This is a genomic window from Blautia obeum ATCC 29174 (assembly GCF_025147765.1).
GTDB classification, from domain to species: Bacteria; Bacillota; Clostridia; order Lachnospirales; family Lachnospiraceae; genus Blautia_A; species Blautia_A obeum.
This window is the reverse complement of sequence record NZ_CP102265.1, coordinates 532,501-647,843: the sequence shown is the minus strand read 5'-3', so window position 1 is coordinate 647,843 and position 115,343 is coordinate 532,501. Positions and strand designations below refer to the sequence as shown.

The window sequence follows — 115,343 nt, the reverse complement described above, 5'->3', positions numbered from 1 at the left end:
TTACTTCTTTTCCATTTACCTTCAATGTACCACTGTCAGCTTTGTCAGCTCCGTAAATGGAACGTACCAGTTCAGAACGTCCGGATCCCAGAAGACCGGTAAGACCGATAACCTCTCCTTTATTGATCTTAAGATCAAATGGCCGGATCGTTCCCTTATGTCCAATACCCTCAGCCTCAATGACCGGAGTTTCGGAGAATACTTTTTTATCTTTACGATCGCCTTTGATGTCTGCAAGATCATCAAAATCTTTCCCCATCATCTTGGCAACCAGCATAACTCTTGGAAGATCTTTGGTCTCATATTCTCCAACCAGCTCACCATTTCGAAGAACCGTGATCCGGTCACACACTGCATATACCTGCTCCAGGAAATGTGTTACGAAGATGATTCCAACACCTTCCTCACGAAGTCTGCGCATCAGAACAAACAGTTTCTCAACTTCTTCATCATCCAAAGAGGAAGTCGGCTCATCCAGGATCAGAACCTTACATTTCATATCCACAGCACGTGCGATCGCGATCATCTGCTGGATCGCTACAGAACATTCATCCAGCATCTGTGTCGGCGGAACATTAATGTTCAGGCTTTCCAGAAGCTTTGCAGAACGTGCATTCATTTCTTTCCAGTTGATCATTCCAACCTTGTTTCGCGGCTCACGACCAATAAACAGGTTTTCCGCAACAGTCAGGTTCGGACAGAGGTTTACTTCCTGGTAAACCGTGCTGATTCCATTTGCCTGTGCCTCCTGCGGAGAATGATTGATAATATCTTTATTTTCACCATTCATATGAATGGAACCGCTTTCGAATTCATGTACACCGGTCAGAACTTTGATCAGTGTTGATTTTCCGGCTCCGTTTTCTCCCATCAGTGCATGGATCTCACCTTTGCGAAGTGTAAAATCCACATGGGAAAGGGCACGGACACCGGTGAAATTTTTACTTATATCACACATTTCCAAAACAACGTTTTGTTCCATTTTCTTTCCTCCATTCCCTGTTTTATTCCATTTTTTCCTTTATTTTCCCTTTTTTGAGCGCAAAAGGGGCGTGGCCCATAAAATCCATACCATCTGGATCCTGTTCCACGCCCCGGGCTCATTACTTATAAATCTCTTTCAGTTTGCAGTTTTATGTCTCAAAGATTAGTATGCACGTCCGTCGATGATTTCCTGAGTAATTGGAGTGATATCATAATCTGTTCCATCAATTGTTACTTTAGTTACTGTATCATCAGATGCAAATGCAACTTCATCAACAAATGCCTGTTTATCAACATCTTCGCCGGCTTCCAGTTTCTGGATGATCTCTTCTACACGTGGTCCGTGAAGTGGGTTACACTCTGTATCACATGTAATTTCGCCGGAAAGTGTCTGTGTAAGACCTGCGTTTGTTGTATCGAAGGACATTACAAGAATCTGGCCTTCTTCGCCGCCAACTTCATATCCTGCTGCTTTGATCGCATCGATTGCACCAAATGCTTCGTTATCATTCTCGCAGTATACAACGTCGATATCATCACCGCTCTGTTTCAGGATAGATTCCATAACTTCCTGTCCTTTAGCCTGTGTAAATTCACCGGACTGCTGAGCAAGTGTTGTCCAGTTGTCATGAGCTTCTACAGCTTCATCAAATCCTTCTGTACGTCCGATCTGAGCAGATGCTCCGATGGTTCCCTGAATATCAACAAGGTTGATTTCTTCATCGCCACGGCCTTTTGCTTCGAGATATGCATCCAGCCATGCCATAGCTTTCTGACCTTCAAGTTTGAAGTTGGATCCTACCCATGCAGTGTAGAGGCTGTCGTCAGATACATCTACCATACGGTCAACGATAATAACCGGGATTCCTGCATCTTTTGCTTCCTGAAGTACTGTATCCCAACCTGTCTCAGTTACAGGTGCGAGTACGATATAGTCAACTTCCTGCTGGATGAAGTTACGGATTGCTGTCAGCTGATTTTCCTGTTTCTGCTGAGCATCGTCAAAGATCAGTTCATATCCGTTATCCTCTGAGAAAGTAGATTTCATGGATTCTGTGTTTGCAGTACGCCAGTCAGATTCTGCACCTACCTGTGAGAAACCAACTGTAATTGTGTCGTCGTCCGCTGCCATAACATTCACTGCGGAAAGTCCTGCCAACATAGATACTGCCAAGAGCGCTGTCACCATTTTTTTCTTCATTTTGTAATCCTCCCTTTACATTTGTTTCGTGTTTTTTAATATGATTTTATTATAGCAATTTGTTACGAAAACTCCATGGATTATTTTCGGAAAAAAGTTTAGTCTTTTATCTATCTTTCTGTCTCATTTTTAACAAGTTGGATTTTTTACGATTTCGGTTGAATATTTTTCCCAAGCCGTAATTCCACCGTTGTACCTTCTCCTTCTTTAGAAGAAATCGTCATTCCGTAGCCCGGTCCGTAGTACAAAGCAATACGTTCCGCAACTGCCGCAAGCCCGAATCCGGCTCTCTCTCCTGTACGTATTGACTCCTGTACCTCATGAAGACGCTCCGGTGTCATTCCCTGTCCATTATCACTGACTGTAAGAACGATCGCATCCGCTTCTTCCCTGCCGGTTATCGTGATCTTACCTTTTCCACGACGGTTTTTGATACCATGATAAAGCGCGTTCTCTGCCAGCGGCTGAATGGAAAGCTTCGGTACCTGTATTCCATCAAGTTCTTTTGGTATGGATAACTCAAACTCCAGAATATCGCGATAGCGGAACTGCTGAATCTCCAGATAGCTCAAAGTGTGTCGTTTCTCTTCTGAAAGAGGAATGATGTCATTTCCTTTAGAAAGCGATGTACGGAAGAAAATAGAAAGACTGGAGATCATCTCCACTGCATCATCCGTCATACCACCTTCGATCAGCCATACGATCGTATCCAGGGTATTATATAAAAAATGCGGATTGACCTGTGCCTGGATCAGCTGCAGTTCTGTCAGATGCTGCATCTCCTTTTCCTGCCGGACATTTTCCAGAAGTCCACTGATCCTGTGTGCCATCTTATTGATTCCCTGGTCCAGTTCCTCAATCTCCACAATCTCTGCACTTACCGGAAGAACATCAAAATTTCCGCGACCGACTTTCTTTACCTTATCCAGCATCTCCGTCACCGGACGGATGATTCCTCCTGTCAGGCGGAACGATCTGCGCATCAGGATCCCAAGCGTTGCAAGCAGTAACACTGCCATTCCTGATATCAGGATTTTGACTCTATGCGTCAGACTTGTTTCCACCTGTACCAGATACATGGACTCATTATAAATATAGTTCTGCATCTCCTGCATGATCAGACCTGTAATAATACGAATGTTGCTGTCCATAAATTCCATTCGCCTATCATACTCTTTGATCTCCATCAGCTGGACCATTCGTTTCTTCAGATTATCCAGATAAGCATCCAGACTGTTCAGACATTTGACGCCACTGGCATGGTATGTATTTTTGCGCAGTTTTTCCATAATCTCCTGTGCATCCTCTACCTGTCCCACAACGTCATCCAGTTCACTGGCTTCTTTTGATCCGATTGCCAGATAATACATTTCCAGATCCAGCTCATCCTTAAAGCTCAGATTGAATTTACTGCTGACCGCCAGATTCTCTGATAGCTTGTTATACTGTCCGGCATACTGCCAGAAGATCAGAAGCAAAATAACCAGCAGGCAGGCCATCGGAATCATCGTACTGAACAGAAGTCTGTTCATACGTTTCTCAAGTCCCATCTGCTTTTTTCTTTTCTGAGGTACTCCTCTCATGCTTTTTCCTCCCGTGCCTTACGGTAATCACTCGGAGTCATACCCTGTGTTTTCTTAAAAAGATAGCTGAAATAATGTGCATCTTTATATCCGATTTCTCCTGCGATCTCACTGGAACGCATACCCGTGCAACGCAGAAGCTCTTTTGCTTTATTCATACGCAGTGTGGTCAGATACTCAATAAAAGTCTGTCCCATATTCTGGCTGAACAGAGCGCTGAAATGATTAGAGCTGACATTTGCAACATTGGCAACCGTATTTAGTGAAATCTCTTCATCCATATAATGGCTGTCAATAAAGTCCACCGCGGTTTTTAAAATACTGCGGTTTTTGTTTCCGGAATTCTGGTCACGGATCTCGATTGCCTGTGAGATCATTTTTTTCGCATAAGCAATTGCACTTTCCATATTCTTTCCACTCTCTGCAAGTACTTCTTCTGTATCTGCAGATTCCATTTCATTCGTATCACATCCCAGCCCTTTAATGAATGAAATAACAGAAAACCGAACATTCAGAATAACATAATTTCGAAATACCAGTGATTCCATCGGCTCCTGACCGATTGCATAAAAATAGTCTTTTACAAAGTTTTCTGTCTCTTCCTGAAGACCATTGCTCAAAAATTTCTGAAGGATTGCCGGATTCAGGGCATTCACATCCACTTTCTGCAGATAGGCATTATCTTCAGTCTCCGCCTGTCCACCAGGATGCTCCATAGTTTCCATCTCATCATAGTAAAGAATATTTTCATCATACAGATATCTCTGCGAAAAGGCTCTTGATGCCGTATGATAGCTCTTTTGTATCTGACTCAGACGCTCCACAGACTGACCAACTGCAAGGAACCATTCCCTTCTTCCATCCTGCCTGCTCAGAATCTTACGGATCTCATCCACACACGCTCTTGTATTTTCTTCAATAGCTTCTCTCTGTCCCTTAAGAAGTACACCATAGGAGAAAATATTACTTCGAAACAGCATGGCCGATGAATGACCGGCAAAAAAGTTTTCCAGAAGTTCCAGTGACTCTGCTTCCCACGAAGAATATTCATCTCTCTGTCCGGAAAAATCCTCATCACAGTTCATCGTAAAGATCAGAACATTGTAAGCCTCTGCAACAATATCCAGACCAAGCTTTTCTGCTCTTTTATAGACCTCCATCATGTCCATGGAACCGCCGACCAATGCCTCAAAAAAATCGCGGCTGCTGTTCTTCTCATAAGCCTGCATCTCTCTCTGGAATTTTTCGTAATATTCTTTCTGTGTTTTTTCATGTTCATAGCGGCTGCGGATTTCTGAAAGCCGTTCAATCAAAGCATTCTTTGTGATCGGTTTCAGGAGATAATCCTCCACACCAATTCCAATCGCCTGTTTTGCATAATTAAAATCATCATATCCACTTAAAATCACAACCTTCAGCCCCGGTATTTCCTTTTTGGCCAGACGTGCCAGCGTTAGACCATCCATAAATGGCATCTTGATATCCGTGATCAAAAGGTCCGGCTGCTGTCTGATCAACAACGGCAATGCCATCTCACCATCTGCCGCTTCTCCTACCAGCTCAAAGCCAAGTTCCTCCCACGGGATCATTCGTTTGATCGTCTCACGGACTACAACCTCATCTTCTGCCAGAAAAATCTTTAACATCTCTCCACCCCATTTGTCCTGTCGCGTATTTGTGCAAAAGTTCTAATGTATACTATACCAGTTTCATTTTTTTTAGACAAGTTTTTGTTCCTATGTATAAAATAAAATACCAGCATTTTATTCCAGAAACACTTTACATCCCTTTATGAAAATTTAATATTTCAATCTCTATTCCTTCCTCATTATGTGTGGTAAAATGTTGCCATTCTGATAATTAAGCCTCTGTCAGAGGCAATGAATTTGCTTTTATGGAGATTTGTTATGAACAAAAAAGAATTTCTTGACATTTTATATGAACAGCTTTCCGGGCAGATGCCGGAGGGAAATGTTGCCGCCCATGTACAATATTATCGCAATTATATTGAAGATGCAGTGACTCAGGGCCGTACGGAAACAGAAGTCTTAAATGAACTTGGTGATCCAAGGCTGATCGCACGTACTCTTTTAGATACTGATTCAACCGCTTCCGGTAATCCACAGACTACAGGAAGCTATTCTGAACCATACACAGACAATTCTTATGAATATGACAACGGCAGCTCCGGCAGTAAAAAAGTAAAGAGCCGTAGTTTTCACATCGATCTTAGTACCTGGTATGGCAAGCTTGCCGTTATCCTGATTGCTGTGGTCGTGATCTTCCTCTTATGCACAATACTAAGCGTTCTGATCCCGGTCATGGTCATTTTCGGTATCGTATGCTTTATAATTTCCAAACTGCGCAGTTGATATGCAAGAACATTAAAAAAGAGTGTAAATCCTGATACCACAAGATTTACACTCTTTTTATTATTCCTTTTATGCTGCTCTCTTTGTCATAAATGACTCAAATCTTACATGACGATCCATCTGGTCTCCGATCATTCCAATCACTTTTCCCATCGTAAATGCAGCAAGAATCGTACCGATTCCGAGTCCGTCCAAATGTCCGAGGATGATACAGGTCATCAGTGCTGTTATTGCCAGACAGGTGACATCAAATCCAATCTTGATCCTGGAATATTTTATCTTTGTGATATCTGTCAGTTCTCTCGGGAAAAGATCTGTCGGAATAATTGGCAGACCACAGCGGTTGGAAAGTGCGATTCCCAAACATATCAGAAGATAACTGATTACAAAATAAACTACTCTGTATTCCAAAGCTGTCGGCAAGGCGTTAATCCACATTTCATGTATATCCAGCATCTCACTGAATGCAAATCCCACTAAGAAACTAAAAAGATACGGTGCAACGAATTTCTTTCGCATGATCATCAGTGATAATACTAAAAGTCCCTGAAAAATATAGGTCCAGGTTCCAAGAGAAATCTTTGGAAACACCAGTGAAAACGCATACGGCACACTGGATATTGCAGAAATCCCTGACCCAGAATAGAGCATAAGTACTACTCCCAGACTGTTGATCAGTATAATTACTATCAGTGCGATTTCGCCTCTTATCACAGGCATTTTTATGTTACTTTGTAAATGACTGTTCTCAGTCAATTCAGACATTTTAGAAATTCTCCGTTCCTACACAAAAATAAATTTTTTCACAATAAAAATGAATATTTTCCACTTCCAAGCACTTTTAATCCTGCAATAAGGTGTATCGATTTCTCCTTCTACAAACAAAAAAACTCCCATCTCCGTTTTCAGATTAAATGTCAGGTTTTACAAACGCAAGTTTCTTTCCCAGAACCCTTGCAATAAATCCGACCAGAAGTGCTGCAATGACTGTGCCTTCTCGAACACCATTGAGGTGTCCGGCAAAGCCCAAAGACAGAACTGCCGCGATAACTGCCATAGACACATCAAAGAAAATCTTTGTCGTACCAAAGTTGGTTTTCCATGTCAGAACGATCGCACGGACAAATGATTCTCCTGGCAGCATGACGACATCTGCCAGAACTTCCATATACACACCAATTCCAAGGATCAGACATCCTATCAGAAGATACACAATTTTCATGACATAGTTCTGCGGATTTACCCATGTAAACAAAAGCATCGTCAGGTCGATGAAATATCCGAAAACAATCGATACCGGTATCTGCAGAACATGTTCCAGTTTAAAATTCTTACGCAGAATCAGTAACTGCAGTAAGATCAGAAATACGCTGAAAAAAATCGTAAAATTACCAAGTGTAAATGGGAAACTCAAACTCAGCACATATGGAATGGATGAGATCGGTGATGTTCCCAGACTTGCTTTCGTGATCAGACTGACACCAAGTGAGTTCACAAACAGACCAATCAGAAATATTACGTATCTTTTTAATTTGTTCATTTGTTACTTTCCTTCTTTCCCTGTTTCCTCGCAGCCTGTCTCAGACAGATTGTAATAAATTTTATGATAAATCTTCATAAATGTCTCTGCTTCTTCTGAAGAAATATCTTTCCATGCATTCTCCTCAATTTCCACAAAAGCAGCCTCGACAAGCATCTGGCTCTTCCTGCCGGATTCTGTCATAAAAATGTGAAAAGTCCTTCTGTTTCCATTGAGCATACGTCGCTCAATCAGACCTTTTTCCTCCATACGGTTCAGTATTGAAGTCAGCGATCCCGCCTCAATAAAACAGCCCGCTGCAATTTCCTTCTGACTTGCTCCATCATGACTTTTAAGATAATCCAGAACCTTCGGCTGTCCCAGTGTAAGCCCTGACTCCTTTACTTTTTCCAGAATACGCTTCTGAATTAACAGATGATTCGCCATGGTCAGGTAATGCAATGATGTGTCCACGTCTCACGTTCCTTTCTTTTTATGTTTAACGCAAAATAGTTATAATCCTAACGTTTAGGATTATAACTATTTCTTTAAAATGTGTCAATATATGTTTTGCTCATTTTATGATATCTACAGCCCTTCCCTGTATATCTCACTGATCACAGCCTGGGCATGTTCTGATTCTTTTTTCTTTATAAGCTGCTCCCTGTCACTCAAAATTGCAATCATTTCATCCACCACTACCTCAACTGCGGGTGGCTCTGTCATCCTGTACAGATACCCCAGCATGCGCGTTGCTGTGTAATCCGTATTCAGATACTTGTAGGCAATTTCTGAACATAGTTCCTTCGGATATCTTCTTTCAATCAATGCTCTGTAAAGCTCGTCTGCTCTTTCTGATGCCATATTTTTCTCTCCGTGTCAGGCTTCATCGGATGCATCATTCAGTGCGTCATTCGCATCCTCCAGTGCATCCAGTGCCTCTGTCAGAAGATCCAGTTTGTCACTGCTCTCATCTTCTGCTTCATATGCATCAATCACATCCACAAGAGTATCTTTTATTTCTTCCAGAGAAGCTATAATTCTTTTCAATCTGGCTTCCTTTGAAGAAGCTCCAGTAATATCTACTACTTTGCTCATGATAATCCTCCTTCTTGGGTGAAAAAGTTGTTACCCATATGATACCCGTTTCCACCTCAAAAGTAAAATACTATCTTTTTATCATGCATAGCAGACTTTACTCCGTATAACTATTCCCATTCTCATCGGTCCAGGTGCCATCGCCGTTATCGGTATAGCCAACACCATTTGCATCACAATAATAATAATCTCCGTTTGTGGTCTCTTTTACATCGACACTTCCGCCGCTGCCTTGGAGTTCATGCTGTCCCAGCTTCGTTCCCAAATTGTAGTCTTCGTCATTCCAGGTACGATAAGAATTTCCATTGGCATCTGCCCAGTTTCCGTCTCCCTGATAGCTGTATTGAAATCCGTTATCGTCAGAATAAGTTCCATCTCCGTTGTCGTAAAGGACTCTGGATTCCTCATCACCTTCACCTGATGCTACAATCGATGCCACACCGGAAGGAGTACTGAAGCCACTGGTGTATGGCACTCCTGCCGGAAGACTCTCATAATAGGATCCTGACCCATCGCTGTCAGAACCACTTCCATTATCTGTCGTTTCACTTTCCTGCTCGTTGCTTTCCACAGTAGAATCAGAATTTGTTTCCGCACTGATGTTTTCTCCCGAATTTACAGAAGCTTCTGTATTTGTATCCTCTGACACTCCCGTTTCACTCTGTGTCCCTGCTATTTTCTGCATATCTATCATTTCAGAAAATGGTGCATAATCCGGTGCATTCTTTTCTTCCGGATCTGTATTTTTTTCCTGCCCTGTTCTCTCTGTTCGCGTTGGGGCTGTATCTGTCCCGGCCGAAACATTAAATACGAGGTTACTGCCCGCAAGAAGCACCGTCACAAGAATTCCCGGCAGGATTCCTCTGCGAAGCTTCCGTATGTTCACCATATACAAAATTCTGTCCTTAAACACCATTCCGCTGTCATTGAGACTTGCTGTTACATATGGGATCTGATTATTCATCGCCACTGTACGAAGAAGCAGCTGTCTGTAAAGCCTGTGGTCTTTTTTGTTTACACGGTTAATCACTGCCGTATCACACAGATTCTCGATATCCTTATCTGCTTCTTTCAGCATAATAAGAAGAAACGGATTAAACCAGTATATTGTTGCACAGGTTCGAAGAAGCATCTTATACCAGAGATCCCGATGACAATAATGTGTAAGTTCATGGTAAAATACCAGTTTTCGCTCCTCTGCGGAATAGCCTGTTGCCGGAAGATACAACTTTGTATGGAAGAGTCCTGCCAGAAGTGGTGTAGTAAGACCCGCATTCTGTCTGAGCTCCGGTGCTCTGCGCACACTCTTTTTCCGGCATACATCTCTATACATCTGAATACTCACCGAATCATTGACTGGAAGGCTCATTCTCCTGAGATTTTTCATGGAAAGGTAATATGCCAGCAGTTCTCCTGCCAGTTTAAGCACTGCCACACTCAGCCAGACCGATGCAAAAATTACAGCAATAGTTTCCAGCCATTTTCCAGCCGTATGCACGATAAACTCTTTTTGTTCCGGAACTTCAGACTGACTTTTCGTATTATTGTTCACAGAAGACATTATTTCCATTTTCTGCTGTCTCTCTCCCGGTCTTGCTGCGTAATCCGTTGTCTTCGAATTTTGTTCATTCTGTTGAATGCTTCTCTGTACTTTAAAATCCACCAGCGTAAAATTTGCCGGAAGGCGCACAGGAATACAAAGACTTACCGTAATCAGCAGCCAGATAATATACTTCCATCTCGCTGATACCTGACCTTTAAACAGAATCGCAAGCAGTTTGACCAGTAAAATTATAACTGCTGCAATAATATTCAATTTCAGAATATGCAGAACAAAAATCTCCATAATTTGCTATTCCTCCCCGTCTTCCAGCTCCTTAAGAAAATCGCTGAGTTCATGAATTTCTTCAGAACTGATTTTTTTCCCCTGATAAAGTGAGGTGACAAATTTTTTTAATGAATTTCCATAGAGTTTCTCAAGAACACTCTGACTCTCATGTGCCTGATAATCTGACTGCGAAACCAATGGAGTATACAGGTTTAATTTTCCCTGTTTCGTCACTTCCACAAAATTTTTACTCTCCAGTCTTGTCAGCAGTGAAAGGATTGTTGTCGATGCAAGTTTTTTCTTTGTATTGATTACTTTTTCAATTTCCGGCCTGGTCATCGGAGGAGTTCCGTTCCAAAGAACAAGCATGATATCCAATTCTGATTCAGGTAATCTCTGATATGTTTTTTTCACTCTTTTCCACCCTCCTGATTCACATCTGATATATTTTCTACAAATGTAGGAATAATTTTATTTTACCACAGGGCCAAAAAATGGCAAGAGCTTCTGCACATTTTACAGAAGCTCGTCGCTATCAATGTTACTGTTCACTCCGTTCACAGCAACTTGGTCAAAATCCATTCCAGATCACCTACGGTGATAGGATTTTGCCCCGTATGTCTCGGGATTTTTCCATATTCATGGCAAAACACCTCGCGGAATATTACCTGTGAACAGTTACCTATCAATTCATTTCGGTATAGCTGCTGCCATTTTCATCGCTCCATGTTCCGTCTCCGTTGTCTGTAAATCCGGTGCCATTGTCGTCACGGAAATAATAATCACCATTTGTAGTTTCCGTAACTGTCACTGTATTGCCGTCCGCATCCTGAAGATCATGCTGTTCCAGCGTATGTCCCAGATGATGTGTGTCATCATTCAGAGCTGCGTAGGTATTTCCATTTTCGTCTGTATAGGTTTCATCTCCGTTATCAGTATATTCCATTCCATCATCTCCACGATATTCACAGGAATAATCTTTGTGAAGAATATAATTGATCTCAATTGTATTTCCATCACTGTCAACTAATGTCATCGGTGAAGTAGTACGGATATCTGAATCATCACTGCTGTCTGATGAACTGACAGAAGCGTTTTTTTCTGTATCAGAATCAGAGGAATTTGTCTCTCCCCCAGACTTCTGTTCAGAAGTACCGGGCTCTGATTTATCAGAATTTTCGTCAGCCTCTCTCGTAAGAGACGGATTTCCCGGATAAGAAATATACTCTACAAATTTTCTGACGTCACCGATATCATCTGCATCTTTTGCATATCCTACTGCCATATACAGACTGTTTCCCTCTGAATAAATTGTCTGGTAGCAGGCCTCATATGTGTCGTTACATTTGGCAATTCCTGTTTTGACATCTTCCAGTGAATATTTATAAATATTTACATAATCACTTCCATTCGTATAGCTGGCATAAGTACCTTCCGTATCTGCCTTCTCCCAGGCAGAACCAGCCGGCGGCTGTGTATAGAAATCATTATTTCCGGCTGCCATAACAGTTCCAGCCGAAAAAATCCCCAGTGCTGATACGGTCATAAGTGTCATAAATTTTGTTGTTTTTGTTTTCATAATTGATTCTCCCTGATTTTTATTTTCTACATTTGTAGAAGTTATTTGTATTCTACATCTGTAGAAATAAAAAGTCAACCACTAATTCTACGTTTGTAGAAATAATGGTTGACCAAACAAAACTTCTGTCTTACCAAAGGTATCTCAGTGTTTTATTGCAAGAAATACTATCTTTTTATTTCTTTCATTCTATACTATTATCAGTCAAAATGCAGAGTCTTATGATATTTTGCATACTGGTCAAGAAGATCACTCCACTTCTGACCCTCTGGTTTGTTTTCATTATTGTTGTAATTATCTGGTCCCTTCAGTTCATCCATGTACTGAGTATAGTCCAGAATGTAGATGTCAACCGTGGAAATATCTCTGTCCTGGATTGTAAAATTATTGCAGTTTCCAGCCGAATCATTATATGGAAGCTTATTTCCGTTGGCATCAAGAGCAACCATAAAACAGTCACTGTCAGAGCCATCCTCATAAAGCTCATTTACCGTCAGCTCATATGGTGTACGGATTACGGATCTGAGGCCGATACCTGCCTCATTTGTATCGTTCAATTCCAGAACCTCAGTCTGAGAATCGTCTACTGTAACCGGAATATCAAAGTTCCAGTCACCTTCATATTTGTAGTAGCCCGCATCTGTTCCATATTTTTCTTCATCAGCTTCTGACCACTCATAGTCTGCTTCCAGTCCTCTTACCTTCGTAATATCCAGATGCAGGTTAAAGGTATCCGGAATCTCAATATCTTTAATATATTTCTGATATGCTCCACCACGCTCAGACACTTTATTGATATATTCTTCCAGCAGCGCATAACCTTCATCTGTCTCATCATCCAGCTCATCCAGTGTTATTCCCATTTCATCCAACACCTGCTGCGTCATTTCATTGTATTTCTCATTATATTCGGTGTAATCTTTTGCCGCATGTGCAAGATCATAACGGAAAATACATGCATAGGTGTTGTCATCCAGAAACTTTCCTTCCACCTGACCATCGATGACCGGATCCGCCTCTGCGTTAAAATCCACACCACCAGTCATATCCAGATCAATAACTGGTGTTCCACTTTCCGCCCGAGTTTCTGTCTTCGGAAATGGCTGCTCGCTCTTAAACTGCATGGTTACATAGACCGCCTGACTGTTCGCGTATACTTCCGAGCATGTGATAGTCAGACCATCTGCTGTCTTGGTATATGCGGTGTCATCTTTTTTCGTATCCTGTCCCGCCTCAGTATCTTCCGATGGATTTCCTTCTGTGTCTGACCCAGTGTCTGCCGCGGTTCTTTCTGTCTCAGTTGTATCAACAGCTTCCAGAGTCGTTGCATGATCCGCAAAATCACCAAAGAAGCTCACGTTATCTTGCAGCATTTCAAAAAGTCCTCCAAACACCGGAAGATTTTTGGCCATGACAGGATTCACCGCACAAAGTACAAATCCAACTGCAAGCACTGCTGCCATCCCCCCTGCAATTCTTCCTCCGATCTTCATCCAGTGATAAGGATCTTTTGGTACTTTTTTCTGTACCGCAGTATTATTCTCGATCAGACGATATGCCTGATTCACACGCTCATGCACGATCACTGGTATTTCTGTTTCTTCCTGAAGTTTTTTCTGAAAATCCTTTTCATTATCATTAAGACTCATCATTAGGCACGTCCCTCCCTGACTTTATATTCATACAGTTCTGCAATCTGTTTTCTGCCACGCTGAAGACGTGACTTCACAGTACTTTCTTTCATATCCAGAATGTCACTGATTTCCCGGATATTAAAGCCTTCCATATAGTACAGAAGGATCACCAGACGATATTTATTATCCAGCGGTTCCAGCATCTGTGCCCATTCTTTTGCAGCATATTCTTCCTCATAAAAAGGAGTCTCCGGCATCTGATCCGTGTAGGTGACCTGTTTCTTCTGCTTCAGAATATCCTTGCATTTATTGATCAGAATCCGCAGCATCCAGGTCTTGAAGTATCTGTTCTGCTTCAGACTTCTCAGATTTTCATAGCAGGAAAGAATGGTATCCTGGATTGCATCGGCAACATCTTCATCATTCTTGAGATATGCAGATGCCATCTTGTACATACACTGCAAATGCTCATCCATCAGTCTGCAGAAGGCATCTTTGTCGTCTTTCTTCGCCCTTCGTATCAAAAATTCATTGTTCATTGATTTCTCCATTCTCCTGTTTCTGACCGGTCATCAGGAAATGTTGTGTAAAAGCTTCTGTTTATGTGCTTCTACTTATTAGACGCCAAAAACGCCAAAAAGGACGCACGTGTAAATAAATATTAACATAAAAATAGTTATAACCCCACTCCGGAATTATAACTATTTCTTGTCTTACACTTATTCATTTTATTCTCATTTCAGTTAATATCTATAGTCCAAATCTCCGCTGTACGATCTCTGCCAGCACTTCTGCCGTTCCCTTAACTCCCAGCATGCTGGAATCGATCATGATCTGCTTGCTGTCCAGATCACCTGGTGCATATTTCGCATATCGCTTATGATATGCTGTACGTGCTTTGTCTACTTTGTAGATCATTTTTGTTGCTTCCTCCGGCTTCATTTTGAGCACTTCCACACAATTTTTATAGCGTGCATCCACCGGCGCATAGATATATATATTCAAAACATTTCTGTGATCACGAAAAATATAATCTGCACATCTTCCTACTCCTTCTGATATGCTGATGGTTACACACGGCGACTTCGACAACTCCGATATCAATAAAGATGTCAACGCCATGTTCCCGATCGACCGTTTACATGAACTCGTAGAAGAAGGCTTCATCGGATACTTCTGATTTTCGATAAAAGAATCTCCGTGCATGAATCCTCTCTTTCCCTTTTCATACACGGAGATATCTTTTTTTGTTCGACTTGAATTAATTTATGCTCTGTTTTTTATATTCCTCAACAGTGTATCCACTTCTTCTCGTGTTGCAAGATTCTCTGAAAAAGCACTTGCACTTCCAGTACAGACTCCATAATAAAAAGCATCTTCATATATACCAGACTTCAAATATCCATATAAAAATCCGGCTACCATGGAATCTCCTGCACCAACAGAATTCTTTACCTTACCTTCCGGTGCTTCACTTTTGTAAGTGGATCCATCTTCCGCCACAAGAACTGCCCCATCTCCCGCCATAGAGACCAGTACATTTGCAGCGCCCATTTCCTGCAGTTTTTTTGCATAAAGAATAACGTCTTCTTTTGTGCTCAACGTAACACCAAAAATTTCTCCAAGCTCATAATTATTTGGCTTGATCAGAAACGGATGATACTCCAGTACATTTACCAGCAGATTTTTGGTTGCATCCACAACGATCATAACTTCTCGCTTCTGCAAACGTTTCATAATATCACGGTAGATCGTAGATGGAAGAACCGTCGGAATGCTTCCGGCAAGAACAAGGATGTCCCCTTTTTGCAGAGCATCTAGCTGCTGATAAAAAATTTCCAGTTCTTCTCCACTGATTTCCGGTCCCATACCATTTATTTCAGATTCCTCTGATACAGTTTTTTCACCATTCTCTCCCACCTGCAGAGAACGCAATTTTACATTGATTCTTGAGATTCCTTTCTTTACCCGCACAAACTGCTCTTCTATCTTCCGCTCTTTCATCAGTCTGCGAATCTCTTCTCCTGTAAACCCGCCGGCAAAACCAAGTGGGATACTTTCCATTCCCAGGTTTTGAAGTACGATTGACACATTGATTCCCTTTCCTCCGGGCAAAATAAGTTCCTCTGCTGTTCTGTTTACTTTTCCTGTTTTAAATTCATCAACGCCTACTATATAATCCAGAGAAGGATTAAACGTCACCGTATATATCATATCTCTGATGCCTCCATTTTTTATTTACTATCATCTGTATAATAATGCCTGTCACGATCAGTACCAGACCCAGAACAGAAAACACGGTAATCTTTTCTCCCAGAACAAAATGTGTCAGAATCAGCGACACAAACGGAATCAGATATGCCAGATTGGCAATCACCGCTGTATTTCCCAGATTCATCTTTTCTTTCAGGATCCAGCAGGAAAAAAGAATGATCAGCGCTGGCCAGAGTTCATTTATCACAAATGCTGTCTGTGCTTTGAGACGTGCTGTCCCAAGAAGCAAAAAATAATTATAAAAAAACACGCCCAGCGATCCTATCAGTATCATCCGGATACTTCTGTGCATTGATGAGTGTCTGCCTGTCAATTTAAATTTTATTTTACATTCCTTTTGCTTTTTTCACACATGCAGTCTGAGCCTCGATCACTGCACTGCGCAGACCTTTTTCTTCCAGAACACGCACTGCCTGAATTGTCGTTCCTGCCGGAGAGCAGACCATATCTTTGAGTTCACCCGGATGTTTGCCTGTCTCAAGCATCAGTTTTGCACTTCCGAGCACGGACTGTGCCGCAAATTTGTATGCCTGTGCTCTCGGCATTCCGTCTGCAACTGCTGCATCTGCCATTGCTTCAAGAAACATAAACACATATGCCGGAGAGCTTCCGGAAACACCTACAACCGCATCCATCAGATGTTCCGGAATCACTTCTGTCTTTCCGAAGGTATTGCAAAGTTTTACGGCAAGTGCAGTTTCTTTTTCTGTGACCAGCTCATTTACACAAAGCGCTGTCATTCCCTCACCAACCATTGCCGGAGTATTTGGCATAGTACGGATAACTTTTGTTTTTTCTCCCAGATGTTCCCCAAGCCACTGTAATGTTTTACCCGGTGCAATAGAGATAAAAATCTGTTCCTCTTTTACACTGTCTTTAATTTCATTCAGAACACCTTCCAGAAACTGTGGCTTCACTGCCAGAAAAACTACATCCGCAAAATCCACAACCTGTGCGTTAGTATCTGCCTTCTGAATGCCAAGTTCCTGCTCGATCTTTTTACGTGTCTTATCTGATTTTGCAGAAGCGATCATATCTGTCGCTGCCACTTCTCCACTTTTCAGAATTCCCTTTAACATGGCTGTTGCCATATTTCCACAACCGATAAAACCAATTTTCATGATAATCTTTCTCCTTGTGTGAAAATCTTTGTCTGTACACAGAAAATCTTCCTGTTATTGTTACTCTGTCACTTTACAAATACACAGTAACATTTTACCTATATAATACCTGTTTCCGCACAAAAAGTAAAATATTATATTTTTATTTGACAGATTCTATTTTGTAATCATTTACTCAAAATGTAATGTCTTGTGGTATTTCGCATATGCAGTAATATTATCCCTGTGATAATACTGCCGAAGCTTCTCCACCACCCCCGAAGCGCCTGAAAAATCTTCACGGCTCTTGCTGGTCGATGTTTTTTCACCCTTTGTCAGATTTCTCTGGTTGCCTGTCTCAGCCATGCTTTTTCTTCCTCATCTAGATATGGTGCTATGGTAACATAGACTTTTTTGTGATATTCGTTCAGCAGTTTTCGTTCACGGTCCGACATCTGTTCCGTATCAACTCCATCCAGGTCAAACGGTACCATAGTCAGTGACTCAAAACACATAAACTGCCCGAAAGGAGTTTTTTCTGCCTTCTTACATAAAACAAGATTTTCATGACGGATGCCAAATTCATTCTCCAGATAATATCCTGGTTCATCGGATGTAATCATACCTTCTTCCAACACCGGTGCCGGATTTCCCGGAAGATTTTTCCATCGGAAACTGTTAGGCCCTTCATGCACATTCAGAAGATATCCTACCCCATGTCCGGTACCATGATTATAATCTTCGCCAAGTTCCCAAAGCGGACCTCTGGCAAGGTAATCAAGGTTTAATCCGGTGCATCCGTATTTAAATTTCGCAGCTGCGAGATTCAGATTTCCACGCAGAACTGCAGTAAAATATTTCTTCTCTTTCTCTGTGACCGGTCCCAATACGATCGTTCTTGTGATATCGGTCGTACCTTCCAGATAGTGTCCGCCAGTATCTGCAAGTACCATCCCTCTGGCCTCTAATGGAATATCTGTCTCCTCTGTTGCACTGTAATGAACAATTGCCGCATGCTTTCCATAGGCAATGATCGGATCAAAACTATCTCCAATAAAATGCTCCTGCTCACTGCGAAACTGATATAATTTCTCTGCTGCGCCGAGTTCTGTAATCCTCTCTTTTGCCACATTTGTTTTCATCCAGCGAATGAATTTTGTAACTGCAACACCATCTTTGACATGTGCAGTTCTTTCGTTGTCCATCTCTGTCTGATTTTTGACTGCCTTCGGAAGAAGTGTCAGATTCGGCTCATCCACAATCGTCACATTACATGGAATATTACTTACCAGGCGGCTATTGACATTGGCTTTGGAAAGCAGGATTTTTTTATCCTCTGCGACTGTCTGAACATAAGAATAGACATCCTCATACGGATAGATTTTTACTCCATCAGCTGCCAGATTTGTACGGATTTCTTCTGAAAAAGCAGCTGCGTTTGCATATAATCGAAGTTCTGCATCCGTCACTACAAGGTAAGAAAGAACTACCGGACAACAATGAATATCATTACCACGAATATTCAGTAACCAGGCGATATCATCAAGTGAAGTAAGAATAAAAATATTCGCCTTTTTTGCCTTCATCTGCTCTCGAATCCCTGTAATTTTATCCTTTCTTGATTCGCCCGCCCATTTCACATCCAGCTCCATAACCGGCTCACAGGAAAGTGCCGGACGTTCTCTCCAGATTTCTCCGATCAGATCCTCATTTACAGCAAATGTGATATTTTTTTCTTCCAGGATTTTCTCCAATTCTTCTGCTTCTTTTGCACTGACTGTACGTCCATCAAAGCCCAGACACATACTTTTTTCCAGCTTTTCTGCCAGAAACTGATGTACCGTCGGTACTCCCGGCTCACCCGATCTGAACAGTTCAATCGTACTGCCACGAAGCTGATCTGCCGCCTGAATAAAGTATCTGCCATCGGTCCACAACCCAGCCATGTCCTGCATGATCACAGCTGTTCCCGCCGATCCTGTAAAACCTGTGATATATTTTCTACATTTAAAGTAATCACCCACATATTCAGATCCATGAAAATCATCCGTTGGCACCAGATAGGCATCTATCTTTTTTTCTTTCATTAACTCTCGAAGAACATTCAATCGCTCTGTTATCTTCATTTTCAGGCCTCCCCATTCAAATGTTTATCCACATTTTATTTGAATATCTACTGGATAAATCTCTGTATCTGTTGTCCATGGTAAACAGAATACAACTATTTGTCAATGACCGGCGTTAAACTATCCGCTCCTCCTCTTTTTGCCGTATTTTATTATGGTATACTAAAATAACTTCCAAATTGCAGATCGTGCAGGATCTGCAGATGGGACTTTCTACAGTAAGCCAAAATCTGAATGCAATCTGGCAGGATTATCTTAAACATCTTGCATTTGCGATGCGAAATCTGAATATGATCATCGACAGCCCTATCATTATCAGCGGATATCTTGCCCCTTACCTGGTTCCGGAAGATCTCAATATGCTACTGCATCTGATCAATGAAAATAACCCATTCACTCTCACAGCTGATCAACTGCTGGTCGGCACACATGGACAATATACTCCGGCTATTGGCGCGGCACTGCATTATATCAACCGGTTCGTACATGAGGGAACTGCCCTCTGACCCGCAAGGGGACTTCCCTTGAACCCGTTAATTTGCATTAACATTTCTTTCTCAGGAATACTTTCCTGAAACCTTTTTCTATATTGGAATATAAGAAAACCGCCATGGGACTTAGCCAGTCACCTGGCAACCCCTGGGCCAAAATATTTGACGGAAATTTTGCCTTATGTGGTTCCCTTTGAAAAATCCTCCTGGTGTTTCAAAGCAGAAGACTTTCTTATAAATAATATAGCAGTATATAAAAATAACAGGACTCTTCTCTCTCGTATGGAGAAGATATCCTGTTATTTTACATTCTAATGATATAATTATATATTACCACAATTCTTTTCAGCATGGCCCGATAATCCAGGTCTACACTCTTTCATCAATACAATCTTTTCAGCGTGGCCCGGTGGGGAGCAGTTTCCAAACTGAATTTCCCTGCCTTATAAGGCAATCATAAAACCATTTAATAGGAAACTTTATTCTTAGAAAAGTCCAGTAATCTTTCCGGTCTCGTCTACATCAATTCTCTCTGCAGCCGGTACTTTTGGCAGTCCTGGCATAGTCATGATCTCACCTGTCAGCGCTACGATGAAACCTGCACCTGCGGAGATCTTCAGGTTACGTACAGTAACTTCGAAGTCTGTCGGCGCGCCGAGTTTGGTCTGGTCATCTGTCAGACTGTACTGTGTCTTAGCTACACAGATCGGGCAGTTGCCAAATCCAAGAGCTTCGAGCTGTTTTGCCTGTTTCTGAGCATTTGCTGTCAGGACAACTCTCTTACCACCGTATACTTTCTGTACGATCTGGTTCAGTTTGTCTTCGATGGAGCCTTCCAGTTCATATGCATAGGAGAAGTCGTTCGGTTCTTCTACCAGACGAAGAACTTCTTCAGCAAGTTTGATTCCACCTTCGCCGCCTTTTGCCCATACTTCGGAAAGAGCTACATTTACACCGAGTTCTTTACATTTTGCTTCTACAAAATCAAGCTCTGCTTTTGTATCTGTCGGGAAAGCATTGATAGCAACAACACAAGGAAGTTTATATACATTCTTGATATTGCTTACATGTTTCAGAAGGTTCGGGATACCTTTCTCCAGTGCTTCCAGATTTTCGTTGTTGAGGTCAGCTTTTGCAACACCGCCATTATATTTCAGAGCACGTACAGTAGCTACGATAACAACTGCGCTTGGGTGCAGGTCTGCCATACGGCATTTGATATCTAGGAATTTCTCTGCACCAAGGTCTGCACCGAATCCAGCCTCTGTAATTGCATAATCAGCAAGTTTCAGAGCCATCTTTGTAGCTGTTACGGAGTTACATCCATGAGCGATGTTTGCGAATGGTCCACCATGAACGATTGCCGGAACGTGTTCCAGTGTCTGAACAAGGTTTGGTTTCAGGGCATCTTTCAGAAGTGCAGTCATAGCACCTTCTGCATGAAGATCACCAGCAGTTACCGGTTTCTGCTCAGCAACTTTACCATATGTATATCCGATGATGATCTTGGAAAGTCTTTCTTTCAGGTCTTTGATATCGCTTGCAAGGCAAAGAACTGCCATGATCTCAGATGCAACTGTGATATCATATCCGTCTTCACGAGGCATACCATTTGTTCTTCCGCCAAGTCCGTCTACTACATTACGAAGCTGACGGTCATTCATATCCACACATCTTCTCCATGTAATCTTTCTTGGATCAATGTTCAGTGCATTGCCCTGGAAGATATGGTTATCAATCATTGCTGCAAGAAGGTTATTTGCTGCACCGATCGCATGGAAGTCACCTGTAAAATGAAGGTTGATATCTTCCATCGGAACTACCTGTGCATAACCACCGCCTGCTGCGCCGCCTTTGACACCGAATACCGGTCCGAGAGATGGCTCACGAAGAGCAACCATAACACTCTTTCCAAGCTTCTGCATACCATCTGCAAGACCTACTGTTGTTGTAGTCTTTCCTTCACCAGCCGGTGTCGGGTTGATTGCAGTTACAAGAATCAGTTTTCCATCTTTCTTGTCACTCTCTTTCAGGAGATTGTAATCAATTTTTGCTTTGTATTTTCCGTACTGCTCCAGATATTTGTCATCAATACCTGCTTTTTCCGCAATCTTTGTGATTGGCAGCATTTCGCACTCCTGTGCAATTTCGATGTCACTTTTGAATCCCATAATTGTCTCCTTTCATTGTAAGCGCCACGTCCCTTTCTAACCATATACCCTCTGCACATATTCGAATATCCCGGGCATCTGTCATTATCCCCATCCAGAACATTCTTCCGGTTAAAAAAAGCAGTATCTGAGAATTTCTCAAATACTGCCCAGACGGTCGGCTCTGCAAATCTCTGATTCCCATGTGGTGATTTCCACTACTCCGCCAGTTACCAGAGACTTTATTAACTTGATGAGAAAATAGTATCATAAACGCTCTTGGTTGTCAAGAAATTGTCAATTTTTTTCTTTTCTTTTAACAAAAGTACAAAAAATTGATTTTTAATTTTGTATATTTTTTACACAAATATGATGTTGACAAATTTTCGAAAATTTTCCTTTGTGAATAAATAAACATAAGGGGACTTCCCCTGGGCTAAAAGATATATATCTCTCTTTGTACATCAAATATGAAATAAATAGAAAAATACCAGGACTCTTCTCTCTCACATGGGGAAGATCTCCTGGCATTTTATCATTCTACTGACAAACTATTAAAAGATATTTAGCTAATCCCAGTAAACTACATTTTCCTATTCTTACTTGCTCTTAGCGTGGCCAAGCAGGGGGCGTCTGAGGGGGACTTTCGGCCTTCGCAACTGTGAGATAGTCCCCCTCAGGGTTTTCTTATTTGCCAAAATCATTGACGGTTCTTAAGGAAGTACCTTAAAAAAGTGGTTTAAGGGTCGGATACAGTTTCTTAAACTTCTGATACTTCTCTTCGTACTTCGCCACAAGTTCTTCTTCCGGCTCTACGGTATCAACTACATGAGCCATCTTCTTTCCGATGGTTTCAACATCCGGATAAGCTCCGCATCCTACAGCAGCAAGCATTGCACCACCCATGGACGGTCCTTCTTCTACTTCAAGGACATCAACCTTAAGGTTCATAACATTTGCAATGATCTTCTTCCACAGCGGGCTCTTTGCGCCGCCGCCGCAGATCTTGGTACGGTCAATTTTGATTCCAAGTTTACGTGCAACTTCCAGTGAATCGCGAAGTCCGAAAGCTACACCTTCCAGAACGGCCTGTGTCATATCTGCTCTTGTGGTATCCATAGACATTCCGAAGAAGACACCTCTTGCATCAGGGTTGTTATGTGGGGATCTTTCTCCCATCAGATATGGAAGGAAGAATACATTATTTTCACCAAGTTTCTGAATCGGTGCCTGCTCTGCAGCAAAATCCTTTGTCTGAAGAATTTCTTCTGCCCACCATTTATTACAGGATGCTGCACTCAGCATGCAGCCCATCAGATGATAGCTTCCATCTGCATGACAGAAAGAATGCAGTGCATTATTTTCGTCAACACCGAAATTTTTGCTTGAGATGAAGATGGTTCCGGAGGTTCCAAGAGAAATATTACACTGTCCGTCACCAACGGTTCCTGTTCCGACTGCTGCTGCCGCATTGTCACCTGCTCCTGCTACGACTTTGACATCTGCGGAGAAACCAAGTTCCTTTGCAACTTCCGGTTTCAATGTTCCAACAACTTCCCAGCTCTCATACAACTTCGGGAGCTGTTCTTCTTTTACATCACAGATTTCCATCATTTCTTTAGACCAGCAACGATTCTTTACGTCCAGAAGCAGCATTCCGGATGCATCAGAAACATCTGTGCAGAAGGATCCGGAAAGTCTGTATGCAAGGTAGTCTTTCGGAAGCATGATCTTTGCGATCTTTGCAAATTTCTCTGGCTCATTTTTTTTCATCCACAGGATCTTTGGTGCTGTAAATCCAGCAAAAGCGATATTTGCTGTATACTGAGATAATTTATCTTTTCCAATTTCGTTGTTCAGATATTCTGTTTCTTTCTGGGAACGTCCATCGTTCCAGAGGATTGCAGGACGGATCACCTGATCATTTTCATCCAATGTTACCAGTCCATGCATCTGTCCACCAAAGCCGATTCCGGCTACCTGAGAGCGGTCAATTCCTTCGGTCAGTTCTTTCATACCCTCAACACTCTGGGTAAACCAGTCTTCCGGATTCTGTTCTGACCAGCCCGGATGTGGGAAAAACAGTGGATATTCTTTTGATACGATATTACAGATTTTTCCTGATTCTTCCATCAGAAGAAGTTTTACTGCGGAAGTACCAAGGTCAACACCGATATAGTACATATTTCCTCCTTACTACGACATCCCAGGAAAACTCCCGGGATGCCTGTATTGGTTTTATTTTATTTTTTTAAATTTAGCCCCAAGGATTTTCTGTTGGGTATCTTACGCCTGCCGGCTGATTGTAACCGATTTCTTCAACCGGAACGCCGATATATTTGAATACTTCGAAGAGAGCTTTTCCAAAGTGTCCGAATGCTACTGCGCCATGATGCGGGAATCCTCCCTCGATAAGTACGTGACGATAGAAACGTCCCATTTCCGGAATAGCGAATACACCAATTGCTCCAAAGGAACGAGTTGCAACCGGAAGAACCTCGCCGTGTGCAATGTAAGCACGAAGTTTGTTATCAGCTGTGCTCTGCAGACGATAGAATGTGATATCTCCAGGTTTGATATCTCCCTCCAGAGTTCCGTTTGTAACTTCGATTGGAAGGGATCTTGCCATGATCATCTGATATTTCATCTCGCAGAAGGAAAGTTTGCTGGAAGCAGTATTTCCACAATGGAATCCCATGAATGTATCTTTCAGTGTATAATCGAATTTTCCTTCGATGGATTCTTTGTACATATCCTTCGGTACGGAGTTGTTGATATCAAGCAGTGTAACGATATCGTTGCTTACTACCTGTCCGATGAACTCACTTAATGTACCATAGATATCAACTTCACAGGATACCGGGATGCCCTGGGATGTCAGACGGCTGTTTACATAGCAAGGAACGAATCCGAACTGTGTCTGGAATGCCGGCCAGCATTTTCCTGTCAGAGTTACGTATTTACGATATCCTCTGTGATCTCTTACCCAGTCTTTCAGGGTCAGTTCATACTGAGCAAGTTTTGAAAGAACTTCCGGTTTCTTGTTTCCGGCACCAAGCTCTTCTTCCATTTCTTTAACGATTTCCGGAATTCTTTCATCACCTTCATGTTTGTTGAATGCTTCAAACAGATCCAGTTCAGAGTTTTCTTCGATTTCCACACCAAGGTTGTAAAGCTGTTTGATCGGAGCGTTACAAGCAAGGAAGTTTGTCGGACGTGGTCCAAAGCTGATGATCTTAAGGTTGCTTAAACCTTCAACTGCTCTTGCGATTGGAAGGAAGTCATGGATCATATCTGCACAGTCTTCTGCATCGCCAACCGGGTATTCCGGAATATAAGCCTTTACATTACGAAGCTGCAGGTTGTAGCTTGCATTCAGCATACCACAGTAAGCATCCCCACGTCCCTGGCAAAGGTCATTCTGTGTTTCTTCTGCTGCAGCGATGAACATTTTAGGTCCATCGAAATGTTTTGCAAGAAGTGTCTCGGAGATTTCCGGTCCGAAGTTTCCAAGATATACACAAAGTGCATTACATCCTGCTTTTTTGATATCTTCCAGAGCCTGAACCATATGAATTTCACTCTCTACGATACAGATTGGACATTCGTAGATGTCTTTTGCATCATATTTTTTAGCATAAGCTTCTACAAGAGCTTTTCTTCTGTTTACGGAAAGGCTTTCCGGGAAACAGTCACGGCTTACAGCAACGATTCCAACTTTTACTTCTGGCATGTTATTCATGATAAAAATTCCTCCATATTATATAGTAGATATTTATTTTATGTTTCGTTTCTTAGTTCACGATCAGTCGATTCCGACATTCTCACCCTTCAGTCCGTTGAATGCGCCTTCGATAGCTGCTTCTTCGTGACCGATCAGCCATTTATTTTTAGCGGTAAGGAGCTTGTCCTCTCCTTCTGCTGCTTTTTCAAAAGTCAGTTCTGTGTTTGTTCCTTTCGGAAGAACTACAACACACTGGAAACCACTTTCATTTACATGACACGGTGCATAATGAAGTGTTGTTGCATATACTTCAATTGCTGTACCTGCCGGAACAAGAAACGCCTCTACTTTGGATGTGTCATATGTAAAATCCTTTTCTACATCCTGCTGATGTCCGATCAGCAATACCAGGTCTGTCACTGCAACATTGATTTCGGAGCTGCGGTGGTATTCCAGACCATTTAATTTCTTATTATGTCCGTTGCAATATCCGATTTCGATCGGCAGACCGCCATATCCTTTGTTCTGCAGTTCTTTTGCAACCGGCAGTGCTTCCATTTCTTCTACGGAAGGAACGTAAGTTACATCCTCCGGCACCGGAGTATGCTTCATTTCCTTCAGGAGTTCCGTAAAATCATACCCCTCCAGTACTTTACCATATCTACGGAACGCGTCATCTGCTACATTCTGAATCCTCACCTGAAGTTACCTCCTTTATTTTTATGTTGAAACCATCATATCATGAAGTCCTTTTCCTTTCGCCAGTTTTTTTGTCCTCTTTAGTGCACTTTTTTGACCTTTGTATTTTTCCAATTTCATAAACTGTTTGATAAACACATAAAAAACAGGCGTTTCTGATTCGCCTGTTTTTGTATTTTTATTCTTTATTTTTCTCTTTCAACTTCACTTGGCAAAATACCATATCGTTTCTGGAATTCTCTTGTAAATGCACGACTGCTGCTAAATCCGTTATCCATTGCAATCTGACTGATCGTCTTATCAGAATTCAGAAGTTCCCGATACGCATAGGTCATACGAATATCCTGCAGATACGTCTTAAAATTGACATTTGCATATTTCTGAAACATTCTGGATAAATATGCATCGGAATAACCGAACATATTCGCCACATCAGTCAGTTTGAGTTCTTCCTGATAATGCTCTCTCATATAGGAAGTAATTCTTGCAAGCGCATCCAGACGGCGGCTGTGGCGCACTTCCTGCTCTCCCGCCTCATCCAGACGGTAATGGTTGACCAGCAGATACAATACATCATAATAAAAGGAACGAATCTTAAACTCATACCCGGTTCCTCGCTTGCCGTATAATTTATACATTTCCCGTATCAACCGCCAGAGCTGTGAATCCGTCTCCTGCTCATTTGCTGCAAATCGGATAAAACGATGTGCGGTAAAATAATCCTCGAACTGTTTCAGCGGAATCTGAAGGACTGCTGTATGATTTTCCTCCGGGGAATCTATCGAATGTACTTCGTTGGAGTTAATGATCATCAGCTCCCCTGCTTTGAGCGGATGTTTTTCATCATTTAAATAAAATGTAAGAGAGCCTTCCATCACGGCAAAGATTTCGATGGATGTATGCCAGTGTTTTTCTCTCACATAATTCCCCTGGCTCCCTTCAAATAAGAAAAATTTAAACGGCAATCCCTCATCCGGGATCACCAGTTCATGCTGGAATTCCATGTCATAACCTCTTTCCTGTAATCGTTTTTGATGACATTTATACAAACAAAATTAACTATTTTCAATTAATTTATATCATAACATGAAGATATTCCTTTTACAAGCAAGGGAAAATAAGTGGTCTCACCGGGAATCCTTTATTTTATCTTATCGCATCTTTCATCGACTTCACATATTCTCCTATATATGGCACGCACTCAGCCCCATGCGTCTCGCAAAGTTTGACGATCGCGGAACCTACAATAACACCATCAGCCTGCGCCGCTATCTTCTTCGCCTGCTCTGGTGTAGAAATACCAAATCCTACCGCACATGGAATATCTTTCTGTGCCTTAACCAGTTCCACCATAGCTCCAATATCCGTCGTGATCTGACTTCGCATACCGGTAACTCCAAGTGAAGATACACAGTAAACAAAACCTTCTGCTTCTTTTGCGATCATTGAAATTCTCTCATGAGAAGTCGGTGCGATCAAAGAGATCAGATCCAGTCCATACTTCTCTGCAACAGATGCGAACTCTTCTTTTTCTTCAAAAGGAACATCCGGAAGGATCATTCCATCCATTCCAACCTCTGCTGCTCTCTTGCAAAAACGCTCGATTCCATAAGAAAAAACAACATTCGCATAGGTCATAAATACCATCGGGATGGAACTGTTTTTGCGGATTTTTTCTACCATATCAAAGACTTTATCTGTGGTAACTCCACCGGACAGAGCACGCAGGTTTGCACCCTGGATAACAGGTCCTTCTGCTGTCGGATCAGAAAATGGAATACCAAGTTCGATCAGATCTGCACCTGCTTCTTCCATGGCATAAACAATTTTTTCGGTAACATCAAGGGACGGATCCCCGCAGGTAACAAACGGGATAAATGCTTTTCCCTTTGCAAATGCTTCTGTAATTTTCTTATTCATGGATATCCTCCCCTCTGTAACGTGCAATTGCTGCACAGTCCTTGTCTCCTCGTCCGGAAATGGTGATAACTACAATCTGATCTTTACGCATCTGCGGTACGATCTTTCTCGCGTAGGCAACTGCATGAGCACTCTCGATTGCCGGAATAATACCTTCTGTTCTTGACAGATATTCAAATGCATCTACTGCTTCGTCGTCTGTTACCGGCACATATTCTGCTCGGCCGATATCATAAAGATGTGCATGTTCCGGTCCAACACCCGGGTAATCCAGACCGGCGGAGATGGAATAAACCGGTGCGATCTGACCATACTCATCCTGGCAGAAATAAGACTTCATACCGTGGAAAATACCAAGTTTTCCGGTTGCGATCGTTGCTGCAGTCTCAGCAGTATTGACACCGCGTCCAGCTGCCTCACAACCAATCAGGCGAACTCCCTCGTCCTCAATAAAGTTGTAGAAAGTTCCGATTGCATTGGAACCACCGCCAACACAGGCAAGTACAGCATCCGGAAGTTTTCCTTCTTTTTCCAGAATCTGTTCTTTGATCTCCTTGGAAATAACTGCCTGGAAATCACGAACAATTGTCGGAAATGGGTGCGGTCCCATGACAGATCCGAGCACATAATGTGTATCGGAAACACGGTTTGTCCACTCTCTCATCGTCTCAGAAACGGCATCTTTCAGGGTTGCAGTTCCAGATGTAACGGCATGTACTTTGGCTCCCAGAAGGCGCATTCTGTATACGTTCAGTGCCTGACGTTCGGTATCTTCTTTACCCATGAAGACTTCACATTCCATGCCCATAAGAGCGGCTGCTGTCGCTGTCGCAACACCGTGCTGTCCGGCTCCGGTCTCTGCGATAACACGCGTTTTTCCCATCTTTTTGGCAAGTAAAACCTGTCCCAGAACGTTGTTGATCTTGTGTGCTCCGGTATGATTCAGATCCTCACGTTTCAGATAAACTTTTGCTCCACCGAGGTCTTCTGTCATGTGTACTGCGTAGTACAGACGTGACGGACGACCTGCATAATTGTTCAGTAAATCTGTCAGTTCACGGTTGAATTCCAGATCATCTTTGTAATGATTATATGCTTCTTCCAGTTCTAGCACTGCATTCATCAGTGTCTCCGGAATGTACTGCCCTCCATGTATTCCAAATCTTCCTTTTGACATTTATATTCTCCTCAAATTCTTCTTACGATATCCACAACTTGCCGGATCTTTTTCGGATCTTTCCACTTTTCTGTCTCTACACTGCTGCTTAGGTCCACAGCATATGGCCGGATTTCATAAATCGCCTGTTTCATATTCAAAGCACCGATTCCCCCGGCAAGAAAAAACGGTCGCTCTATTTCCGGAATCAATGACCAGTCGAATGTCTTTCCTGTTCCTCCACTGCCCTGATCCAGAAGAATATAATCCGCCGGACTCTGTACTGCTTTTTCAATATCTTCTGCTGTTTTTACAGAAAAAGCTTTGATAATGGGCTTATCTGATAACTGTTTTAATTCTCTGATGTAAGTTTCATCTTCCTGTCCATGAAGCTGTGCTGCTGCAAGTGTTCCATCATTCAGAAGCCCTGTAACCAGTTCCATTGAAGCATTTACAAATACTCCGACCGGCTGGATTTCCGGTGAAAGTTCTTTTACCAGTTCCCGGACTTTCTCTGCCGTTACACTCCGGAAGCTCTTTGGAAATTCTATAATAAATCCACAGTAATCCGGGCCAGACTCATTCACTGCCAGGATGTCTTCTCTGCGTCTGAGACCACATATTTTGATTTTTGTTTTTATGCGATTTTCTATTCTCATCTTCTATATCTCTGTTGTTTTTATTCTTCTGCCAGAGGTGCTCCATTCAACTCTTCCAGAGCTGCTTTTTTGTCTTTACTTCTCATCAGAGTCTCCCCGATCAGCACTGCCTCAATCTGATTATCGTGCAGTTTTTTTATATCATCAGCGGTACGGATACCGCTTTCGGATACAAAAATCACATTTTCCGGTGCCAGTTTACGAAGCCGGATACTGTTTTCCATATCCACCTCAAACGTTTTCAGATCACGGTTATTCACTCCAATGATTCTGGCACCGCTCTTTAAAGCTCTTTCTACTTCCTGTGCGTCATGCGCTTCAACCAGAGCATCCATTCCAAGATCTTCTGCCATTTCCCGGTATTCACGAAGCTGTGTATCATCAAGCAGCGCGCAGATCAGAAGTACAGCTGCGGCACCATAAGCGGCCGCCTGCAGAATCATATAATCATCGATCACAAAATCTTTTCGAAGTACCGGAATGTCCACTTCGGATGCAATTTCCCACAAATACTGATCTGATCCCTGGAAATAAAATGGCTCTGTCAGACAGGAAATTGCTACTGCTCCGGCCGCCTTATACTCTTTTGCAATATCCAGATACGGAAAATCCGGTGCAATCAGTCCTTTGGAAGGGGATGCTTTTTTGACCTCACAGATATAGGACATTCCAGGTTTTTTCAGTGCCTGATAAAAACTGTGCGGTGTTTTTGCTGTCTCCGACTGGATCAGCGGATTCAGCAGCATCTGTACCTTTTTTTGCTGAATCTCACGGATCAGGTCTTCTCTTGGCATTTCTATTTTGTCTTTCTCGATACGTTCCCTTGTTTTTTCGGCAATCTCATTTAATATGTTCATCTTTGAATTCTCTTTTCTTTATAAAGTCCAGGTATCTCATATTCTTATTTAATACACTGACTTTTTTATTATAACACTTAAGCATTGGAGCAGGTGATGAACTCCTCTAATTTTCTTAAAGCTGCTCCACTGTCAATCAGCTCTTCTGCCATTCGTACACCTTTTTCTATAGATTCTGCTTTACCGGCGATATACAGAGCCGCTCCTGCATTGAGGCAGACTGCCTGACGCTTCGGTCCCCTTTCTTCACCTTTCAGAATCTTCTTTGTAATCTCTGCATTTTCTGCCGGTGTACCACCTACCAGATCATCTTTACTGCATCTCTCATATCCAAACTGCTCCGGCGTGATCTCATAAGACTGGAACCAGCCATCCTTGATCTCGCATACAGAAGTTGGGGCACTCATAGAAATCTCATCCAGTTTATCCTGTCCGAAAACAACCATTCCTTTTGTCACGCCAAGCTTTGCCATAACCTGCGCAAGTGGCTCTACAAGCGTCTGATCAAACACACCCATAAGTTCCATATTTGCTCCTGCCGGATTACTTAAAGGTCCAAGAATATTAAACACAGTACGGATTCCAAGTTCTTTACGGATTGGTGCTACATACTTCATAGCAATGTGATAATTCTGTGCAAACAGGAAACAGATATTAATTTTTTTCAGGAGTTCAGCACTCTTTTCCGGTGGAATTGTAATATTTACCCCAAGTGCCTCAAGGACATCTGCTGCCCCACTTTTAGATGATGCGGCACGATTTCCATGCTTTGCAACCGATATTCCTCCTGCAGCGATCACCAGAGAAGAGGTCGTCGAAATATTAAAAGAATTGGCTCCGTCACCGCCGGTTCCAACGATTTCTAGAACATCCAGATCATGCAGTAGTTTGATACAATGTGCTCTCATTCCTGCTGCTGAAGCAGTAATCTCATCAATCGTTTCTCCCTTCATGGAAAGTGCCGTGAGATAAGAAGACATCTGAACCGGTGTTGCCTGTCCACTCATAATTTCGTCCATAACGCTTTCTGCTTCCTGATATGTCAGATCTTCTTTTTGGGAAAGTTTTATGATTGCTTCTTTGATCATTTTAGTTTTCTCCTTGTCTATGCTCTTACAACATTTATAAAATTTTCTATCATCTTTTTTCCATCCGGCGTCATAACAGATTCTGGATGAAACTGTACTCCATAAATTGGATATTCTGTATGTTCTACCGCCATAATCTCGCCATCTTCTGCCTCTGCCGTAACCTTAAGTACATCCGGCAATTTATCTTTTAATGCTGCCAGTGAATGATATCTGGCTGCCTGAAAGCTGTCTCCCAGTCCCTCAAAAATCCTGCTCTTTCCTACCGTATAAATCGTTTTTTTCTTTCCATGCATCAGCTCTTTCGCATAAGAAACTTCTCCGCCAAAAGCCTCACAGATTGCCTGATGTCCCAGACAGATCCCAAGAATCGGAAGTCTTCCTACAAAATATCTGATTGCCTCTATGCAGATTCCTGCATCTGACGGTTTTCCGGGGCCCGGTGAAATGATCAGGGCTTCCGGTCTCATTGCTTCAATTTCTTTGACTGTATATTCATCGTTTCGAACAACTTTTATATCAGGTTCTACAGAACCGATCAACTGATATACGTTATAAGAAAAACTGTCATAATTATCAATCAGTACGATCATTCCAATCCCTCCTGTGACTTTTCGATTGCCAGAACTACGGCTCTTGCTTTGTTGCAGCACTCGTCAAACTCTTTTTCCGGAACACTGTCTGCCACGATTCCTGCACCGGAGCGGATACAGATCTCACCATTTTTCTTATATACCAGGCGGATTGCAATACAGGTATCCAGATTTCCCGCAAAATCAAGATATCCGATCGCTCCACCGTATATTCCTCGTTTGCTCTGCTCCAGTTCTTCAATAATCTGACATGCCCTGAATTTCGGTGCTCCGGAAAGCGTTCCTGCCGGTAAAATAGAGTCCACGGCATCTACCGCATCTTTATCTTCTCGAAGCTCTCCGGCAACCGTAGAACCAATATGCATTACCTGTGAAAAGTGTTCCACACTCATATATTTTTCTACTTCTACCGTTCCGATCCTGCTGATTCTTCCGATGTCATTTCGCCCAAGATCCACCAGCATATTGTGTTCTGCAAGTTCCTTTTCGTCTTTCAGAAGTCCCTCTTCCAGTTCCTGATCTTCCTGCTTTGTCTTGCCTCTCGGTCTTGTTCCTGCCAGTGGAAAAGTAGTCAGTTTTTTGTCTTCCAGCTTGACAAGTGTTTCCGGGGAAGCACCTGCAATTTCGATATCATCACTGGAAAAATAGAACATATACGGAGACGGATTGGTTGCCCTCAGAACCCTGTAAGTATCAAACAGGCTACCCTCGGCTTTTGCTCTCATCGGGTTGGAAAGCACCACCTGAAAAATATCCCCTTCATGAATATAATGCTTTGCCTTTTCTACCATTTTGCAATATTTTTCTTTAGGAAACTGAGGACTGATCGTTGAGCCAAGTTGCAATGGCCGAAACTCTTCTTTTTCTCCATTTCGAATCAGATCTGCCATTTCTGCAAGCTTTTTTTCTGCTTTCTGGTAAGAGTTTTCCAAATCATCCAACATAACACCTGTGATCAGAAGTACCTTTTGTCTGTAATGATCAAACGCGATCACCTGATCAAAAAGCATCAGATCCATGTCTCTGAAATCCGGATCTTCGTGTTCTCCGAGCTTCAGTTTGGGTTCGCTGTATTTGATATAATCGTATGAAAAATATCCAACAAGTCCGCCCGTAAATGGAGGCATCTCCTCTATCACCGGACTTTTATACTCTCGTAAGATTTCTCTTAATGTATCACCCGGATGCATTACCTTTTTTACAGTTTCTTCTTTGTCTGCCACTTCTGTATGCCGGATTTTCATAAGCCCATCCGTACAGGTAATCTCCATTGTTGGTTCATATCCCAGGAAAGAATATCTTCCCCATACTTCTGTCTGGCTGGCACTCTCAAGCAGATAACAATGTCTGCTTGCTTTTCTTAAGGTTCTCATAGCCTCTACCGGAGTGTATCTGTCTGCATATACCTCGCGGCAGACCGGAACTCTTTTGTACTGTCCTTTTGCTGCAATTTTTCTGATGTCTTCTATCGTAGGATACATGGATCTTACCTCCTTTTCTGATTCTGAAAAAATGAAAGACAGTTGTTCCGTGCCAAAGGCACTCCCTTAACTGTCATAATAAAAAAGCCCGCCCATGACAGAATCCTGCTTCTGTCAAGGACGAGCGTTAAAATTCACCCGCGGTGCCACCCTGATTCACGGAACGACCCGTGCACTTTGCGGAATACCTGCATATTCCCGGCAACTGACGTATGCCTTACGTCACAGAATACTAAACAAAAGCCTTTCCCTGTGCCCTCAGCGGTCCATTTAGCAACCTGCATTTCCACCCGGCTCTCACCCTCCCGGACTCTCTGTGCGCGCATAACTGCTTTTATCTCCGCTTCAACGGTTTAATTAGCTAAATTAAATTTTTTATAAAATATCATGTTTTTTTGTCATTGTCAATAGTGTCAGACAAATTTTACATTTTCATCACTATTCTCCGCCTGCAAAGTCTATTCTACTTCTGATAGAAACCTCAAAATTCCCTTCGCCACACCATCCTTTTCATTCGTATCTGTCACATAAGGGGCTGCTTTTCTGCAGTTTTCTGTGCCATTTCCCATCGCCATTCCATATTTTACAGACGTCAGCATACTGATATCATTATCCGCATCTCCAAAAGCCATTGCTTCCTCTGTTGAAATCTCCAATTTTTTCAAAAGCCACAGAAGCGTCTTTCCCTTTCCTGCATCTATATGTCCGACTTCCATCAGATTTGGCACAGATGAAGTTACATAGATATTGGGGATTTCTTTGTCCAACGAAGTATACAGTCGTTCTTTGTCCTCATAACGACAAACAAAAGAAATACTGTCCAGCTCTTCTGCATGTTTCTGTGCAAATCTGCAGATATCTTTTACTGGCTTTCTGGTAGCTTTAATGTATTTCGCACCATACTCTGTCGCCAGATATTGTATCGGATCTTTAACATATGCCTCTTCTGCATAAGGCACTCCGTCAATCACCACTTCCAGGACCATATTTTCTCTTTTTCGCACTGCAATAGCAGCTTCCACCGACTCTTTTTCCAGGAGACACTGATAGACTCTTTTTCCTTCTCTTACCGAATAAACAGCACCTCCATTAGCCGTGATCACATACTCCACTCCCGGATAATTTCGGATCATTTCCGGTATGGAATGAAAAGATCTGCCCGTTGCCGGTACAATATATATTCCATGCTGTACTGCCAGATCCAGTACCTCTCTTGTTTTTGGTGATAATTCCTTACAATCTGTCAACAAAGTCCCGTCAAGATCACTTGCAATTAATCTGATGCTCAATTTTTTCTCCTCTGTATGTACAGGCCTGTTTTTCGCAGGCTGTGAAATCTTTTTCTGTTATCCTCTATTATATAAAAATTGCATACTTTTTTCCACTCAGAATGCAGGATTTCCTCTTTTAAACTTTGCAGAATATGGTATACTAAAGAACTAGAAAGATTACAGCTGTTACTCAAACAGTGTATACAAAGGAGTATATAGATTATGAAATTTATTTATCCTGCGGTTTTCCGCAAAACAGACAGGGGAACTTACAAAGGCTTTTTCCCGGATCTGGCTGAATGCTACGGTGAAGGTGAAACTCTGGATGAAGCTATAGAAGAAGCCAACGAAGCTGCTTATAACTGGATTTCTCTGGAGCTTGATGAAGATGACTGTCAGCTGCCTCCGGTTTCTGATGAAGATGATCTGGAACTGGAAGATGGAGATATTGTACGAAATATTTCCGTAAATATCAGATTCTACGAAGGCTGGGATGAGTGATCATTCCTGCCTTTCTCTTTCTAAAATATATGAAATTTGTTGTAAGGAGTTTATATGTCTGTTTTTTCTGATACACTTACCCGTTATATCGAACACAAAAATATAAAAGTCTTTTCTCTGGCAAAATATTGTAATCTGGATCGTTCTACCATGTACAAAATCCTCAATGGAAAACGGAACCCGCCATCTTCTGAAGTTTTTGAAAAGATGACACAGTTCATGCATCTTACACCTATAGAATACAACTTTCTGAAAGAAACACTGGAGATCACTCAGGTTGGACCCGATACATATTACACTCGAAAGAGTGTGGAAAATTTTATCTGTCAGTTTCCGGATCAGCCTGCCACCGATATCACAGGAAGTTCTTTCTCACCGGATCCTGTATCTGAGCAGTGCCAGACTGACTGTATTTCACTGGTCTCTCAGCAACATATCGACTATTATGTACATCAGATGATACTTTCTGAATCCGTTCATGCAGATGGCAAAATTGCCATGTTCATTCAACCGGATTATAAATTTCTTTTCAGTCTCCTCGCCAGTCTGCATGCATCTGCATCGCTGAAGATTGACCACATCTTCTGTGTTGGAACCGAATATGCCTTTACCAAAGATCACCAGCTGATCAATTTGAAATATCTTCGTGAAATTTTTCCTTTATATATGGCTGGACTGGATTATTCCCTCTGGTATTATTACGACAGAATTCAGTCACATTATTACAATTTTAATCTTTTTCCTTGTATGATTCTGACATCTGATGCTGCTATCCTCTGCAGTTCCGATTATCAGAATGGCATATTCATCAAATCTCCTGATGTCGTACAGCTTTTATGGAATCAGTTTATATCCTACAAAGAACAGTGCAGTCTTTTTTTCAGACCTGCTCCTCTTACTCCCGAAAATCACAGGGCAGTTATTGACAGCATGTTTGATACCTTCTATGACCAGAATGATTTGATCGGTATTCAGCCTGAACCATGTCTGACACCTTTTTTTACCGGAAACCTCTTACATGAAATATTTAATTATGATCTTCCGCAGGCAGATGCTATCCTTGCGGCAGCAGAGCAGGCTTTTCAGATGAATATGGTTAAAATCCAGAATGAGCAGTTTCTGATCTATTCTACTCGGGAAGGACTTCTGCAGTTTGCAAAAACCGGACTCACAGATGAAATCCCTGAGATTTTCTATCACCCTTTAACTGTGGAACAACGTATTGAGATTTTGAATGGTGTTCGCCAATGCTGCGAAACCGGTGTCTATCGATTCCTTCAGAAACCTTTAAGCCATCTGCCCCACAACCTTCACTTCTGTATTCGCGGGACTATGGGAAGTATGGTTTTCAGAAATAACACCGGGCAGATCATTGTACTGAACATAGAGGAAACCTGCCTGGTCAGTATTTTTCGTGACTATCTGGAGCATATGAATCCAGCCAGTTACTATTCTACCGAAAAAGCAGTGGAACTGGTTGACCAGATCATTCACGACCTGCAGGACAACAGAGATTAATTTTTGCATATATCCATATAAACGAAAACACCCATATGACCGTGGATTCTCTGAATCTACAATCATATGGGTGCTTTTTCATTCTCATACGCGCCGGATCATTTAACCATTAATATTATATAATTTATTATTTGCAGAATACAAGATGTGGCATAATTTGTGGACAGACTTTTTATATAAAGCAGAACAAAATTTACAGTTGACATTCTAAAATCTCTGTGATAATATAATCAACACAAAAAATTGAATATGGTTTAATTGGAAACGTACATTCCCCTCGGAATGATTAACGAACAACACATGCTCTTGTAACTTACGTAAACAGTAATAGATACAGGCAAAATGCTATCACCAACGGTGATTTGGAATGCATTTTGACCAGGTTACTGTGAACGGAGTGAACAGTAACCTGTAGTTATCATTAATTAGAACAAGGAGAATTTTTTTTATGCCCAAAAACAAATTTCAGGAAGTAATTTTTACAATTATTATGGTATTTTTCATGGTTTATGCCATGATCTGCTACAACATCTCACTGAACATCGGTGGAATGTCAAACGAAGTATTCCTTTCTGCATTCCATGAACTTATCATCATGGGACCGATTGCTTTCATTCTTGACTTTTTCATCGTATCTAAACTTGCATTTATGTGTGCAGCACGTATGGTAGATTTCAGAAATTGTCATCCATTCAGTAAAATTCTTGCTATTTCTGTACCATCTGTGGCATTTATGTGCCCACTGATGAGCCTTGCTGCTACAATCCTGTTTAAGAATGCAGGAAGTCAGTTCATCGCTGTATGGATTCAGACGACAGCTATGAATTTCCCGGCGGCATTTTTCTGGCAGCTCATCTATGCCGGACCAATCGTTCGTTTTATCTTCAGACATATCTTCAGAGAAAATGAACGAGTACAGGATGCAGCTGTTTCTGCTGAATAAGCCAGTTATTATAAAAGGAAAACTGCACAAAAAATCTGGTCTGCAGGAATCACAAAAGATTTCCTGTATGACCAGATTTTTGTTTGTACTTATTCAGAATATCCATCCAGCAAATTCCGATAAAAAGGTACTTCTGATTACAGAAGATAAATCGGAAGTTCGTCTTTGATATGAACCGGACCATTCACTGTTTCCGGCTGCTCGCCCTTCACAAATGCTTTCTCCAGCTCTTCGGAATTCTGTGGTGTGAGAACGGATGTCTTCACTGCTTTCTTTGCCGGAGCCTTTCTTGTTGTTTTTCTGGCTGCAGTTGTCTTCTTTGCCGCTGTTTTCTTTGTCGGAGCCTTCTTAGCCGCCGGAGCTGCTTCTGCTTTTACCGGTGCTTTTACTTCCTCTGCTGGTTTTGTTTCTGCCTTTACTTCTGTTTTTTTTGCATCTGCGTTTGCTGCACGCAGGATGCTGTCCTTACCTACTGACACGATTCATTACCTCCTCTGCCAACTCTGTATATTCTTTTGCACTTCTGCTGGATTTCCTGTATTCTACAACCGGGATGCTGTTATCCTGAGACCATTCCACAGAACTGTCTACACGGATCACATGCTCAAATACATAAATACTCTCCAGCTGATGCAATGTTTCCATTGTCTGTTTGAAGTAATTCTTGCGGGTATCCACCTTGGTCACTGCAATTCCGGCAACCTCAAGATCCGGCGAAATCTGCTTTACTTCATTCAGAAATTCGAACATATTTGCAAGGCCAAACATCCCCCACGGGCTCGCTTCTACTGGGATGATCACCTTGTCCGAAGCGCACAGAATGTTCATGACCCAACCGCCAAGTGTCGGCGGTGCATCGATCAGGATGTAATCATAAACTTCTGAATCTTTGACCTTCTGCAGGCATTTCCGAAGGATAAACTCTCTCTGCCATTTAGTAAAAAGTTCGTATTCAATCGAACTCATCAGGGTAGAGGACGGAACCAGATCCAGATTCTCGTACGGTGTATGCACGATATAATCAGTCAGATCTTCCTGTTTCCCAATCGCATGATAAAGGTTCTTCTCTCCCTGTGCATGCTCCAGCACCCAGTCTTCCGGGAAGAATGCCAGCGACAGATTCAGCTGCATATCTCCATCCACCAGCAAAACTTTCTTTCCGGCACGCGCCATAGCTGCACCAAGGTTTGAACAGGTGGTAGATTTGCCACTTCCGCCTTTGTTATTGGTAAAACAGATCGTCACGGTCTTTCCCATTGAAATCCCTCCATAAAAAATGTCATTTCCTATGTCACATTATAAGGGATTCTGTCAAAATTGGCAATGCTTATTGCTTATTATTTCAGCAGGTATTTGTTGTTTGTGTTGTTTCAGTCCAGAATTTTTCCGTCAACGGAGATTGTAACAACCTGCCACGGAATGAATTTCCCGCTGTTCTGGAGAGCTTTTTTTGCTGCCATTTCCAGACCGCCGCAACACGGAACTTCCATACGCACAACCGTCATACTGCTGATATTATTGCTTTGGATAATTTCTTCCAGTTTCTCACTGTAATCTACACTGTCCAGTTTCGGACAGCCCACTAAAACAACTTTCCCTCTGATAAAATCCTGATGAAAATTTGCGTAGGCATAGGCAGTACAGTCTGCTGCGATCAAAAGCTTCGCGCCCTCAAAATACGGTGCCTGCGTCGGCACAAGCTTAATCTGCACCGGCCACTGCTGCAGCTGAGATTCCATTTTATTTTCAGTCGGAGCTGTTGTCTCACGCTTCATCTGACGCATACGGCTTCCCGGACATCCACCGCTCATATGATGTGCTGATTTATTCTCGCCTGCTTTTTTTCGCTGATTTGCAAGTACAGCCTCTTCATCATAAGCTGCTGCTTCTCTCTCTACGAATGTGATCGCACCGGTCGGACAGGCTGGCAGACAGTCACCAAGTCCGTCGCAATAATCGTCACGCAGAAGCTTCGCTTTGCCGTCAACCATTCCGATTGCGCTCTCGTGGCAGGCAGCCGCACACGCACCACATCCGTTGCATTTTTCTTCGTCTATATGAATAATTCTTCTTATCATAAATAACCTCCTGTTTTGTATTTTTCTATTTTTTCATGCCTTGACCTTACATCCGCAGGATACTAAAATAGAGGCAAAAAATATGTGGTTATAACCACAAACAAATTAAAATGGAGATTTTTATGAATTATAAAAAAAGCAACGGATTAAACTATATACTGATTTCTGACACAGCACTCTTCCAGGGCTGTTCCCCTGTCGAAACAGAAAAGCTACTGTCCGGTATGCAATTTTTCACAAAAGCATATAAAAAAGGAGTTCCGGTTTATCACGCCGGAACTCCTGTATCTGATATCGGAATCGTTTTGCACGGTGTTGTTCAGATTGAAAATAATGACCTCTGGGGAAACAAAAATATCATCAGCCTTGCCCAGGCCGGAGAAGTTTTTGCAGAAGCATATGCCTGTATTCCCGGAGAACCCATGATGGTTGATGTTATCGCCTTAGAAGACTGCGAGATTCTCTTTCTAAATGTTCCCAGACTATTCCAGCTTGCCTCTTCCGGTAAAGGAGAATACTCTGTGCTGATCCGCAATCTTACCATGATCAGTGCACGCAAAAACCTGCTGCTCTCCCGCCGTATTCTCCACACATCCTCCAAAAAGATCCGTGGCCGCCTGCTCTCTTATCTTTCCCATCAGGCCGAATTACAGGGCAGCCGCTATATCGATATTCCCCTGAACCGTCAGCAGCTTGCTGACTATCTCAGCCTTGACAGGAGCGCCCTGTCCAAAGAACTGGCTAAGATGAAACAGGACGGACTGCTGGATTACCATAAAAACAGTTTTGTCCTGAAAAATGTGTAAGCTCACTCAGAATTCAAAAACCTTTTTAATGCTTTCATAATGAAGAAATTTGTCTTCTGCCGCAAATCCTTTGATCTGCTCCAGAGTTGCAAACATATATCCATCTGTTTCTTCTGTCTGCAGCTTCAAATCTTTGTCATCGATATCCATGACGAAGCGATACACATCCACAAAATAATTATCTCCCTCACCCGGATTCTCACGTTTATAAGTAAACAGATAGCCGCCTTCTGCATTTCTGACATCCAGTCCGGTCTCTTCTTTTACCTCTCGAAGAACCGCCTCATAAGACTCTTCTCCTGCCTGCGCAGCACCACCGGAAACCTCCCAGCAGCCCGGTGCCCATGCCTTGGTCATAACACGTTTGGTAATCAGAAAAGTTCCATCCGGACGTGCAACTACGCCAAGCACTGTCAGATGGTATTCTCCATCTTTCAGACACCAGTCGTTACGTTTCATAGTGCGTCCTGTCGGCTTCTTATCTTTATCATAAATATCCCAAAATTCCATTTTTTTATCTCCCTGTTGCGTTTTCTGCTGTTTATTTTTATAATGATTTATGACTTTATCATAGCATTCCAAAGAAGTTATTGCAAACAGGAGTTTTGTATTTATATAGATAAAACAGAAAGGAAATCACCATGAACTTTAGAGATATGGCAGAACAAAATGAATCCTGGATCATCGAACAGCGACGTTATTTTCACGCACATCCGGAGCTTTCTTTTGAAGAAAGAAATACCACCCATGAAATCGGAAATCGTCTGAAGGAGATGGGACTTATCCCTCACTATTACCCGGATTACAACGGTCTCTGGACAATGATCAAAGGTGGAAAATCTACCCTGGACAGTAAGACCATTGCACTGCGTGCAGATATTGATGCATTACCGGTTGAGGAACATACCGGTCTTTCTTTCTGCAGCCAGAATCCTGGCGTCATGCATGCCTGTGGACACGATTGCCATATTGCAATGCTCCTTGGCGGCATCCGACTGCTGATGGCACAGAAAGAACAATTAAAAGGCAATGTAAAGATTATTTTCCAGGCTGCTGAAGAATCCTGCCATGGTGCGCAGTATTATGTAGAGCATGGTTTTCTGGATGATGTAAATGCCATTTACGGAGTCCACATCTGGGGTGATCTGGACGCTCCTTATATGAATTTTGAATCCGGTCCGCGTATGGCCAGCTGTGATAATTTCCGCATTGAAGTAGAGGGAAAATCTGCCCATGGATCCACACCTCATCAGGGTGTCGATGCCATTCTGGCTGCTGCTCATATCATCACCGAAATTCAGACTGTTGTTTCCCGTATGAATGACCCGCTCAACCCACTGGTCATTACCGTTGGAACCATCAACGGCGGACAACGTTTCAATATCCTGGCAGACAAAGTTGTCATGGAGGGAACTACCCGTACACATTCCCCAAAAATGCGCCAAAAAACAGAACCTTTACTCCGCAGAATCATAGAAAATACAGCGGATTCCATGGGTGCAAAGGCTACCCTTACATTTGAATATTTTCCTGCGCCAATCATCAATGACCACGAAGATCTCGTCCGGATTGCAAGAAATGCAGCTACCAAAATGTACGGTACAGACTCCCTGAAGCCATTCCCTAAAATGATGATCAGCGAGGATTTTGCCTACTATATGGAAAAAGTTCCAGGAGTCTTCGGCCTTGTTGGAAGCCAGAATAGGGATCTCGGTATCACCGCCAAAAATCACAACGATCACTACACAGTAGACGAATCCGTTCTCAAACGCGGAGCGGCTATGTATGCACAATTCGCGTATGATTTTCTGGAAGAAACGTCCGAATAATTCAAGAATGCCCTCGGCATTCTTTCTGCTTTTCCATGTCTTCTGGATAATAATCCCCGGTATCAGAAACAGAAGCAATAATCTGAGCATTTTGCTTCTTCCTGTTTTATCCTGTTCAATTTCCATACCTTCCCCATAAATCACATTATGTTCAATATACCCTACTGGCTCAGACTATGTCAAATTATGTGGATCTGTTTTCCGCTTTTCTTTATTATTCCCTCTTCTTCCAGATTCTTAAGTTCTCTCGTCATCGCACTGCGATCGACACTTAAATACTGTGCCAGTGCAGTATAGGACATAGGTAACTTAAGATCTTTGCTGTGTTTTTCTGTAGAGAGTGCGTTCAGATAAGCCATTAATTTCTTCCGTGTACTGGATCTGGAAAGCATATAGATCCGTTCATTCTGCTGTCTGGACTGGATTGCGGTGAGCTGCAGCAAATTACTGACCATCTGGCTGTGGTGATAGCATGCCTGGTCGCAGCGTTTGATCACATGTTCATAATCAATAAACATGATTTTTGTCTCCTCTGCGGCACAGACATAATAATGCTGTGAATCAGCAGGAAGAAGAAACGGTTCCCCAAAAACTGCATCTTTATTAAATTCGTCGATCAGGTACTGGTTTCCTTCCGTATCACAACAGTAAAGGATTGCCCTGCCATAAAGAATCAGCCCGATCTTTTTCATGGAACTGGAATATTCCATGATGGTCTCTCCATTTCGAAATGTCATTTCTCTCGCATGGAAACAGATTCGCATTCTTTCCTGTTCTTCGGGAAGAATATCTGTAAAAAGTGTAATATGCTCCATCGTTTCTCACCTCATTTTCCGCTATTGTTTTCCATTATTATAACACAATTTTTCTCAACTAATCGCATCTTTGTGACTTTTGCAACAGAATTTTCCCTGATATTCTGTTATAGTTTTAACAAAGTTACAGATAAGAAACCTTTTTACATAAACTCATAACAAACTGGAGGGAATGAAATGAAGATTACAGATACAATCCGATACGCAGGTGTAAATGACCACCAGATTGACCTTTTTGAAGGACAGTACAAAGTTCCGAATGGCATGTCCTACAACTCCTACGTAATCCTGGATGACAAGATTGCAGTTATGGATACCGTAGATGCCAACTTTACTCATGAATGGCTGGACAATATCCAGCAGATTCTCGATGGACGTACACCAGATTATCTGATCGTACAGCATATGGAACCGGACCATGCCGCAAACGTTGCAAACTTCCTCAAAGTTTATCCAGACACTACGGTTGTTTCCAATATGAAAGCATTCAACATGATCCAAAATTTCTTTGATCTGGATCTCACCGGACGCAAGATCGAAGTAAAAAATGGTGGCACACTTTCTCTTGGATATCATCAGCTTACTTTTGTTTTTGCCCCGATGGTACACTGGCCGGAAGTTATGGTAACTTACGACAGTACAGAAAAAGTTCTCTTTTCCGCTGACGGTTTCGGTAAATTTGGTGCTCTTGATGCAGAGGAACCGTGGGATGACGAAGCAAGACGCTATTTCATCGGTATTGTAGGAAAATATGGAAAACAGGTACAGGCACTTCTCAAAGTTGCCGCAACACTGGATATCCAGAAGATCTGCCCTCTTCACGGCCCGGTCCTTACCGAAGATCTTGGCCATTATATCGGGCTTTATGATACCTGGTCTTCCTACACACCAGAAGCAGATGGAATCGTAATCGCCTATACTTCTGTTTACGGTCACACCAGAGATGCTGTATATCTTCTTGCAGAAAAGCTCAAATCCAAAGGATGCCCGAGAGTTCTTGTCTATGACCTTGCAAGAGATGATATGTCACAGGCAATCAGCGATGCTTTCCGTTATTCTAAACTGGTTCTTGCGACCACCACTTACAATGCAAGTATCTATCCATTTATGAATGACTTTATCACCAGACTGGTGGAACACAATTTCCAGAACCGCACCGTAGGCATCATCGAAAACGGTTCCTGGGCTCCTCTGGCTGCCAAAGTCATGAAAGAAATGATGGCTCCATGCAAAAAAATCGACTGGTTAAAGAACAACGTTCACATCTGGTCTGCTGTAAAAGAAGAAAACAGAAAAGAAATTGAGGCAATGACTGATGAACTCTGCAAAGAATACATTGCCAAAAGCGATACTCTTGCAAACAAAAATGATATGTCTGCACTTTTCCGTATTGGATACGGTCTCTATGTTGTAACCTCCAACGATGGAAAACGTGACAACGGACTGATCGTAAATACTGTTACTCAGCTGACCGATAATCCGTACCGTGTAGCAGTTAACATCAACAAAGCCAATTACTCTCACCACGTAATCCAGCAGACAGGTGTCCTGAATGTAAACTGTCTGTCCGTGGAAGCACCGTTCTCTGTTTTTGAAAGGTTCGGTTTCCAGTCCGGCAGAACTGTAGATAAATTTGAAGGTCAAAAAGTCAACCGTTCCGGTAACGGACTTGTATTCCTTGACAAATACATCAACGCATTCATGTCTCTCAAAGTAGAACAGTATGTTGACCTCGGAACCCACGGCATGTTCATTTGCAGTGTCACCGAAGCTCGTGTCATGAGTGACCAGGAGACCATGACCTACACCTATTACCAGAACAATGTCAAACCAAAACCACAGACAGAAGGAAAGAAAGGCTTTGTCTGCAAGGTCTGCGGATATATCTACGAAGGTGATGAACTTCCGGAAGATATCATCTGCCCGTTGTGTAAACACGGTGCCGTGGACTTCGAGCCGATCCAGTAAAAACCTCCAATTCAGATCATTGTAATCTGTTAAACATTCAATCCATAAAAAGACCTGCTGTACACTTTCGATCAAAACAGCAGGTCTTTCTGATTTATTTAATTCTCTTCAGCTCATACTCTCTTGTTCCAAGACCGATCTTCTCAGCCTGATCCAGAGTTGCCTTCCATTCAATATTCGGATTGGAATCCTTGAAATGATCATGGTGGCAATGCCATCCCGGTTCTGCCAGATGTTCACCCAGCTGACTGTCTGCAATCGGTGTTGCCTTCAGACAGGCATCTGCACATGCCTGATCCAGTGCAACCGGGTCAAAGCTTGCAAACATTCCAATATCCGGAAGGATCGGTGCATCATTCTCACCGTGACAATCACAGTTTGGACTGATATCCTGAACCAGTGCGATATGGAAATGCGGGCGTCCATGACAGACTGCCTGTGCATATTCTGCCATCTTACGGTCAAGCAGCTCGTTTGCACTGCTGTTTGGATTATAGACAGCATCAAAGCTGCAGGCTCCAATACATCTTCCGCAACCCTTACATTTATCATAATCGATCACAGCTTTTTTGTTTACATATGTAATTGCGTCACTTCCACATTCTTTGGCACAGCGATGACATCCACGACAGACTTCTGCATTGACTGCCGGCTTACCACCTGCATGCTGCTGCATCTTTCCTGCACGGCTTCCACAACCCATACCAATATTTTTAAGGGCACCGCCAAAGCCTGTTGCTTCATGTCCCTTAAAATGACTCAGGCTGATAAAAACATCTGCATCCATGATTGCATGTCCGATCAGTGCGGTCTTGCAATACTCACCATTCACTACCGGTACTTCTACTTCATCCGTACCTCTCACGCCATCACCGATAATGATCTGGCATCCTGTTGTAATCGTATTAAATCCATTTAAGTTTGCACAGTCCAGATGTTCCAGTGCATTCTTTCTGCTTCCCGGATAAAGTGTATTACAGTCTGTCAGAAATGGCATACCACCCTGCTCTTTGCACAGGTCTGCAACAACTTTTGCATAATTCGGGCGAAGAAATGCCATATTTCCAAGCTCACCAAAATGCATCTTAATTGCTACAAATTTTCCATCCATATCAATATCTTTGATACCGGCTGCCACACAGAGCTTTCTTAACTTATCCAACTGACTCGTTCCGACCGGACAGCGAAAATCAGTAAAATAAACGGTTGATTTTTCCATGTCTGAATCCTCCTAATATAAAAATATTTCAAGTATTATCACTCAATAACTATAATAATACTTGAAGTATGGTTGAAGTCAATATTTTTATAAATTTTATCGTCTGCACATATCTTGACATGACATCCATACTGTTTCTGACGTGTTTTTGTTCTGAAAAATTTCAGTCGGGAATCTTTTTTATATTCGGTATTATTTTTCTTTACAACAACAATTTGAATGCTATAATAGGAATGTTTTGAATACAAATATTTTGCAATTCAAATAATTAAATCATCGAAAGGATTTTAGATTTATGAATACATTACGAAAAATTTACTGTCGTGCTTTCCAGAAAGCCTTTAAATTTGCACTTCCATTCCTTCCATATCGCAATCCTGAAGTTATCGGAAGCGTGAAGTCCCTGCCTGAAATTCTTCTCAAAAAGAAATGCGATAACGTTCTTATCATCACAGATAAAGGCATCCGCAATCTGGGACTGACCGACCGCCTGGAAAGAGCCCTGAAAGGAAACAATATTTCTTATTCCATTTATGACAAAACCGTTGCCAATCCAACTACTGTCAATGTAAAAGAAGCTGAAGACCTCTGGTATCAGTCTGAATGCAAAGCAATCATTGGTTTTGGTGGTGGCTCCAGCATGGACTGCGCCAAAGCAGTTGCTGCGCGCATTGCAAAACCGAAACAGTCTCTTGCACAGATGAAAGGCATCCTGAAAGTACACAAAAAGCTTCCACTTCTGATCGCCATTCCTACCACTGCCGGAACCGGAAGTGAAACAACTCTTGCAGCCGTTATTACTGATGCAGAAACAAGATACAAATATGCGATCAATGACTTTCCTCTGATTCCAAGATACGCTGTTCTGGATCCGAAAGTCACTTTAAGCCTTCCGCCATTTATCACTGCTACCACAGGCATGGATGCCTTAACTCATGCTGTTGAAGCTTATATCGGGAACTCTACAACACCTGGTACCCGAAAGAATGCACTGGATGCCGTACAGCTGATCTTCGAAAATCTGGACCGTGCCTATACAAACGGTTCGGATAAGGAAGCTCGCAAAAATATGCTCCGAGCTTCTTATTTTGCAGGCTGTGCTTTTACCAAATCTTATGTTGGATATGTTCATGCAGTTGCACATACCCTTGGTGGCCAGTATAATGTTCCTCATGGACTTGCAAATGCAGTACTTCTTCCATTTGTACTGGAATCATATGGGGATACGATTCATTCCAAACTCGCCCGACTTGCCCTGACAGCCGGTGTTGCTGACAGCAGTACACCTGAAAAAGAAGCCGCGCATGCTTTTATCCAGGCAGTCAAAGATATGAAAAAACGTTTCAATATCGGGGATACTATACCAGAAATCAAAGAAGAAGACATTCCAAAACTGGCTCATTATGCAGACAAAGAAGGAAATCCTCTCTATCCGGTGCCGGTACTGATGGATGCACACGAACTGGAAAAATTTTATTATATTCTCATGGACAAAAAACAGGAGGACACTTCGAATGAATCAGAATGACATTCATAAACTTATAGAAAAACAGCGAGCATATTTTTACAGTAATGAAACTTTAAATATAGAAAAACGCATTCATGCGTTGAAAAAACTAAAGACATGTATCCAGAAAAATGAAGCAGAAATCGCAACGGCCCTGGAAGCAGATCTTGGCAAAAGTAACTTCGAAAGCTACATGTGTGAAACAGGTCTGGTCTTAAGTGAAATTTCTTATATGCTGAAACATATACGCAGATTCACACGTGAAAAACGGGTGCACACACCACTCTCGCAGTTTCATTCCCGGAGTTTTACCAAACCAGGTCCATATGGTGTCGTTCTGATCATGAGTCCATGGAATTATCCGTTCCTGCTCTCTCTTGATCCACTGATTGACGCAATTGCTGCCGGAAACACCGTGATTCTGAAACCAAGTGCTTATTCACCGAATACCAGTAAGTTGATTGAAAAAATGATCCGGGAATGTTTTTCTCCGGAGATGGTTGCAGTTGTCACCGGTGGACGTGCGGAAAACACCAGCCTGCTGGAAGAACATTTTGATTACATCTTTTTCACCGGCAGTCAGAATGTAGGCAGAGAAGTGATGAGAAAATCCTCCGCACATCTTACTCCTGTAACGCTTGAACTTGGCGGAAAAAGTCCCTGTATTGTTGACGAATCTGCTGATTTGAAACTGGCTGCACGGCGGATTGTTTTTGGTAAATATCTGAACTGCGGACAAACTTGTGTTGCTCCGGATTATATCTGCTGTCACAGTTCTGTTAAGGATGCTTTTCTTGCAGAAGTAAAAAAACAGATTTCACTTCAATTTGGGGAACAGCCGCTTTCCAGTTCAAATTACGGAAAGATCATCAATGAAAAACATTTCCATCGAATTTCAGGTCTGATCGATCATGATAAAGTCATTTTCGGCGGCCATAATGATCGCAATACACTGCGTATTGAACCTACAGTTATGGATCATGTAACCTATGAAGATAAAGTAATGCAAGAAGAAATTTTCGGGCCAGTCATGCCCGTTCTCACCTATAATTCACTGGATGAGTTAATCGGTAAGATCAATTCTATGCCGCATCCGCTTGCTCTGTACTTTTTTACCCGTGATAAAGTGGCTGCTCGTAAGGTCACCTCTCAGTGCCAGTTCGGTGGTGGCTGTATCAACGACACTATTATCCATCTCGCGACCAGTGAAATGCCTTTTGGGGGATTTGGTGAAAGTGGTATGGGTGGTTATCATGGCCGTGAAGGCTTCCGGACTTTCTCCCATTATAAGAGTATCGTGGACAAAAAAACATGGCTGGATCTGCCAATGAGATACCAGCCATATAAGAGAATTAATGATAAGTTGATTCATTTCTTCTTGAAATAAATATGACGGAAGGGATATCTGTATATCCAGAGGTTCCCTTCCTGAATACTTCAAATATCATCTTTACATTTTAGTCTAATTTCTTTATAATGTATAACAATCATAACGGATGGCTTTTCCATTTAACGTGTAGGAAGGTTTTCTTCCGGCAAGGAATTCGCTCTTCAGCGGACGTTTTACGATAATCTTCTCCGGTGTAGCTTTGATTGCTGCATCAAAGAGATCCGTCTCTTCGGAACATGGTGGTTCAAGTTTCTGGATCAGCTGTAGCTTCTTGTTGATGAGGCTGGATTTCTGTCGTGCCGGGAACATGGGATCGAGGTAAATAACATCTACCGGATCCAGAAGTTTGGACATACATTCTACGCTGTCTCCCTCGACCAGTTTCATCCGGGCTGCGATTTCCTTCAATATCGGATGTTTCTTTGCGCGCCGCAGTGCGTCTTTCAAAAGGACAGCAACGACCGGATTCTGCTCGTACAGGGTTACTTCGTATCCCTGCGCTGCAAGCAGGAAGGCATCTTCTCCCATACCTGCCGTGGCATCAATCGCCTTGCGTCCTTCTTTTTCTGATTTGGCAGCCCGCACCAGCATTTCATGCTGCAATCTCCCGTTTGTGACACGGTGAAGCATATTTTCAAAATCGCCCTGATAGGTTAATCCATATCCCGTCAGAGAAATACCTTTCGAATCGAACAAAACTGTCAGGTTTTTTCCTGGTTTATCTGCAATGATGCTCTCCGTTTTCCGTGCAAAAGATTCTGCCTGGTCCCGTTGTCCACCTTTTCCAATACATACTGCAAATTTATCATTCATGCTATTTTTTTCACTTTCCTAAGATATGGATATCTTACACTGAAATTCAGAAAATTACAATTACTGCGATCGTCAAATGACATACAGAAATTTTCTGTTGCCATTACATGTAAAAATGTTATAGAATATTTATAAAAGAATGCTAAATAATTCTCATTATAAATTCAACATATAAAGGATGGAAAAATGGCTCAGATTATCTTAACTTTTGGACTTGGAAAAGAAAAAATCAAGGTAGTCCGCAGTATTGCTCAAAAAAACAGAATTCAGATAAAAGAAATCTCTCGAAAAGATTATAATCAGAAACTTGGTGCCATCGCCGGGATTCAGGGATTTGCTAAAGAAAAAGTAATCTATAACGGCCCGGATTTTCCTCTGGAAATGATTGTATTCTCTGGAATAGATTCCGCACAGATAGATTCCTTCCTGGCAGACTACAAACAGACTGGTGCTCAGACAGTTCCCTTAAAAGCAATCATTACTCCTCAAAATATTTTCTGGACCGTAGAAGCACTCTTCAAAGAATTATGGAAAGAGCACCTGCATTTTCTTCCTGAATAAGTTTCTCTGACGCGAAAATGTCAATAAATGTTAACAATAATTTGTGACATGCTCCCACCACTTAAATCTCTGATTTTGAAGTGGGGGCTTCTTGCTCAATGGCTCTACAGAGCCAAGTATCTACAAGCTATCCTCGCGTGCCCCGCGATTTTTATTAGTCCGGTTACGGACTTCTTATTGTGCTGTCATGCACATTCTGCAAAGATTCTTTTTCCCTCATTCATGATATTAACTGCTGCATTTGCATCGCGGTCCATTCTGTTACCGCATTCACAGTAATAAATCCTATCAGATAAAGACAATTCTTCTTTTTTATTTCCGCATACACTGCAAATCTTACTGGATGCAAAATAACGGTCTACTTTGATCAGATATTTTCCTCGTTCCTCCAGTTTATATTCCAGCATAGACAGAAACAGGCCATATCCATTATCATGTACACCTTTTCCAAGATGAAGTCCTCCTGCCATCCCTTTCAGATTCAGATCTTCCACGCATACTGCATCGAAGCTCTCAGCAAGACTGGCAAAGTATTTGCCGGATGGCTCCCTGCTGACCGTCACAGATTTCAGTTTCCATTTTTCTGATATCGGACGGTGAAGCTTCATTCTGACAGCCGTCATCTTAGGCAGTTTCAAATATTTTCCTTCCAGTTTGCAATCAAGAAATTCGATCTGAAAACTCCTGGCAGAGAAGATGACGAATTCTCCAAACTTTGCGAATAATTTAAAAATCAATACCGGACTATCCTGATGGGTAGCCCGGTATTTTTTTACTTCATTCTTGCTTTACTAATCAAAAAATGTCTGTTTTTTATCGTTGCTGCTTATATTCGAAGCATGATTTTTGCTGTAAATTCACCATCCTTATATGTAAAGTTGCTAGCACCACCATTTCTTTCTGTGATATGGCGTATGGATTGAATTCCTATTCCATTTCCCGAATGCTTTGTAGACTGAAAAACACCATTCTTTTCCAGTATCTTTGCATCGAAATTATTCTCAGCCTGAATCAGAAGAATATGTGTATGATGCAAATACATCTTTATAACAATCTTTCTTCTGGAATCTTCTGTCTTCAGACTTGCCTCTATTGCATTTTCCAGAAGGTTTGAGAGCACTAGACATATATCCATCTCATCCCCCAAAAAGTTATCTGGAATATCAATCTGTGCCAGAAAAGGAATACCTTCTTGTTTTGCATGATTCGAATAATATCCAAGTATACTGTCCACAGCCTGATTATCGCAGAAATGGAAATCAAAACTTGGCATTTTTCTATCGGCACTGGAAAGATATTCTTTAATTTTTTCCATATCACCTTTTTCTGCCAATGCAGCCAGCTGAAGATAATGATGCCGGATATCGTGACGTACCTGTCTTGTCTCTTCAATAGCCGCACAAAGATTGTCATATCTGGAGCGCTGCAGAGAAAGGAAATGATTTTCCTGCTGAAGCCTTGCATTTTTATTCAGACTTAATGCCATCATAAGAAATATCGCATAAAAGAGAGTCAGAATTATTAAAAGAACAATACTGACTACTATGTAAATCTGTAAAATCCGCCCTGTATATAAAGTACTCTGATATTTTGGGACCATGAATTGATTTAATCCGATAAAAATCAACGGCAGGATCCAGAATATATACCACGTCTGAGCGAAATTTTCATCTGCTATCAGAATCCGTACCATATGCGTGGCAGGATACCATGCAATCAATACAAAACTCAGACAGATGAGATTATAAAAAATCCCTGCTTTCACACATAACCATAATTGTTTTTCTGCGATATCAGGTTCAAAGATCATAATAGCATTTACTGCCCTGGACAGACTTTTTACGCACGCAAAAACAGCACAGACTGCCAGAAAAATACTACTGGATTTCCAAATGGAGATCTGAAGAGTTTTATGATAAAGCAGCATGAGAAACAGCAATACAGGAATCAAAAACAAAGTAGTCATAATCTGAAAATAATAACAGACAATACCTCCTGACAGGCTGATTCCCAAAAGCAGCGGAAACATCCATAATCCAAGTTTAAAAGGAGCCTGCCTCAGGCAGGCCTTTACCGGCAGATATGCAAGAAGCATACCCGGAATAATTACAGCAATTTCCAATATCGGACGCATTATTTCACTCATTTTTATTTTCCTCACTGAAACAAAAATTCCATAAAAGTCTGCCTTGCATTTTTAAGCAGCTTACGACTGACAGGAATATTATTATCATCATCCATAAGAAACATACTTCCATCAAAATCAACCGCATGCTCCAAATTGATAACAATCCCTCTATTGCATGAATAAAAGCGAGAATCCATTTTCAGCGAAGCCGTAAATGCCTCAAAAGACTGACGGGTGAGCATCTCCTTTCCGCCCGTAGTGTGTATATGGATCATGTGTGAAAAATGTTCTGCGTAAATAATATTTTTAAAAGGGATCTGTATGTTACTTCCATTCACTTTTACATCAATGTACTTTCCAGAATCTGGAATTCTGGAGAGTATTTCATCAAGCAGTGTTGAAATTTCTTTTTCGTTATATGGTTTTACAAGATAATGCAGTGCCCTGACTCTGAATCCTTCCAATGCATGATCTGTGGATGTGGTAGTGAAAATCAGGAAACAATCTGAATCTGACATTCTAAGTTCTCTTGCAATTTCAATTCCATTTGCACCATTCATATAAATATCCAAAAACACTACGGTAAAAGGGCGTTTTTTTGCTGCCGCCAGAAATTCTTCTCCTGATTCAAACTCAACGAAATCACCAGGAATATTCCTTTTTGAAAGCTGGTTACTAAGCCATCCATACAATACCGCACGCTCTTCTTTTATATCATCGACAATCGCAATTCTCATAGTCGCTCCCCCTTCATGTTTCTGAAACATATAAAGAGTATAGCATAATTTTTTTATCCAATCCATGAAAGTGTTTTTGCAATTCGTGCCATTTTCTGCTGTTTCGTGACAGAATTCTTGAAATTCTTCTTACTTTTCATATAATAAAACAAACGAATATCCCTCACAATAACTTACTTGATTCCACTAAATATGCTTTTAAATATAGGTAAAAGGAGGAGATTTGTGTATCGTATTGCAGTATTAACTGATTTAAAACATGAAGGGGAACATTACGCAAAAGTAATTAATGATTACTGCATAAATCAAAAGCTTTTTCCATTACTTGAAACTTATCAGAATCAGGAAGTTTTTTTTAAAGAGATACAAACACATGTACCAGATATTGTACTTCTTGTACTACCTGGAGTAGATGGACTCAATGCGGCAGAACATCTGCGCTCCTTATTTCCTGGCTGTGGAATTATCTGGTGCAGCAATTTAGATTTTTCACTTCATGCTTTCAGGCTTCGTGTAGAATACTTTTTTCTGGAACCAGTGAGGGACGATGAAATCCAGGAAGGTCTCAGAGCCTGGTTCAGATTGAAAAAAACAATCATTTAAACAATATAATTTCAGGAGGAAAATGAATGAAGAAAAGAACTTTATTCCTTGCAATGACAGCATTAATGATCACTATGACATCTGGAGGCAGCTTGACTGCCGTATATGCCGATGAAATACCAACAGAAGCAGCCGAAACCTCTGAATCAACAGAATTACCAATAAAATCTCTGACAGCCAAAATAGTGGATGAAAATCCTTATATGGCAAAAAGTGATTCCAATATTCACCATGACTGCTACAATACTGACTCTACAGATGAGGTGCTTCCTGTTGATATCTATTCAGAAATCAATGTTTCTTATGAGAAGACAAATCCAAATGCTTCTCCTGCAATCTTTTTTGACACTTACGGACATGCCGTAGTTCCGTTCCTTGGCGGGCTCGCCATTCGCGACATCAATGCTGATGAAACTCAGACACTGGGCTGCTTTTCTCCAAAACAGCATGATGGTGGTGGTTATATGATCCAGAGTTCCTATTCCTTTGTCGATGAGAGCAACCGTCTGGTATGTCCTACCAGCAACAATCATGTTCTTATGCTGAAGGCAACTGATGACGAAGGTAATGTCCTTCCTGAATTTGAAAAGGTACTTGATATTGATATAAAAACAGCTGCCGAAGAAAAACTTGGAAAAACACTGGATCAGAATCTTCTTTCTGTCGTATTTGATTATGATGGAAATCTGTGGTTTGCAACAGGTGGATTCCGTATTTATCCTGATCGAAAACAGCAAGGGGCAGTTGGTTATATTTCCCGGGCGGCCATTGATTCTATTCTGAACGGTGAAGAAATAAACCTGTCAGATGCCGTATTTGTATACGAATTAACTCCTGGTGAAGGTGCAGAAAACGGAATTTCTGCTTCAAAAGATGGCGCTGTAATCCTTACAAATACAAACTGTTATCTGTTCCAGGCAGATAATGGAATAAATAAAGTATGGCAGACTGCTTATGAAAGTGTCGGTGCCAAAGAGAGCAAAGAAGGAGATTCTACAACCGGTGGCTGTCTTGCATGGGGAAGTGGATGTTCCCCATCTTTGACAAAGGATCTTGTTATGTTTACAGACAACCAGAACCCGGTAAATCTGCTTGCACTGGACATGAAAACCGGTGAAACAATGGCAACCATGCCAGTCATCGATGAACTTCCTGAGGATGTACAGGTATCTGTTGAAAACTCAGCAATCGTATACGATAACGGATCCGGAACAGTAAGTACGATCGTGTGCAACTGGTTTGGTGCTGGAAGTGCCAACCTTGGGAAAGAAGACAGCGACTCATCCATACAGAGCTATGAAAATATTTATGATGTAAACTGGTTAAGACAGGGAAACAGCATGATTGCTCCTGGTGTGGAACGCGTAGATACAATAAAAACAGATGATGGTTATGAAATGAAGAGCATCTGGTGCAGAAGTGATCTCTCTGACACTTCTATGCTGAAGCTTTCTACCGCGACCGGATACATTTACGGTTATGTTCAGGATATGGAAACCAGCATGTGGCAGTATATTATGCTTGATTTTGAGACCGGTAAAACTGTGTTCACGATGAATGTATCAAATAAACCTGGATATAATAACATGGCGATTGGCATGTATGCAGGAAACAGTGGAAATGCCCTCTATTGTCCAACCGGATATCTTGAACTTCTGAGATTACAGGATCGATTTGTATATCTTCCGGAAATGCCTTATCGTAAAGTCAATCTGGACAAGGCTAACCGAAACGTTTTAAGTCAGGATAAGTTTGAGGCTGATGGCGGACAGGGAACTGTAACAGGATGGCTGAATACTGTCACAGTTGAAAATGTTCATCCAAATACTACGGTTGCTCTGCGTATGAAGGGTATATCCGGAGAAACTGGAAGTCTTAAACTTTATTCCTATGAAACAGATGGTTCTTTAAAAGAGGTCCCTGCAGAATTGTGGCATATTCAGACAGAATCTGGTGAAACACCAGATACTTTATCTGACAATATATTATACGAAGTTCACTTTACCGTACAGGATAATGAAGCGTTTGATCTTTGCGAAGAGGAAAAAGAAATTAAAATCTCAGCTGTACTTGGAAACGCATAAACAAAACTTGTATCGGGAGTATCCCAAATGCTTTGACTGCAAATCCATGGATACTATCTGCTGCCAGTTCCTGATTACCAGATTCTCCAGACACACTGACAGAATCCACGTGATCCTCGTTAACGACACACTTGGATATTGATTTGACAACTACAAGAAGCCGGAAAATCAGTAATGAAAAACTGATTTTCCGGCTTCTTATCATATGTTGTTGACTCCTTAAATTTCAGTGGTTATCAGCACATTCCTATTCCCGCACTTCAAGCCACTGGTCAATGTTCCCAAAATGTACCGCCTGCAGGTTATCTACATCAACCAGTTGCGGAAAGCTGTTTCTGATGATCAGGACACCATTTTCCTTATCCTGTTTTTCTCCACCGCCGGCGATGCCTCCCATGGTCAGATCAAGTGTTAAAACCGTTCCATCTTTATAACGCACCTGGTCAATATTAGTTCTGTCATAAAGATCCATGCCATAGTCCGTACCTGCGTACTCAAATTTGTTTTTCTCATCTTCATACACCTTCATAGCCTCATCATAATCAAGATATAATGACCATAAAAGGGGCGTTACTTCCATTTTTTTCACTGTGATTTCATAACCTCCAAAATCACATTTCCGGTTCACTTCCAGAGTTGTCGGAGGCTTTACTGCACCCAAGGTCCATTTAAAATCCCATGTTCCATCTGTAATAACAGTCTTATCATAATCTCCTTCCTCCGTAAGATTCTTTAATGTAATTTCTACGGTTTTATTACTCAGATCATAATCACTGTCATAAGAAATCCCTGCTGTAAAATATTTAGAATGTGCCGAATCCTGCTCATAGTTCAGCAGATTGTCCTGACTTACACCTGTACTCAGGCTTCCAAATCTGTTGTCATCATCTGCATAGACTTCTTTTCCATCGATCTTAAAATGTGTCATCTCCTCAAAAGAAGTATTATCAGTCATAGAAATATTGTCATCTGTTTTCACTTCAAAAAAAGCATACAGAAATCCCTGATCCTGAACAGAATCTATCAAGGTAACAGTCACGCCATTTTGTGTTACAGACTGGTCTATATTCTGAATATAGGTTGATTCCTGCATTGTTTCCTGCTGCTTTTCGGATGGTTCCAGCCTTTCTAACAGATGGTCATTCCATTTAAAGAACTCTTTTGCAGCCACAGTAACAGCCATACCAGTACAGATTACTGCTGCTGCAATCAATAATCGACCACTGATTCTTTTTCTTTTGTATTTTTTATCAACTGTATCTGCCTGCTCAATCTGTCTCAGTGTCTCTTCAAATTTATTATGAAAATCCTGTGGTACTTCCGGTGCGATATTATTCCATTTGTTCTCTAACATGACATTTTCCCCTTTCCTGTTATTCTCTTTAATTGCTTGCTGTTTTTCCCAGCTGCCGGTCTTTTCTCTTCTTCGGATAACTGTACCTTCAAAAATTCTCTTGCACGGGAAAGTCTGCTTTTGATCGTTCCATCTGGAATATCCAGAGCCTCACTGATCTCTTTCTGTGAGAATCCTTCTAAATAATACAATGTTACCAAAATCCTCAAATCCTCCGGAAGTTCCATAATCGCCATATACAAATGACTGTACCTGTCCTCCTCAGTCAGCCTCATATTGTCCATATATTCTTCATATGGAATAACATTTTTTCTTTTCCGAAGAATCCCTTTGCATTCGTTGATCAAAATCCTTGTGATCCATGTTCGGAAATATTTTTCTTTCTTTAAGGTGGGAAGTTTTTCGTATGCTTTAAGAAGAGTTTCCTGTACCGCATCACCACAATCAGAGTCATTCTTCAAAATAGACTTTGATACATGATACAGCATGGCTTCTGCATCCCGAACCTCCCTGATAAATGCATCTTTTGTCATAATATGTTTTCTCCTTCTATCCGGCCAGATTTATATACGTTTTTGTTTTACACTAATTAGATGCATATACAGGCAAATTGGTTCTCGTAATAGCAGATTTTTATAAATATTTAGTTGTCTCCCATAGAAACTGCCCACCCCGCCTGAATCCTTTGTATCACGCTGCCATCGCGTGCATCGATCGTAAGGAGTGGAACACCTGCATCATCCATCGTCACGTCTCCCATGACCAATCCATCCTCCCCATTTCCGTACTCATACTCTGGTTCTTCGGAAGTCCAGGTTCCATAAAAATCCCACACCGGGACCAGGACTGCTTCGGTATCGCTGTCTTCACTGTCTGGCATGCGCATATAACCCAACTGTACCTTTGTTATGGTTATCTCCGCGCTCTGTGCATCAATGGACGGATAACGGTAGTTGCTTCCTCCATCGACAGCAATCATCCGATTCTTGTCTTCTGTCATGACCTGCAAAGTGATTGTTTTTTCAAAGATATCCTTGACCTCATCAAAAGGAAGTAAGAACAGCCTCTCATCGGAAACATTCGATGCTTCAATGGGATTTCTATGTAAAAAGCTCTGAATTGTCCCACTACAAAAATCCATCGTCAGTACTTCATTTTCCCAACCTTCAGATTGTCCTTCATGAAGTGTTCCATCTTCGTTTTCCCATTCAAGGGCCTGCTCATTAACAGGCAGAGAGATTTCCCTTACATAATTAACCGGGATCCCGTCTAGCGCCCGTTCAAAAATAAAATCATCTTTTTCCAAAGTAGTGTTTCCTTCGGTAAGTGCTTTTGAAGAACTTTCAAATAGCTCCCAGTCTCCGGACACAAGACCTGAAACCTTCTCCTTTGCTTCCTTTTCAGACACTTTCCCGCTTCCTGCCTTTATATAATTTTGAAAGCGTTCTTCCCTTTCTTTTTTCTCGCTCGATGCCAGAGTCATGTCTCCACAATCGTCAAAAATAAACTTCGCTATTTGAAATCCAAGTTCCTCCACATCAGATTCCTGCTCACTCTTTACATAAGAGTACTGATAGGTCAGTCCATCTACCGTATACGTCCCCGCCTGTTCATTCTCGTTGTTCTCTTCCTGCATAAGCTGTCCTTTGCCAAATGTATCTTTTATCTTGTTCTGTTCTTCTTCAGAAATCGCCACTCTTTTTACTTTTTTTAAACAGATTGCATCTACATCCGGCACTTTTACCGGTGCATCCGCTGTCAGGGTGAACTTCATCGGATTTTCTTTATCCTCCCGATCCGCCGATCTTAAATCCGCCTGGATTATTGCCCGATAAGTTTCCGGTGCCTCTACCTGTTCTGCAACTGTTTCCTGAACTGTTTTCTTGTTCTCCTCTTTTTTCTGATCTGTTTCATCTTTTTCTTCTACAACAGCAGACTGTACAACGCTGTCACATCCTGATACCGCCAAAAGATTCATACACAGAACGGCTCCCATCAACATTTTTACCTTTTTCATCACTTTCCCATCCTTTCTTATCCGTATTAAAAAAGGTACCCTCTTCTTATAAGAAAAGAGTACCATATTGCCTTTCCAATGTATTCATCAAAATGTAAACAACTTGTAAATCAGAAGACAGCCCTTACCGTTGTCCCCTCTCCTGGCTGGCTTTCGATCTTCAGGAATCCGCCATGGATTTCTGCCACCTTCACACAGAGTGCCAGCCCAAGTCCGGATCCGCCTTCTTTTCGGCTTCGTGACTTATCCACCATATAAAACGCATCTGTAATCTTTCCCAGTTCTTCCTCTGGAATTCCCATTCCGCTATCAGATACCTCAAAAATCTTTTTTCCGGATGTTTCATATGCTTTTACCAGAATACTCCCACCTGTATCCGTAGCCTTTAGCGCATTGTCGATCAGATTTACCAGAAGGCTTTCCATCAAGGCAGGATCCATCTTCATGGAAAATGCTTCATATTCCATCTTCAGCTGCACATTTTTCTTCTCTGCCTGTTCTTTTTCCATGTCTATGACATGGTTTAAAAGGTCATCTGCCGTGGTCATTTCCATCTGTATGGCGTGGTTCTGGTAAAGTCCCAGCAGCTGCAGCATTTTCCCCGAAAGGGCTTCCAGACGTTTTCCCTCCCGGTTGATGTGTTCCAGTGCCCGGTCTTTCTGCTCATCTTTTAGCTTTACATGGCGCAGGGTATCCGAATACCCGATAATGGACGTTAACGGGGTACGCATTTCATGGGAAAGTGCTCCCATGAGCAGTTCCTGTTTCTCCGCCACTTCCTGCAGTTTCTCCATCCGTTCCACAGTTCTCTTCATCATCATATAGATAAAAAGGCCGGCAATCAGGAACACTGCCAGATAAATTCCAGTAAACCAGCCAGCGGTCTGTCTCAGCTCTGCAAAAAGCCCTGTGACTTCCCGGACAGAGAGGACGTCATATCCTTCTAGTTTAGATAAAACTACTTTTTGAAGAAGAAGATATTTCTTCCCCAGTTTCTGTATCTTGTAGGCATATGGATCATTTTCATTCTTCAGGCCCAGATTTTCAATTCCTACAACTTCATAATCTGTCAGGTTTTCAATGGCCGCATTACTTTTCTTATCGATCAACGCCATGCCCGCCCCACAGCATCGTTGGAATTGAAATCCCATATAGGCTTTCTTTCCGGTCTCTGACATCTGTTCATATTTGCTGTTGTCCCAAAATTGTTCCAGAAGCGTCTTCCCGTTTTCCAATTGTCTTCCGTAAGTCTCTGCTGCATTATTCAGGCTTCGGTTTCCTGTGACATAAATGCTTAATGCACCCACTGGGATCAGCGCGCACAATAAAGTTACCAGCATAAGAAGTACTGTCCGTTTCCACAGCTTCATACTTATTCCTCCAGACGGTATCCAAGCTTCGGGATCGTCTTGATCTCGTCATAAAGTTCCAGTTTTTTTCTGAGCTGTCCGATATGAACATCTACCGTCCTGCTTTCACCCAGATAATCTTCTCCCCAGACCCGTTTCAACAGTTCTTCCCTTCCAAGGGCAATGTTTTTATTTTGGAGGAGCAGCACAAAAAGATCATATTCCATTGGTTTCAGATTAACCGGGATTCCATCTTTTAAAACCTGATGGCTTTGCACATCCACCATAATATTTCGGATCATCAGGACTTTCCTGGCCCGTCCGGTCCTCTCCAGCACCTTCTCAATACGTACCAGAAGTTCCAGCATCTCAAAAGGTTTTACCATATAATCTTCCGCACCCAGCTTTAATCCCTTCACCTTGGAAGCCACATCATCCTTTGCAGTCAGGTAGAGTACCGGAATATCTTTCTTTTTAAAATCCTCCATCAGTGCAAATCCGTCTTTTCCCGGCAGCATGATATCCACCACTGCCATATCTGCATCCTCATGCCATAAGAGCAGACGCTGGGCTTCTTCCCCATCATAAGCTGCCACAGTTTCATATCCTGCCGCTTCCAGGTTCATACACAACAATTCTGAAATTGCACGGTCGTCCTCGATTACCAAAATTTTATTCTTCATTCCTGCTGCCACCTCTGGTACTTTTTTTACAGTATAGCTTTTTTTATATCTCACGTCTATATGTATGGATATCTTATCCCTTTATCGGTACATTCCTATTCCCACACTTAAAGCTACTAATTAATCATTCAACCTTTCATTTTCTCATTGGCATATTTCAGCAATTCATTATGTGAACTGTCAACTCCAGATAAAAAATATCCTCTTTACCTGATATTAATCCGTATCTTCTCTCCAACAGCTTTCCATTCGGAATCATCTGCTACATCGTACACTTTTCCTTCTTCTTCGGCATAGGTATCGTCATCTAAATCATACGTTTCAGTAATATTGCTTTCCATTATATCATCGGATTTCAGATAAAGCTGTAATTCCAGGTATTCGCTGTCGGGATCTGGAATCTCCGGTCTTTCATCATCTCCGGCACTTCCATAAGTTCTCCAGAAATCAGTCTTAAATTTCCAGTTACGACTGATGGCTTCCGTTTCTGCATCATCCTTCAGTTTATACCGTACTTTATTTCCTTTGCTGTCCGTTCCACGCAACTCAACTTCATACTTCTGGAACAATTTTTCCGGCACGTCTGCTGAGATACTGCTCTGTAACTTGTTCAGGAAAATATCTTTCAGTGTCACCGTACCTTCTTCTGTCTGGACAGAAATATTTTCCAGTTCTTTATTCGTTGTCTGCTTCAGAATTTTCTCACGCGAAATGTTAAAATCAAATGTAAATTCTGCCACTGATTTTTCCCAGTCATCATAATCAAACGCATTGAGTACAAGATGTATCTCCGGATTTTCTCCGAGATCTGTCGGTGCATGAAAGTGGTACTCCTGTACACAGTCATATTCCTTTTCATCGCTATCTGCATCTGCATCTAATAAATCATCTACAGGATAAGGAGAATACTCCGCATTCATATATTCATCCAGCTTCTGTCCGTTTATTGTAGTTTTACCCATATCAAGTGTGATCCCCGTATTCCTAAAAGATGAAATATTCGCAGTTTTCTTCTTCTCATTTTCTTCGGTATTATCAATTTCTGCATGCACCCTGAACAGCAAAACACCCTCATCCAGAACAACTTCTTTTATGTTTGCAGTAATTCCATGATCCGTCTGGGAAATGTTTAAAGCTTCCGTATATGGCTCAATTTCCTTTTGAAATCCCAGAGTTTCTCCTATGGATAAAGCAAGATTTTTAATCGCGGCCTGCACTTTGGGATTCGATAAAACAGTGGAGATCAATGCCAGGATTACACAGGCTGCTGCCAGTTTGCTCCAAAATGATGCTATCCAGACATTTTTCTTTTCTTTCCATTCTCCCTCTGCTTCGCTGATATATTTCGGATCAATATTGCCAAATCCTTTTGAAAAATCGAATTTCTTCATAAGTGTTTTCCTTCCTTTTTTAACACCTTCAACAGTTTCTTCCTGCTACGGTATAAATTCATTTTCACACTTCCGACGGACATCGCATGCCTTTTGGCAATCGCTGCAATCGAATCAAAAAACCAGTATCTTCTCACGAAAATGTCTCTGTCCTCTGCGTTCATTTTTCCAAGAAAATCATTGATGATCTCCAGCAGTTCTTTCTCCGCCAGCTGATCCTCAATAGTATAAGTAACACTTAAATGATCCATTTCTCCCAGGACATCTGCCATGTGCAAATCCGGGCGCCTGTCAGCATATTTTTTGCGCAGGCGGTCAATGCTTAAATTTCTCGTGATCCTGCCACAAAAATGTGATAATACAGAAGGCTTCTTCGGCGGGATCAGCGACCAGACCGAAAACCAGGTATCATTCAGGCATTCTTCCGAATCTTCTTTATTTGTAAGCAGATTCCAGGCAATCTTATAGCAGTAAGGATGATACTTGTCGCTCAATGCTTCAATCGCATGCTCATCCCTTAGCTCAAACAAAGATATGATTTCATTGTCTTTCATTTACGGGTTGTCCTCCTCGTTTTTCTACTCATACTATATATCGTAAAAAAGCCTGAATGGTAACAAAAAAATTCAAATTTCTTTATAAAATCAGAAAAAGTCCATCACCTGAGGTCATTGCTCCCCAGATAATGAACTCTTTCTATTAATGCTTCGTCAAACGAATGCTATTATTTTACCTTTTTCCGAAATGCAAAATATTTTACTGCAAACTGTAGGAAAGTAATAATGTATATAATCACTAATACAATAAATACCGGCAACCAATCCCGTTCACTATGGTCTGTCGCAGATATATAAAGCTGCCAGATCAGACCGCAAAGAATTACGATCAACGGAATTACTCTTCCTATAAAAATCCGATTCATCATATCCAGGCGGGAGATGTCGTCACAGAATATTTCTTCTTCCTGCTGCATCTTATCTGCCGGCTTGCGGAAATAATTATAGCCATCAAACTCTGTCAGGTATTCCCAGCCGCAATCCTCAAACATCCGCACATATTCCATCTGGTGTTTGATTCCTTCTTTATTGTAATCCAACTGGTAAATCACTTTCTCAGGCTCACACCGCTCAAATGTATACACACCAGGGAAAGTCACTCTCTTGAATTTCCAGCCTTCCTGGTGTCTTTTACTCAGGTAATTTTCTTCTTTTTCGTACTCCATGATGTTAAACCAGCGAAATTCTTTTTTGAGTTCTTTCATTTCGTTACCTCCTGTGCATTCCGATACAACCTGCGGATTCTCTTCAGTTCAAGCTCCAGAACTTCTGTGCCGAGTTCTGTAATCTCATAAATTTTCCTCTTGTCTTCCTCCCGAATAAAATGAATCAGACCATCCTTCTCCAGCTTCGAAAGGCTTCCATACATGGTTCCCGGACCGAGCACCACTTCATTATCCGTCAGCTCTTTTACCTTTTGTACAATCCCATACCCATGATTCGGGGTACGGAGACATAACAATATATAAAAGCTTGTCTCCGTCATGGGAACATAAACCTTTTTTATGTGCGCATCCATAAGTGTTTTCCTTTCAGTGCGATATATCGTACTTCGATAGTCATGTTATATCTCACTTCGATGTACTTGTCAATATATTTGAATACATATAAAATAAAAAACCAGAAAATCAACTTTTTCACTGATTCTCTGGCTTTATATTCAGGAAACATGAGTCATTTGCACTGTTTCCCTCTTGTCAAATAGTTATTTTTTATACTGTTGTTTTATTCTGTTTACGTGTTCCTGCTTTTCCTCATCACTGAGTTTAGTCCCCGGCAGAAGCTGTTGATATATATTTTCTATTTCTTCATCAATTAAAATATCGGGCTTATCTGTCTGTTTTTTCATAAACTTCTTTAACTGCTTATATCCAACCACGTATATACCCGAACTCTCTGTAGAAACTTTTTTTAGATTTGCATTCGCATTAAATGTAATAAGCGAAACGTACTTATCATCACCTACCTGTAACTGTTTTTCCAGGTTTTTAATATGACTTTTATTTTGCTTTATTGGATTATAAAAAAAATATTTTTTTCCTTTCAGTATTTCGCACCAGTTCTTACTTTTTTCGTCACCAAATATCCATCCTGAATAATTTTTATTTTCTATTACATAAATTCCTTTTTGACACAACATTATCATGTCTATTTCTATTTTATCACCAGACCGGTTGGGTATATAGCAATTAATACTGCCCATACAAACTCTTTCATACTATCTTCCTTCCCTGTTACATTTCAAAATTTTATCCTTCCATTCTCTCGGCAGACTGCTTGTGCGCCAGCCCTTCATTTTATCCAACAATATCTATCTGGCACATTTTCATAGCATTCAATGCATTTTCATGACTTTCTGGTGTCACTCCTGCACAGCATGCAGAATCTACTATGATCGGAATTTCTGGAAGAGATGCTTTTACCAGAAGTGCATTGGAAATCACACAGATATCTGTGCAAAGACCAACAAATGTAATACTTCCTATATCATCATCGATATTCATTGCCACCAGTTCATCTGCCAGATCTGTAGAACCAAAAGTATCTTTATCAATCGGTTCCGTTTTTCTGAGCTTATCCAGTTCACTTCTGATCTGCCATCCTTCTGTATTCCGGATGCAGTGTGGTACTGGAAGTTTCTTTCCCTCCTGAGTATCCAGATACCATGTTTCATGAGTATCTCGTGTAAAAAGAACGGTTCCTTTAAAATTTCTGATTTTCTCCTCTACTTTGGGAACAATTGCGACAGCTTCTTTTGTCCCAAGTGTGCCATCAATGAAATCATTCTGCATATCTACCACAACTAAAATATCCTGCATAAATTTCTCTCCCTCTATTATCTGTAATAACTTTTTATTTTTCTATGAAATGTATTCTTTCAGGCTCAAAGCGATTCTGCTGAGGTCTTGTTTCTGCCGGATAACCCAGTGCAAACATAGAAAATACCTTCACATTTTCCGGAAGTTCCAGGAGTCTGTGTACTTCTTCCATACGGTCTTCCACTGGTGCAATACCAAACCATACACCGCCAAGCCCCTGCGCATCTGTTTCCAGCCAGATATTTTCCTGTGCAATCGCCATGTCAATCTGTGCAAAAGACGGTGCCACAAGCCCTTCTGTACGATATACAGGAACGATTACTACAGGTGCCCCTGTTGCACAACCGGTGTATGGTGTCACTTTGGATAATTTCTGGATTTTTTCTTTATCTGTCACCACATAAAATTCCCATGGCTGCTGGTTACATGCACTCGGTGCCTGCATTCCCGCCCTCAGAATCTCCATGATTTTTTCCTTTTCTACTGGTCTGTCTTCATATTTTCTTACGCTGATTCTGTGAAAAATACTGTTCATATTGCATGCTCCTTTACTTACTACTTAAGATGATCCTATTATAACATGCATATTTTATAAAGCTAACAAATATCTTCGCTTTATCCGCAATTGCTTTTCATAATAACAGTTTTTTCTATCGTATTTTTCTGTTTTTTTTGGTAAAATCATTTTAACTATACCGGAGGGGATCTTTTTAAAAAGAATATTTGATAGTCCTTTTTTCACTGAACCGTGCGTTAGAGGCTGCTGCGTGCCGGTGGCACGCAGCAGCGACCGAAATGAAATGTAGATCGAACCCGTTCGAGTCCGATCGGATTCGAACAAAAAATAAGACCCAACATTTCCGTTGAGTCTTATTTTTTATATGACGTGCGTTAGAGGATTCGAACTTTCACCCTTGCCCCTAAACCCGCATAGAAAGGAGGTTTCCGCTACCGTTTTTTCCCTTGTCACAGGTAAGTCACAGGTTTTTACTATCATATTCTTCTTTCAATTCTTCAGCTAAATATAAATCACTCATACCTCTACAAATCTTTCGCATACCTCTGCTAAGCTCTTAGCATATTCGAAAGCTCTTTGTTTTACAATATTCTTATTCACCACAATGCACATGAGCATTATACAAATCATCATAAATACAAACATTACATAGGTTGGATACATATTTAAAAACATATCTCTAACATTAAAATTGTCAATTAAGCACAATTCTCTCACTGCAATAATAGCATACATAATTATTGCAATCCATTTGCAGCCATATAAATTTCTCCAAAAATTATACTCTTTTAAGTCTTGATATACTCGCTGTTCAGAATCTCTATGTGCATTTGCATATTTCCTAAGATAATTCATTGCAGATTCATAAAAGATATCACTTTTCTCATTCTCATCATCGACCATAATTGGTAAATCCATATCTTTTATTTTTTCATTAATATATTTATGATATCTTGTCTTTGTAAGCATGTCAATCGTTGAATCCGAATATCTTAAAACAATTGTTGTTGGTTTAGCACCTAACTTTTCATACATTTTAATTTCTACATTCTTTCCCCATATTCGTACGACCTTCTCCATACCTATCAATATCAGAGCAAAAATCCCTCCATATAAAGGAATAGCCACCTTTTTATTTGTGATATATCCTTCAAAAATACCATAAATAATTACTGGTAACATTGCCATTATAACAGGCAAAATCCTTCCAAATAAAACAAAATCATCACAGAAGTTTTTTAACATAGCTAAGATTTTATCCACTACTCATTTTCCTTCTCTCATCATGTATTATAATCTGCCGGTAATAGTATAGGCGATACCTTATCAAATGCTTTTTCAATAGCAACCATAAAACCTTTTCTTCGATTTTCAAATAATATTCTTTCAGATTTCGATGTGGGAAACCCAAAGGTTCCCACATCCGACAATGTATTTGTTTTTCGTAACCAATAATTTGTTTCACAAGATAATTCCTGTTTTGCAAACCATAATTTCATTTCTGAATGTTTTTTCAATAATTCATATAATATGCTTTTGTCATTCAATTGATTCCAGATACAAGTATTTGCAATCACAAGTTCACAGTCAGCTACTTGCTCTGATCTACACAGTTCCATAACCTCTTCAATGTGTCCAGTAACAAATACCCCATTTACTCCATCATCTGTAAAACATACATAAAACTTATCTATTCCTCCGAAGTCACGAAGTATATCCCAATTCGTTACTCTAGAATTAGAGACCAATTGAATAAATTCACTTCTGGCATACAATTCCGAAAGATTCCGAACTATTTCTGACCTAGCACTTATTATCCATTTCACCCAGCTTAACCCTCCTGGTTTCTCTTATCGCTGTTGCAACACTGCTTGGAATGTCTACAATTTTATTTTTAGTGCTTAAAGCAGGAGAATATCTCTCATCTTTCATATACTCGACAGTATCATCTGACCCACCACTAGTTTCACCTGATCCCGTATTATCAGATATCAGATACTCCTTACTGTGTGAATCTTCCAAAGCCTCAAATATTTTTTTTGCACTTTCAAGTTTTCCATGATGTGGAAGCTGAATAATATTATATATGTCCAGATTATGTAAATATTCTGGCGTTGCATCTCCACACAATAAAATCAAATCTGCTGTTTCCAACTTTATTTTCAATTGAATACTTGCAGCATTCATTACGGTTTCACCATCAATTTTTGTACTGGCTTCTCCAGATTCAACAGCTGCTGCAACCACTTTTGTAAACTCTTCTACTGTCGGTCCAACAATTGTTCCAGAAAATATTTTTGTGTTTACTTCTGCATTTTCTACAGAAAAACCATATTCCTGTGCCTGTTCAACAATTTCACGTATTTTGTTAAACATTTCCAATATATGTTCTTTTGTTTTCTCTGACGTACGTCTTTTATCATCAAGAATATCCAAAATTTCCTTTGTGTTTTTCAGATATAAGGCAGAATATACCGTTACAGTATATCCATGTTCATATAAATACTCCATTAAATCCAAAATTCCATTTGTGTGATCACTGTCATTGTGAGATATCACAATAGAAACCTGCTTAATTAAAAATTTTTTTTGCAAAAAATCTTCAACCTCTTCCGCATGCCGGCTATGACCACAGTCATATACAATCAACGATGTATCATCATATAACATAATACAATCTCCGTATCTTGTGTCTACATCTCCATCGTACTTACTTAATGCTTTAAGTTTCATGCGTTTAACTCCTTTTACATCTTACAATCCGTTTCAACAAGTTTCGTGGATGGCCATCCGCATTCATTAGCACTCACCAGTGTCATGTGCTAACAGCTTTAATGACAAAATATCATTAATTTTCTCAAATGTCAACATCTTTTTTGTATTTAAAACGATTTTTTCGTTTTTAGTATTCATTTATATAGCAATTATTATTAAATTATCATTTTAATCTTTGTCATTAAATTGACAAATTCGTTTTTTTTAAGTATTATATGTAAGATGAGGTGAACTATTATGCTAATTAAATTTTCTATAGAAAACTATTTATCTTTTAATCAGAAACAGACTTTTTCCATGGAAGCCGGAAAGACTCGAAAATATTCTGATCGAATTTACAAAGACAAACAACTAAAATTAACTAAATGTGAAGCTATTTTCGGTGCTAATGCTTCCGGAAAATCTAATCTTACAGAAGCTTTCGACTTCATTCAAACCATGGTCTTAAACGGACTGCCAAACGGATTTACTAATAAATATTTTAGACAAAATCCTTCTAATCAATCCAAACCTTCTTCTTTTGAGATTGAATTACTTCTTGATGGAAAACGTATGGTTTATGGTTTTTCCATTTTATTAAAAACCGGATCTATTCAGAGCGAATATCTCTACGAGCTTACAACAAATAATCTTCATAAGCTACTTTTTACACGTAATCTTTTGGATGCTTCCTTCGTTGTTGGAGATTATTTTCAAGATTCTAACGGAATTGAAAAGTTAGAAATGTATGGCGAAGACAGTATAGCAGATTCTGAATTACTTTTTCTTTCCATTATCAATCATGGAAAAGCCAAAATGTATGAAGATACACCGGAATTAAAAATTCTCAAAAAAGTATACTATTGGTTTGGAAAGCATTTAACAGTAAGCAATCCTAACAGTATTCTCACAGGGTATCCTTATTTTTCAAATTCAAATCTTACTGAAATTGCCAATCTTTTAAATGCATTGGGAACAGGCATATCAGACTTAAAAATTGTTGAAGTCCCTGTAGAAATCATAAAAACCAAAATACCAGATAAGTTGTTTAATAAAATTATTTCTGATTTAGAAAAAAGAAAGGCCAAAAGCAAAACAGCCCCTTCTCCCATTATGCTTCGTTCCTATAAAGAATTTTACACATTTGAACTTAATGAAGAAAATGACCTTATTATTAAAACAATAGAATTCAGTCACGAAAAAAAATCTATCTATTTTAATTTAAAAGAGGAATCTGATGGTACCGCACGCTTATTGGATTTAATAGAAATTTTACTAAAAGTTTCTGATGACCATATTTTTGTCATAGACGAAATTGATCGTTGTCTTCATCCAGCAATGACAACTCGCATTATTGAACTATTCCTTCAAATGGCCTCAGAAAGAAATACCCAGTTAATCATCACAAGTCATGAATCACGTTTATTAGCAGCTGAGATTCTTCGAAATGATGAAATCTGCTTTATTTTAAAAAATTCAGATGGTGAATCCATCCTTAATCCTTTAGAAAAATATCAACTACGCGCAGACAAAAAAGTATATGCTGCAATGTTTGATGGAACTTTAAAAAATGTTCTTCCTTTTTATAATAAAGAAAAAATACAAAATATTCTTGCACAAGACAGAATGTAAATTTCTTCAAACAACTTATGCTAAGACAATGTCCCTACATAAAACTGTAGACAAAGCTCATAGCGATGCTGTGGGCTTTTCTTATATTAAAATGGTATTGGAATCATAACACCAAACACCAAGTTTGTCTACAGTCTGGAATCTTCCACAAATTGGAGAAGAATTGCATTATTTTGTCTATGGCCATGCCACCTTATCTCTCTTCCGTATTTTTACGTAAATCGTACTTCGTGAAACACCTTCTTTTTTCAACCATGCTCAGTAAAACTGCTCTTGCTCTACGATATTTTACTCCCAAAATCTCAACTGCCGTATCTGTTGTAATGAACAATGAAGCCTTTTTCCAATACATATTTATAGATCTCCTGCACATTATCTGGCGCCTTATCTGTAGTATCTGGCACTTTATCGGCACTATCCGGTACTTTTCCTGTAGTATCCGGCACTTCATCGGCACTATCTGGCATTTTTTCGTTAATATCCGGCACTTTCCCGGAGATTTAACGACACTGTTATAGTCATTAAGATTAACAGTAATAAAAAACACATGCACACGTGCTTCATTTCTGATTATAAACATCTATAAATTTATAGTAGCATGCAGATTTTTTGTCAACAACTAAATTTTACAAATAAAAAAAGAAACGAGCACCCCGCCTAGGCAATAGCCGTACGGTAACAAACCCGTTTCTTTTCTTTGAATTTTACTCTAATCATATACTGATGTCAACAGCATTTCTGTTAATTTTTCTTTTGATCATTCAGCATCGCAACAATATTCATTGCCGGCAATAAGATAGGTGCCATTCCCGGCTGAGTTGTTATGGTAGAAATATAGCTTCTAATATATGGGAACAGAATAGCAATAGCATTTCTTTCAAGAATACTCATGTTTTCCTGCTGAGTATTGAATATTGCTCTTCCTTTTACCCAAACACATACTTTTTCATCTTGATCTGCAACTTTAGTTGTAAGAATAAGTTCAAACTTATCATCACCGATTTTATTCAGACTATGATCAACCTGAACTCCTAACTCCAGATCATCTAACGATCCATCTTTTTTTCTAAAGCTACTTTCTATAATTTCAATTTTGTCTAAAATAAGAGCACTTTCATATTTAGATCTGACTTCCATATTTTTTCTCCTAGCATGCAGTTGCGTAATCATCCATAAAATCAAACTCTGGCTTTACATTGCTTGTATTAATGTTGTTATTTGAATAATCAAAATACTTCTGAGGCGGCGTCAAAATCTGTTTTACATCTTCCTCCGTAATTGCATGCACTCCCTCTGCATCTCTTATCATAGGAGTTTTAGCGGTTTTACTCAATTCAACATTATACTTCTCGCACAATGAAAAGAACAATTCTTTATCTAACATTAAATCACCTCTTCTTCTTCATTATATATTAGCTTTGTTGATTTAATACATTCTTTTTTTGAAACACAAATTTGACGTTCATTAAATCCAAGGCCTGTAATATTCATTATTTTCTTCTGTAATTCTTTATCCTTCTTGTTTCTTCGCGTTGTATAACCTGCATAATCTTTCTGAAATGTTCTGGTAATAACAGCGATATTCTTTTTTTGCTTATAATAATCAAAGAAAAGAGCACGAAAATTTTTATCATCAAATACAGGCATATTTCCAGAACAATCTTTTTCTATTTCATCTATGCATTGGATAACCTCCGTGAAAAATGCATCCAATTGTTTATTATCATCCAAATCCAATACTTCTTCATCTGGTGCTTCTATAGTCGCCTTAAAAATCACTCTTCCAAAATCGTTATTATGAAAAGCAGCTGTTGCAGACCACCATAATGCTTTCTCATAATCGTCAAAAAAATATACTCCCTGTCCCAGCCAATGATCAGCACGATAGTTGCATTTCGCAGGATCAAATCCATTACTTTCTATACTATCTTTATGTTTTGAACAGGTTCCATGATATCCTATTTCATTCATTCTTTACTCTCTTTTGGATTTTTATCAACGTCACTTTTTAAGTAACTCAATTTCAGATTTTATTCAATACAGATATGATTATATATTTTACCACGCTCAAGCAAGCTCTGCAATCTCATTTCCATCCAATCAGCACTTTATTTTTATTAACTAAAGTGAAAAGCACCTTCCTTTTTCAGACACCCTGCATCTTAAAATCACATATTAAAGATAAAAAGGTGATGAACTATGCAGATTGAAGAAAAGAAATCAAGACTGGAAAATCTTTTTTTCAATGATACAATTGATGATGAAACGGTAGCGAACATTGAAAAAATGCTAACCAGAAAAAAAGTAGAAAAACTTCACAAGTACAAAATCTTATACAACGAAAAAAGAGATGCCTGGTACACCGCAAACCCGCAGGATTATAACAAGCGTATTCAAAGAAAAACTCTTGGTGAATTGTTGGATGCATTAAAGCCTTACTATATAGAATCCACTTCCACTTACCTGCAGGATATTTTTGAGGAATGGCTGGATTATAAAAGAACCATCACTGACAGCCCTAATACTATCTGTGCTCACAGAAAACACTGGAAAAGATTTTTTGACGGAACTGATTTCTTTCAGATTCCCTTACAGGAAATCAAGGTCTCGGATATCAATTCCTGGGCCAACCAGTTGATCAAAAAATATAATTTATCCAGTCACGCCTGGCAGACGATAAAAACCATTCCAAAACAGATGTTTGAGTATGCGAAAGACCATGGATATATTGCTACTAACCCATTTCCGGAGCTCAGGGTAACTGTTAAATTCCGTCAGGTATCCAAGCCAACTAGCGAAACTCAGGTTTACAACACCGACGAATATCATAAAATTATTGAGGATCTGTGGAAATCGTACGATAAGAAACACGAGCCGCGCTTTTTATCTATCGTTTGCAATTTTTTGATGGGATTACGTGCCGGAGAATTGTGCGCCCTTCGATGGCAAGATCTGGACATGAAGAAATGGGAAATATCGATTGTACAGGAAATGGTACATATGGATGCCACTGAACTGAGTAATCCTTATTATGATGTGTATAAGGCTTCCGGACAGATTGTTATTCTTCCTGGTCAGAAAGGCAGAAAAGGTGTGTATGTATTGCTTGATCATACCAAGACTCATACAGAACGTGTCATTCCTGTTGTACATAAAGCTCAGGAGATTTTCAAATTATTAAGAGCAAATGCTCCTGATGCAAAACCTGATGACTTCATTTTCGGATATGGAAGCAAATACCTGAACCTGCGATCAATTAACAGTATGCTGGAATATGCCTGCAAGCACATCAGTACAGATGTAAAGCGCAGCCACAAACTGAGAAAGACTTACGCAAGCCGCCTGAACGCAGCTGGTCTTCCTCTGGATCAGATTCGTGCCTGCCTTGGCCACAGCAACACCACCACCACATTAGGGTACATATACACTCCCCTGACTCCTGAGGAAAGTTTGAGTATCATGGAAAAAGCATTTGCCAACTGATTTCACCCAAATTTTCCTTGTCACAGGAAGTCACAGGTTCGAACTCAAATTAACAAGCACAAAAAAAGCCGGAAACCGTTGATTTTTCAAGGTTTCCAGCCTTTCACCGAAGCGTGCGTTAGAGGTTGCTGCGTGCCGGTGGCACGCGTTTAGCAACGACCGAAATGAAATGTAGATCGAACCCGTTCGAGTCCGACTGGACTCGAATAAAAAATGGGACAAGACTTTATGTCCTGTCCCATTTTTTTATGACGTGCGTTAGAGGATTCGAATTTTTTACACATGCATGAAAACCGCATAGAAAGGGGCATTCCGCCACCGTATCCATCTAATGTCACAACAAAGTCACAACAATTTTTACCTCTGTTATTGTAGGGCTATTTATATGTATGATATGTGATTTTTACTTTGGCATCAACTGGAAACCATTCATTTGCTGAAAATTCTGAATTTCCATTAATTGTTACCTTTTCAACTTCTCCATTTTTTGAAAAGACTCCTAGAATCAAATCTTTATCTTCTATGAGTTTAATATTTTTAAATCCCGCCGAACTTAATATATCTTTCACATCTTTGAAATTTTTGTTTTCTAAATTTTCTGCTGATGTAGACACCTGTATATCTTTATTTCTCTTATGGTCAATATTTTCTTTTTCCCCGATATAGAAGAAAACACCTAATAATACTATCATTAGAAGAACCATACCTATTACGGCTCTTGTATTGTTAGCTTCTTGTTTTGCTTGATATTCAAGCTCCATCTTTTTTCTTTTAGTTTTTTCCTCAGCTTGTTTTGTTTTTTCTCTTTCGACTTCGATAGGATCTTCTTGTTTTATTTCAACAGAATCTTCCTGTTTTATTGCGTCCTCATCTGTTTGAGTATTTTCATTTTGGGGAGCATATTTAAACAGCTCACCACGACACTCTGGATATGAAAGAATTAATGCACGTACATTATTTGCAATATACAATGGAATATTCGAATCATCATTATCACTTGTAATCCAATAACTTCCTGTTATATGTCCATAATCATTAAAATCTATTTGGAATGTCCATGTGCTTAATTTGCTTTGTGATTTCACAGTTCCATAAACAATAGGCCCATCCGTATATATACTTTCTAATCTCTTTATAGGTCTTGCTGCTTTGCATACCATTAACCCAAATTCACATTCAGATATATCATCAGAAAATTCACACGACGTAGAAGTTCTATTTTCTTCTTCGTCATTTTCAGACATATCATCTGCAAATTGACATTGAAAAGACTTACGAAATTCTTCCTCGGCTTTCTTTTTTTGTTCTTCTTTTCTGCTTTTATGTAAAATACCACCAACAATTCCTATTGTAATTATCTCCAAAAGTGCCATTTCTTCACCTTCGTATTCTAAGAATATAATAATTAAAGCATTATTTTACTGTATCTTCAATACATATTTTTCTGAATCATCTAAAAAATTATATTCTGATTTTGCATCCTCTGGTAAATAGGAAAACGAAAAAAGAGGATGTCCTATTTTGATATATATATCCGATAAATATACATCCACATATAACTCGTTGGGGATATAGCTATCATAACAAAATCTATACTCTTAAACGAATTTGCCTTGCATCTCTGTAATATATCATTAGCACATTTTCTGTTATCGTTAACCCAAATCTTGTTAATGACTACTTTTAATTGCTGTTCATGGTAATAGCCTACACTAAATACATAACTATTATATACGTCCATATCACGTCCAAATTGTAAATATAATAATATTATTAGCAATATCATAAGAATTATAAAAACTTTCCTGATTTTCTGTATATACATAATTAGCTTCCTTGTACCTGTATTTTAATACAGTGTATCATAATACATCTTATTTATAAATACAGTTGTACGTATAATTCAAGAAAAAACAGGTTAGGATTATGATATGACTGTATATATAGATTTGGAGAATCTCCTTAAAGAAAAGCAAATCAGCAAAAATAAATTATGCCTTGCTTGCAATTTGCAACGAACTCAATTAAACAATTATTGTAAAAACAAGGTATCTCGGATAGATTTATCCATTTTGGCACGTATATGCGAATTTCTCGACTGTACACCAAATGATATTTTAAAGCTCAAACCATAAGAAGCCGTTACCTATCAATATGATATGATAGGTACAGCTTCTTTCTTTTTGTACCATTATATTAAATAATTAACACTTGTGACATCAAGTCGCCAATGTGAAAGATGAAATACTGATACCATCATCATTGCCAAACGATTGTATACTACTGGCTTACCCTGTGTAATGGCTTTTTCTCTATTTTTGCCACGTAATATATACGGTTTATCATTCATGATATCCGCTAAAAACTTCTGATTTGTAATTCTATCTGCGGTATGCATTGCTTTGTATCGTAATGCAAGTTCCTTACGGCATATATATTTATAGTCTGGATCGGCTTCTAAACGCTCTTTATAATAGCAGTATGCCCGTTGTGCCTGTTCTGCTCGCAATCCATGAAGATTAATTTTATTGTTCATTTCTGTTTTTGTAAAAACTCTTTTATCTGGTGGAACTTCTGAAAAAATTTTCTTTATGGTTTCTATATCAGATGGTAAAATTCTTTGAAATTGATCTTTGCCACCCTTACCGCTATGTACATATACACAACAGTACCCGCTTTCATCAGTTCGCAAATCTCTTCCCCTTAATTTTGCAAGCTCTGCTCGCCTAAGTCCTACTACTTTCTGTACTGATATAAGACGTTCAAAACGTTCTTGTGTAACTTCTTTTTTTCCTTGTGCATTTATTTCTGTGTCTCGCCCTCTGGTTATCATATCCGCAGTTCTTTTTGGTTTGTTTATCTGCCCCATATTAACCTCTAATGCCTTACATGGCGCAGACATATATCTGTGTATCGTTGCAGGCCTATAACCTGCATTTTCAAGACTATCCTCATATTTTTGGAGTATTTCGTTTTTTCGATCTGTAAGTTGGGATGGTGTTCTGATACCATTTTGTCTGCAATACGACGCAAAATTTTTACAGTCACGTTTATATACCGTAATTGTATGGTTGTCTGTTATTCCTATTAAAGCTTTTTGACATAACATGTGCTGTATGGATTCTTTTCTCAATAATCTATAACTTCCTTTCTCCTAAATTCCTGTAACAGGCTCAAAGGAAGTTGTCAAGGTACCGCTCTGCTTGAATATTATCAACCTTGACAACTTCTTTTTCGCATGTTTATTGGTAATCAAGGGCTGTAAGCCCTCTAATGACATCAGATATGTCATTGCCGCACTGATCGGACCTATGGTTAACCGCCGCTATCCAGAGGTGTTTTTGTGACTCCTCTCTGTCATAAGATATGGAAGTTGCGGTCAGAGGTCAGTCCCCTATGTAGCCATCCTGTTTAACAACTCGGGCACTTCCATTTCTTTCAAATACATCAACTTTTAAATTTTACATTATCTGGAATTTTTCCTATAAAAGTTGACGCTAACTGGTTATTCTCTATACATCAGAGAATAACCAGTAGCTGTTTTCTCCTTTCCTCCTTAATTTTCATTTTTATATGTATGGATTGTATTTCATCTTTAATATGTCATTTCATAAATGCCGTAATAAAAATCTATGCACAGTCACTAGATTTGTAAAATAAGGCGCATTAGTTTCTTCATACAAAACATTTTTTGCTGTTTTTCAAAAAAAATTACATATTAAAAATAAAGAAAACTTAGGAGGTTTTGAATTATGATTAAAAATGTTTTTTCCGTTGCCAAAAAGGAAGCTACCAATTATTCCAATGTTGTCACATTAACTGCTAATACCGGCATTTCCCTGAATACCAGTTATCAGCAGGCTGAAAATAGCATCAAGGAAATCTTGATGTCCTGCTACAATATGTCTCCATTTGCCAACTATGACCAGCTTATTTCCGCCTATAGGGTTTATAGAGATCCCAACAGCTGGGCGGTAGGCGTCAAATGTACACCGGAATATGAGTGGTTGGAAAAACTCCCCAAGAATAACAAACCTATTTTAATTGGTGTAACCAATATTTTTGCGAACAGTGCAACTAATACATGGTGGGCTACCTATACCATAATAGATAGCGACTCGATTTTCTGTAAAATATATTGATACATATTTGTATTTCGATATCAGTATATTTTCCTATATGTTGTATGCATAACAATATATCTTTTTGATTTTTTGCTGTTTTTCAGAAAAAATTACATATTAAAGATAACCATAGAATTTGCACTTATGTTTTGTGGAAATAAACAGTATTTTTTATTCAATAAATAAAAAATACTGTCAAGAAAGGAGGAAAGAACCATAAGTAAAAAAGAATCTCCTAGCAGAACTAGGAACTATGCAACAATTGTGTACCCAGAGTCAGCGCCTGAAAATTGGAGAGAAATATTGGCTGATCTGCATATTCCTGTGTTAATTAGCCCATTGCATGATAAGGACGTTACACCTGATGGGGAAATAAAAAAGGCGCATTATCATGTGATTATTATGTATGGCGGGGTCAAAACTACTGCACAGGCAGAAGCTATTATCAAGAAAATTGGTGGTGTAGGCGTTGTACCGATAAATCATCTCCCAGCATATGCACGTTATCTTATTCATTTGGATGACCCAGACAAGGCTCAATATGATGTGCATGATGTTACTGCACTGTCTGGTGCAGATTATGATGCAATTACCTATATTCCTGCGGATGATTTAAGTTGCATTGTGGATATGTTGCAGTTTATTAATGTAAATCAGATTTCTAGTTTTTCAGTTTTTGCTGATATATGTGCATTGGAGCACAAAGAATGGTTGCGCGTACTTGCACTCAAAAAAACATCATACTTTTTTTACAGTACCTTAAATCAGCGACATGGACTGAATCACTTATTCTTGACAAGGAGGATTTATAATTATGATGTTAAATGTAACTAATTTGGAAGTAAGAGGAATCGAAGAAAAATTGTCTGGAAAAACAGGCAAGCCGTATCTTATCGTGCGCGTAGAAGATGATCATGGTGCATGGGTTAATCTTATTGACCGCGATATTTCTCGCAAGACCCTCTATGAGAAAGGACATTTCTATAATTTTGCATTGGATTTGGTAATTAGAATGAAATATACCAGTGTATCTATTATAGATGTAACACTGAATGAGTAATATGTTGAACATTGAACACTGAACTACTCAGGGGGAGTGTCGTAGTCCTCCCCCTGATGTTGCTTTTTCTTTGACTTTTTTTATACAATTTGAAAATGACACAAATAGAACTGGAAAAATCACTTCATAATGATACAATAGATATGGATACGGTAGCGGATCTTGAAAAAATGATTGAAAGAAAAAAGATCGAAAAGCTTCACCGATATAAAATTTTTTATAACGAGAAAAGAGATGCTTGGTACACGTGTCATCCATTAAATTATAAGAGACGAATTCAGAGAAAAACAAAAGAAGAATTATTAGATGCTCTGGCACCATTTTTAACAGTGGAAATCGGCAATGACATGACTCTTACAGATTTATATCCAGAATGGTTGGATTACAAGTCACAGCTTACCAACAGTCCAAATACTATAGCTGTTCATGAAAAACATTGGAATAAGTACTTCAAAGATACGTCTTTGTTTCTTAAGCCTATTTCAACGATTACGCTAAAAGACTTAAATCTGTGGGCTAATGCACTTATAAAAAAATGGGATTTATCATCAAAACAATGGCAGACTATTAAAACTATACCAAAACAGATTTTCGAATATGCGTATATGAGTGAATATATTCAACATAATTCATTTCCTGAAATCAAGATCACAGTCAAATTTCGGCAGGTTATTAAAAAGAGTGGAGAAACGCAGACATATAATTCTGAAGAATTTGAAAAAATTCTTCAAGACTTATATTCTTCATTTCAAGAAAAAGGAGAAAAGCGCTTCTTAGCTATTATCCTAAACTTTTATTTGGGGTTACGAGCAGGAGAACTTGCTGCTTTACAATGGGGTGATATTGTTGAGAATCACATTCATATCCAACGCGAGATGGTTTGTATAAATAGCAGAGATTTAGAAATTGATGCTTTTCAAGCCCAAATAAGAACAGGAGAGCTTGAATTGCTTCCAAATCCCAAAAATAATAAAAATATTTATGCTATCACAAATCATACAAAGACTCATAAGGAACGATATGTACCTATTATTTCACAAGCCGCTAATGTAATTCAAATTCTTAAAAAACTTAGTCCATGTCATAAAGCAAGTGATTATATTTTTTATGAAAATGGTAAATATATGACTTTGAGAAGTATTAACAGTATGTTGGAACGTGCTTGTGATCATATAGATATTGACACAAAAAGAAGTCACATCATCAGAAAGACATATGCAAGCCGTTTGGCTGCGTCAGGTTATCCTGTAGATGCAATACGTTCTAATTTGGGGCACAGCAACCTTGCTACTACATATGGATATCTATATAATCCGTTGACAGCTTCCGAGAGTCTGTTAATTATGGAGAAAGCATTTTCTGACTTGTCACAACAAGTCACAACAACTTTTTTATTTCCTCATAACGCAAAAACACCGGAAACCCTTTAAAACAAAGGTTTCCGGCATTCTCATAGTAGCGTGCGTTAGAGGATTCGAACCCCCGACCTTTTGGTCCGTAGCCAAACGCTCTATCCAGCTGAGCTAAACGCACATTTTATTGATTTGTGAGTACTTGTCGCTCACAACAAAATGTATTCTACTGCAAAGTAATCAAATTGTCAACACCTTTTTTTAATTTTTTTAAATTTTTCTTTTTATTCATCAATATCCATTTTACCTGATTAAATTGCTTCATTTTGATGAGGATGGTACAATATATCTATAAGGACATTCGCTGTATTTTTTTCATAAATACAGATACTATAAAAATAAAGTACAATCAGGAGAAAAAACATGTCTTTTATCAGCATATTTGATGTAATGGGGCCAAACATGATCGGACCTTCCAGCTCCCATACTGCCGGAGCTGCCCGCATCGGTTTTTTAGCCCAGAAAATGATCAATGGTCCACTAAAAGAAGTAAACTTTACTCTTTATGGCTCTTTTGCAAGGACTTTTAAAGGACACGGTACTGACCGGGCTCTGCTGGGAGGTATCATGGGATTTTCCACCGATGATATGCGCATCCGTAACTCTTTTGAAATTGCAAAAGAAAAAGGCCTTACCTTCTCATTTACTCCTAATGAATTAGAAACTGACATTCATCCTAATACTGTTGACATTCATATGGTCAATAACAACGGTCAGGAAATGACTGTCCGCGGCGAATCCCTTGGCGGCGGAAAAGTCCGCATCGTAAAGATCAACTCTGTACAGGTCGATTTCTCCGGCGAATACAGCGCTATTATCGTCATCCATCAGGATAAACCGGGTGTAGCTGCCTATATCACCAAATGTCTCAGCGATCGAAATGTAAATATTGCCTTTATGCGCCTTTTCAGAGAGTCCAAAGGCGAGATTGCCTACACGATCGTCGAATCCGATGGACGTCTTCCAGAAGATATTGGAAATACGATTCGCAAGAATCAGCATATCCACGAAGTGATGATCGTACAGATGTAGGAGGAATATGATGAGAGAATTTAAAAATGCCAAAGAACTTCTGGCTTTATGTTCAGAAAAAGATCTTCCAATCTCTGAAATTATGCGCCAGAGAGAAATTATAATTGGTGAAATGCAAGAACAGGAAGTAAACGCTCGCATGACACATGTTCTTGAGATTATGAAAGAAGCTGCTTTTTCACCAATCAAACACCCTGTAAAATCCATGGGTGGACTGATTGGCGGTGAATCAAAAAAACTCTTCCTTCATCAGGCTTCCGGCAAAGGGATCTGCGGGGAACTGCTTGAAAAAGCCATCACCTATGCTATGGCAACTCTGGAAACCAATGCTTCCATGGGGCTAATCGTGGCCTCTCCGACTGCGGGTTCTGCCGGAATCGTTCCAGGCCTTTTACTTGCCCTTCAGGAAGTTTACAACTACTCTGACAAATATATCCAAAAAGCACTTTTTAATGCTGGTGCCATTGGTTATCTTGCCATGAGAAATGCAACTGTTGCCGGTGCAGTCGGTGGCTGTCAGGCAGAGACAGGTGTTGCTGCTGCCATGGCTGCTTCTGCAACTACTGAATTACTTGGCGGAACACCCCTGCAATGTACCCACGCAGCATCTACCGTACTGATGAATATGCTTGGACTTGTCTGTGACCCGGTCGGCGGCCTTGTCGAGTATCCATGCCAGAACCGAAACGCTGCCGGAGTTGCCAATGCTCTCGTTGCTGCCGAAATGGCACTTGCCGGAATCACGCAGCTCATTCCCCTTGATGAGATGATCACAATCATGTACACTGTAGGCAAAAAACTACCTGCCGAATTACGCGAAACCGCTCTCGGCGGCTGTGCAACTGCACCGTCCGCCTGCGAAGCCTGTCATATATGCAGCTAAACCCAAAAACATACTGGAAAGTTTATCATCCTTTATGTCTTGATAAAACTTCCCGGGCTTTTTCTTCCCTCTTCTATAAAATATAAAACAGAAAAAAGGTGATAGTGTGAATTAACTTTAATTCAACCTTAAAAGCCAAAATGACTCTGCGATATTCCTTATAAAAGGATACCGAAGAGCCATTTTGTTTTTATAAAACTATTCAACTTAATTTCGTCTCAAAGCCTCGATCGGACTGAGTTTTGCAGCTTTCTTCGCCGGATAGATTCCAAAAAATACACCGACCGCACAGGAGAAAAGTGTTGCCGCCAGAATCACTGTCGGGCTGATTCCCGGTGTGATCGTCATTCCCATGCTTCCACTCATGATAGAACAGATTCCATAACCTGCAAGAATTCCAAGAATAATTCCAATCACGCCTCCCATAACTGTAAGGATTGCCGCTTCCGCAAGGAACTGTAACATAATAGAAGAGGTCTTGGCGCCAAGTGATTTACGGATTCCAATCTCACGTGTTCTTTCTGTAACAGATACCAACATAATATTCATAACACCGATTCCACCTACCAAAAGAGAAATTCCGGCAACAAATGAAATAAATGCCGTCACCATACCGAGCATTTCATTCATTGACTGCAGGACATCCTGGAAACTCTGCACATGAAAATAGTCTTCCCCTGCGCACTGATGACGTTTCTCCAAAAGATGCACGACCTGATCTGCAACGATCTGTGAATCTAGTGTTTTGTCTGCCTGAACCACTGTAATGGAATAAAATTCATCGGTTCCACCCACAAGATCATCCATGGAAGAATACGGAACATTTACCGTAACCGGCATTCCATCATAAGTATAACTTACGAATGTTCCATTTTCTTTCTGCGTAGTGACACCCATGATGCGAAAAGATTTTGAAGAATCATAACAGGTAATATCAAGGCTCATACCAACAACATCATCTGTACCAAAAAGCTGCCTGGCATCTGTATCTGAGATTACACATACATTTTTGCCCTCTTCAATCTCTGTCTCGCCAAAATAACTTCCATATTTCATATCGGAATTATTGATCATTTTGGCATCGGGACCTTCACCTGTCAGCATGATAGAAAAATTCCCCTTACCGGTCACCGTTTCACCATCGTAATTGTTTGAAACACTAACACCACCTACTGTATCGAGCTTACGGATTTCCTGTACATCATCCGGTGTGATCCATTCATCTTCCGTCATGGCATCATTACTGACATCGATAGCGATCAGCCCTGAGCCAATTCCATCGATCTCACTGTTCATCTGATTCTTCGTTCCTTCGCCTATGGAAACGATTGCAATGACCGAAGCAATGCCAATAATAATTCCCAGCATGGTAAGAAATGAACGTCCTTTATTTGCCCGGATATTCTGGACAGCCATTTTTATATATTCATATAATCCGCCCATCAGACACCTTCTTCTGCATTATCTGTCTCTGTATTTTCACCATTCACATCTCCGGATCTATCAGCAGCTTCTGCCTGCATTCCCTCTTCCAGGGAACCAAGGTCACGGATAACTTCATCACCTTCTTTAATGCCGTCAAGCACTTCTACATATTCGTCCGAACTGATTCCTGTTGTGATATCCTTTTTGGTAATAACCCCATTCTCAAGTACATAACAGAAAGAGCCCTCTTTTCCTATATTAACTACTTCAGACGGAAGTACAACTACATTGTCCGCTTCTTCCGCATGAATTGTTACTTTGGCATCCACGCCAAGGAAAATATTCTCATCCGGATTTTTAATTCGAATATCTGCAGAAATCAAAGAAGCACCTTTTTCATTCTGAGTAGCAACATGGCTGATACTCGTTACTTCACCTTCATAAATTTTTCCTGCAATGGTGATGTCCGCAGACTGACCTTCTTTCACTTTATCATAATCGTATTTCGAAACATTTACATTCACATCTACTTTATCAGTATTCTGTAAAGTAAACAATTCCATTCCCTGTGTTGCAGTTGCACCTTCAACCACAGAAACTTTTGTAACCACACCATTAAAATCAGCCTTGATTCCTTTCTTTGCTGCTTCTACAAGTTCCTGTGCAGACATCTGATCCAGTTCAGAAAGATTATTGGTAATTTCCATTTTTTCTTTTTCTTCTTCAGTCACAGCACCCGTATCTGCTTCTGCAGCCGCTTCCTTCGAGGAAAGTTCTGACTGAAGTTCTGCAAGATTATTACTTGCTTTTTCAAGTTCATTCTCCAGTGCAGTAGTATCCGCTGTCACAGCAGTATCATCCGTGCTGGAAGAAGCAGATGCAGAAACATCTGCAGACGTTCCGTCAGAAACAATGTCAGCCTCGCCAGTGAAATCAGACATTACCGGAGCAGCCGGCTTCTGCGCTTTATAATCTTCATAAGCTGTTTTTGCATTCTGATATGTAATCTGCGCTTCACTTCTCATCTGCTCTGCTATCTCAAGTGCATTTTCATTATCATCACTCTGGTCTGCAGACCACGCCTGAAAAGCCATCTGATAACTGTTCTCTGCCTGATTGTAATCCGACTGTGCCTGATTCATTTCATTGTTCAGTGTATTCAGCTGATTTTGATACGCAGGAAGGGTTTCATTCTGATATGTAGTCTGTGCCTGTGCATATTCACGCTGTATTTCCTGCTGCTGTGCCTCCTGTGCGGCAGCTGCATCTGCCTGTTTCTTTGCTGCAGCTTTAGAAGATGCTGCCTGTGCATTGGCATTTGCCTGCGAAATCCTTGCTTTCAGACTTGCAACATAATTTTCCTGAGCGGCAACCTGCTGTTTTAGACTTGCCGCATCACCTGCCGCATTCTGTTGCTTCCGAACTGCCTCATCCGATTTTTTTAAAGTATTTTTCATATCCATTTTTCCGGACTCTACATTCAGATCAGCTTTCTTCGCCTCTCTCTCCAGATCTTTCTGATCAAATTCGATCAGGCTGCTTCCTGCTTTTACAGTTTCACCTTCTTTCAACGCAGCTGTATCAACTTTGGCATTAACAGGAGAAAAATATGTTTTCTGTTCTTCACTTACTACTGTACCACTGATTTCTACCGTTTGCTGAACATTATCACGGACAGCTGATACTGTTTTCACCTGCGGAATTGCCGAATCCGCTGCATTCATACTGCCATAGATATTGACACCGGCTACTACTGCCACGATCAGAACCCCAACTCCGATCACCAGTTTCTTTCTGGACTTTTTCTTTTTCATTATGCCTCCTCCTGGTCAAAATCCGGATTAATCGTATCCGATTCTATCTTACCATCCATAATACGCACTACACGTCTTGCCTGTGCTGCAATACCATTATCATGCGTGATCAATATTACTGTTCTTCCTGTTTTATGCATTTTCTTTAAAATTGCAAGAATCTCCTTACTGGATGCAGAATCCAGGTTTCCTGTCGGCTCATCTGCAAGAATGACCGGAGGCTGTGCAGCGATCGCTCTTGCAATTGCCACACGCTGCTGCTGCCCACCGGACATCTCACTTGGCTTATGATCCATACGTTTTTCCAGGCCAACCATTTTCAGAGATTCGATAGCCAGTTCATGTCTCGTCTTACGATCAATTCCACGATAGATCAGCGGCAATTCTACATTTTCAATTGCATTCAGATTTGCAATAAGATTAAATCCCTGAAAAATAAATCCGATTTCACGGTTTCTTACCTCCGAGAGTTCATTGTCCGTCATTTCGGACACATCAGTCCCGTTCAGATAATACTTTCCCGAGGTAGGCACATCGAGACACCCAAGCATATTCATAAAAGTTGACTTGCCGGAACCTGATTGCCCGATGATTGCCACCAGTTCTCCTTTTTTTATTTCAAGGCTCACATGATCCAGGGCTCTTACTTCATTTTCGCCGGGATTATAAATCTTGCAAAGGTCTTCCACCTTGATCAGCGTATCATTCATATTCTGCATTCTCCTTTGATGTCGCTGTTTATTGTTTCTGTATTATGCTTATTTTTTTCTGGCACCAGAATCTCTGTCATGCATTTTCAAGAAACGCTTTGTATGCTTTCTTTGCCTCATAAATATCGGCTTTGCTTGTTACTTCCCACGGTGCATGCATACTCAGGACCGCCACACCACTGTCTATCACATTCATTCCGTAAAGTGCTGCGATATAAGCGATCGTTCCGCCGCCTCCCACATCTACTTTGCCAAGTTCTGCTGTCTGGAAGGCAACATTACTGTCATCAAAAATACCACGTACTTTTGCCACATACTCTGCATTGGCATCGTTAGATCCGGACTTTCCTCTTGCACCTGTAAATTTATTAAGAACGATTCCTCTTCCAAGATATGCTGCATTTTTCTTTTCGAAGCATTCTCCGTAAGCCGGATCATAGCCTGCACTTACATCAGAAGAAAGCATAAAGGAATTCTTAAGAGTTCTTCGGAGTGCCAGTCCGGAATAACATCCCATAGCTTCTAGAAGCTCTGCCACAGTATTTTCGAAGAAATTAGACTGCATGCCAGTAGCTCCTACACTTCCAATTTCTTCTTTGTCCGTCAAAAGACAGCAGCTGGTACGTTTTGGTGCTTCCATCTCAAGCATTGCCACAAAAGAAGTATATGCGCAGACACGGTCATCCTGTCCATATGCTGCGACCATACTGCGGTCAAGTCCGCAGTCACGAGCTTTGCCCGCCGGAACGATCTCCAGTTCTGCTGAAAGAAAATCCTCTTCCTCTACACCATATTTTTCTCCCAGAATCCGAAGGACATTATTTTTGACTGCTTCCTTCTTCTTCTCGTCCTTTTCCTCTTTCAGTGGTCTGCTGCCGATCAGAATGTCAAGATTCTCGCCCTCGATCACCTCTGCGGCCTTTTTCTGGAGCTGTTTACCTGCAAGGTGAATCAGAAGATCTGTGATATATACGACCGGATCATCCTCATCTTCACCAACATTCACATTTACTACTGTACCATCCTTCTTCACGATCACACCATGAATCGCCAATGGAAGTGCTACCCACTGATATTTCTTCACCCCGCCGTAATAATGGGTATCCAGATATACCAGATCCGTATCTTCATATAAAGGATTCTGTTTTACATCCAAACGTGGAGAATCAATGTGTGCTCCAAGAATATTCATTCCCTTTTCTATCGGTTCCTGTCCGATATGGAACATAGCCATGATCTTTTTCATGCCGACAGCATAGATCTTATCTCCGGCTTTGATCTGCTCACCGGATGCAAGTTTATTTTCTAATGAAACATATCCTGCTGCTTCTGCTTCTCTGGTAAGCTCCAGGACACATTCACGCTCTGTCTTACCGGCATCCAGAAATGTACGATAATTTTTTGCAAGTTTCTCCAGTTCCTTCTCATCTGCTTCCTCATAAGAAAGCCATGCATTTCTTCTTTCCATAATATATAAAACCACCTTTCGTTTGATTCTCAAAATTCTTTCAACATTATACGCCAATATTTTACGTATTTCTACATTCTTCCAGATTCTTAATAAAGATATAAGATTTGTATAAGAAATTTGGCTCTTCCTATCATTTTCTTCACAGTTTCTTTTTTATTATATCCCGAATCGCTTGCATTTCTGCATCTTCCCGCTCTATAATAATTTTGTTTTTTCAAGAATGCTTCCGGCTTCATAATTATATTGATATCCTGACTTTATAATAGTTACAGCCGGACTTTAAATGTACCTTAAACACACAGATAAATCACACTTTTTATAAAGGAGTTTTTCATGCAGCAGGCAACTGAATTAAAAAAGCAGCTTCAATCCATCCACAGAAAAAGTTATCCCGCCTACAAATCTCTGAAAGGCAGTTACCAGTTTGGGCATTATATCCTTTCCATCGATCATGTACAGGGAGATCCTTTTGCATCTCCCTCACACATCAGTGTCCATATTTCCCGCAAAGATGCCGGTTTTCCGGATGCCTACAGCAAAAACAATCTCACATGTATCACCCTTGCCGACCATCTGACGCGCCAGTTTGAACAGCAGATAAACCACTATTCCTTCCGTGCAAAAGGTTCTGGTAAAAGCGGTCTGATTTCCGTCAGCCACTGTGGACAGGAAATCCTTTCCAGAACCGCATGTGAAATCACATCCGAAGGCATCACTGCCAGATTTTTTATTGGTTTTCCTGCAAATGGCCGTACCATTAATGCACCCGAACTGGAAAAGATTCTGTTCGATTTTCTTCCTGCCTGTGTAGAAAACACTTTCTTTTACAAAAACATAAATCAGAAAGAACTGGAACAAACCATTTTTCTCGCCGAAGATCAACAGGCAATCCGGGAACAGTTGAAAGAAAAAAAACTGGTGGCATTTGTTGCAGATGGTGCTATACTCCCACGGGAAAGTGGTATTTCCTCCCGTCCGATGAAGCATTCTGTCCCGTTTATTTCTCCGGAATCGCTCCGTATAACTATGAATCTTCCGCATAAGGGAAAAATTATCGGAATGGGAATTCCACAGGGCATCACCCTGATCGTCGGCGGTGGATATCATGGCAAATCCACTCTTCTGAATGCCCTGGAACTTGGTGTATACAATCATATTGCCGGAGACGGGCGAGAATACGTGATCACGGATGCCACCGCATTAAAGCTCCGTTCCGAGGATGGACGTTCTATCAAAGACGTGGATATTTCTCTGTTTATCAATGATCTGCCAAACCAAAAAAACACCCATTGTTTTTCAACAGCGGATGCCAGTGGAAGTACGTCTCAGGCTGCCGGCATTATTGAGGGAATGGAAGCCGGAAGCAAAGTTTTTCTTCTGGATGAAGATACTTCTGCCACCAACTTTATGGTGCGGGATACGTTCATGCAGGAAATCATCTCCCGTGAAAAGGAACCGATCACTCCATTTCTCGAACGGGCACAGAAGCTGTATACAATTGCCGGAATTTCTACGCTTCTGGTTGCCGGAAGTTCCGGTGCATTTTTCCACATTGCAGACACAATTATCCAGATGGACTGCTATCGTCCTGTGGATATCACACGCAAAGTCAAAGAAATCTGTGGAAAATATCCTCTGAGTCCAGCCAAAGTTCCTGCATTTGTTATGCCTGACAGTCACAGGATCATACAAAAAAATACTCCTGTGATTCGCTCACATGGACATGGCACAGGCAAACCGGATCGTCTCAAAATAAAAGTTCATGGAAAAGCTGGATTCCTGCTTGGAAGACAGGAAGTAGACCTTCGCTACGTTGAGCAGCTCATAGATCCAGAACAGACCGCAGCCCTCGGATTGCTCCTGAAATATGCGTTGGAGCATCTGGCTGACGGGAAAAAAACTATCCCGGAGATTGTTGATTATCTTCAGAAACAGATTCATACAAAAGGCCTTATCGCCTTCGCTGATGGTTCTTACCTGCCATGTGGATATACCATCCCGAGAATCCAGGAAACCTACTCCTGTTTTAATCGATATCGCCAATAACGAAAGCAGCCGCCCTCCTGACGTTCTTGCCAGGTGGCGGCTGTTTAGTGTTCTGTTTTATTTTTTAGGGAAAGGAAAGAGTTCCGGCAACTCTCCCGGCATTGAAGTGCTACCGGATTTCTTAAAGGGGGTTTCCTTTAAGACAAGTACATCATACAATATAAATGTGAGGAGTTTTTGTCCTTTTTCTAATATATTTCTAAAATTTCTAAAATAAATATTTATATTTGTTGAATAAACTTTATTCTTCGTGATTACAATCTTCTGTCAAATATCTTTTTATGCTTTTCGCTTATCCAGCTTCCTGGAGAGCATCATGCCAAGTCCCTGCAGGATCTGCACAAGCACTACCAGAATTACAATCGTTATGATCATGATGTCTGTCTGATAGCGGTAATATCCATAACGAATAGCGATATCTCCAAGTCCGCCACCACCAACAGTTCCTGCCATAGCGGAATAACCAAGAATTGTTCCGACGGCGATTGTTACTCCGACAAGAAGAGAAGTTCTTGCTTCTGCAAGAAGAACTTTCCAGATGATCGTCGGTGTTCCTGCGCCCATGCTGACTGCTGCCTCGAGTACTCCCAGTTCCACTTCTTTCAGCGAAGATTCCACCATACGGGCAATGAACGGAGCCGCTGCAATCACAAGCGGTACGATCGTTGCACTGGAGCCATAGCTCTGTCCCACGATCAGTTTGGTAAGTGGAATCACAAGAATCAGGAGAATCAAAAACGGAATACTTCTGAAAATATTCGTGAGCACATCCAGTACTTTGTAAACAACTGCATTCGGATGAATCCCCTCTTTGTCTGTTACTGCAAGAAGAATTCCCAGCGGAAGTCCCAGCACATATCCGAAAAATGTGGATACAAGCGTCATATACAAAGTATCTCTGGTTCCTTCCAGCAGCATTGTAATTGTTGTATTATCCCACATCAGACTTCAACTCCTCTACTCCCATATTTGTATCTTTCAGATACTGAATCATCTTATCTGCAACTTCCTCGATCTCGGGAAGCTGCAGGATCATTTCACCTTCTGCTGCTCCACCAATATTCTTGGTATCAGCATACAGAATATTGACCGGCGTCCGATAGGTCAATACCAGATTGGCAATGACCGGTTCAAAAGAAGATTTATCCCGGAAAGTTACACGAACCAGACGTTTGCCTTCCATTTTCTGAATCTGCGTTCTTCCACTGAATACCAGTCGGCGTGCCGCTTCTGTCTTTGGGCTTATGAACAGTTCTTCTACTGTTCCGGATTCTACCAGTGTTCCGCTCTCCAGAACAGCTACACGATTGCAGATTTCCTGTACCACACTCATTTCATGTGTGATAACTACGACAGTGATTCCATAATCACGGTTAATCTCTTTGATCAGTTCCAGAATTGCTTTTGTTGTCTGTGGATCCAGTGCACTGGTTGCCTCGTCACAGAGCAGGATTTTCGGATCACTTGCCAGAACTCGTGCAATTGCAACACGCTGTTTCTGACCACCAGAAAGCTGTGATGGATAAGAAAGAGCTTTTTCTTCCAGTCCTACTACTTTCAGATATTCCAGGGCTTTTTTACGTGCTTCTTTCTTACTGATTCCCGCAATTTCCATCGGAAAACACACATTATCAAGAGCAGTTCTCTGCATGAGCAGATTAAAATGCTGGAAGATCATTCCTATATTCTGACGCTCCTTACGGAGTTCTTTTTCAGAAAGTTTCGTAAGATTCTTACCATTCACCCGGACAGTTCCGGATGTTGGTCTTTCCAATAGATTCAGACATCGCACCAGTGTACTTTTACCCGCTCCGGAGAGACCGATAATGCCGAAAATCTCTCCCTTTTCTATGGAAAAACTGATGTTTCTGGCCGCCTCTACCGTCCCGTTTTTTGTGGAAAAGCTTTTACAGAGGTTTTCTACCTGTATCATCGGTTCCATTTAAACTGTTCCCCCGTTCCCTTGAAATATCTGTGTTACAACTTATTCATCAATACTCCCAGCCGTATTATTCTGCAGCTTCTTCTGTAGTCTCTGTTTCTGTGTCTGTAGTAACATCTGCTGTTTCTTCTTTATCAGCATCTGCATCTGCGGAATCTTCAAAAGGTATAACTGCTCCGTCATACTTCTCATTAATAAAGTCTTTGATCTCATCGGATTTCAAAGTATCTACCAGTGCTTTGATTGCTTCACTCTCTTCATTTCCTTCTTTGACCGCGATTACATTTACATATGTTTTTGCTGCTTCAGAATCAGATGTCTCATAAGCGATAGAATCTTTAGATACGGAATATCCTGCCTGCAGAGCATAGTTTCCATTCAGCACGACAAATGCGACTTCATCCTTAACACGGGAAACCTGTGCAGCTTCCAGTTCTTCGATCTTGATATTCTTCGGATTTTCTTCAATATCTTTCACAGTTGCTTCCAGTCCGGCTCCGTCTTTCAGTGTAATCACACCGTTATCCTGGAGAAGAAGAAGTGCTCTCGCTTCGTTTGTCGTATCGTTTGGAACTGCAATGGTATCACCATCTTCCAGTTCATCCAGTGATTTCTTTGTTCCAGGATAAATTCCAAATGGTTCATAATGGATACCACCTGCATTTACCAGATGTGTTCCCTGCTCTTCATTGAAATTGTCCAGGTATGGGATATGCTGGAAATAGTTTGCATCAAAATCACCGCTTTCTACTACCAGGTTCGGCTGTACATAATCGTCAAATACAGTTACTTCAAGGTCCCAGCCTTCTTTTTCAAGGATTGGTTTTGCTTCTTCAAGGATTTCTGCATGTGGTGTAGCGGATGCTGCTACTTTAATGGTTCCTTTTTCTGCATCAGCGCTTACCAGAACGCCGTTTGCTGTGATTGCTCCGATTGCCAGTGCTGCTGCAAGTGATACTGTGATAATTTTTGTGTTTTTCATAATAAATTCCCTCTCTTTTCTCGTTCTATTTAAATTTTCTTATATTTTGTTTTATTTTTCTCTATTCAATTGTATTCTATATTCAGTTGTAAATTCGGATTACCTGTCAGATAAGCTTAAAAAGGCAATAAAAAAAACAGGAACCCATGTCGGATTTTCCTGTTCATGTAATCTACATTATATCTGATCGATACATTTATATTCACATTCTTGACATCTTATTCAGACTGCATTACTCTGATCCGCTGATGCCACAGGAAGTTTCCGATACATTAAAGCACAGTTAGACATACACATGTACATTCGCATTTCCTTATCCATCATACACATGACATTTCTCTGTTCTGCATTCTTTGTAAACATGATTCTTCCTCCTTGATAGTTTTCTCTCGGTTTTGTTTTCCTATCTTTCCGATAGGTTTAATATACTACTACTTTTTGGATATGTCAACACCTTTTTCAACTTTTTGTTTTCAGCAGTTTTTCCATGCCTGACATTACTGTGCATACGTTCACAGTAACTGCTTGACACTATTTTTCTATAATGATAGGATACTCTTAAATGGCTGGTTACCAAGTATCAGTCATACTATAGTAAACAATATGAATCAACAGATAACAGGAGAAATATATATGCAGAAAAAAGCAATCATCGCCATGAGCGGCGGAGTTGACTCCAGCGTAGCAGCCTACCTGATGGTTAAGGAGGGCTACGACTGTGCCGGTGCGACTCTGAAGCTTTATGATAATCCACAGTGCAGTTTCCCGGGACACCGTGCCTGCTGCACCCCATCTGATACTGAAGATGCCAGAAGCGTTGCCGCACGACTTGGAATGCTCTATTACGTCTTCCCAATGCATGATGAATTCCGTCACAGCGTCATTGACAAATTTGCCGATACTTATCTGCACGGTGGCACACCGAACCCGTGTATTGACTGTAACCGTTTTCTGAAATTCTCTGCCCTTCTCGACAAAGCAAGAGAACTTGGCTGTGAATACATCGCAAGCGGACACTATGCACGTCGTGAACAGGATCCGGAAACAGGACGTTTTATTCTGAAAAAGGGCCTCGATCCGACAAAAGATCAGAGCTATGTTCTCTACGCCATGACGCAGGATCAGCTGGCGCATACATTGTTTCCACTTGGCAGCTACACCAAAAAAGAGATTCGTCACATTGCCCAGAAACAGGGCTTTATCAATGCAGATAAACCGGACAGTCAGGATATCTGCTTCGTACCGGACGGAGATTATGCTTCCTTTATTGAACAGTATACCGGACAGTCTTCGGAACCCGGTGATTTCGTAGATAAAGAGGGCAACGTACTCGGCAAACACAAAGGTCAGATTCACTATACAATCGGTCAGCGCCGCGGTCTTGGAATTTCTGCACCGGAATCCCTCTATGTATGTGGCAAATCCCTGGATTCCAACAAGGTTATCCTTGGCGGCAAACAGGATCTGATGAGCACCTGCTGTTACATCAACGACATTAACCTGATTCCATGGGATCATCTGGACAAGCCGATCAAATGCAAAGTCAAGACACGCTACCGTCAGCCGGAACAGCCTGCAACTGTAGAACAGCTTGGTGATGATCTGCTCAAGATCACATTCGAAGAACCACAGAGAGCAGTTACTCCGGGACAGGCTGCTGTTCTCTATGATGGAGACATGGTTCTCGGTGGAGGAACGATTCTTCCAGAAGGACTTGCCTCTACAAAATGATATAACGCAAAACACCTCACAGGTTTTATCCTGTGAAGTGTTTTTTTCATACGCGCCTTATTATCCCATCTGTACGATTACATGATATTCTTTTTTACCATCAACCAGCGGAATCTGATTTCCGGCAATTTTTTCTCCATCCACTTCAATCCAACTGACACCTTTTTGTACACCCTCTGGTTTGTGAATCTCAATATGATATTCAGCATTTCTGAAACGACGATCCACTTTAAAATCACCAAACTTACCCGGGAGACACGGATCTACAATAAGTCCGTCATAATCCGGCTGAATTCCCAGCAATGCCTGAGACAGGTTTACAAAAGTCCATGCTGCTGTTCCTGTCAGCCAGCTGTTCTTCGCTTCCCCAAATCTCGGTGCATCTGCACCTGCAACCATCTGTGAATATACATAAGGTTCTGTTCGATGTATCTCACTGATCTCCTCAATATACGATGGACATATCTTACGATAAATTTCAAAAGCTCGGTCTCCTCTTCCGATCACAGTCTCTGCAATAGAGATCCACGGATTATTATGGCAGAAGATACCGGCATTTTCTTTGTATCCCGGTGGGTAGGAAGTAATTTCCCCAAGTTCCAGATGATATCTCGTGTATGCCGGCTGAAGAATCATGACTCCATACTTTGTTTCCAGACGCTCATGTACAGAATCCAATGCTTTTTCTGCCAGTCCCTCTTCTTTTCCAATACCTGCCATAACACAAAAGCCCTGCGGTTCAATAAAGATTTTTCCTTCCTCACACTCTTTTGATCCAACTTTTTCGGACTGCGCATCATATGCACGAAGGAACCATTCTCCATCCCATCCTGCATCCAGAACTGCCTGATACATCTCATCGACTGCTTTTTCTGCCTCTGCTGCCAGTTCTTCATGACCTGTACGTCTGCAGAGCTCTTCAAACTCTTTTCCATATTTTACAAACATACCTGCAATAAATACAGATTCCGCTACCGGTCCCTCAGACGGTCCGGTCGTCTGGAAAGATTCTCCCGGTTCACTGGAAAAACAGTTCAGATTCAGACAATCATTCCAGTCTGCCCTTCCGATCAGAGGAAGTTTATGCGGTCCAAGATGTGTTACTGTATAATGGAAAGATTTGTCCAGATGTTCAAACAGCGGAACCGCTGAACCTTTCTTACAATCAAACGGTACCTGTTCTTCAAGAATTCCATAATCTCCGGTTTCTTTGATATATGCAGCCACTGCTGCGATCAACCATAATGGATCATCATTAAATCCGCTTCCAACATCCAGATTTCCCTGTTTCGTCAATGGCTGATACTGATGATAGGCACTTCCATCCGGGAACTGTGTGGACGCGATATCAATAATCCTCTCTCTTGCACGCTCAGGAATCAGATGTACAAATCCCAGAAGATCCTGACAGGAATCACGGAATCCCATACCACGGCCTGTTCCAGACTCATAATAGGATGCAGATCTGGACATATTGAACGTAACCATACACTGGTACTGATTCCAGATATTTGCCATACGGTCGATGTGTTCATTTTCACTGGATACTGCAAAACGTGCCAGCAGATTCTCCCAGTAATCATTCAGTTTTGCAAAAGCCGCCATAGCCTTATCCATTGTATTAAAGCGTTCGATCAGGGCTTTTGCCGGTGTCTTATTGATGATTCCCGGTGCTTCCCATTTATCATCTGCCGGGTTCTCACAATATCCCAGCACAAATACAAATTCTTTTTCTTCACCTGGTACCAGTTTGATATCGATCTGATGTGCTGCGATCGGATACCATCCACTTGCTATGGAATTGCTGCATTTTTTCTTACGTACAGCTTCCGGAAAAGCATTTCCATTACCAGCGCCGAGAAAAGCATCTCTGCTTGTATCAAAATTGTGAACCGGAGTATTAACAGTAAAGAAGCTGTAATGTCTTCTTCTTTCTCTGTATTCTGTTTTATGATAAATTGTGCTTCCCTGCACTTCCACTTCGCCGATACTTAAGTTTCTCTGGAAGTTGGATCCGTCATCAACTGCATTCCACAAACAGAATTCCACATACGAAAACAGAGAGATATTTTTTTCGGAATCAGAATTATTCTTCAGCTTCAGGCAGTTAATCTCACAGGCTGCATCCGATGGTACAAATGCCAGAAGATCTGCTTCCAGTTTATTCTTAGAAGAATGGAAACGACTGTAGCCCAATCCATGGCGACATTCATATGTATCTGTCTCTGTCATGGATGGCATGGTTCCCGGGTTCCAGATCACACCATCATCATTAATGTAATAGTACTTTCCGTTAGAATCTACCGGAATATTATTGTAACGGTATCTCGTGATTCGCATCAGTTTCGCATCTTTATAAAAACTGTATCCACCACAGGTATTGGAGATCAGTGAGAAAAAGTCATTACTTCCCAGATAATTGATCCATGGCAATGGTGTATGTGGTGTAGTGATTACATATTCTTTGGCTTTGTCGTCAAAATATCCATATTTCATTGAAGGACCTCCTTGAAAGAGAAAACAATTAAATTACTAAATATTAAAATATATAAATACGGGTAAGCGATCACGAATTAAAGACTGAAAACAGATTTGCGAAAACGAATAAGTTTAGAATTTTCACAGATATAATATAGATTAGATTGGATTTCCCTCAGTATAATTCAGTTTATCCAAAAAATCAACTATATTTTTACTCGTTAAAATATTGCCCAATTGCAGTTCCTGTTTTCGCGAAACCTTAGCGAAAATTTTCGTTAAAACATAGTGCATTTTTTGTGAAATTGATAAATTATTATAAATTCTTTTTTATGCAACAGGGATAAATTATGCAAATATTACAAAAAGGTCTTGAAAATTGTCCGAAAACAATGTACGATGAGCTTGCGAAAACGATTTAGGAACAAAAAAACAGAAAAGGCTGGACATGTATATGGTATCCATGAAAGACATTGCAAAACAGTGCAACGTATCAGTTGCAAGTGTCAGCAAAGCTCTGAATGGTTATCCGGATATCAGCGAAGAAACCCGGCAGCTTATTTTAAAAACTGCATCAGAAATGGGATATCTTCCAAATTCTTCAGCAAGAGCATTAAAAACCAAACGAAGTTACAATCTTGGCGTACTCTTTGTAGACGAAGCCATGAGTGGTCTTACTCATGATTACTTCAATCATGTACTCGAAAGTTTTAAGCGAACTGCTGAATCCAAAGGATACGATATCACTTTCACCAGTGGTAATCTCTCCGGACAGCGTCTCAATTATTATGAACACTGTCGTTACAGAGGAGTCGATGGAGTTGTGATCGCCTGTATCAACTTTTTTACCGAAGAAGTTCAACGGCTGGTACAATCCGAGATTCCAGTGGTCACGATTGATCATGTATTCGATGGAAGAATTGCTGTTGTTTCCAACAACATTCAGGGAATGGAAGATCTCGTCTCCTATATTCTGAAACGGGGGCACAGAAAGATCGCCTATATTCACGGAGAAGATTCCTCCGTTACGCGAAGCCGACTCGGAAGTTTTTACAGAACTCTCCAGAAAAAACGGATTGATGTACCTGATGAATATATGCCGGTCATCCCCTATCGCGATGCGGAAGCGGCAGCGATGGCAACTTCAGAACTTCTTGATCTGAAAGATCCACCCACCTGCATTCTATATCCGGATGATTTTTCTGCTCTGGGCGGTATCAACGAGATCCATGAACGTGGGCTCCGGATACCGGACGATATCTCCATTGCAGGATATGACGGACTCACTTTTGCACGCATCCTGGAGCCCCGGCTGACAACTCTGTGTCAGGACACAGAAACAATCGGACGGCTTGCCGCACAGAAACTGATTGATCTGATTGAGAATCCCAAAACTACGATCATCGATAAGTTCACCGTAGATGGAACACTCTTCCCAGGAGCATCAGTCAGAAATCTGGCAAAATAGGAAATTAAATATGGAAAGAATATAAAACAAAAACTATTTATCACAGGGAGGTAACAACATGAAGAGAAAGATTATGGCAGTCACATTAACAGCAGCTATGCTTGCAGGTCTGGCAGCAGTTCCGGTATGGGCAGATGACACAGGTTCCGATGAAGGTAAAGTTTTAAACATTTACTGCTGGAATGAAGAATTCAAATCCCGTCTGACCGATCATTACCCGGGATACGAAGAAGTAGATGGAACCCATGGCAAGATCGGTGATGTAGATGTTGTATGGAACATCACTCCATCTGATGACAATGCATATCAGAATAACCTGGACGAAACACTTCTGAAACAGGCTGATGCATCAGCAGATGACAAGATTGATCTCTTCCTGGTAGAAGCTGACTACGCACTGAAATATGTAAATACCGATTACACAATGCCGGTAGCAGATCTCGGAATCACAGAAGACGAAGTTGCTGATCAGTATCAGTATACAAAAGATGTTATGACAGATGCTGATGGAAATCTGAAAGGTCTTTCCTGGCAGGGCTGCCCTGGAACCATGATCTACAGAAGAGATATCGCCAAAGAAGTATTCGGAACAGATGATCCGGCAGAAGTTCAGAAGAAAGTTGCTGACTGGGATACCTTCAAAGCAACAGCTGAAGAACTGAAAGAAAAAGGTTATCAGATGACCTCTACTGTAAACGACAGTTACCGTGTATTCTCCAACAACGTATCTACTCCGTGGGTAGTTGATGGAAAGATCACAGTTGATGACAACATCAAGAACTGGGTTGATATGTCCAAGGAAATGGTTGACGCAGGTGAAACTGCTACATACGAACTTTGGAGTGATGACTGGAGCAAAGGCTTCTTCAAAGACAGTAACGTATTTGCATACTTCGGACCAGCATGGTTCATCGACTTCTCTATGAGTGCTGATCAGGATGGTTCTGTTGGTAAAGACGGCGGCTGGGCTGCAACAGAAGGACCACAGGGCTTCTACTGGGGCGGAACATGGATCACAGCAGCTACAGGAACAGATAACCCGACACTGGTTGCTGATATCATGAGAACTATGACAACTAACGTTGACGTTATGAAAGAAATCGTTACAGCTGATAATGACTTCATAAACAACAAACCAGCTATGGAAGAAATGGCAGCAGACGAAAGCTACGGCGATGCTGTTCTTGGCGGACAGAACCCACTGGCAATGTTCTGTGCCGGTGCAGACAAGATCGACCTCAGCAATATGAGCATCTACGATCAGGGCTGCAACGAAGAATTCCAGAACGCTATGAAGAACTACTTTGAAGGCAACGCAACATATGATGAAGCTCTCGACCTGTTCTACAAAGCAGTTGTAGAAAAATATCCAGAACTTTCTTACTAATCAAAACAGACAGATTCTGTTGAATAATTATTGAGTAAAAAGATGTGCCTGCCTGACCATCAGGCAGGCACATCTTTCGATTATGGAGGAAGATAATGGCAAAGAATAATAACCATAAAGCGGTCAGCTATAACAAATGGGGATATATCTTCCTGATACCGTTTGTAGTAGTATATCTCATATTCCAGCTCATTCCGCTTATTAGTACAGTTTATAACAGCTTCTTTGAAAACTACAGATCTGGATTGACGCAGATTGGACCGAACTTTGTAGGCTTTGCCAATTATGTCAAACTCTTCGAGGGTGGAGAGATCTGGATCTATTTTAAAAACACTATGATCATGTGGGTTATGGGATTTGTTCCTCAGATCCTGGTCTCTCTGCTCCTTGCAGCATGGTTCTCCAATCCGAGTCTTCGACTTAAAGGTCAGAGATTTTTTAAGACCGTAATTTACCTTCCAAACCTGATCATGGCATCTGCTTTTGCAATGTTGTTCTTTACATTATTTGCAGACGGCGGCCCGATCAATGCAATGCTGATACAGGCAGGAATACTGAAACAGGCTTACTCCTTCTTCAGTCATGCCTGGAGTGCCAGAACGCTTGTTGCAGTCCTGAACTTCCTTATGTGGTTTGGTAATACGACAATCCTTCTTATGGCCGGCATGATGGGTATTGATCCATCACTTTATGAGGCAGCCGAAGTAGATGGAGCCACTGCTTCGCAGATTTTCAGAAAGATCACTCTTCCGCTTCTTCGTCCGATTCTGATCTATGTTATGATCACATCTCTGATCGGTGGTATGCAGATGTTCGATGTACCTCAGATCCTGACAAACGGAACCGGTGATCCAATGCGTTCCACTATGACACTGATCATGTATCTGAACAAGCATCTGTTCAGCAAGAACTATGGAATGGGCGGTGCATTATCCGTATTCCTGTTCATCATTACTGGCGTGCTCAGTCTGATTGTATTCCGCTTTAACAAGACGAATGACGGGAGGTGAGAAGGATGAATGAAAAAGACCAAAAAACCCAAAAAGGAATGAGCATGAAAGGTCAGCGTACTCTTGCTTATATAGTACTGATCATTATCTCCTTCTTCTGCCTGTTCTGGTTTTATGTACTGTTTATCAATGCGACCAGATCAAACGGTGCACTGAAAAAAGGTTTCACAGCGATCCCTGGTGGATTTCTTATCAAAAACTGGAAGAGCCTGCTTGCCGGAACACTTCCGGTATGGAATGGTATGTTCAACAGTATTTTCATTGCTACCTGTTCTGCTGTTTTATGTACCTATTTCTCCACCATGACTGCATATGCCATCCACGCATATGATTTTAAAGGCAAAAAATTTATGTTCACTTTTATCCTTGCAGTCATGATGATTCCTACGCAGGTAACTGCACTCGGTTTCCTGCAGCTGCTTGGTAAGATGCATCTGGACGATTCCTTTATTCCACTGATCGTTCCGAGTATCGCAGCTCCGGTTACTTTCTTCTATATGAAACAGTATATGGAAAGCAACCTTCCTCTGGAACTTGTAGAAGCGGCTCGTATTGACGGTTCCGGTGAATTCAAAACCTTTAATCGAATCGTGTTCCCGCTTATGAAACCGGCCATCGCAGTTCAGGCCATCTTCACATTCGTACAGAGCTGGAATAACTATTTTATCCCTGCACTGGTACTTCATTCGGACAAGAAGAAAACACTTCCGGTACTGATTGCACAGCTTCGTAGCGCAGACTTCCTGAAGTTCGATATGGGACAGGTTTATGTAATGATTGCATTCTCCATTTTCCCGGTTATCATCGTTTACATCCTTCTTTCCAAATTTATCGTAGAAGGTGTTTCTGCAGGTGCTGTCAAAGGTTAAACACCTATTGCTGACATGTTTTTGGACACGTTAACTATAGTGTCTATTGCACACAAAAATACTTTGTGTTTAAATGAGAAGTAGATAAAATACAGACGGTCAATGTATTTTTTCCGTCTGTATTTTTTGTATATTCTTATATATTGAAGGGATGACAAATGACAGCAAAAACTTCTCGTATTATTATAAAAACATTCGTTAGAACTGCCTTAAAAGATGCTGATGAATCACCAGAACGTTGTACCAGAAATCTTGTGGATATGGCTCTTCATTTTTCCAAGGGGCGTTTTCAGCAGGAGTTTTTTGAAATGGCAAGAACTATGCTGAATAACGACAACAGTCCCTACTATCCACTTATAGAAGATACTCTCCGACATATGGACAAGGAAAAACTGATCGAATTTGGCATGAATCTTGGATATAACGGCTGCACACAGGGGGCACATATCGTCCGTAAGATCAAGCGAACCGAAAATATCAATGTCCCGTGGCTTTTTTTCTTAAATATTGATTCTTCCTACGCAGATCTGCACTCCCGTTATCAGGCCATCTTTGATCAGGGTAAAGAACTTGGAATCTATGTTTATTGTCTTTACACTGATGGAGATCCGGAAAAACTTCTTCCTCTTATAGAGCATAATCCGGACTGTGCTATGATTCTGTTATGTAATTCTGCCGCTGTAACAGAAGACTTTGCAAAAGCTGCAGAATCTCTGAATAATATGCTGATCGGAGTTGCATATGATGACAATACAGATACTGCCTGCCTTGTACTACGAGATCACCGTCTTCTGTATTCCATCTATCGGATGTATACAGATACTGAAAGCGATGAGATCCTGTCCGGTTCCTATGCCCGCTTCGCTGAAGAAATGCATTGCCCGTTTGTCGCAGTCCTTGCCGATCCCGGTTGCAGCGCATCCGTCAGAGAAAATGTCTACAAGGCAGTGGTTGGTGCCCGTGTTGCCCAGAAATACCGTACCATTCCTATTGATCTGTTTTATGATATCGAACGGATTGGAAATATTATTTCACCACCTTCAAGCATAATTGGTTTTAAACCAGATGGAAGCATCTACAATATTGGCAGCGATGGAAATCCTCTGGAGCACAATATTTTTAATGAATCTCTCAGAGATATCCTGAAGGAATCATTCTCGATAGATCAGGAATCATAAGAAAAAAGCAGTCTCACAAAAGATTACCATGATATTTTCCGGTAAATCCTGTGAAACTGCTTTTTATTATTCGTTCTCCATTCTTTCCTGCGTTATTGCAACAACCTTGATGCAGGATTTCATCATATTCACAAATTCTTTTGGCGGCATCGGTTCTTTCTGCGAGATCCATCGGCCAAATGCACAGATTACTGCATCACAGAAAAAATTCACATAAAATTCCGCATCTGTTTTTTCTCCAAGAATTTCACGGATATCTTCTTCCATAAGGGGACTCACAATATCCCTGAAATGATTAATAAAAGAATTCTGATCTTCTACTTTCATTACCTTCCTGTAAAAATCTTTATTTTCATAAAAATAATCACAAAGATGAAGTACACTGTCCCATCCGATCAGATTTTCTCCAATCTGCACATGACTCAGATATTCCACATCATAAATCCAGTTCACCAGATCAAATTTGTCTTTGAAATGATAATAGAAACTTTTTCGGTTCATATTACATTTTGCACAGATATCTGAAACAGTAATCTTTGCAAAAGGTGTCGTTTCCATCAATTCCTTCAGTGCTGATGCAAGTGCACTTTTTGTAATATTGGAATCAGCCAACTTCCTTTCCTCCCCTTTTATCTATCCACTATCAATTAAGTCAGGTTACATATCTGCTGCAAACAATGCCGCTCCCAGTGCACCGCAAAGCTGAGATTTTGGACTGATCACCAGACTGGTGCCAAGTCTTTCTTCAAGAGTCTTTACAAGACCTTTGTTCTGCGCTACACCACCAGTCATCATATATGCTTCCTCTCCACCCACACGTTTAACCAGAGATGCAGTTTTGGCCGCAACTGCTTTATTCAATCCATGTACGATATCATCTGTATGTTTATTCTGAGCAATCAGCGAAACCACCTCTGATTCTGCAAAAACCGTACACATACTGGAAATTGTAATGTCTTCCTGATAGGAAAGTCCCACCTGGCTCAGTTCATCCAAGCTCATTTCCATTGTCTTCGCCATCATCTCCAGGAATCTTCCTGTACCTGCCGCACATTTATCATTCATAACAAAATTCTTCACAGATCCATCTTCGTTCAGTCGAATCACTTTGCTGTCCTGACCTCCGATGTCCACAACTGTACGTACACGCGGATCCAGAAAATGAGCACCCCTTGCATGACACGTAATCTCTGTGATACTCTTATCTCCATCAGAGATTGCAGTTCTTCCATAACCGGTAGTTACCACTGCATCCAGATCCTCTCGATTTAACTTTGCCTGTTTCAGTGCTTCCTCAAGCGCTCGCTCCGCACCATTGGCTGCCCCTGCCCCTGTTGGCATGATCACGCTGGAAATGATTTCTCTGTTTTTATCCAGGATCACCACATCTGTACTTGTTGATCCACTATCGATCCCGGCATAGTATCCTTTTCCCATGACTTTCTCCTTTTTTGTCTCATCCTGAATCCCAAGGCTTTCTGCAAATGCCTCCAGCCTGGTACTCAACTGTCCACTGCTCTGCAGTGTAAAATCCGACTCAATCTTGAGCAATGGAACATCTGTATGTCCCTTAATATCTGCATATTCAAAACTGTAAAAATCACAGAATTTAACCGTATGATAAATGATTCCTTTCAGGCTTGGATCCTGATACAATACTTTACGACCTGCATGATCCATCATTCGCATACACGGTATCTGGTGAAGCAGTTCTCCTGCATACCATTCCATCAGTGTGTCAAAATCCATTTCCTCTGTCGGTAAATTTTCACCAACAGAACGATTATATACACAGGTCTCATTCACAACAGGAAAAGGCATGGCAGCCTCTGTCATTTGAAATAATTCCTGTCCCATACGTGCGCCCAAAACAGCAAGATGAGGCTTTTGTATTCTCTCTTTCGGCTGAAATGCTTCAAGAAAAACCTTCTTATCAAAAGATTTTTCTTTATATGCCCCATAAGTCTCTGCAAGTTCCTTTAACTGGGCTGCAGTACGCTCCCGACTGCATTCTATATCACAGTGAAGCATATCGATCATATACAGAAAATCCATCTGTCCGCTATCTTTTAGTATATCATAAACACTACGAATTGTATCGCAGCAATTTACAAGTACCAGTTCTTTAATATTTCCCGCCAGTACTTCTTCCAGAACCGATTTGCCAAATCCACAGATATTAGGATGTGCCACCTGCTCTGCCCTGTCAAAACTTTCCGGCATTTCATTCAATATTTCACAGTCTCCACCCAGCGCCCTCAGAAGTTCTACTGGTGTATACTTACATACATAATATGTCTTACTCATGATCAAAATCCCCCAGCATTTCCAGGAAGGCTCCCAATCTGGTCGATGTCTGGCCTTCTCCTCCATGACTACGGTCACAACCATCCCCATCCAGGATCAGCATAGGTATACCAGCTTCCTCAAATCGCTTTTTGGCAATTCTTGAACCGCCAAGGGTATGTTTGCAACCCCAGTGATTAAACCAGACTGCACCATCTGCGCCTGCCTGTTTCGCATGATGGATACCTGCCTCAATTCGACGTGAGATTGGTCCATTAAGCGCATGATATACCAGTCGCATCGCCATTTCTTCGTATGGGTCTTCAGAATGAACGGACAGATCCGCAACCTGAGACAGTTCACACCCTACGATCTGTGCACTGTCATTCAGAAGGAGCGCTTCTTTCACTGCATCAGACCAAAATGGAATGGTATGCATCCAGTAAATGTGTTTTCCTTTTTTAGGCGGTGCATTCTTTATATCTTTAAGTAATTTCTCTGTATATAACTTTTCTTCTTCCGTACCAAGAAGGATGTTATTGGTCATCCCACTATACAGTGGCGATACCAAATCAGAAGGAATAAAACGATCTGCCCTTGCACTTTGAAATTTTTCGAATTCTTCCAGTGTTTCCCGACCTCTCGCAACTCTCTCAGCCAGCAGATCTTCATCAATTAATCTACCTGTCGTTTGTTCAAGAAATCTCTTTAAAGCCCTCAGCTGTGCCGCTACATAAGCTACATTTGACGCTGTCTGTCTGGATGGCACATCAATCGAAAAGACCGGCACATGATAAAATTCTGCCAATCTGTGAAAAGTAAGAAGATTTGCATCGCATGCAAGGTTCGTATATACAATGCATTTCGGTTTTGGCAGAAGCCCTTTCTCTGCTGCTCCAATAAACGTTTTGTGATAACTGCAGAGAGTCTCTGAAAGCCCTGAGTCTTCTGCATTCTGAAGAAATGCACGCTCTGCCTGAGATGCAGTCAGATAACAAGAAAAGCTTTCCACATTATATGGATATAATCCTGCCTCCTGTATCAGCTCACATGGAGTGAATACACTTACCAAAACAGAACTTTCCGGATGTTTTAATGGCTGCAGCATGACATTCATCATTAACTTTGCAAGATATTGATCTGATGGATTCATTCGCTTCGATGGTGCCACGGTAAATTTCAGGTTTTCTGCCTCCCAGCCTGTTTTCAGAAGCCAACGTGCTCTTTCCGGGTGTCCCTCACACCATTTTTCCACATAATTTCCAAATGTCTTTATTACGTCCAATTTTGGTCTGACCGCCTTTCGATGTCTTTCATCACAGTATATAGCAAAATATTACGGAATACAAGAAAAAAAGTCTGAAGTTGTTAACAAATTATCATTCTTAAATTCTCACATTTTTCACATTTTTACCAAAACAAAAAGTCCCAAACCCTGCAAAAACAAGAGTTTGAGACTTTCTAATCGTGCCGCAGACCGGAATCGAACCGTTTTAAGCAATCACAAATACTGATAGAAAGGGGCTTTGAGGACTTCATCACGGTTGCGGTGTTCAAAAAGTGTTCAAACGTTTGTCGCATACAAACTAAAAAGTTGTTACTTTCTGCATAGTGTATTTCCTAAAATGATAATTACTACGACATCAACCAAAATAATCCCCAATGCAATATATACAAAAAATGCAGGCAAAATATTTTCAAGCAAGCCCATTGTCAATGCAAGAATTGCTATAATAGACATTCCAATTCCTATTGTTCTGCATAACTTCTTTTCATCATATTTTTCCTTTTCTTCTTTTGAAGCCGTATTATATCCGGAAATAAACCAACTCCCGTGTCCAGAAAGTAAAATAATAGAAAATACAGCAAATATCACAAAGACAATCCACACTATCCAATCAGGACCTGTTGCTAAATCTACTAATTTCATTTATAAGCACCTCCTTAAATACCGATTTGTCTGTTTCATGTTATACACAGTATAATTCCATTTTATAAAATATTCAATTAAAAAGGTATGCGAATATTTTTTATTTCCGCATACCCATTTATCACTTTATTCTTTTACATATCGAATTAACTCACCAATTTCACATTCAAAATAGTTGCATAGTTTACAGATTAAATTTGCGTCCAGTCTTTGAAATTCATTTCTGCAATATCTATTGAAATTTGACCTTGGGATATCGAGTTCCTTACAAATCATATTCTTACTGATACCTTTTTCTTGTAACAGTTCTTCTATTCTTAATTCTAAATGTCCATAATTCATGTTCCGCACCTCTACATAAAGTATATTTATTAAATCTTTATGTAGTAATTCACTATATAGTGAGGTACTATACAGTCAGTCCCTTGTTAATAACACAAAAGAGGTATGTACATGAAAAAGAAAATCATAGCAACAATCACAATGCTCTGTTTACTGACCGTTCTCTATAATTATCTCAGACTGCCGGACTATCATATTACTAACAGCATATCCTTTAGCAGTGCAGATACCAGAGATACTGAATTGACTGTAATTGTTTACAAATGTTGGAAAATTGATGGATTAATCAAAGACATTGAAAATGAACATAACAAAATCAATGGTACGCCTACCACCTTGGAAATCAAGCTCTATTATCCAACTTATTACTTGCACAATAATAGCAAACCATTCCGAACTACAACCATTGAATATAATAAAAAAGAATAGCACTCTATTACTGCTTTTGAAGTAGTATCGGCTATTCCCTCTCCTTATATTCTTTTGTTCGTATTTTCGCAAACTAACGTTCCGCAAGGATGCCCAGTGCGACGGTTCCTAACAGGGCGGCGGGTCGACTGGGCAAGTGGTCGGCTGAGAAGCATTTTCTACTCAACGACATATTTAACGTTTGATTCTCTCCGTCCCTCATATTTCTCCTGTGCCAACAGTTTATCAAGAAATTCTGACACTTCTTCCATGTCTTCACTGTCTATCAAATCCAGTTTTATCAATACATCAAGGTCTGTCTGATTCTTCGGTTGTATTGAGATCGGCTGAGATGTATCCACAACCACTTTCAACTGTTTTGTCTTATTTGCTGTTTCAATATCCGTAGTTAATCCCATAACGTGGCTTTTACTCACGCCGAATATCTGTGATAATTTTTCCCATATAGATTCATCTCTCGGTGTTCCGTTTCCATTTTCATAGTTCGTAAGCATACTTTGTGAAATGCCTAATTCTTTTGCAAGTTCCGCAACGGTTATATTCTTTTCTTTCCGCAATTCTTTTATTTTATTCATAGCAAACCTCCTTTATAAGCACATTATATTTCATCAAATTTTCTCTGTCAATCTTTTTATCGGATATTCAGATATTTTCTATTGACATTCTGCAATGCTTGTTTTATCATAAGATTATCTTAATATCTGATAATCAGATATCTATAAGGAGGTGAAACGATGATTAGAGGAAATGACTTTATTTTAAATCCAGACAAACTGCAAGAGGAATTTCAGTTAGTAGAAGTTTCTGACTGGGTAGACTTTTCTACAAAAGAAAAATTAGGATTCTACTATACAGTTCTTCTTCCAAAATTAAAGTTTGAAAAAGTCAAAGTAGGCATTAAAGCTAACACAGCGATTGTTACCAACGAAGAACTTGAACAAAAAGGGCAGATTCCAGTCTCATTTGATGGATTACATACTTGGGCTAGTCTCTATAATGGACGTCTTTCTGTCAAAGCAGAAGCTTCCAATATCAGAAAAGTGGGAATGAAATAATTTCCCTACTATGTCAGCCAGTCAGTGCCGGACAACGTCATAGGTGCTGAACTGGCTGACCTCTATACTTGATATATAAAACAACATCTTCCGAAAACAATCGGAACATTCATTACAAAAATTGGGATATGAGGTGAGATTCGTGAGCAAAACAAAAGAGTGTTTTGCATACAATACGAAAATCATTGAAACTCCTACTACAAAAGAAGTATATATTTACGAAAACCCTATTTTTATTCACTCGAAAGAAAAGGCAGATTTAACAGACACAAGTAACCGAAAAAAATTTGATGAAATGTCAGCTCATAAGCAATATGACAGTTTAAAACGCAAGCAGAAGCATTACGAACAGGCTCGTTGGGATATTGCCCGTATTGTTGACTGCAACTTTGATAACAAAACAAAATTTGTAACGCTGACATTTAAAGAAAACATTCAGGAAATCCTGATAACTAACCGAGAATTTAAGTATTTTATCCAGCGATTAAATTATTATTTGTACCATACCAAAACCCAGTTATTAAAATACCTTGCAACGTGGGAGAAACAGAAGCGTGGAGCAATCCATTATCATGTTATTTTCTTTGATTTTCTGTATATAGCAAAAGAAAAATTACAGAATTTATGGTCACATGGATTTATTAAAATCAATCGCATTGATGTAGACAGCAAAGAAAACAGAGGTCGTTATCTTAGCAAGTATTTTGGAAAAGACCTTGATTTGAAAGAACATAAGAAAAAAGCCTTTTTTAAATCTCAAAATCTGAAAGTTCCACACGAAACAAAAGTCATGCTGACCGAAGACATTTTACATGACTTACAAAAAGAAAATATCGTCTTTCAGAAAGAATACACAAGGCAAATTTACGATACCAACGCTTTCTTATCTACTGGTTCATGCTTAAAGGACAGCAGTGTTATCTACATCAAAATAAAAAAAGAAAATCCTTGCGTAAAGGGGGAATCTTATGGATAATCCCGTTACGTTTTCAGATATAACATTATTGAATACGTTAGCCACCTGTGCTAACATGACCACAGATGAAGTCTTCAAAGATTTTAAAATTATGGCAAATAAAAAAATCTTGAAGAATCACAAATATGAAATTTATTACTCGGAATCAGAAAAAAGCTGGCGTACTTATTTACCCGATGAAACCAAACCTAACAAACGCCGTCCTGTTAAGAGGAAGAGTAAAGAGAACCTTGAAAAAGAAATCATCAGATTTTATATCGAAAAGCAGAAAGCTGAAAACCGTCAGAATGTCACACTAGAAGAATTATATGCTGAATGGCTTTTGTATAAAAGAGATTATACTTCCGTAAAAGCAAAAACAATTCAAGAATATGTATCTGAATGGAATAGATTTTTCAAAGATACAGAACTTGTTAAAATGAAGATAGGCGAAATCAAACCAATCACGCTTATCCGCTTTTTCAGAGAAGCTACAAAAGACCGACAGTTCACGCACAAGCGAGTCAGTAATGCCCGTTCTGTTTTGAATGGAATAATGAGTTATGCGATCGAAGAAGAAATTATATCACATAATCCTGTCTCTGATGTGAATTTCAAACAGTTTACCTATAAGCCAGTAGAAGTACAAAGTGACAATGTATTTTCCCGTGATGATACGCATAAGTTATTAAATTATCTTCGGTGTATCATAGAGCCATATTCTCTTGCAATACAGTTATCTTTCTATCTGTTTATCCGTGTTGGAGAAACAAAAGCTATCCGTTGGGAAGATATTGACTACAATAACAGGCTTGTATATTTTCACAGACAGGCGACCTGTGAACGTACATTGAATGATGATTTAACATTCTCAAGCCGAAAAGTAAAAGTAGTAAATCAAATGAAAGGAAATACTTCTCATGGATTCCGTAAACAGTTCCTTACAGACGAAGCACTTAAAATTCTTCACAAAGCAAAGGAATTAAATCCAAATGGAATATATGTCTTTGAACCCAACGGCGAGATTATGACAACAGACAGCTTTAATCGCCGTTTGAAGAAATATTGCAAAGAAGCCGGTGTTCCTTATCATTCCAGTCATAAAATCCGCTTTTACAATGCTTCAACAGCTTTTGACGGAAATAATCTTACAACCCTTAGTTATTTAATGGGACATAGTGAGACAGCTACAACATTGCATTACTTGCGGAATGTCAATAAGCGGAAGAATGACAGGCTTGCTTTTCAGAATCTTGGTATTTCATCATAAAGTGTTCAAAGGTGTTCAAACATTTTAAAACAAAAAAATAAGAGAAACGCTGTAAATTCAACGTTTCTCCCATTTTTAACTAATGCCGCAGACCGGAATCGAACCGGTACGGGTATCACTACCCACGGGATTTTAAGTCCCGGGCGTCTGCCAGTTCCGCCACTGCGGCATATTAAATTGAAAAAATGGGGCCTATAGGGCTCGAACCTATGACCCTCTGCTTGTAAGGCAGATGCTCTCCCAGCTGAGCTAAGACCCCATAAACGACCCAGATGAGACTCGAACTCACGACCTCCGCCGTGACAGGGCGGCACTCTAACCAACTGAGCCACTGGGCCAAAAAATAATGAAATGGACCTTCGGGGACTCGAACCCAGGACCGACCGGTTATGAGCCGGTTGCTCTAACCAACTGAGCTAAAGGTCCAAAAAGCCGATGATCGGACTCGAACCGATAACCTGCTGATTACAAATCAGCTGCTCTGCCAATTGAGCCACATCGGCATATAACTAACTTAGATGTATTATACACCAAATGTCGTAATCAAGCCATACCAAAAATCACATTTTTTATTTTTTAATGACTCCAAGGGGATTTGAACCCCTGTTACCGCCGTGAAAGGGCGGTGTCTTAACCGCTTGACCATGGAGCCAGGTATAAAAAACTCCCCCTGTTGGACTCGAACCAACGACACTGCGGTTAACAGCCGCATGCTCTACCGACTGAGCTAAGGAGGATTATTAGAAAGTGTATCACACCTTCAAAACTACATACATGTTGACAACCAACCGAATCAATTATGACCATGCTTTCTTGGTCAAGCCCTCACCCTATTAGTAGCAGTCAGCTCCATGTGTTACCACACTTCCACCTCTGCCCTATCGACCTCGTCGTCTTCAAGGGGGTTTACTCCTTTCGGATGGGATATCTCATCTTGAGGGGGGCTTCACGCTTAGATGCCTTCAGCGTTTATCCCTTCCGGGCTTGGCTACCCGGCTATAGACTTGGCAGTCTAACCGGTGCACCAGCGGCCCGTCCATCCCGGTCCTCTCGTACTAAGGACAGCTCCTCTCAGATATCCTACGCCCACGCCGGATAGGGACCGAACTGTCTCACGACGTTCTGAACCCAGCTCGCGTACCGCTTTAATGGGCGAACAGCCCAACCCTTGGGACCTACTACAGCCCCAGGATGCGATGAGCCGACATCGAGGTGCCAAACCACTCCGTCGATGTGAACTCTTGGGAGTGATAAGCCTGTTATCCCCAGGGTAGCTTTTATCCGTTGAGCGATGGCATTCCCACTTAATACCACCGGATCACTAAGCCCTACTTTCGTACCTGCTCCACCCGTCGGTGTCGCAGTCAAGCTCCCTTCTGCCTTTGCACTCTTTGGATGGTTTCCGTCCATCCTGAGGGAACCTTTGGGCGCCTCCGATACCCTTTCGGAGGCGACCGCCCCAGTCAAACTCCCCGTCTGGCATTGTCCCACCGCCGGGTCACGGCGGCTGGTTAGAAACCCAATACTGCAAGGGTGGTATCCCAACAGCGGCTCCTCGGCAACTGGCGTTACCGATTCTCAGCCTCCCACCTATCCTGTACATGCAGTACCGGATCCCAGTACCAAACTGGAGTAAAGCTCCATGGGGTCTTTCCGTCCTGGCGCAGGTAACCAGCATCTTCACTGGTACTTCAATTTCACCGGATGCATTGTCGAGACAGCGCTCAAATCATTACGCCTTTCGTGCGGGTCGGAACTTACCCGACAAGGAATTTCGCTACCTTAGGACCGTTATAGTTACGGCCGCCGTTTACTGGGGCTTAAATTCAAAGCTTCGCTTGCGCTAACCTCTCCTCTTAACCTTCCAGCACCGGGCAGGCGTCAGCCCATATACCTCACCTTTCGGTTTCGCATAGACCTGTGTTTTTGCTAAACAGTTGCTTGAGCCTATTCTCTGCGGCCTGCTCTCGCAGGCACCCCTTCTCCCGAAGTTACGGGGTCATTTTGCCGAGTTCCTTGACAATGCTTCTTCCGCCGGCCTTAGGATTCTCTCCTCATCCACCTGTGTCGGTTTACGGTACGGGTATGGTATGAACAATAGCGGCTTTTCTTGACGCACAGCTCACGGACTTCATTACTAAACTTCACTCCGCATCACGTCTTCCCATTGCCGCACGGTTTTTCCAATGCGGCTGGTACCTCGCTTGCACCGGGATCCCATTCCCGGCTTCCGCTCTCTGCACGTGTCCCCACAGTTCTGTCATATCATAGTACAGGAATCTCCACCTGTTGTCCATCGGCTACGACTCTCGTCCTCACCTTAGGCCCCGACTTACCCAGGGCAGATCAGCTTTACCCTGGAAACCTTGGATATTCGGCCTAGAGGATTCTCACCTCTATCTCGCTACTCATTCCGGCATTCTCTCTTCCATGCAGTCCACAGCTCCTTACGGTACTGCTTCGTCCCGCATGCAATGCTCCTCTACCGATCCTTTCGGATCCCTTAGTTTCGGTGGTGCGTTTCAGCCCCGGACATTTTCGGCGCAGGACCTCTCGACCAGTGAGCTATTACGCACTCTTTGAATGAATGGCTGCTTCTGAGCCAACATCCTGGTTGTCTTCGAAATCCCACATCCTTTTCCACTTAACGCACACTTTGGGACCTTAACTGAAGGTCTGGGCTCTTTCCCTTTTGACTGCCCAACTTATCTCGTGCAGTCTGACTCCTGGTAAGCAATTACACGGCATTCGGAGTTTGATATTCTTCGGTAGGCTTTGACGCCCCCTAGGAAATTCAGTGCTCTACCTCCGCAAATCTCTACCAAGGCTAGCCCTAAAGCTATTTCGAGGAGAACCAGCTATCTCCGGGTTCGATTGGAATTTCTCCCCTATCCACACCTCATCCCCACCCTTTTCAACGGATGTGGGTTCGGTCCTCCACTGCCTCTTACGGCAGCTTCAACCTGGACATGGATAGATCACCCGGTTTCGGGTCTGCCCCCACTGACTCTGGCCCTCTTAAGACTTGGTTTCCCTACGGCTCCGCACCTCCGGTGCTTAACCTTGCCAGTGAGCGCAACTCGCCGGACCGTTCTACAAAAAGTACGCGGTC

112 protein-coding genes, 8 tRNA genes, 1 rRNA gene, 1 pseudogene and 1 riboswitch (2 of these 123 only partly in view) are annotated in these 115,343 nt (G+C 40.8%); of the genes and pseudogenes, 34 read left to right on the top strand and 88 right to left on the bottom strand.

Annotated elements, in window-relative coordinates; genetic code table 11:
* The 4 genes from NQ503_RS03055 to NQ503_RS03040 all read right to left on the bottom strand — a co-directional run.
* Positions 1–982, bottom strand: the 5' portion of a protein-coding gene (locus NQ503_RS03055) for a sugar ABC transporter ATP-binding protein (protein WP_005424298.1). Its footprint begins 548 nt before the window's first position; 982 of the gene's 1,530 nt are visible here — the first part of the coding sequence; it begins with the start codon at positions 980–982; its stop codon lies off the left edge, out of view.
* A 165-nt stretch (positions 983–1,147) separates the two neighbouring features.
* Complete coding sequence (locus NQ503_RS03050) at positions 1,148–2,185, bottom strand: ABC transporter substrate-binding protein (RefSeq protein ID WP_005424296.1); 1,038 nt, start codon at positions 2,183–2,185, stop codon at positions 1,148–1,150.
* A gap of 146 nt (positions 2,186–2,331) precedes the next feature.
* Complete coding sequence (locus NQ503_RS03045) at positions 2,332–3,768, bottom strand: sensor histidine kinase (protein ID WP_005424295.1); 1,437 nt, start codon at positions 3,766–3,768, stop codon at positions 2,332–2,334.
* Positions 3,765–5,414 (bottom strand): response regulator, encoded by a 1,650-nt coding sequence (locus tag NQ503_RS03040; protein ID WP_005424294.1) that lies wholly within the window; start codon positions 5,412–5,414, stop codon positions 3,765–3,767. Before NQ503_RS03040 ends, NQ503_RS03045 begins: the two co-directional genes overlap by 4 nt.
* 261 nt (positions 5,415–5,675) lie before the next feature.
* Here NQ503_RS03040 and NQ503_RS03035 point away from each other — a divergent pair, with 261 nt between their 5' ends.
* Positions 5,676–6,140, top strand: coding sequence for a DUF1700 domain-containing protein (locus NQ503_RS03035; RefSeq protein WP_044925454.1), 465 nt, complete (start codon positions 5,676–5,678; stop codon positions 6,138–6,140).
* Positions 6,141–6,209: 69 nt separating this feature from the next.
* On the opposite strand, the gene NQ503_RS03030 is transcribed toward NQ503_RS03035, so the two are convergent.
* The 16 genes from NQ503_RS03030 to NQ503_RS02950 all read right to left on the bottom strand — a co-directional run bounded on the left by NQ503_RS03030 (position 6,210) and on the right by NQ503_RS02950 (position 19,298).
* Positions 6,210–6,905 carry a DUF6198 family protein gene (locus tag NQ503_RS03030; RefSeq protein WP_005424291.1) on the bottom strand — a complete coding sequence of 232 codons (696 nt, stop codon included), beginning with the start codon at positions 6,903–6,905 and terminating at the stop codon, positions 6,210–6,212.
* Positions 6,906–7,050: 145 nt separating this feature from the next.
* Positions 7,051–7,680: a YczE/YyaS/YitT family protein gene (locus tag NQ503_RS03025; protein ID WP_005424289.1), complete on the bottom strand. Its 630-nt coding sequence runs from the start codon at positions 7,678–7,680 to the stop codon at positions 7,051–7,053.
* 3 nt (positions 7,681–7,683) lie between these two features.
* Positions 7,684–8,133: a MarR family winged helix-turn-helix transcriptional regulator gene (locus NQ503_RS03020; protein WP_117592085.1), complete on the bottom strand. Its 450-nt coding sequence runs from the start codon at positions 8,131–8,133 to the stop codon at positions 7,684–7,686.
* 114 nt (positions 8,134–8,247) lie between these two features.
* Positions 8,248–8,523, bottom strand: a complete 276-nt coding sequence (locus NQ503_RS03015; protein WP_005424287.1) for a hypothetical protein — start codon at positions 8,521–8,523, stop codon at positions 8,248–8,250.
* 15 nt (positions 8,524–8,538) lie between these two features.
* The gene (locus NQ503_RS03010) at positions 8,539–8,757 is read right to left on the bottom strand and encodes a hypothetical protein (protein WP_005424286.1); all 219 of its coding nucleotides are present in this window, start codon (positions 8,755–8,757) and stop codon (positions 8,539–8,541) included.
* Positions 8,758–8,854: 97 nt separating this feature from the next.
* Positions 8,855–10,603, bottom strand: a complete 1,749-nt coding sequence (locus NQ503_RS03005; RefSeq protein ID WP_005424285.1) for a M56 family metallopeptidase — start codon at positions 10,601–10,603, stop codon at positions 8,855–8,857.
* Positions 10,604–10,609: 6 nt separating this feature from the next.
* Positions 10,610–10,999: a BlaI/MecI/CopY family transcriptional regulator gene (locus tag NQ503_RS03000; protein ID WP_022388696.1), complete on the bottom strand. Its 390-nt coding sequence runs from the start codon at positions 10,997–10,999 to the stop codon at positions 10,610–10,612.
* 271 nt (positions 11,000–11,270) lie between these two features.
* Positions 11,271–12,164, bottom strand: a complete 894-nt coding sequence (locus NQ503_RS02995; RefSeq protein WP_005424283.1) for a hypothetical protein — start codon at positions 12,162–12,164, stop codon at positions 11,271–11,273.
* A 200-nt stretch (positions 12,165–12,364) separates the two neighbouring features.
* Positions 12,365–13,816, bottom strand: a complete 1,452-nt coding sequence (locus tag NQ503_RS02990) for a DUF4179 domain-containing protein (RefSeq protein ID WP_005424282.1) — start codon at positions 13,814–13,816, stop codon at positions 12,365–12,367.
* Positions 13,816–14,337, bottom strand: coding sequence for an RNA polymerase sigma factor (locus NQ503_RS02985; RefSeq protein WP_129795646.1), 522 nt, complete (start codon positions 14,335–14,337; stop codon positions 13,816–13,818). The genes NQ503_RS02990 and NQ503_RS02985 overlap by 1 nt, the downstream gene beginning before the upstream one ends.
* A gap of 211 nt (positions 14,338–14,548) precedes the next feature.
* Positions 14,549–14,920 carry a cytidylate kinase-like family protein gene (locus tag NQ503_RS02980; RefSeq protein WP_479690505.1) on the bottom strand — a complete coding sequence of 124 codons (372 nt, stop codon included), beginning with the start codon at positions 14,918–14,920 and terminating at the stop codon, positions 14,549–14,551.
* 144 nt (positions 14,921–15,064) lie between these two features.
* The gene (pfkB, locus tag NQ503_RS02970; protein WP_005424277.1) at positions 15,065–16,012 is read right to left on the bottom strand and encodes a 1-phosphofructokinase; all 948 of its coding nucleotides are present in this window, start codon (positions 16,010–16,012) and stop codon (positions 15,065–15,067) included.
* A complete protein-coding gene (locus NQ503_RS02965; RefSeq protein ID WP_005424276.1) occupies positions 15,990–16,346 on the bottom strand; it encodes an EamA family transporter in 357 nt (118 codons plus the stop codon). The genes pfkB and NQ503_RS02965 overlap by 23 nt, the downstream gene beginning before the upstream one ends.
* A 52-nt stretch (positions 16,347–16,398) precedes the next feature.
* Complete coding sequence (gene proC, locus NQ503_RS02960) at positions 16,399–17,193, bottom strand: pyrroline-5-carboxylate reductase (protein ID WP_005424275.1); 795 nt, start codon at positions 17,191–17,193, stop codon at positions 16,399–16,401.
* Positions 17,194–17,364: 171 nt separating this feature from the next.
* On the bottom strand, positions 17,365–17,538 hold the full coding sequence (locus NQ503_RS02955; RefSeq protein ID WP_005424273.1) for a hypothetical protein: 174 nt from the start codon (positions 17,536–17,538) through the stop codon (positions 17,365–17,367).
* Positions 17,508–19,298 (bottom strand): aminopeptidase P family protein, encoded by a 1,791-nt coding sequence (locus tag NQ503_RS02950; protein WP_005424272.1) that lies wholly within the window; start codon positions 19,296–19,298, stop codon positions 17,508–17,510. Before NQ503_RS02950 ends, NQ503_RS02955 begins: the two co-directional genes overlap by 31 nt.
* Before the next feature lie 203 nt (positions 19,299–19,501).
* On the opposite strand from NQ503_RS02950, the gene NQ503_RS02945 reads away from it, so the two are divergent.
* Complete coding sequence (locus tag NQ503_RS02945) at positions 19,502–19,804, top strand: hypothetical protein (protein WP_005424270.1); 303 nt, start codon at positions 19,502–19,504, stop codon at positions 19,802–19,804.
* A 470-nt stretch (positions 19,805–20,274) separates the two neighbouring features.
* Here the strand turns inward: NQ503_RS02945 and NQ503_RS02940 are convergent, their stop codons facing one another.
* The 13 genes from NQ503_RS02940 to NQ503_RS02880 form a co-directional block, all read right to left on the bottom strand.
* Complete coding sequence (locus tag NQ503_RS02940; RefSeq protein ID WP_005424269.1) at positions 20,275–21,960, bottom strand: formate--tetrahydrofolate ligase; 1,686 nt, start codon at positions 21,958–21,960, stop codon at positions 20,275–20,277.
* 140 nt (positions 21,961–22,100) lie between these two features.
* A riboswitch (ZMP/ZTP riboswitch) is annotated at positions 22,101–22,183 on the bottom strand.
* A 482-nt stretch (positions 22,184–22,665) separates the two neighbouring features.
* Entirely contained in the window at positions 22,666–24,123 is a 1,458-nt protein-coding gene (gene xylB, locus NQ503_RS02935) for a xylulokinase (protein ID WP_005424267.1), read from the bottom strand.
* 73 nt (positions 24,124–24,196) lie between these two features.
* On the bottom strand, positions 24,197–25,681 hold the full coding sequence (locus tag NQ503_RS02930; protein WP_005424266.1) for an L-fucose/L-arabinose isomerase family protein: 1,485 nt from the start codon (positions 25,679–25,681) through the stop codon (positions 24,197–24,199).
* 63 nt (positions 25,682–25,744) lie between these two features.
* Entirely contained in the window at positions 25,745–26,362 is a 618-nt protein-coding gene (locus NQ503_RS02925) for a DUF4867 family protein (protein WP_044925444.1), read from the bottom strand.
* Positions 26,363–26,547: 185 nt separating this feature from the next.
* A complete protein-coding gene (locus NQ503_RS02920; protein WP_005424262.1) occupies positions 26,548–27,366 on the bottom strand; it encodes an AraC family transcriptional regulator in 819 nt (272 codons plus the stop codon).
* Positions 27,367–27,508: 142 nt separating this feature from the next.
* On the bottom strand, positions 27,509–28,282 hold the full coding sequence (gene trpA / locus NQ503_RS02915) for a tryptophan synthase subunit alpha (RefSeq protein WP_005424261.1): 774 nt from the start codon (positions 28,280–28,282) through the stop codon (positions 27,509–27,511).
* Positions 28,275–29,459: a tryptophan synthase subunit beta gene (trpB, locus tag NQ503_RS02910; protein WP_005424259.1), complete on the bottom strand. Its 1,185-nt coding sequence runs from the start codon at positions 29,457–29,459 to the stop codon at positions 28,275–28,277. The genes trpA and trpB overlap by 8 nt, the downstream gene beginning before the upstream one ends.
* Positions 29,460–29,470: 11 nt before the next feature.
* Entirely contained in the window at positions 29,471–30,097 is a 627-nt protein-coding gene (locus tag NQ503_RS02905) for a phosphoribosylanthranilate isomerase (protein ID WP_005424258.1), read from the bottom strand.
* Between the two features lie 20 nt (positions 30,098–30,117).
* On the bottom strand, positions 30,118–30,954 hold the full coding sequence (gene trpC / locus NQ503_RS02900; protein ID WP_005424256.1) for an indole-3-glycerol phosphate synthase TrpC: 837 nt from the start codon (positions 30,952–30,954) through the stop codon (positions 30,118–30,120).
* A gap of 77 nt (positions 30,955–31,031) precedes the next feature.
* Complete coding sequence (gene trpD, locus NQ503_RS02895) at positions 31,032–32,042, bottom strand: anthranilate phosphoribosyltransferase (protein ID WP_005424253.1); 1,011 nt, start codon at positions 32,040–32,042, stop codon at positions 31,032–31,034.
* 17 nt (positions 32,043–32,059) lie between these two features.
* On the bottom strand, positions 32,060–32,635 hold the full coding sequence (locus NQ503_RS02890) for an anthranilate synthase component II (protein WP_005424252.1): 576 nt from the start codon (positions 32,633–32,635) through the stop codon (positions 32,060–32,062).
* Entirely contained in the window at positions 32,632–34,116 is a 1,485-nt protein-coding gene (gene trpE / locus NQ503_RS02885; RefSeq protein WP_005424251.1) for an anthranilate synthase component I, read from the bottom strand. The genes NQ503_RS02890 and trpE overlap by 4 nt, the downstream gene beginning before the upstream one ends.
* Before the next feature lie 458 nt (positions 34,117–34,574).
* Positions 34,575–35,405 carry a Cof-type HAD-IIB family hydrolase gene (locus NQ503_RS02880; RefSeq protein ID WP_044925442.1) on the bottom strand — a complete coding sequence of 277 codons (831 nt, stop codon included), beginning with the start codon at positions 35,403–35,405 and terminating at the stop codon, positions 34,575–34,577.
* A gap of 204 nt (positions 35,406–35,609) precedes the next feature.
* Between NQ503_RS02880 and NQ503_RS02875 the strand changes: the two genes are divergently transcribed.
* The 3 genes from NQ503_RS02875 (at position 35,610) to NQ503_RS02865 (ending at position 38,349) form a co-directional block, all read left to right on the top strand.
* Positions 35,610–35,888 carry a type II toxin-antitoxin system HicB family antitoxin gene (locus tag NQ503_RS02875; protein ID WP_005424246.1) on the top strand — a complete coding sequence of 93 codons (279 nt, stop codon included), beginning with the start codon at positions 35,610–35,612 and terminating at the stop codon, positions 35,886–35,888.
* Positions 35,889–35,942: 54 nt separating this feature from the next.
* Positions 35,943–37,406 carry a helix-turn-helix domain-containing protein gene (locus NQ503_RS02870; protein ID WP_005424245.1) on the top strand — a complete coding sequence of 488 codons (1,464 nt, stop codon included), beginning with the start codon at positions 35,943–35,945 and terminating at the stop codon, positions 37,404–37,406.
* A 448-nt stretch (positions 37,407–37,854) separates the two neighbouring features.
* Complete coding sequence (locus tag NQ503_RS02865; protein WP_005424243.1) at positions 37,855–38,349, top strand: DUF2798 domain-containing protein; 495 nt, start codon at positions 37,855–37,857, stop codon at positions 38,347–38,349.
* Between the two features lie 137 nt (positions 38,350–38,486).
* Here NQ503_RS02865 and NQ503_RS02860 read toward each other — a convergent pair whose 3' ends face one another.
* From NQ503_RS02860 to NQ503_RS02850, 3 genes are all read right to left on the bottom strand, one after another.
* The gene (locus NQ503_RS02860; RefSeq protein ID WP_005424241.1) at positions 38,487–38,828 is read right to left on the bottom strand and encodes a hypothetical protein; all 342 of its coding nucleotides are present in this window, start codon (positions 38,826–38,828) and stop codon (positions 38,487–38,489) included.
* Positions 38,815–39,606 (bottom strand): ParA family protein, encoded by a 792-nt coding sequence (locus tag NQ503_RS02855; protein ID WP_005424239.1) that lies wholly within the window; start codon positions 39,604–39,606, stop codon positions 38,815–38,817. Before NQ503_RS02855 ends, NQ503_RS02860 begins: the two co-directional genes overlap by 14 nt.
* Before the next feature lie 113 nt (positions 39,607–39,719).
* Entirely contained in the window at positions 39,720–40,427 is a 708-nt protein-coding gene (locus NQ503_RS02850; protein WP_005424238.1) for a 4Fe-4S binding protein, read from the bottom strand.
* A gap of 122 nt (positions 40,428–40,549) precedes the next feature.
* Here NQ503_RS02850 and NQ503_RS02845 point away from each other — a divergent pair, with 122 nt between their 5' ends.
* A complete protein-coding gene (locus tag NQ503_RS02845) occupies positions 40,550–41,233 on the top strand; it encodes a Crp/Fnr family transcriptional regulator (RefSeq protein WP_117739128.1) in 684 nt (227 codons plus the stop codon).
* A gap of 6 nt (positions 41,234–41,239) precedes the next feature.
* Here the strand turns inward: NQ503_RS02845 and NQ503_RS02840 are convergent, their stop codons facing one another.
* The gene (locus NQ503_RS02840) at positions 41,240–41,743 is read right to left on the bottom strand and encodes an NUDIX hydrolase (protein ID WP_005424235.1); all 504 of its coding nucleotides are present in this window, start codon (positions 41,741–41,743) and stop codon (positions 41,240–41,242) included.
* A gap of 131 nt (positions 41,744–41,874) precedes the next feature.
* Between NQ503_RS02840 and NQ503_RS02835 the strand changes: the two genes are divergently transcribed.
* Entirely contained in the window at positions 41,875–43,062 is a 1,188-nt protein-coding gene (locus NQ503_RS02835; RefSeq protein WP_005424232.1) for a M20 family metallopeptidase, read from the top strand.
* Between the two features lie 179 nt (positions 43,063–43,241).
* Here NQ503_RS02835 and NQ503_RS02830 read toward each other — a convergent pair whose 3' ends face one another.
* A complete protein-coding gene (locus tag NQ503_RS02830) occupies positions 43,242–43,877 on the bottom strand; it encodes a Crp/Fnr family transcriptional regulator (protein WP_005424231.1) in 636 nt (211 codons plus the stop codon).
* A gap of 177 nt (positions 43,878–44,054) precedes the next feature.
* Here NQ503_RS02830 and NQ503_RS02825 point away from each other — a divergent pair, with 177 nt between their 5' ends.
* Positions 44,055–45,845, top strand: a complete 1,791-nt coding sequence (locus NQ503_RS02825) for a flavin reductase (RefSeq protein ID WP_005424230.1) — start codon at positions 44,055–44,057, stop codon at positions 45,843–45,845.
* A 94-nt stretch (positions 45,846–45,939) separates the two neighbouring features.
* Here the strand turns inward: NQ503_RS02825 and NQ503_RS02820 are convergent, their stop codons facing one another.
* Complete coding sequence (locus tag NQ503_RS02820; protein WP_259893201.1) at positions 45,940–47,064, bottom strand: DUF362 domain-containing protein; 1,125 nt, start codon at positions 47,062–47,064, stop codon at positions 45,940–45,942.
* Between the two features lie 295 nt (positions 47,065–47,359).
* Between NQ503_RS02820 and NQ503_RS02815 the strand changes: the two genes are divergently transcribed.
* Positions 47,360–48,592, top strand: a complete 1,233-nt coding sequence (locus NQ503_RS02815; protein WP_005424224.1) for an iron-containing alcohol dehydrogenase — start codon at positions 47,360–47,362, stop codon at positions 48,590–48,592.
* Positions 48,579–49,958 (top strand): aldehyde dehydrogenase, encoded by a 1,380-nt coding sequence (locus tag NQ503_RS02810; protein WP_055066172.1) that lies wholly within the window; start codon positions 48,579–48,581, stop codon positions 49,956–49,958. The genes NQ503_RS02815 and NQ503_RS02810 overlap by 14 nt, the downstream gene beginning before the upstream one ends.
* Positions 49,959–50,042: 84 nt before the next feature.
* On the opposite strand, the gene NQ503_RS02805 is transcribed toward NQ503_RS02810, so the two are convergent.
* Positions 50,043–50,774, bottom strand: coding sequence for a class I SAM-dependent methyltransferase (locus NQ503_RS02805; RefSeq protein WP_005424220.1), 732 nt, complete (start codon positions 50,772–50,774; stop codon positions 50,043–50,045).
* A 186-nt stretch (positions 50,775–50,960) separates the two neighbouring features.
* Between NQ503_RS02805 and NQ503_RS02800 the strand changes: the two genes are divergently transcribed.
* Entirely contained in the window at positions 50,961–51,335 is a 375-nt protein-coding gene (locus tag NQ503_RS02800; RefSeq protein WP_005424219.1) for a DUF3783 domain-containing protein, read from the top strand.
* 185 nt (positions 51,336–51,520) lie between these two features.
* Here NQ503_RS02800 and NQ503_RS02795 read toward each other — a convergent pair whose 3' ends face one another.
* The 3 genes from NQ503_RS02795 to NQ503_RS02785 all read right to left on the bottom strand — a co-directional run bounded on the left by NQ503_RS02795 (position 51,521) and on the right by NQ503_RS02785 (position 54,200).
* The gene (locus tag NQ503_RS02795; protein ID WP_227234856.1) at positions 51,521–52,072 is read right to left on the bottom strand and encodes an RNA-guided endonuclease InsQ/TnpB family protein; all 552 of its coding nucleotides are present in this window, start codon (positions 52,070–52,072) and stop codon (positions 51,521–51,523) included.
* A gap of 89 nt (positions 52,073–52,161) precedes the next feature.
* Complete coding sequence (locus NQ503_RS02790) at positions 52,162–53,481, bottom strand: sensor histidine kinase (protein WP_005424216.1); 1,320 nt, start codon at positions 53,479–53,481, stop codon at positions 52,162–52,164.
* Between the two features lie 11 nt (positions 53,482–53,492).
* Positions 53,493–54,200 (bottom strand): LytR/AlgR family response regulator transcription factor, encoded by a 708-nt coding sequence (locus tag NQ503_RS02785; protein WP_015543174.1) that lies wholly within the window; start codon positions 54,198–54,200, stop codon positions 53,493–53,495.
* Between the two features lie 225 nt (positions 54,201–54,425).
* On the opposite strand from NQ503_RS02785, the gene NQ503_RS02780 reads away from it, so the two are divergent.
* From NQ503_RS02780 to NQ503_RS17690, 3 genes and pseudogenes are all read left to right on the top strand, one after another.
* The gene (locus NQ503_RS02780; protein ID WP_181992149.1) at positions 54,426–54,803 is read left to right on the top strand and encodes a response regulator; all 378 of its coding nucleotides are present in this window, start codon (positions 54,426–54,428) and stop codon (positions 54,801–54,803) included.
* A gap of 26 nt (positions 54,804–54,829) precedes the next feature.
* On the top strand, positions 54,830–56,887 hold the full coding sequence (locus NQ503_RS02775; RefSeq protein WP_005424210.1) for a hypothetical protein: 2,058 nt from the start codon (positions 54,830–54,832) through the stop codon (positions 56,885–56,887).
* A 25-nt stretch (positions 56,888–56,912) separates the two neighbouring features.
* Positions 56,913–57,029: pseudogene (locus NQ503_RS17690) on the top strand (lactate utilization protein); the annotation flags it as partial.
* A gap of 105 nt (positions 57,030–57,134) precedes the next feature.
* On the opposite strand, the gene NQ503_RS02765 reads toward NQ503_RS17690, so the two are convergent.
* From NQ503_RS02765 to NQ503_RS02695, 15 genes are all read right to left on the bottom strand, one after another.
* Positions 57,135–58,241: a DUF4179 domain-containing protein gene (locus tag NQ503_RS02765; protein ID WP_259893195.1), complete on the bottom strand. Its 1,107-nt coding sequence runs from the start codon at positions 58,239–58,241 to the stop codon at positions 57,135–57,137.
* Positions 58,235–58,774, bottom strand: coding sequence for an RNA polymerase sigma factor (locus NQ503_RS02760; RefSeq protein ID WP_005424027.1), 540 nt, complete (start codon positions 58,772–58,774; stop codon positions 58,235–58,237). The genes NQ503_RS02765 and NQ503_RS02760 overlap by 7 nt, the downstream gene beginning before the upstream one ends.
* A gap of 110 nt (positions 58,775–58,884) precedes the next feature.
* Positions 58,885–60,258 carry a DUF6034 family protein gene (locus tag NQ503_RS02755; RefSeq protein WP_044925374.1) on the bottom strand — a complete coding sequence of 458 codons (1,374 nt, stop codon included), beginning with the start codon at positions 60,256–60,258 and terminating at the stop codon, positions 58,885–58,887.
* A 110-nt stretch (positions 60,259–60,368) separates the two neighbouring features.
* Entirely contained in the window at positions 60,369–61,628 is a 1,260-nt protein-coding gene (locus NQ503_RS02750) for a sensor histidine kinase (protein ID WP_005424029.1), read from the bottom strand.
* Positions 61,629–61,630: 2 nt separating this feature from the next.
* Positions 61,631–62,290: a response regulator transcription factor gene (locus NQ503_RS02745; protein WP_005424030.1), complete on the bottom strand. Its 660-nt coding sequence runs from the start codon at positions 62,288–62,290 to the stop codon at positions 61,631–61,633.
* 206 nt (positions 62,291–62,496) lie between these two features.
* A complete protein-coding gene (locus NQ503_RS02740; RefSeq protein ID WP_259893192.1) occupies positions 62,497–63,681 on the bottom strand; it encodes a DUF4179 domain-containing protein in 1,185 nt (394 codons plus the stop codon).
* A complete protein-coding gene (locus tag NQ503_RS02735; protein ID WP_005424038.1) occupies positions 63,678–64,235 on the bottom strand; it encodes an RNA polymerase sigma factor in 558 nt (185 codons plus the stop codon). Before NQ503_RS02735 ends, NQ503_RS02740 begins: the two co-directional genes overlap by 4 nt.
* A gap of 170 nt (positions 64,236–64,405) precedes the next feature.
* A complete protein-coding gene (locus tag NQ503_RS02730) occupies positions 64,406–64,942 on the bottom strand; it encodes a DUF2812 domain-containing protein (RefSeq protein ID WP_005424043.1) in 537 nt (178 codons plus the stop codon).
* Positions 64,939–65,256, bottom strand: a complete 318-nt coding sequence (locus NQ503_RS02725; RefSeq protein WP_005424046.1) for a PadR family transcriptional regulator — start codon at positions 65,254–65,256, stop codon at positions 64,939–64,941. Before NQ503_RS02725 ends, NQ503_RS02730 begins: the two co-directional genes overlap by 4 nt.
* Positions 65,257–65,442: 186 nt before the next feature.
* Positions 65,443–65,940: a nuclease-related domain-containing protein gene (locus tag NQ503_RS02720; RefSeq protein ID WP_117640096.1), complete on the bottom strand. Its 498-nt coding sequence runs from the start codon at positions 65,938–65,940 to the stop codon at positions 65,443–65,445.
* 94 nt (positions 65,941–66,034) lie between these two features.
* Entirely contained in the window at positions 66,035–66,556 is a 522-nt protein-coding gene (locus NQ503_RS02715) for a cysteine hydrolase family protein (RefSeq protein ID WP_005424050.1), read from the bottom strand.
* A gap of 34 nt (positions 66,557–66,590) precedes the next feature.
* Positions 66,591–67,091 (bottom strand): nitroreductase family protein, encoded by a 501-nt coding sequence (locus NQ503_RS02710; RefSeq protein ID WP_005424053.1) that lies wholly within the window; start codon positions 67,089–67,091, stop codon positions 66,591–66,593.
* A 498-nt stretch (positions 67,092–67,589) separates the two neighbouring features.
* Positions 67,590–68,336 carry a hypothetical protein gene (locus tag NQ503_RS02705; protein ID WP_049940394.1) on the bottom strand — a complete coding sequence of 249 codons (747 nt, stop codon included), beginning with the start codon at positions 68,334–68,336 and terminating at the stop codon, positions 67,590–67,592.
* Positions 68,337–68,356: 20 nt separating this feature from the next.
* Positions 68,357–68,899, bottom strand: a complete 543-nt coding sequence (locus tag NQ503_RS02700; protein ID WP_044925377.1) for a hypothetical protein — start codon at positions 68,897–68,899, stop codon at positions 68,357–68,359.
* Positions 68,877–69,806 carry an MBL fold metallo-hydrolase gene (locus NQ503_RS02695; RefSeq protein WP_259893179.1) on the bottom strand — a complete coding sequence of 310 codons (930 nt, stop codon included), beginning with the start codon at positions 69,804–69,806 and terminating at the stop codon, positions 68,877–68,879. Before NQ503_RS02695 ends, NQ503_RS02700 begins: the two co-directional genes overlap by 23 nt.
* 279 nt (positions 69,807–70,085) lie before the next feature.
* On the opposite strand from NQ503_RS02695, the gene NQ503_RS02690 reads away from it, so the two are divergent.
* Positions 70,086–71,459, top strand: a complete 1,374-nt coding sequence (locus tag NQ503_RS02690) for an AAA family ATPase (RefSeq protein ID WP_259893176.1) — start codon at positions 70,086–70,088, stop codon at positions 71,457–71,459.
* 302 nt (positions 71,460–71,761) lie between these two features.
* On the opposite strand, the gene NQ503_RS02685 is transcribed toward NQ503_RS02690, so the two are convergent.
* The 4 genes from NQ503_RS02685 to NQ503_RS02670 all read right to left on the bottom strand — a co-directional run bounded on the left by NQ503_RS02685 (position 71,762) and on the right by NQ503_RS02670 (position 73,430).
* Entirely contained in the window at positions 71,762–71,947 is a 186-nt protein-coding gene (locus NQ503_RS02685) for a hypothetical protein (protein ID WP_154648322.1), read from the bottom strand.
* A gap of 253 nt (positions 71,948–72,200) precedes the next feature.
* Positions 72,201–72,596, bottom strand: coding sequence for a protein-export chaperone SecB (locus tag NQ503_RS02680; protein ID WP_015543171.1), 396 nt, complete (start codon positions 72,594–72,596; stop codon positions 72,201–72,203).
* 10 nt (positions 72,597–72,606) lie between these two features.
* Entirely contained in the window at positions 72,607–72,843 is a 237-nt protein-coding gene (locus NQ503_RS02675; protein ID WP_005424066.1) for a hypothetical protein, read from the bottom strand.
* Positions 72,843–73,430 (bottom strand): poly(ADP-ribose) polymerase family protein, encoded by a 588-nt coding sequence (locus NQ503_RS02670; RefSeq protein ID WP_005424067.1) that lies wholly within the window; start codon positions 73,428–73,430, stop codon positions 72,843–72,845. Before NQ503_RS02670 ends, NQ503_RS02675 begins: the two co-directional genes overlap by 1 nt.
* Before the next feature lie 228 nt (positions 73,431–73,658).
* Between NQ503_RS02670 and NQ503_RS02665 the strand changes: the two genes are divergently transcribed.
* The gene (locus tag NQ503_RS02665) at positions 73,659–74,942 is read left to right on the top strand and encodes a site-specific integrase (protein ID WP_005424068.1); all 1,284 of its coding nucleotides are present in this window, start codon (positions 73,659–73,661) and stop codon (positions 74,940–74,942) included.
* A gap of 377 nt (positions 74,943–75,319) precedes the next feature.
* On the opposite strand, the gene NQ503_RS02660 is transcribed toward NQ503_RS02665, so the two are convergent.
* Complete coding sequence (locus NQ503_RS02660; RefSeq protein WP_005424069.1) at positions 75,320–76,315, bottom strand: hypothetical protein; 996 nt, start codon at positions 76,313–76,315, stop codon at positions 75,320–75,322.
* Positions 76,316–76,873: 558 nt separating this feature from the next.
* Between NQ503_RS02660 and NQ503_RS02655 the strand changes: the two genes are divergently transcribed.
* On the top strand, positions 76,874–77,077 hold the full coding sequence (locus NQ503_RS02655) for a helix-turn-helix domain-containing protein (protein ID WP_082246494.1): 204 nt from the start codon (positions 76,874–76,876) through the stop codon (positions 77,075–77,077).
* A gap of 56 nt (positions 77,078–77,133) precedes the next feature.
* Here NQ503_RS02655 and NQ503_RS02650 read toward each other — a convergent pair whose 3' ends face one another.
* Positions 77,134–78,075 (bottom strand): hypothetical protein, encoded by a 942-nt coding sequence (locus NQ503_RS02650; RefSeq protein ID WP_049940395.1) that lies wholly within the window; start codon positions 78,073–78,075, stop codon positions 77,134–77,136.
* 619 nt (positions 78,076–78,694) lie between these two features.
* On the opposite strand from NQ503_RS02650, the gene NQ503_RS02645 reads away from it, so the two are divergent.
* From NQ503_RS02645 to NQ503_RS02630, 4 genes are all read left to right on the top strand, one after another.
* Positions 78,695–79,084 carry a hypothetical protein gene (locus NQ503_RS02645; protein ID WP_005424079.1) on the top strand — a complete coding sequence of 130 codons (390 nt, stop codon included), beginning with the start codon at positions 78,695–78,697 and terminating at the stop codon, positions 79,082–79,084.
* 171 nt (positions 79,085–79,255) lie between these two features.
* Positions 79,256–79,900 (top strand): replication protein, encoded by a 645-nt coding sequence (locus NQ503_RS02640; RefSeq protein WP_082246495.1) that lies wholly within the window; start codon positions 79,256–79,258, stop codon positions 79,898–79,900.
* Positions 79,881–80,126, top strand: coding sequence for a hypothetical protein (locus tag NQ503_RS02635; RefSeq protein ID WP_005424087.1), 246 nt, complete (start codon positions 79,881–79,883; stop codon positions 80,124–80,126). Before NQ503_RS02640 ends, NQ503_RS02635 begins: the two co-directional genes overlap by 20 nt.
* A 143-nt stretch (positions 80,127–80,269) precedes the next feature.
* Positions 80,270–81,556, top strand: a complete 1,287-nt coding sequence (locus tag NQ503_RS02630; RefSeq protein ID WP_044925384.1) for a tyrosine-type recombinase/integrase — start codon at positions 80,270–80,272, stop codon at positions 81,554–81,556.
* A gap of 29 nt (positions 81,557–81,585) precedes the next feature.
* On the opposite strand, the gene NQ503_RS02625 is transcribed toward NQ503_RS02630, so the two are convergent.
* Positions 81,586–81,659, bottom strand: a tRNA-Arg gene (locus NQ503_RS02625).
* Positions 81,660–81,901: 242 nt separating this feature from the next.
* On the opposite strand from NQ503_RS02625, the gene sdaAB reads away from it, so the two are divergent.
* Together sdaAB and sdaAA are read left to right on the top strand one after the other, a co-directional pair.
* On the top strand, positions 81,902–82,570 hold the full coding sequence (gene sdaAB, locus NQ503_RS02620; protein WP_005424091.1) for an L-serine ammonia-lyase, iron-sulfur-dependent subunit beta: 669 nt from the start codon (positions 81,902–81,904) through the stop codon (positions 82,568–82,570).
* 10 nt (positions 82,571–82,580) lie between these two features.
* Positions 82,581–83,453, top strand: coding sequence for an L-serine ammonia-lyase, iron-sulfur-dependent, subunit alpha (sdaAA, locus tag NQ503_RS02615; RefSeq protein ID WP_129796070.1), 873 nt, complete (start codon positions 82,581–82,583; stop codon positions 83,451–83,453).
* A gap of 207 nt (positions 83,454–83,660) precedes the next feature.
* Here the strand turns inward: sdaAA and NQ503_RS02610 are convergent, their stop codons facing one another.
* The 4 genes from NQ503_RS02610 to NQ503_RS02595 all read right to left on the bottom strand — a co-directional run bounded on the left by NQ503_RS02610 (position 83,661) and on the right by NQ503_RS02595 (position 88,870).
* A complete protein-coding gene (locus tag NQ503_RS02610) occupies positions 83,661–84,896 on the bottom strand; it encodes an ABC transporter permease (protein ID WP_005424098.1) in 1,236 nt (411 codons plus the stop codon).
* Entirely contained in the window at positions 84,896–86,692 is a 1,797-nt protein-coding gene (locus NQ503_RS02605) for an efflux RND transporter periplasmic adaptor subunit (RefSeq protein WP_005424099.1), read from the bottom strand. Before NQ503_RS02605 ends, NQ503_RS02610 begins: the two co-directional genes overlap by 1 nt.
* Positions 86,692–87,402, bottom strand: coding sequence for an ABC transporter ATP-binding protein (locus NQ503_RS02600; protein ID WP_044925387.1), 711 nt, complete (start codon positions 87,400–87,402; stop codon positions 86,692–86,694). Before NQ503_RS02600 ends, NQ503_RS02605 begins: the two co-directional genes overlap by 1 nt.
* Before the next feature lie 76 nt (positions 87,403–87,478).
* Positions 87,479–88,870 carry an aminopeptidase gene (locus tag NQ503_RS02595; RefSeq protein WP_005424101.1) on the bottom strand — a complete coding sequence of 464 codons (1,392 nt, stop codon included), beginning with the start codon at positions 88,868–88,870 and terminating at the stop codon, positions 87,479–87,481.
* A gap of 336 nt (positions 88,871–89,206) precedes the next feature.
* Between NQ503_RS02595 and NQ503_RS02590 the strand changes: the two genes are divergently transcribed.
* Positions 89,207–90,919, top strand: a complete 1,713-nt coding sequence (locus NQ503_RS02590) for an ABC-ATPase domain-containing protein (protein ID WP_005424103.1) — start codon at positions 89,207–89,209, stop codon at positions 90,917–90,919.
* 279 nt (positions 90,920–91,198) lie between these two features.
* Here the strand turns inward: NQ503_RS02590 and NQ503_RS02585 are convergent, their stop codons facing one another.
* The 4 genes from NQ503_RS02585 to NQ503_RS02570 all read right to left on the bottom strand — a co-directional run bounded on the left by NQ503_RS02585 (position 91,199) and on the right by NQ503_RS02570 (position 94,206).
* A complete protein-coding gene (locus NQ503_RS02585) occupies positions 91,199–91,861 on the bottom strand; it encodes a methionine ABC transporter permease (RefSeq protein ID WP_005424104.1) in 663 nt (220 codons plus the stop codon).
* Entirely contained in the window at positions 91,851–92,861 is a 1,011-nt protein-coding gene (locus NQ503_RS02580; protein WP_005424105.1) for a methionine ABC transporter ATP-binding protein, read from the bottom strand. The genes NQ503_RS02585 and NQ503_RS02580 overlap by 11 nt, the downstream gene beginning before the upstream one ends.
* 67 nt (positions 92,862–92,928) lie before the next feature.
* Positions 92,929–93,843: a MetQ/NlpA family ABC transporter substrate-binding protein gene (locus NQ503_RS02575; protein WP_005424107.1), complete on the bottom strand. Its 915-nt coding sequence runs from the start codon at positions 93,841–93,843 to the stop codon at positions 92,929–92,931.
* Positions 93,844–94,065: 222 nt separating this feature from the next.
* The gene (locus tag NQ503_RS02570) at positions 94,066–94,206 is read right to left on the bottom strand and encodes a hypothetical protein (protein ID WP_005424109.1); all 141 of its coding nucleotides are present in this window, start codon (positions 94,204–94,206) and stop codon (positions 94,066–94,068) included.
* Between the two features lie 270 nt (positions 94,207–94,476).
* Between NQ503_RS02570 and mnmA the strand changes: the two genes are divergently transcribed.
* Entirely contained in the window at positions 94,477–95,574 is a 1,098-nt protein-coding gene (gene mnmA, locus NQ503_RS02565; protein ID WP_044925390.1) for a tRNA 2-thiouridine(34) synthase MnmA, read from the top strand.
* A gap of 60 nt (positions 95,575–95,634) precedes the next feature.
* Here mnmA and NQ503_RS02560 read toward each other — a convergent pair whose 3' ends face one another.
* Positions 95,635–98,070, bottom strand: a complete 2,436-nt coding sequence (locus NQ503_RS02560; RefSeq protein ID WP_005424113.1) for a glycoside hydrolase family 94 protein — start codon at positions 98,068–98,070, stop codon at positions 95,635–95,637.
* A gap of 436 nt (positions 98,071–98,506) precedes the next feature.
* Between NQ503_RS02560 and NQ503_RS02555 the strand changes: the two genes are divergently transcribed.
* The 5 genes from NQ503_RS02555 to NQ503_RS02535 all read left to right on the top strand — a co-directional run bounded on the left by NQ503_RS02555 (position 98,507) and on the right by NQ503_RS02535 (position 103,964).
* Complete coding sequence (locus tag NQ503_RS02555; RefSeq protein ID WP_044925402.1) at positions 98,507–99,520, top strand: LacI family DNA-binding transcriptional regulator; 1,014 nt, start codon at positions 98,507–98,509, stop codon at positions 99,518–99,520.
* Positions 99,521–99,578: 58 nt separating this feature from the next.
* Positions 99,579–100,907, top strand: a complete 1,329-nt coding sequence (locus NQ503_RS02550; protein WP_005424120.1) for an ABC transporter substrate-binding protein — start codon at positions 99,579–99,581, stop codon at positions 100,905–100,907.
* 95 nt (positions 100,908–101,002) lie between these two features.
* Positions 101,003–101,917, top strand: a complete 915-nt coding sequence (locus NQ503_RS02545; protein ID WP_005424121.1) for a carbohydrate ABC transporter permease — start codon at positions 101,003–101,005, stop codon at positions 101,915–101,917.
* A 5-nt stretch (positions 101,918–101,922) separates the two neighbouring features.
* Positions 101,923–102,786, top strand: coding sequence for a carbohydrate ABC transporter permease (locus NQ503_RS02540; protein WP_005424122.1), 864 nt, complete (start codon positions 101,923–101,925; stop codon positions 102,784–102,786).
* A 158-nt stretch (positions 102,787–102,944) separates the two neighbouring features.
* On the top strand, positions 102,945–103,964 hold the full coding sequence (locus NQ503_RS02535; protein WP_005424123.1) for a hypothetical protein: 1,020 nt from the start codon (positions 102,945–102,947) through the stop codon (positions 103,962–103,964).
* A 66-nt stretch (positions 103,965–104,030) separates the two neighbouring features.
* Here the strand turns inward: NQ503_RS02535 and dhaS are convergent, their stop codons facing one another.
* From dhaS to NQ503_RS02510, 5 genes are all read right to left on the bottom strand, one after another.
* A complete protein-coding gene (gene dhaS / locus NQ503_RS02530) occupies positions 104,031–104,576 on the bottom strand; it encodes a dihydroxyacetone kinase transcriptional activator DhaS (RefSeq protein ID WP_044925393.1) in 546 nt (181 codons plus the stop codon).
* 45 nt (positions 104,577–104,621) lie between these two features.
* Entirely contained in the window at positions 104,622–106,271 is a 1,650-nt protein-coding gene (locus tag NQ503_RS02525; protein ID WP_005424125.1) for an acyl-CoA dehydratase activase, read from the bottom strand.
* Positions 106,264–107,535, bottom strand: a complete 1,272-nt coding sequence (locus tag NQ503_RS02520) for a 2-hydroxyacyl-CoA dehydratase subunit D (protein ID WP_022387973.1) — start codon at positions 107,533–107,535, stop codon at positions 106,264–106,266. The genes NQ503_RS02525 and NQ503_RS02520 overlap by 8 nt, the downstream gene beginning before the upstream one ends.
* 312 nt (positions 107,536–107,847) lie before the next feature.
* The gene (locus tag NQ503_RS02515) at positions 107,848–108,180 is read right to left on the bottom strand and encodes a DUF3784 domain-containing protein (RefSeq protein ID WP_004845964.1); all 333 of its coding nucleotides are present in this window, start codon (positions 108,178–108,180) and stop codon (positions 107,848–107,850) included.
* A gap of 126 nt (positions 108,181–108,306) precedes the next feature.
* On the bottom strand, positions 108,307–108,522 hold the full coding sequence (locus NQ503_RS02510; RefSeq protein WP_004845965.1) for a helix-turn-helix domain-containing protein: 216 nt from the start codon (positions 108,520–108,522) through the stop codon (positions 108,307–108,309).
* A 111-nt stretch (positions 108,523–108,633) separates the two neighbouring features.
* On the opposite strand from NQ503_RS02510, the gene NQ503_RS02505 reads away from it, so the two are divergent.
* Positions 108,634–108,951: a hypothetical protein gene (locus NQ503_RS02505; protein WP_005424128.1), complete on the top strand. Its 318-nt coding sequence runs from the start codon at positions 108,634–108,636 to the stop codon at positions 108,949–108,951.
* 158 nt (positions 108,952–109,109) lie between these two features.
* On the opposite strand, the gene NQ503_RS02500 is transcribed toward NQ503_RS02505, so the two are convergent.
* The gene (locus NQ503_RS02500; RefSeq protein WP_005424130.1) at positions 109,110–109,526 is read right to left on the bottom strand and encodes a helix-turn-helix domain-containing protein; all 417 of its coding nucleotides are present in this window, start codon (positions 109,524–109,526) and stop codon (positions 109,110–109,112) included.
* A gap of 159 nt (positions 109,527–109,685) precedes the next feature.
* On the opposite strand from NQ503_RS02500, the gene NQ503_RS02495 reads away from it, so the two are divergent.
* The 3 genes from NQ503_RS02495 to NQ503_RS02485 all read left to right on the top strand — a co-directional run bounded on the left by NQ503_RS02495 (position 109,686) and on the right by NQ503_RS02485 (position 112,231).
* Positions 109,686–110,006, top strand: coding sequence for a hypothetical protein (locus NQ503_RS02495; RefSeq protein WP_005330993.1), 321 nt, complete (start codon positions 109,686–109,688; stop codon positions 110,004–110,006).
* A 142-nt stretch (positions 110,007–110,148) separates the two neighbouring features.
* Positions 110,149–110,982 carry a rolling circle replication-associated protein gene (locus tag NQ503_RS02490; protein WP_009320000.1) on the top strand — a complete coding sequence of 278 codons (834 nt, stop codon included), beginning with the start codon at positions 110,149–110,151 and terminating at the stop codon, positions 110,980–110,982.
* Positions 110,975–112,231, top strand: a complete 1,257-nt coding sequence (locus NQ503_RS02485; protein WP_005424132.1) for a tyrosine-type recombinase/integrase — start codon at positions 110,975–110,977, stop codon at positions 112,229–112,231. The genes NQ503_RS02490 and NQ503_RS02485 overlap by 8 nt, the downstream gene beginning before the upstream one ends.
* 83 nt (positions 112,232–112,314) lie before the next feature.
* On the opposite strand, the gene NQ503_RS02480 is transcribed toward NQ503_RS02485, so the two are convergent.
* The 8 genes from NQ503_RS02480 to NQ503_RS02445 all read right to left on the bottom strand — a co-directional run.
* Positions 112,315–112,400, bottom strand: a tRNA-Leu gene (locus NQ503_RS02480).
* Positions 112,401–112,417: 17 nt separating this feature from the next.
* Positions 112,418–112,490: transfer RNA gene (locus tag NQ503_RS02475), tRNA-Val, on the bottom strand.
* Positions 112,491–112,495: 5 nt separating this feature from the next.
* Positions 112,496–112,569, bottom strand: a tRNA-Asp gene (locus NQ503_RS02470).
* A 14-nt stretch (positions 112,570–112,583) separates the two neighbouring features.
* A tRNA-Ile gene (locus NQ503_RS02465) sits at positions 112,584–112,657 on the bottom strand.
* 4 nt (positions 112,658–112,661) lie between these two features.
* Positions 112,662–112,734: transfer RNA gene (locus NQ503_RS02460), tRNA-Thr, on the bottom strand.
* Between the two features lie 77 nt (positions 112,735–112,811).
* A tRNA-Glu gene (locus tag NQ503_RS02455) sits at positions 112,812–112,883 on the bottom strand.
* 12 nt (positions 112,884–112,895) lie between these two features.
* Positions 112,896–112,968: transfer RNA gene (locus tag NQ503_RS02450), tRNA-Asn, on the bottom strand.
* Between the two features lie 76 nt (positions 112,969–113,044).
* Positions 113,045–115,343: ribosomal RNA gene (locus NQ503_RS02445) — 23S ribosomal RNA — on the bottom strand (it continues 585 nt past the right edge of the window).

Excerpts from the sequence above, each read along its gene's own strand:
- NQ503_RS02745 (WP_005424030.1), bottom strand. The coding sequence starts at position 62,290 with ATGAAGAATAAAATTTTGGTAATCGAGGACGACCGTGCAATTTCAGAA.
- NQ503_RS02580 (WP_005424105.1), bottom strand. The coding sequence starts at position 92,861 with ATGGAACCGATGATACAGGTAGAAAACCTCTGTAAAAGCTTTTCCACA.
- NQ503_RS03030 (WP_005424291.1), bottom strand. The coding sequence starts at position 6,905 with ATGTCTGAATTGACTGAGAACAGTCATTTACAAAGTAACATAAAAATG.
- NQ503_RS02585 (WP_005424104.1), bottom strand. The coding sequence starts at position 91,861 with ATGTGGGATAATACAACAATTACAATGCTGCTGGAAGGAACCAGAGAT.
- NQ503_RS02750 (WP_005424029.1), bottom strand. The coding sequence starts at position 61,628 with ATGAAGCTGTGGAAACGGACAGTACTTCTTATGCTGGTAACTTTATTG.
- NQ503_RS02695 (WP_259893179.1), bottom strand. The coding sequence starts at position 69,806 with ATGAAACTTAAAGCATTAAGTAAGTACGATGGAGATGTAGACACAAGA.
- NQ503_RS02870 (WP_005424245.1), top strand. The coding sequence starts at position 35,943 with ATGTCTGTTTTTTCTGATACACTTACCCGTTATATCGAACACAAAAAT.
- NQ503_RS02730 (WP_005424043.1), bottom strand. The coding sequence starts at position 64,942 with ATGAAAGAACTCAAAAAAGAATTTCGCTGGTTTAACATCATGGAGTAC.
- NQ503_RS03015 (WP_005424287.1), bottom strand. The coding sequence starts at position 8,523 with ATGGCATCAGAAAGAGCAGACGAGCTTTACAGAGCATTGATTGAAAGA.
- NQ503_RS02945 (WP_005424270.1), top strand. The coding sequence starts at position 19,502 with ATGGGACTTTCTACAGTAAGCCAAAATCTGAATGCAATCTGGCAGGAT.
- NQ503_RS02500 (WP_005424130.1), bottom strand. The coding sequence starts at position 109,526 with ATGAATAAAATAAAAGAATTGCGGAAAGAAAAGAATATAACCGTTGCG.
- NQ503_RS02595 (WP_005424101.1), bottom strand. The coding sequence starts at position 88,870 with ATGGAAAGAAGAAATGCATGGCTTTCTTATGAGGAAGCAGATGAGAAG.
- NQ503_RS02835 (WP_005424232.1), top strand. The coding sequence starts at position 41,875 with ATGAACTTTAGAGATATGGCAGAACAAAATGAATCCTGGATCATCGAA.
- NQ503_RS03040 (WP_005424294.1), bottom strand. The coding sequence starts at position 5,414 with ATGTTAAAGATTTTTCTGGCAGAAGATGAGGTTGTAGTCCGTGAGACG.
- NQ503_RS02790 (WP_005424216.1), bottom strand. The coding sequence starts at position 53,481 with ATGAGTGAAATAATGCGTCCGATATTGGAAATTGCTGTAATTATTCCG.
- NQ503_RS02955 (WP_005424273.1), bottom strand. The coding sequence starts at position 17,538 with ATGGCTGAGACAGGCAACCAGAGAAATCTGACAAAGGGTGAAAAAACA.
- NQ503_RS02600 (WP_044925387.1), bottom strand. The coding sequence starts at position 87,402 with ATGAATGATACGCTGATCAAGGTGGAAGACCTTTGCAAGATTTATAAT.
- NQ503_RS02820 (WP_259893201.1), bottom strand. The coding sequence starts at position 47,064 with ATGGAAAAATCAACCGTTTATTTTACTGATTTTCGCTGTCCGGTCGGA.
- NQ503_RS02825 (WP_005424230.1), top strand. The coding sequence starts at position 44,055 with ATGAAGATTACAGATACAATCCGATACGCAGGTGTAAATGACCACCAG.
- trpB (WP_005424259.1), bottom strand. The coding sequence starts at position 29,459 with ATGTCAAAAGGAAGATTTGGAATACATGGAGGGCAGTACATTCCGGAG.
- NQ503_RS02995 (WP_005424283.1), bottom strand. The coding sequence starts at position 12,164 with ATGAAAACAAAAACAACAAAATTTATGACACTTATGACCGTATCAGCA.
- NQ503_RS02905 (WP_005424258.1), bottom strand. The coding sequence starts at position 30,097 with ATGAGAATAGAAAATCGCATAAAAACAAAAATCAAAATATGTGGTCTC.
- NQ503_RS02840 (WP_005424235.1), bottom strand. The coding sequence starts at position 41,743 with ATGGAATTTTGGGATATTTATGATAAAGATAAGAAGCCGACAGGACGC.
- NQ503_RS02755 (WP_044925374.1), bottom strand. The coding sequence starts at position 60,258 with ATGAAAAAGGTAAAAATGTTGATGGGAGCCGTTCTGTGTATGAATCTT.
- NQ503_RS02515 (WP_004845964.1), bottom strand. The coding sequence starts at position 108,180 with ATGAAATTAGTAGATTTAGCAACAGGTCCTGATTGGATAGTGTGGATT.
- trpA (WP_005424261.1), bottom strand. The coding sequence starts at position 28,282 with ATGAATAAGAAAATTACAGAAGCATTTGCAAAGGGAAAAGCATTTATC.
- NQ503_RS02725 (WP_005424046.1), bottom strand. The coding sequence starts at position 65,256 with ATGGATGCGCACATAAAAAAGGTTTATGTTCCCATGACGGAGACAAGC.
- NQ503_RS02525 (WP_005424125.1), bottom strand. The coding sequence starts at position 106,271 with ATGAGTAAGACATATTATGTATGTAAGTATACACCAGTAGAACTTCTG.
- NQ503_RS03035 (WP_044925454.1), top strand. The coding sequence starts at position 5,676 with ATGAACAAAAAAGAATTTCTTGACATTTTATATGAACAGCTTTCCGGG.
- NQ503_RS02920 (WP_005424262.1), bottom strand. The coding sequence starts at position 27,366 with ATGGAATTCCAGCATGAACTGGTGATCCCGGATGAGGGATTGCCGTTT.
- NQ503_RS02485 (WP_005424132.1), top strand. The coding sequence starts at position 110,975 with ATGGATAATCCCGTTACGTTTTCAGATATAACATTATTGAATACGTTA.
- NQ503_RS02510 (WP_004845965.1), bottom strand. The coding sequence starts at position 108,522 with ATGAATTATGGACATTTAGAATTAAGAATAGAAGAACTGTTACAAGAA.
- NQ503_RS02665 (WP_005424068.1), top strand. The coding sequence starts at position 73,659 with ATGCAGATTGAAGAAAAGAAATCAAGACTGGAAAATCTTTTTTTCAAT.
- NQ503_RS02875 (WP_005424246.1), top strand. The coding sequence starts at position 35,610 with ATGAAATTTATTTATCCTGCGGTTTTCCGCAAAACAGACAGGGGAACT.
- NQ503_RS02715 (WP_005424050.1), bottom strand. The coding sequence starts at position 66,556 with ATGCAGGATATTTTAGTTGTGGTAGATATGCAGAATGATTTCATTGAT.
- NQ503_RS02550 (WP_005424120.1), top strand. The coding sequence starts at position 99,579 with ATGAAGAGAAAGATTATGGCAGTCACATTAACAGCAGCTATGCTTGCA.
- NQ503_RS02980 (WP_479690505.1), bottom strand. The coding sequence starts at position 14,920 with ATGGCGTTGACATCTTTATTGATATCGGAGTTGTCGAAGTCGCCGTGT.
- NQ503_RS02775 (WP_005424210.1), top strand. The coding sequence starts at position 54,830 with ATGAAGAAAAGAACTTTATTCCTTGCAATGACAGCATTAATGATCACT.
- NQ503_RS03025 (WP_005424289.1), bottom strand. The coding sequence starts at position 7,680 with ATGAACAAATTAAAAAGATACGTAATATTTCTGATTGGTCTGTTTGTG.
- NQ503_RS02710 (WP_005424053.1), bottom strand. The coding sequence starts at position 67,091 with ATGAACAGTATTTTTCACAGAATCAGCGTAAGAAAATATGAAGACAGA.
- NQ503_RS02560 (WP_005424113.1), bottom strand. The coding sequence starts at position 98,070 with ATGAAATATGGATATTTTGACGACAAAGCCAAAGAATATGTAATCACT.
- trpD (WP_005424253.1), bottom strand. The coding sequence starts at position 32,042 with ATGATCAAAGAAGCAATCATAAAACTTTCCCAAAAAGAAGATCTGACA.
- NQ503_RS02545 (WP_005424121.1), top strand. The coding sequence starts at position 101,003 with ATGGCAAAGAATAATAACCATAAAGCGGTCAGCTATAACAAATGGGGA.
- NQ503_RS02635 (WP_005424087.1), top strand. The coding sequence starts at position 79,881 with ATGATGTTAAATGTAACTAATTTGGAAGTAAGAGGAATCGAAGAAAAA.
- NQ503_RS02630 (WP_044925384.1), top strand. The coding sequence starts at position 80,270 with ATGGATACGGTAGCGGATCTTGAAAAAATGATTGAAAGAAAAAAGATC.
- NQ503_RS02930 (WP_005424266.1), bottom strand. The coding sequence starts at position 25,681 with ATGAATAACATGCCAGAAGTAAAAGTTGGAATCGTTGCTGTAAGCCGT.
- NQ503_RS02605 (WP_005424099.1), bottom strand. The coding sequence starts at position 86,692 with ATGAAAAAGAAAAAGTCCAGAAAGAAACTGGTGATCGGAGTTGGGGTT.
- NQ503_RS02985 (WP_129795646.1), bottom strand. The coding sequence starts at position 14,337 with ATGAACAATGAATTTTTGATACGAAGGGCGAAGAAAGACGACAAAGAT.
- NQ503_RS02590 (WP_005424103.1), top strand. The coding sequence starts at position 89,207 with ATGCAGCAGGCAACTGAATTAAAAAAGCAGCTTCAATCCATCCACAGA.
- NQ503_RS02850 (WP_005424238.1), bottom strand. The coding sequence starts at position 40,427 with ATGATAAGAAGAATTATTCATATAGACGAAGAAAAATGCAACGGATGT.
- NQ503_RS02655 (WP_082246494.1), top strand. The coding sequence starts at position 76,874 with ATGACTGTATATATAGATTTGGAGAATCTCCTTAAAGAAAAGCAAATC.
- NQ503_RS02865 (WP_005424243.1), top strand. The coding sequence starts at position 37,855 with ATGCCCAAAAACAAATTTCAGGAAGTAATTTTTACAATTATTATGGTA.
- NQ503_RS02990 (WP_005424282.1), bottom strand. The coding sequence starts at position 13,816 with ATGATGAGTCTTAATGATAATGAAAAGGATTTTCAGAAAAAACTTCAG.
- NQ503_RS02680 (WP_015543171.1), bottom strand. The coding sequence starts at position 72,596 with ATGGAAGTCAGATCTAAATATGAAAGTGCTCTTATTTTAGACAAAATT.
- NQ503_RS02855 (WP_005424239.1), bottom strand. The coding sequence starts at position 39,606 with ATGGGAAAGACCGTGACGATCTGTTTTACCAATAACAAAGGCGGAAGT.
- NQ503_RS02690 (WP_259893176.1), top strand. The coding sequence starts at position 70,086 with ATGCTAATTAAATTTTCTATAGAAAACTATTTATCTTTTAATCAGAAA.
- NQ503_RS02675 (WP_005424066.1), bottom strand. The coding sequence starts at position 72,843 with ATGTTAGATAAAGAATTGTTCTTTTCATTGTGCGAGAAGTATAATGTT.
- NQ503_RS02785 (WP_015543174.1), bottom strand. The coding sequence starts at position 54,200 with ATGAGAATTGCGATTGTCGATGATATAAAAGAAGAGCGTGCGGTATTG.
- NQ503_RS02815 (WP_005424224.1), top strand. The coding sequence starts at position 47,360 with ATGAATACATTACGAAAAATTTACTGTCGTGCTTTCCAGAAAGCCTTT.
- mnmA (WP_044925390.1), top strand. The coding sequence starts at position 94,477 with ATGCAGAAAAAAGCAATCATCGCCATGAGCGGCGGAGTTGACTCCAGC.
- NQ503_RS03050 (WP_005424296.1), bottom strand. The coding sequence starts at position 2,185 with ATGAAGAAAAAAATGGTGACAGCGCTCTTGGCAGTATCTATGTTGGCA.
- NQ503_RS02965 (WP_005424276.1), bottom strand. The coding sequence starts at position 16,346 with ATGATACTGATAGGATCGCTGGGCGTGTTTTTTTATAATTATTTTTTG.
- NQ503_RS02735 (WP_005424038.1), bottom strand. The coding sequence starts at position 64,235 with ATGAAAGACAATGAAATCATATCTTTGTTTGAGCTAAGGGATGAGCAT.
- sdaAB (WP_005424091.1), top strand. The coding sequence starts at position 81,902 with ATGTCTTTTATCAGCATATTTGATGTAATGGGGCCAAACATGATCGGA.
- trpC (WP_005424256.1), bottom strand. The coding sequence starts at position 30,954 with ATGAACATATTAAATGAGATTGCCGAAAAAACAAGGGAACGTATCGAG.
- NQ503_RS02645 (WP_005424079.1), top strand. The coding sequence starts at position 78,695 with ATGATTAAAAATGTTTTTTCCGTTGCCAAAAAGGAAGCTACCAATTAT.
- NQ503_RS02720 (WP_117640096.1), bottom strand. The coding sequence starts at position 65,940 with ATGGGCAGTATTAATTGCTATATACCCAACCGGTCTGGTGATAAAATA.
- NQ503_RS02830 (WP_005424231.1), bottom strand. The coding sequence starts at position 43,877 with ATGGAGCATATTACACTTTTTACAGATATTCTTCCCGAAGAACAGGAA.
- NQ503_RS02555 (WP_044925402.1), top strand. The coding sequence starts at position 98,507 with ATGGTATCCATGAAAGACATTGCAAAACAGTGCAACGTATCAGTTGCA.
- NQ503_RS02890 (WP_005424252.1), bottom strand. The coding sequence starts at position 32,635 with ATGATCGTACTGATTGATAATTATGACAGTTTTTCTTATAACGTATAT.
- NQ503_RS02610 (WP_005424098.1), bottom strand. The coding sequence starts at position 84,896 with ATGGGCGGATTATATGAATATATAAAAATGGCTGTCCAGAATATCCGG.
- NQ503_RS03005 (WP_005424285.1), bottom strand. The coding sequence starts at position 10,603 with ATGGAGATTTTTGTTCTGCATATTCTGAAATTGAATATTATTGCAGCA.
- NQ503_RS02760 (WP_005424027.1), bottom strand. The coding sequence starts at position 58,774 with ATGACAAAAGATGCATTTATCAGGGAGGTTCGGGATGCAGAAGCCATG.
- NQ503_RS02495 (WP_005330993.1), top strand. The coding sequence starts at position 109,686 with ATGATTAGAGGAAATGACTTTATTTTAAATCCAGACAAACTGCAAGAG.
- NQ503_RS03010 (WP_005424286.1), bottom strand. The coding sequence starts at position 8,757 with ATGAGCAAAGTAGTAGATATTACTGGAGCTTCTTCAAAGGAAGCCAGA.
- NQ503_RS02740 (WP_259893192.1), bottom strand. The coding sequence starts at position 63,681 with ATGAAGAAATTCGATTTTTCAAAAGGATTTGGCAATATTGATCCGAAA.
- pfkB (WP_005424277.1), bottom strand. The coding sequence starts at position 16,012 with ATGATATATACGGTGACGTTTAATCCTTCTCTGGATTATATAGTAGGC.
- xylB (WP_005424267.1), bottom strand. The coding sequence starts at position 24,123 with ATGTACTATATCGGTGTTGACCTTGGTACTTCCGCAGTAAAACTTCTT.
- proC (WP_005424275.1), bottom strand. The coding sequence starts at position 17,193 with ATGAAAATTGGTTTTATCGGTTGTGGAAATATGGCAACAGCCATGTTA.
- NQ503_RS02540 (WP_005424122.1), top strand. The coding sequence starts at position 101,923 with ATGAATGAAAAAGACCAAAAAACCCAAAAAGGAATGAGCATGAAAGGT.
- NQ503_RS03045 (WP_005424295.1), bottom strand. The coding sequence starts at position 3,768 with ATGAGAGGAGTACCTCAGAAAAGAAAAAAGCAGATGGGACTTGAGAAA.
- NQ503_RS02570 (WP_005424109.1), bottom strand. The coding sequence starts at position 94,206 with ATGTTTACAAAGAATGCAGAACAGAGAAATGTCATGTGTATGATGGAT.
- NQ503_RS02765 (WP_259893195.1), bottom strand. The coding sequence starts at position 58,241 with ATGTTAGAGAACAAATGGAATAATATCGCACCGGAAGTACCACAGGAT.
- NQ503_RS02950 (WP_005424272.1), bottom strand. The coding sequence starts at position 19,298 with ATGAAGATAACAGAGCGATTGAATGTTCTTCGAGAGTTAATGAAAGAA.
- NQ503_RS02535 (WP_005424123.1), top strand. The coding sequence starts at position 102,945 with ATGACAGCAAAAACTTCTCGTATTATTATAAAAACATTCGTTAGAACT.
- NQ503_RS02670 (WP_005424067.1), bottom strand. The coding sequence starts at position 73,430 with ATGAATGAAATAGGATATCATGGAACCTGTTCAAAACATAAAGATAGT.
- NQ503_RS02660 (WP_005424069.1), bottom strand. The coding sequence starts at position 76,315 with ATGGCACTTTTGGAGATAATTACAATAGGAATTGTTGGTGGTATTTTA.
- trpE (WP_005424251.1), bottom strand. The coding sequence starts at position 34,116 with ATGTATCCTACGATAGAAGACATCAGAAAAATTGCAGCAAAAGGACAG.
- NQ503_RS02575 (WP_005424107.1), bottom strand. The coding sequence starts at position 93,843 with ATGAAAAACACAAAAATTATCACAGTATCACTTGCAGCAGCACTGGCA.
- sdaAA (WP_129796070.1), top strand. The coding sequence starts at position 82,581 with ATGAGAGAATTTAAAAATGCCAAAGAACTTCTGGCTTTATGTTCAGAA.
- NQ503_RS02800 (WP_005424219.1), top strand. The coding sequence starts at position 50,961 with ATGGCTCAGATTATCTTAACTTTTGGACTTGGAAAAGAAAAAATCAAG.
- NQ503_RS02505 (WP_005424128.1), top strand. The coding sequence starts at position 108,634 with ATGAAAAAGAAAATCATAGCAACAATCACAATGCTCTGTTTACTGACC.
- NQ503_RS02940 (WP_005424269.1), bottom strand. The coding sequence starts at position 21,960 with ATGGGATTCAAAAGTGACATCGAAATTGCACAGGAGTGCGAAATGCTG.
- NQ503_RS02810 (WP_055066172.1), top strand. The coding sequence starts at position 48,579 with ATGAATCAGAATGACATTCATAAACTTATAGAAAAACAGCGAGCATAT.
- NQ503_RS02845 (WP_117739128.1), top strand. The coding sequence starts at position 40,550 with ATGAATTATAAAAAAAGCAACGGATTAAACTATATACTGATTTCTGAC.
- NQ503_RS02805 (WP_005424220.1), bottom strand. The coding sequence starts at position 50,774 with ATGAATGATAAATTTGCAGTATGTATTGGAAAAGGTGGACAACGGGAC.